At 48.3% G+C, this 83259-nt stretch carries 74 protein-coding genes, 1 tRNA gene and 1 other annotated feature (1 of these 76 running past the window's edge); of the genes, 62 read left to right on the top strand and 13 right to left on the bottom strand.

Features of this window, described 5'->3' with window-relative positions:
• Positions 1 to 798, top strand: partial view of an ABC transporter permease gene (locus KQJ23_RS10995; RefSeq protein WP_249529683.1) — the 3' portion only. It extends 12 nt beyond the left edge of the window; only the last 798 of its 810 coding nucleotides appear in the window; the start codon falls outside the window, past its left edge; the stop codon is at positions 796 to 798.
• 73 nt (positions 799 to 871) lie between these two features.
• On the opposite strand, the gene kduD is transcribed toward KQJ23_RS10995, so the two are convergent.
• Genes kduD through kduI form a run of 3 tightly spaced genes read right to left on the bottom strand, consistent with a single transcriptional unit; the run spans position 872 to position 3286 of the window.
• Positions 872 to 1624, bottom strand: a complete 753-nt coding sequence (kduD, locus tag KQJ23_RS11000) for a 2-dehydro-3-deoxy-D-gluconate 5-dehydrogenase KduD (protein ID WP_216478929.1) — start codon at positions 1622 to 1624, stop codon at positions 872 to 874.
• A 42-nt stretch (positions 1625 to 1666) separates the two neighbouring features.
• Complete coding sequence (locus KQJ23_RS11005) at positions 1667 to 2413, bottom strand: DeoR/GlpR family DNA-binding transcription regulator (RefSeq protein WP_216478930.1); 747 nt, start codon at positions 2411 to 2413, stop codon at positions 1667 to 1669.
• 39 nt (positions 2414 to 2452) lie between these two features.
• On the bottom strand, positions 2453 to 3286 hold the full coding sequence (gene kduI / locus KQJ23_RS11010; protein WP_216478931.1) for a 5-dehydro-4-deoxy-D-glucuronate isomerase: 834 nt from the start codon (positions 3284 to 3286) through the stop codon (positions 2453 to 2455).
• 352 nt (positions 3287 to 3638) lie between these two features.
• On the opposite strand from kduI, the gene KQJ23_RS11015 reads away from it, so the two are divergent.
• The gene (locus KQJ23_RS11015; protein ID WP_216478932.1) at positions 3639 to 4304 is read left to right on the top strand and encodes a bifunctional 2-keto-4-hydroxyglutarate aldolase/2-keto-3-deoxy-6-phosphogluconate aldolase; all 666 of its coding nucleotides are present in this window, start codon (positions 3639 to 3641) and stop codon (positions 4302 to 4304) included.
• Between the two features lie 84 nt (positions 4305 to 4388).
• Here KQJ23_RS11015 and ald read toward each other — a convergent pair whose 3' ends face one another.
• The gene (gene ald, locus KQJ23_RS11020) at positions 4389 to 5516 is read right to left on the bottom strand and encodes an alanine dehydrogenase (RefSeq protein ID WP_216478933.1); all 1128 of its coding nucleotides are present in this window, start codon (positions 5514 to 5516) and stop codon (positions 4389 to 4391) included.
• Between the two features lie 156 nt (positions 5517 to 5672).
• Here ald and KQJ23_RS11025 point away from each other — a divergent pair, with 156 nt between their 5' ends.
• The 8 genes from KQJ23_RS11025 to KQJ23_RS11060 all read left to right on the top strand — a co-directional run bounded on the left by KQJ23_RS11025 (position 5673) and on the right by KQJ23_RS11060 (position 13677).
• Entirely contained in the window at positions 5673 to 6413 is a 741-nt protein-coding gene (locus KQJ23_RS11025; protein WP_216478934.1) for a GTP pyrophosphokinase, read from the top strand.
• Between the two features lie 155 nt (positions 6414 to 6568).
• Positions 6569 to 8032: a spore germination protein gene (locus KQJ23_RS11030; RefSeq protein WP_216478935.1), complete on the top strand. Its 1464-nt coding sequence runs from the start codon at positions 6569 to 6571 to the stop codon at positions 8030 to 8032.
• 15 nt (positions 8033 to 8047) lie between these two features.
• Positions 8048 to 9274, top strand: coding sequence for a Ger(x)C family spore germination protein (locus tag KQJ23_RS11035; RefSeq protein WP_216478936.1), 1227 nt, complete (start codon positions 8048 to 8050; stop codon positions 9272 to 9274).
• The gene (locus KQJ23_RS11040) at positions 9271 to 9492 is read left to right on the top strand and encodes a hypothetical protein (RefSeq protein WP_216478937.1); all 222 of its coding nucleotides are present in this window, start codon (positions 9271 to 9273) and stop codon (positions 9490 to 9492) included. Before KQJ23_RS11035 ends, KQJ23_RS11040 begins: the two co-directional genes overlap by 4 nt.
• An 18-nt stretch (positions 9493 to 9510) precedes the next feature.
• Complete coding sequence (locus KQJ23_RS11045) at positions 9511 to 10599, top strand: GerAB/ArcD/ProY family transporter (RefSeq protein WP_216478938.1); 1089 nt, start codon at positions 9511 to 9513, stop codon at positions 10597 to 10599.
• A gap of 99 nt (positions 10600 to 10698) precedes the next feature.
• Positions 10699 to 11367, top strand: coding sequence for a uracil-DNA glycosylase (locus KQJ23_RS11050; RefSeq protein WP_216478939.1), 669 nt, complete (start codon positions 10699 to 10701; stop codon positions 11365 to 11367).
• Positions 11368 to 11414: 47 nt separating this feature from the next.
• The gene (locus KQJ23_RS11055) at positions 11415 to 12158 is read left to right on the top strand and encodes an MOSC domain-containing protein (RefSeq protein ID WP_216478940.1); all 744 of its coding nucleotides are present in this window, start codon (positions 11415 to 11417) and stop codon (positions 12156 to 12158) included.
• 283 nt (positions 12159 to 12441) lie between these two features.
• The gene (locus tag KQJ23_RS11060; RefSeq protein WP_216478941.1) at positions 12442 to 13677 is read left to right on the top strand and encodes an RICIN domain-containing protein; all 1236 of its coding nucleotides are present in this window, start codon (positions 12442 to 12444) and stop codon (positions 13675 to 13677) included.
• Positions 13678 to 13813: 136 nt separating this feature from the next.
• On the opposite strand, the gene KQJ23_RS11065 is transcribed toward KQJ23_RS11060, so the two are convergent.
• Positions 13814 to 14173, bottom strand: coding sequence for a VOC family protein (locus KQJ23_RS11065; RefSeq protein WP_216478942.1), 360 nt, complete (start codon positions 14171 to 14173; stop codon positions 13814 to 13816).
• A 34-nt stretch (positions 14174 to 14207) separates the two neighbouring features.
• Positions 14208 to 14284 (bottom strand) — tRNA-Pro (locus KQJ23_RS11070).
• 232 nt (positions 14285 to 14516) lie between these two features.
• Between KQJ23_RS11070 and KQJ23_RS11075 the strand changes: the two genes are divergently transcribed.
• Positions 14517 to 16598, top strand: coding sequence for an alpha/beta hydrolase fold domain-containing protein (locus tag KQJ23_RS11075; protein WP_216478943.1), 2082 nt, complete (start codon positions 14517 to 14519; stop codon positions 16596 to 16598).
• A 132-nt stretch (positions 16599 to 16730) separates the two neighbouring features.
• On the opposite strand, the gene KQJ23_RS11080 is transcribed toward KQJ23_RS11075, so the two are convergent.
• Complete coding sequence (locus KQJ23_RS11080) at positions 16731 to 17723, bottom strand: Gfo/Idh/MocA family protein (RefSeq protein ID WP_216478944.1); 993 nt, start codon at positions 17721 to 17723, stop codon at positions 16731 to 16733.
• A complete protein-coding gene (locus tag KQJ23_RS11085; RefSeq protein WP_216478945.1) occupies positions 17720 to 18727 on the bottom strand; it encodes a Gfo/Idh/MocA family protein in 1008 nt (335 codons plus the stop codon). Before KQJ23_RS11085 ends, KQJ23_RS11080 begins: the two co-directional genes overlap by 4 nt.
• Positions 18728 to 18864: 137 nt before the next feature.
• Between KQJ23_RS11085 and KQJ23_RS11090 the strand changes: the two genes are divergently transcribed.
• The 7 genes from KQJ23_RS11090 (at position 18865) to KQJ23_RS11120 (ending at position 29867) form a co-directional block, all read left to right on the top strand.
• Positions 18865 to 19737 carry an AraC family transcriptional regulator gene (locus tag KQJ23_RS11090; protein WP_216478946.1) on the top strand — a complete coding sequence of 291 codons (873 nt, stop codon included), beginning with the start codon at positions 18865 to 18867 and terminating at the stop codon, positions 19735 to 19737.
• A 38-nt stretch (positions 19738 to 19775) separates the two neighbouring features.
• Positions 19776 to 21575, top strand: a complete 1800-nt coding sequence (locus tag KQJ23_RS11095) for a sensor histidine kinase (protein WP_216478947.1) — start codon at positions 19776 to 19778, stop codon at positions 21573 to 21575.
• Positions 21575 to 23101: a response regulator transcription factor gene (locus tag KQJ23_RS11100; protein WP_216478948.1), complete on the top strand. Its 1527-nt coding sequence runs from the start codon at positions 21575 to 21577 to the stop codon at positions 23099 to 23101. Before KQJ23_RS11095 ends, KQJ23_RS11100 begins: the two co-directional genes overlap by 1 nt.
• A gap of 133 nt (positions 23102 to 23234) precedes the next feature.
• Positions 23235 to 24716: an ABC transporter substrate-binding protein gene (locus KQJ23_RS11105; RefSeq protein ID WP_216478949.1), complete on the top strand. Its 1482-nt coding sequence runs from the start codon at positions 23235 to 23237 to the stop codon at positions 24714 to 24716.
• A 90-nt stretch (positions 24717 to 24806) separates the two neighbouring features.
• A complete protein-coding gene (locus KQJ23_RS11110) occupies positions 24807 to 25745 on the top strand; it encodes an ABC transporter permease (RefSeq protein WP_216478950.1) in 939 nt (312 codons plus the stop codon).
• Positions 25746 to 25823: 78 nt separating this feature from the next.
• The gene (locus KQJ23_RS11115) at positions 25824 to 26684 is read left to right on the top strand and encodes a carbohydrate ABC transporter permease (RefSeq protein ID WP_216479005.1); all 861 of its coding nucleotides are present in this window, start codon (positions 25824 to 25826) and stop codon (positions 26682 to 26684) included.
• A gap of 42 nt (positions 26685 to 26726) precedes the next feature.
• Positions 26727 to 29867, top strand: a complete 3141-nt coding sequence (locus tag KQJ23_RS11120) for an alpha-mannosidase (protein ID WP_216478951.1) — start codon at positions 26727 to 26729, stop codon at positions 29865 to 29867.
• 1244 nt (positions 29868 to 31111) lie between these two features.
• Here the strand turns inward: KQJ23_RS11120 and KQJ23_RS11125 are convergent.
• Both KQJ23_RS11125 and KQJ23_RS11130 read right to left on the bottom strand, forming a co-directional pair.
• Positions 31112 to 33310: a GH92 family glycosyl hydrolase gene (locus tag KQJ23_RS11125; RefSeq protein WP_216478952.1), complete on the bottom strand. Its 2199-nt coding sequence runs from the start codon at positions 33308 to 33310 to the stop codon at positions 31112 to 31114.
• A 33-nt stretch (positions 33311 to 33343) separates the two neighbouring features.
• The gene (locus KQJ23_RS11130) at positions 33344 to 34438 is read right to left on the bottom strand and encodes a GntR family transcriptional regulator (RefSeq protein WP_216478953.1); all 1095 of its coding nucleotides are present in this window, start codon (positions 34436 to 34438) and stop codon (positions 33344 to 33346) included.
• A gap of 357 nt (positions 34439 to 34795) precedes the next feature.
• Between KQJ23_RS11130 and KQJ23_RS11135 the strand changes: the two genes are divergently transcribed.
• The 19 genes from KQJ23_RS11135 (at position 34796) to leuS (ending at position 53171) form a co-directional block, all read left to right on the top strand.
• Positions 34796 to 36391 carry an extracellular solute-binding protein gene (locus tag KQJ23_RS11135; protein ID WP_216478954.1) on the top strand — a complete coding sequence of 532 codons (1596 nt, stop codon included), beginning with the start codon at positions 34796 to 34798 and terminating at the stop codon, positions 36389 to 36391.
• Between the two features lie 80 nt (positions 36392 to 36471).
• A complete protein-coding gene (locus KQJ23_RS11140; RefSeq protein WP_346779381.1) occupies positions 36472 to 37395 on the top strand; it encodes an ABC transporter permease in 924 nt (307 codons plus the stop codon).
• Between the two features lie 60 nt (positions 37396 to 37455).
• Positions 37456 to 38301, top strand: a complete 846-nt coding sequence (locus tag KQJ23_RS11145; protein WP_216479006.1) for a carbohydrate ABC transporter permease — start codon at positions 37456 to 37458, stop codon at positions 38299 to 38301.
• A gap of 200 nt (positions 38302 to 38501) precedes the next feature.
• Positions 38502 to 39251 carry a sugar phosphate isomerase/epimerase family protein gene (locus KQJ23_RS11150; protein ID WP_216478956.1) on the top strand — a complete coding sequence of 250 codons (750 nt, stop codon included), beginning with the start codon at positions 38502 to 38504 and terminating at the stop codon, positions 39249 to 39251.
• Positions 39248 to 39967, top strand: a complete 720-nt coding sequence (locus KQJ23_RS11155) for a ThuA domain-containing protein (RefSeq protein WP_216478957.1) — start codon at positions 39248 to 39250, stop codon at positions 39965 to 39967. Before KQJ23_RS11150 ends, KQJ23_RS11155 begins: the two co-directional genes overlap by 4 nt.
• 13 nt (positions 39968 to 39980) lie before the next feature.
• Positions 39981 to 40949 (top strand): sugar phosphate isomerase/epimerase family protein, encoded by a 969-nt coding sequence (locus KQJ23_RS11160; protein WP_216478958.1) that lies wholly within the window; start codon positions 39981 to 39983, stop codon positions 40947 to 40949.
• 133 nt (positions 40950 to 41082) lie between these two features.
• On the top strand, positions 41083 to 41448 hold the full coding sequence (locus KQJ23_RS11165; RefSeq protein ID WP_216478959.1) for a DUF4180 domain-containing protein: 366 nt from the start codon (positions 41083 to 41085) through the stop codon (positions 41446 to 41448).
• A 130-nt stretch (positions 41449 to 41578) separates the two neighbouring features.
• Positions 41579 to 42019, top strand: a complete 441-nt coding sequence (locus tag KQJ23_RS11170) for a GNAT family N-acetyltransferase (RefSeq protein ID WP_249529684.1) — start codon at positions 41579 to 41581, stop codon at positions 42017 to 42019.
• Between the two features lie 17 nt (positions 42020 to 42036).
• Entirely contained in the window at positions 42037 to 42339 is a 303-nt protein-coding gene (locus tag KQJ23_RS11175; RefSeq protein ID WP_216478960.1) for a hypothetical protein, read from the top strand.
• Positions 42340 to 42399: 60 nt separating this feature from the next.
• On the top strand, positions 42400 to 42753 hold the full coding sequence (locus KQJ23_RS11180; protein ID WP_216478961.1) for a DNA-binding protein: 354 nt from the start codon (positions 42400 to 42402) through the stop codon (positions 42751 to 42753).
• Positions 42754 to 43009: 256 nt separating this feature from the next.
• Entirely contained in the window at positions 43010 to 43690 is a 681-nt protein-coding gene (locus tag KQJ23_RS11185) for an HAD family hydrolase (RefSeq protein WP_346779383.1), read from the top strand.
• An 18-nt stretch (positions 43691 to 43708) separates the two neighbouring features.
• A complete protein-coding gene (locus KQJ23_RS11190) occupies positions 43709 to 44554 on the top strand; it encodes a MurR/RpiR family transcriptional regulator (RefSeq protein ID WP_216478963.1) in 846 nt (281 codons plus the stop codon).
• Between the two features lie 22 nt (positions 44555 to 44576).
• Positions 44577 to 46133, top strand: a complete 1557-nt coding sequence (locus KQJ23_RS11195) for an ABC transporter substrate-binding protein (RefSeq protein WP_216478964.1) — start codon at positions 44577 to 44579, stop codon at positions 46131 to 46133.
• A gap of 70 nt (positions 46134 to 46203) precedes the next feature.
• Complete coding sequence (locus KQJ23_RS11200; RefSeq protein WP_216478965.1) at positions 46204 to 47163, top strand: ABC transporter permease; 960 nt, start codon at positions 46204 to 46206, stop codon at positions 47161 to 47163.
• Positions 47156 to 47977: an ABC transporter permease gene (locus tag KQJ23_RS11205; RefSeq protein WP_216478966.1), complete on the top strand. Its 822-nt coding sequence runs from the start codon at positions 47156 to 47158 to the stop codon at positions 47975 to 47977. The genes KQJ23_RS11200 and KQJ23_RS11205 overlap by 8 nt, the downstream gene beginning before the upstream one ends.
• The gene (locus tag KQJ23_RS11210) at positions 47974 to 48756 is read left to right on the top strand and encodes an ABC transporter ATP-binding protein (protein WP_216479007.1); all 783 of its coding nucleotides are present in this window, start codon (positions 47974 to 47976) and stop codon (positions 48754 to 48756) included. The genes KQJ23_RS11205 and KQJ23_RS11210 overlap by 4 nt, the downstream gene beginning before the upstream one ends.
• Before the next feature lie 47 nt (positions 48757 to 48803).
• Entirely contained in the window at positions 48804 to 49616 is an 813-nt protein-coding gene (locus KQJ23_RS11215; RefSeq protein ID WP_216478967.1) for an ABC transporter ATP-binding protein, read from the top strand.
• Positions 49606 to 50337 (top strand): MBL fold metallo-hydrolase, encoded by a 732-nt coding sequence (locus tag KQJ23_RS11220; protein WP_216478968.1) that lies wholly within the window; start codon positions 49606 to 49608, stop codon positions 50335 to 50337. The genes KQJ23_RS11215 and KQJ23_RS11220 overlap by 11 nt, the downstream gene beginning before the upstream one ends.
• 94 nt (positions 50338 to 50431) lie before the next feature.
• Positions 50432 to 50648: a binding site (T-box leader), on the top strand.
• An 81-nt stretch (positions 50649 to 50729) separates the two neighbouring features.
• Entirely contained in the window at positions 50730 to 53171 is a 2442-nt protein-coding gene (gene leuS, locus KQJ23_RS11225) for a leucine--tRNA ligase (RefSeq protein ID WP_216478969.1), read from the top strand.
• 44 nt (positions 53172 to 53215) lie between these two features.
• On the opposite strand, the gene comER is transcribed toward leuS, so the two are convergent.
• Positions 53216 to 54052 (bottom strand): late competence protein ComER, encoded by an 837-nt coding sequence (gene comER, locus KQJ23_RS11230; protein ID WP_216478970.1) that lies wholly within the window; start codon positions 54050 to 54052, stop codon positions 53216 to 53218.
• A gap of 117 nt (positions 54053 to 54169) precedes the next feature.
• Between comER and KQJ23_RS11235 the strand changes: the two genes are divergently transcribed.
• The 6 genes from KQJ23_RS11235 (at position 54170) to holA (ending at position 61314) form a co-directional block, all read left to right on the top strand.
• Entirely contained in the window at positions 54170 to 54661 is a 492-nt protein-coding gene (locus KQJ23_RS11235) for a ComEA family DNA-binding protein (protein ID WP_249529685.1), read from the top strand.
• A gap of 21 nt (positions 54662 to 54682) precedes the next feature.
• Positions 54683 to 55201, top strand: coding sequence for a deoxycytidylate deaminase (locus KQJ23_RS11240; RefSeq protein WP_044480028.1), 519 nt, complete (start codon positions 54683 to 54685; stop codon positions 55199 to 55201).
• A gap of 87 nt (positions 55202 to 55288) precedes the next feature.
• Entirely contained in the window at positions 55289 to 57961 is a 2673-nt protein-coding gene (locus tag KQJ23_RS11245) for a ComEC/Rec2 family competence protein (RefSeq protein ID WP_216478972.1), read from the top strand.
• A gap of 148 nt (positions 57962 to 58109) precedes the next feature.
• The gene (locus KQJ23_RS11250) at positions 58110 to 58658 is read left to right on the top strand and encodes an RNA polymerase sigma factor (RefSeq protein ID WP_216478973.1); all 549 of its coding nucleotides are present in this window, start codon (positions 58110 to 58112) and stop codon (positions 58656 to 58658) included.
• On the top strand, positions 58655 to 59806 hold the full coding sequence (locus tag KQJ23_RS11255) for an anti-sigma factor family protein (RefSeq protein WP_216478974.1): 1152 nt from the start codon (positions 58655 to 58657) through the stop codon (positions 59804 to 59806). The genes KQJ23_RS11250 and KQJ23_RS11255 overlap by 4 nt, the downstream gene beginning before the upstream one ends.
• Before the next feature lie 488 nt (positions 59807 to 60294).
• Positions 60295 to 61314 (top strand): DNA polymerase III subunit delta, encoded by a 1020-nt coding sequence (gene holA, locus KQJ23_RS11260; protein ID WP_216478975.1) that lies wholly within the window; start codon positions 60295 to 60297, stop codon positions 61312 to 61314.
• A gap of 191 nt (positions 61315 to 61505) precedes the next feature.
• Here holA and rpsT read toward each other — a convergent pair whose 3' ends face one another.
• On the bottom strand, positions 61506 to 61778 hold the full coding sequence (gene rpsT / locus KQJ23_RS11265) for a 30S ribosomal protein S20 (RefSeq protein WP_216478976.1): 273 nt from the start codon (positions 61776 to 61778) through the stop codon (positions 61506 to 61508).
• Positions 61779 to 61971: 193 nt separating this feature from the next.
• Between rpsT and gpr the strand changes: the two genes are divergently transcribed.
• The 18 genes from gpr (at position 61972) to KQJ23_RS11355 (ending at position 80014) form a co-directional block, all read left to right on the top strand.
• The gene (gene gpr, locus KQJ23_RS11270) at positions 61972 to 62988 is read left to right on the top strand and encodes a GPR endopeptidase (protein WP_216478977.1); all 1017 of its coding nucleotides are present in this window, start codon (positions 61972 to 61974) and stop codon (positions 62986 to 62988) included.
• Between the two features lie 135 nt (positions 62989 to 63123).
• Positions 63124 to 64419 (top strand): stage II sporulation protein P, encoded by a 1296-nt coding sequence (locus KQJ23_RS11275; RefSeq protein ID WP_216478978.1) that lies wholly within the window; start codon positions 63124 to 63126, stop codon positions 64417 to 64419.
• Between the two features lie 31 nt (positions 64420 to 64450).
• Positions 64451 to 64900: a hypothetical protein gene (locus KQJ23_RS11280; RefSeq protein WP_216478979.1), complete on the top strand. Its 450-nt coding sequence runs from the start codon at positions 64451 to 64453 to the stop codon at positions 64898 to 64900.
• A gap of 90 nt (positions 64901 to 64990) precedes the next feature.
• Entirely contained in the window at positions 64991 to 66058 is a 1068-nt protein-coding gene (locus KQJ23_RS11285; RefSeq protein WP_346779382.1) for a LacI family DNA-binding transcriptional regulator, read from the top strand.
• Positions 66059 to 66121: 63 nt separating this feature from the next.
• On the top strand, positions 66122 to 67939 hold the full coding sequence (gene lepA, locus KQJ23_RS11290; RefSeq protein ID WP_216478980.1) for a translation elongation factor 4: 1818 nt from the start codon (positions 66122 to 66124) through the stop codon (positions 67937 to 67939).
• Between the two features lie 100 nt (positions 67940 to 68039).
• Entirely contained in the window at positions 68040 to 69206 is a 1167-nt protein-coding gene (gene hemW, locus KQJ23_RS11295) for a radical SAM family heme chaperone HemW (protein ID WP_216478981.1), read from the top strand.
• Positions 69207 to 69300: 94 nt separating this feature from the next.
• On the top strand, positions 69301 to 69768 hold the full coding sequence (locus tag KQJ23_RS11300) for an N-acetyltransferase (RefSeq protein WP_216478982.1): 468 nt from the start codon (positions 69301 to 69303) through the stop codon (positions 69766 to 69768).
• A 115-nt stretch (positions 69769 to 69883) separates the two neighbouring features.
• Positions 69884 to 70915, top strand: a complete 1032-nt coding sequence (hrcA, locus tag KQJ23_RS11305; RefSeq protein ID WP_216478983.1) for a heat-inducible transcriptional repressor HrcA — start codon at positions 69884 to 69886, stop codon at positions 70913 to 70915.
• Between the two features lie 59 nt (positions 70916 to 70974).
• Positions 70975 to 71571 carry a nucleotide exchange factor GrpE gene (grpE, locus tag KQJ23_RS11310; protein WP_249529687.1) on the top strand — a complete coding sequence of 199 codons (597 nt, stop codon included), beginning with the start codon at positions 70975 to 70977 and terminating at the stop codon, positions 71569 to 71571.
• 48 nt (positions 71572 to 71619) lie between these two features.
• Complete coding sequence (gene dnaK, locus KQJ23_RS11315) at positions 71620 to 73458, top strand: molecular chaperone DnaK (RefSeq protein ID WP_216478984.1); 1839 nt, start codon at positions 71620 to 71622, stop codon at positions 73456 to 73458.
• Between the two features lie 153 nt (positions 73459 to 73611).
• Positions 73612 to 74730, top strand: coding sequence for a molecular chaperone DnaJ (gene dnaJ, locus KQJ23_RS11320; protein ID WP_216478985.1), 1119 nt, complete (start codon positions 73612 to 73614; stop codon positions 74728 to 74730).
• 170 nt (positions 74731 to 74900) lie between these two features.
• A complete protein-coding gene (locus KQJ23_RS11325; protein WP_216478986.1) occupies positions 74901 to 75209 on the top strand; it encodes a hypothetical protein in 309 nt (102 codons plus the stop codon).
• A 43-nt stretch (positions 75210 to 75252) separates the two neighbouring features.
• Positions 75253 to 75450 carry a YfhD family protein gene (locus KQJ23_RS11330; protein WP_216478987.1) on the top strand — a complete coding sequence of 66 codons (198 nt, stop codon included), beginning with the start codon at positions 75253 to 75255 and terminating at the stop codon, positions 75448 to 75450.
• A gap of 99 nt (positions 75451 to 75549) precedes the next feature.
• Positions 75550 to 76518: a 50S ribosomal protein L11 methyltransferase gene (gene prmA, locus KQJ23_RS11335; RefSeq protein ID WP_216478988.1), complete on the top strand. Its 969-nt coding sequence runs from the start codon at positions 75550 to 75552 to the stop codon at positions 76516 to 76518.
• A 4-nt stretch (positions 76519 to 76522) separates the two neighbouring features.
• Positions 76523 to 77209, top strand: a complete 687-nt coding sequence (locus KQJ23_RS11340; protein WP_216478989.1) for a site-2 protease family protein — start codon at positions 76523 to 76525, stop codon at positions 77207 to 77209.
• A 128-nt stretch (positions 77210 to 77337) separates the two neighbouring features.
• On the top strand, positions 77338 to 78102 hold the full coding sequence (locus KQJ23_RS11345; RefSeq protein ID WP_216479010.1) for a 16S rRNA (uracil(1498)-N(3))-methyltransferase: 765 nt from the start codon (positions 77338 to 77340) through the stop codon (positions 78100 to 78102).
• A 1-nt stretch (position 78103) separates the two neighbouring features.
• A complete protein-coding gene (mtaB, locus tag KQJ23_RS11350; protein WP_216478990.1) occupies positions 78104 to 79447 on the top strand; it encodes a tRNA (N(6)-L-threonylcarbamoyladenosine(37)-C(2))-methylthiotransferase MtaB in 1344 nt (447 codons plus the stop codon).
• A 135-nt stretch (positions 79448 to 79582) separates the two neighbouring features.
• Positions 79583 to 80014 (top strand): NUDIX hydrolase, encoded by a 432-nt coding sequence (locus KQJ23_RS11355; RefSeq protein ID WP_216478991.1) that lies wholly within the window; start codon positions 79583 to 79585, stop codon positions 80012 to 80014.
• Positions 80015 to 80018: 4 nt separating this feature from the next.
• On the opposite strand, the gene KQJ23_RS11360 is transcribed toward KQJ23_RS11355, so the two are convergent.
• On the bottom strand, positions 80019 to 81011 hold the full coding sequence (locus KQJ23_RS11360; protein ID WP_216478992.1) for a Na/Pi cotransporter family protein: 993 nt from the start codon (positions 81009 to 81011) through the stop codon (positions 80019 to 80021).
• Positions 81012 to 81173: 162 nt separating this feature from the next.
• On the opposite strand from KQJ23_RS11360, the gene KQJ23_RS11365 reads away from it, so the two are divergent.
• Positions 81174 to 82544, top strand: coding sequence for a class I SAM-dependent rRNA methyltransferase (locus KQJ23_RS11365; protein WP_216478993.1), 1371 nt, complete (start codon positions 81174 to 81176; stop codon positions 82542 to 82544).
• Positions 82545 to 83259: the final 715 nt, after the last annotated feature.

An 83259-nucleotide genomic window follows, 5' to 3' on the forward strand; every position in this document is an offset into this window, starting at 1 on the left:
AATACGCCGCGCCGAATTCTGTATTTATATTGGCGTCTTTACAGCCAACAGCTAAAAGCGATGCTGGAATATTCCGCTGATTTCTACATCATGATCGGGGCTGCTGCTTTGACCCAGATAACCGGATTTTTATTTCTGTGGGTGGTATTCTCCAGAATTCCGGATATTCAAGGATGGGGATTGTGGGAGGTTGCCTTTATGTATGCAGCCATATATGTCTCTGAGGGGGTAGGCTCCTTGTTTTTTGAGGGGACTTGGCGGATGCTGCGGCTGGTCAATTTAGGAGAATTGGACCGCTACCTTGTTCGGCCTGTTCCAATCGTATTGCAAATATTCTGTACGGGAATCGGAATGAACGGGATCGGAAATATATTGATCGGCGGGACGATTATCGGAATATCCTTAAGCCATGTGCAGATGGATTGGAATCTGTCGATGGTTCTGATGGCAATCCTTTTATTTGTCTCGGCGATTACGATCCGTATTGCTATCAATCTGGCTGCGAATTGTTCCTCCTTCTGGATACGAAGCAGCGGAAATGCCTTTCCGATCATGATTCACAATTTAGGCGAGTTCGCCAAATACCCGATTACAATCTTTTCGCTTGGGCTCCAGCTCTTTATTTCAATTGTTGTTCCGTTTGCTTTTGTCAGCTTCTTCCCGGCAGCCGTATTGTTCGGCAAGGAGCCATGGAGCTGGTGGGGATGGTTCGGGCCGCTTGTAGCCGTCTGTGCCGTTTGGCTGTCGCTTGGCTTACTGCGCGTCGGTCTCGGAAAATATGAAAGTGCAGGGAATTAATTAAATAGTGACCATCGTATAAAATCAGCCCCCGGGAGTCTATTTCCGGGGGCTGATCTATTGATTGCTATCATTATCTGGCCATCCATCCGCCATCCACACAGAGGATATGTCCATTTAAATAGTCGGCTGCCGAAGAAGCCAAGAAGATCGCAGGTCCCTTCAGATCATCGGGGGTTCCCCAGCGTCCTGCCGGAATCCGGTCGGTAATCGAGGCGGTGCGGTTCTCGTCGGCGCGGATCGGTGCAGTATTGTCTGTAGCCATGTATCCCGGCGCAATCGCATTAATCTGCACTCCGCCCGAAGCCCATTCATTGGCGAAGGCCCGAGTGAGCCCGGCGACACCGTGCTTGGAGGCGGTGTATCCCGGCACATTGATGCCGCCCTGATAGGACAGCATCGAGCAGATGTTGATGATTTTTCCGCTGCCCCGTTCCAGCATATGTCTTCCGGCAATCTGCGATAGCAGGAATACGGTATTCAGATTAATGTCGATCACCTCGAACCAATCTTTAGCCGGGTGGTCTTTCGCCGGCGCACGTCGGATAATGCCGGCGTTGTTCACCAGGATATCCACTTTCCCGGTCAGGGCGAGCGCTTGGTCAAAGGTGCTTTGCAGTTGGTCGTGATCGCTAAGATCCACTTCGATAGACAATGCTTTTCTTCCCAATGTATTAACCCGGTCCACAGTTTCTTGACTGGAGCCAAGAGAAGCACATACTACATCGGCTCCCGCTTCGGCCAGTGCAATTGAAATTCCTTGTCCCAGTCCGCTGGCAGCTCCGGTGACCAGGGCGGTTTTTCCTGAAAGGTCAAATAAATTCATTCCGTTCACTCCTCAATTATAAATGAAATAAGTCGGAAATCGTTACACGATAATTACGCCTGCATCTTTATAAGGCTTGGCCGTATCGTTCGGCAGATCATCCGTAATAATGCGGGTTAATTCATCTAATGTAGCAAAGGTACGCAGCGCTGTTTGTCCGAATTTATGATGGTTGATGACAGCAATCACCTCTCGGGCAGTCTCTATCAGCGCGCGCTTAAATTCGATCAATTCACCGGTATAGATGGACAGGCCGTGCTGGGGATGAATACCTGTTGCCGATATATAAGCCTTTTGGATATTCAATTGCTTGATGTATGAGCTGGCTTCCGGACCGGCAAGCATATTCCGGACACGGTGTCCGCCGGGTACGACGAGACGAATCATATCCTTGGAGGCCAACTCGCTGATGATATACACATCATTCGTGATGACGGTTAACGGCTGATTCTCCAGATGCCGGGCAATCTCCAGCGTAGTGCTGCCACCGTCCAGCGCGATAATATCATGAGGCAGGATTTCCTGAATCACCTTTGCGGCAATACTTGCCTTCTCCGCAGCATGCTTGATGACAGGTGCCTTGGAAGACAGGATACCAAGCTGATCGCTTTGCGCAAGAACTGCGCCGCCGTGTATTCTGGCAATAAGGCCTTGCTCCTCTAATCGCGTCAGATCCTCGCGGATGGTTTTGCCGGTAACACCAAGCTTGTCGCTGAGCTCTGCCACGGTGACTTCCTTTTTCGTTAGCAGAACCTCCATAATTTTCTCGTATCGCCGTATTGAACTCATCGTGTACTCAACTCTTCCGTTCTAGATTGACATTCGGTTCTATTTTAAAGCTTTCATAGAAACCGCGTCCATATCCGCGTACTTTTTATTATCTCCAGCCATACTCCAGATAAAAGTATAGTTATTGGTGCCGGCACCGCTATGAATGGACCAGCTTGGTGAAATTACCGCTTCCTCGTTCCGCATGACGATGTGCCGAGTTTCGCTCGGCTCTCCCATCAAGTGAATGACTACGGCGTCCTCGGGAAGATCAAAGTACATATAGGCCTCCATTCGGCGCGGATGCACATGTGCTGGCATGGTATTCCACATGCTGCCCGATTTCAGCTGAGTCATTCCCATGACCAATTGTGAGCTCTGGATGCCGCTCTCGTGAATAAAACGATGAATCGTTCGTTCGTTCGAATTCTCAATCGAACCCATAGCCCCGGATTCTGCCTCGGCGAGCGTTGTCTTGGCAGTAGGGAATTCCTTGTGCGCCGGAGCCGAGTTGAGGTAGAACCTAGCCGGATTGGCAGCATCCTTGCTGCGGAAAATAACTTCTCTGGAGCCCATCCCAATGTATAGGCAGTCCTTCCGTTCCAGATCATAGGCCGTGCCGTCGACGAGAATGATGCCAGGGCCGCCAACGTTGATTACACCGAGTTCCCGGCGCTCCAGAAAGTACTCGACACCCAGCTCCCTCAGATCGGTCTCCAGCTTCACGTCCGAGTTCACAGGTGCAGCTCCGCCGATGATCATTCGATCCTCATGAGTCAGAACAAGCTCCAACGCATTAGGGGTGAACAGCTTCGGAATATGAAATTCCTGGCGGAGACGCTCAGTGTCAAATTGCTTGACTTGACTTGGGTGTGATGCATAACGTCGTTCCATGAGATTGAATCGCTCCTTTTACGTTTGTTTATGTTCATATCGTTCATTTAGGTTTATATTATGTCATGAGGGATAAATTTGCAAGCTTTAAATTCCGGACTATAAATTGATTGAAGAGCCTGTGTAGAATAGGCATAAGTGGAAGCGTTAAAAGCTTTCCGTAAGAAAGCTGCTGTGGAAGCATAAATCACAAGCGTTCACCTTTATAAGTAGATTTCTACCCTTTATTTAGTTGTAAGTTCATTTGAAAAAAAAGAGAACAGGTCTATCAAAAAAGTTCATTTAGGTTTATTATGTGAAGAAGAAAGTAGAGTCGATATTCCGTATAAGATCAAAATGGGGAGAGACGCAAATGAAAAAGCTGCAATTGGTTCAAAAAATCGTAGAAGAGGGCGTTGTTGCTGTACTTCGCGGAGATACGCCCGAGCAGGTCGCGGAAATGGCCGAGCAGGCCATCGCAGGGGGAATCAAGGTTATTGAAATTACTATGACGGTGCCTTATGCACTCAAAGCTATTGAGACTCTCTCGCAAAAATATGCGTGGGATGCCGGCTCGCCGGAGCAGTATGCTATTATTGGGGTCGGTACGGTACTGGATCCGGAAACGGCTCGGGCAGCGATTCTTGCCGGAGCCCAGTTTGTGGTGGGACCCTCCTTGAATAGAGAGACCGTTCAGCTTTGCAACCGCTATCGAATTCCTGTGATGCCTGGCTGCATGACCATTCGGGATATCCAGGAAGCCTTGGAATTGGGAGTGGATATCGTCAAGCTCTTCCCGGGTAATCTGTATGATCCGTCGATGATCAAAGCGATTAAGGGCCCGCTGCCACAGGCGAACGTCATGCCTACTGGCGGAGTGTCTCTGGACAATCTGGCGGAATGGATCAAGGCAGGGGCCGTGGCCGTCGGGATTGGTTCGGACTTGACAAGTGAAGCACTCAAGAAGCAGGATTACAGCTTGATCAGCCAGAAATCGGCACAATACAAAGAAGCCTATCTGCAGGCTAAAAAGAAATAATGACAATAAAAAGCGCTTGTCTGTAAGGTGGATCCGTGAATTTCCGGGGATCACACCATACAGGCAAGCGCCATTTTTTTGTGCTTACATGGGGGGCAGCTTCAAAGCTTCTTCGACCGGTACATACGTGTAATTAAGATCACGGGCAACGGAAGGGTGGGTCACAGCTCCGCCCGCCACGTTCACCCCTTTGCGCAGGGCCAGATTACCGGCTACTGCTGCGTGAACGCCCTTATTGGCGATCTCAAGCGCATAGGGTACAGTTGCATTTACCAGGGCCATAGTGGATGTTCTTGGAACCGCACCAGGCATGTTGGCTACTGCGTAGTGAACAACCCCGTGCTTCACATAGGTCGGATCGGAGTGCAGCGTGACACGGTCAATTGTCTCGAAAATACCGCCCTGATCAATGGCCACATCAATAATGACCGATCCGGGCATCATTGCCTTAACGGTCTCCTCGCGAACGAGCTTTGGAGCTTTTGCACCTGGAATTAATACCGCTCCGATGACGAGATCGCTTCGCCGTACACATTCATCTATGGATTGCGGGTTAGACATCATGGTCTGGACAGAAGCGCCAAATTGCTCCTCCAGTTGGCGAAGACGCAACGGATCCAGATCCAGGATGGTGACCTCTGCGCCGAGACCGGCGGCAATTTTTGCAGCATTCATGCCGACCACGCCACCTCCGATGATCGTAACCCTTCCGCGCTTGACGCCGGGAACGCCGCCGAGCAGGATGCCTTTACCGCCATAGGGCTTCTCCAGGAACTGGGCCCCGATCTGTACAGACATCCGGCCGGCTACCTCGCTCATCGGCATTAACAGAGGAAGGGCATGATTGGCCTCCACCGTTTCGTATGCGATAGCGGTGACTCCCTTTTCCTTTAACACTTCCGCTAATGCCGGCTCAGCAGCCAGGTGCAAATAAGTGAACAGGATCAGCCCCTCGCGCAACATACGATATTCCTCCGGCTGGGGTTCCTTTACCTTCATGATCAAATCGGACTTTGCCCAGACATCTCCGGCAAGCTCCAGAATATCGGCTCCTGCATGAACGTATTCCTCGTCACTAAATCCACTGCCTGCTCCTGCAAGATGCTCAATGTGCACCTGATGCCCCGCATTAGTCAGCAGGGATACTCCCGAAGGGGTCAGGGCCACCCGATTTTCATTATTTTTAATCTCCTTCGGCACACCGATAATCATGATGTTTCCTCCTCATATCAATAAACATTACTACAAGTATATCCTTCTGACGTTATCGGGAATAGGGGGAAGCCAGGAAAATTGAATTGGCCTGCCTGAATCGACTATAATTTAAATGTGGCAAAACGGTAAGCTGACAAAAGGAGAAATTGGACTATGAATGCATTATTTCCAATCGAACAATTAAAAAAGATGAAGTATGACCTGACCCGCTTCTTGCTGGTATACAAATTTGCGCTCGATGAAATCGAGACCAAAATTGATATTTTGAAGGAAGAGTTCCAGTCTTTGCATGATTACAGCCCGATCGAGCACACCAAGTCCCGCATTAAGTCGCCGGAGAGTATTATGAACAAGATGCTTCGGAAAAATCATGAATTTTCGCTGGACGGAATTCGTGATAATATCAAGGATATTGCGGGATTAAGAATAACCTGTTCCTTTATCTCGGATATCTATGCGGTCAAGGATATGCTGGCGAACCAGGATGATCTGAAGGTTTTGGAGATTAAAGATTATATCAAGCACCCTAAGCCCAATGGATATCGCAGCCTTCATATGTTGGTTGAGGTTCCGGTCTTTATGTCCGACTGTTGTGAGCATGTCTGTGTTGAGGTACAGATTCGGACGATTGCGATGGATTTCTGGGCCAGTCTGGAGCATAAGATCTTCTATAAGTACAGTCAGGCGATTCCCGAACGTCTGCTTAATGAACTGAAAAATGCGGCGGAAGCTGCGAATTCGCTTGATTTGCAGATGGAGCGGCTGCACCGGGAGATTAAAGATATCAAGGATGCCAACGGTGACAGCGAATTCGATGAGCTCCGCCGGATTATGATCAATAATCAGCAGTTCGCGCTTCCGGCAGGATTCATGCAGCTGCTGACGGATGAATAGAATAGGCTTGAACATAAGCAGCTTTGTCCTCCCTGTGAGGATAAGGCTGTTTTTTCTTTTGTAGGGGACTTGGCCGAATTCGCCTAGCAAAGGATAGCAAGAATAATTTATACAGCAAAAGGGATATTAAGGGTGTATTGGAGGAGGCTGGTTACATGAATCAAGTGGAGCATTCCGGGTGGGAGCATGAACACATTCACAGCGAACGCACTCAATTCGTCGAGGTACTTAAGCATCGGCTTGGCGACAGCCCGGATATTATTTACAGGGATATTGCTTATCGGAATAATACGGTGCTGATCGTATATGTGGAGGGCATGTCAGATCCCAAATCTCTTATCGACGGCATGCTGGAGAATTTAGACGCTGCGGATTCTTCCGGGGAGGAATCACCGGAACAGGCGTATGAAAGACTCAAGAAGCAGGGGATTACGATGGGAAGGGTAAGAGATACGGATCATTACACGGAGCTGATCAGCGCCTTGCTCGCTGGAGGCTCGATCATTTTTGTCGAAGGACATTCCATATGCCTGCTTGTGGGAACGGAAAGCTTGAAGCAGCGGGGCGTGGAGGAGGCCAGCTCCCAATCCGTCGTCAGAGGGCCGCGGGAGGGCTTCACAGAATCGCTTAGAAATAATACCGCTTTGGTCAGAAGACGTATTCAAAGCCCGATGGTTAGAATAGAACAGCGTCGCTTGGGGGAGCAGACAAGAACAAACATCGCCATCATGTATATGGAGGGCATGGCCGATAAGGATGTTCTTAATGAACTGCGCACCCGACTCGATCAAGCCCAATTATCAAGTGTGCTGGAGAGCAGCTACATCGAGGAAATGATTCAGGATCGACGCTACAGTCCTTTTCCAACGATATTTAATTCAGAGCGTCCGGATGTGATCGCATCAGCTATTCTGGAGGGAAGAGTAGCTATTCTTATGGAAGGGACACCCTTTGTTTTAATTGTCCCGTCCCTGTTTGTTCAAGCCTTTCAATCCAGCGAGGACTACTACCAGCGTGCGGATTTTGCCAGTCTGGTCCGTCTGCTAAGATATTTTTGTTTCGTTCTGGCTTTATTGACGCCTTCTTTTTATATCGCCATCACTACCTTTCATCAGGAAATGATCCCTACCAATTTGCTGATCAGCTTGATCGGGCAACGGGAAGGGGTTCCTTTTCCGGCTTTTGTGGAAGCCTTGATTATGGAGATTACCTTTGAGATTCTACGGGAAGCGGGAATCAGACTGCCCAAGTCCATCGGTCAATCCGTCTCCATCGTAGGCACGCTGGTTATAGGACAAGCGGCGGTGGACGCCGGGCTGGTATCCGCGGCCATGGTAATCGTAGTAGCTATTACAGCAATCGCCAACTTTGCTTTACCTGCGTTCAATCTGGGGATTTCAGTACGGATGCTTCGGTTTCTCCTGATGGCGATTGCAGCCTCCTTCGGACTGTACGGGATCATGATCTCTCTGATCACTATCGCGCTCCATTTATGCAGCCTTCAATCGCTGGGCGTTCCCTATATGAGCTCTTTGGCTCCCTTAAAACGCAACAGCCAGAAGGATACTCTATTGCGGCTATCCCAGCGCATGGTCAAAAAACACTTCAGAGAAAACTAAAAGCGGGGAACGCTTATGTTACGTACAAAGCAAAAAGTTAGTCATATCAGCTTCCTTCTATTACTGGCTATACTTCTGGCGATTCTTCCAGGTTGCTGGAGTAAAAAGGAATTAAACGAGCTGGCTATCGTTATGGCGATGGGCATCGATTATGACGAATCCGATTATGAAGTATCGATTCAGGTCATGAAGTCAAGCGAGATTGGAAAGTCGGAAGGCAGGGCAGCCGGCGGAGCGCCTGTAATAACTTACAAAACGGTCGGCAAGACGATTCCTGAAGCGTTGCAGCGCATGTTAAGCGTCGCGCCCCGGGTTCCTTACCTTTCCCATGTCAGAGTACTCATCTTCGGTGAGAGCCTGGCACGTTCGGGGGTAAGCGATGCGCTGGACTTTCTCTCAAGAAACCAGCAGCTTCGCACCGATTTTTTCATGCTTGTCAGTAAAGGCGGCAAGGCTGCCGAAATTCTTGACGTGGTCACCTCCTTCGAGAACATTCCGGCCAATTCGCTCTATTCCTCGATTCTCTTATCCGAGAAGAAATGGGCGGTTACTAGCAGGGTGACCCTGCAGCAATTCATTACGCAGATGGAGAGACAAGGCTCCAATCCGGTACTGCCGGGTGTACAAGTCGTGGGAAATAAAGAGAAAGGGGAATCGCCTGATAACAAAAAAAGAGTGGTGCCGATTACGCTTCTCAAGCACGTGGGTCTGGCGGTATTTAATCGTGACCGGCTGGTCGGATGGTTGGGGGAGCCGTTAAGCAAGAGCACTAACTATGCGCTGAATGAGGTCAATACCACCTCCGGGTACATCGAGGGGCCTGAGGGAGGAATCGTTGGCTTTGAAGTAAGGAGAACAAAGAGCGACATTAAGGTGAAATTGGGCGAAGACAATATTCCCGAGTTTACCGTTAAAATGACGATGGAGACTGACCTGAACTCAGTCCAAAGCACGGTGGATCTGCAAAAATCTGACACGGTTGAATGGATCAACAGGAAAATTGAGCAAAAGGTGGACAACTATGTCACGCGGGATCTTCGAATTATTCAGGAGAAATACGGTACCGACGTATTCGGCTTTGGCGAGGCGCTTCACCGGAAGTATCCCAAGCTGTGGAAGAAGCTGAGAAACCATTGGGATGAGCAATTTAAACAATGCAAAATCACCGTGAAATCAAAAGTGGCTGTTAGAAGGATCGGCTCCATTGTTCAACCTGTAAAGCGGGAGATGAAAGAACAATGAACTGGTATATTATTTTGCTGCTGGTTATGGTATACACCCTCATTAAAGAGGGATTGCAACTCAAGAAACGGGCATTGCGCAGGGACCGTATCGTCTTTACCTTGCTATGGATGATGACTCTTGCTGTTCTGTTGACGGAATGGCGGGGAAATTCTGTGATCCGGCCCTTGGATTGGATTCGAGCGGCAACCTGGCCATTAAGCCGCTGGCTTGGCTAAATATATGGGGGAATAACTATGAAAACACCGTCCATTACAATCGACCAATTTTTTATTTTGACCTTTGGATTGACCATGGGCACTTCGATCTTGGTCACCCCGTCCGGGCTTGCCGGCATTGCGCGGGAGGATGCGTGGTTGGCCGCATTACTATCTATGGCCATCAACCTGCTTATGGTCTGTATCTATATCGTACTTACCCGACTTTACCCAGGCAGCAATTTATTTGAACTATTCGAGAATATCCTTGGAAAATGGTGCGGCAAAGCCTTGTCTCTGTTTTATCTCTTTTACATATTGATTTTAACCGGGACACTGCTTGGTAATCTTGGGTTTTTCCTGACGAGCGAGATGATACCCGAAACCCCGATCGAAGCGACCCAAATCTTATTTCTCATTGCGGCAGTTGTATGTGCAAGGCTTGGTATTGTTGTATTGGCAAGAGTTGGAGAGTTAATGTTTCCTTTTATCATCGTGCTGTTCCTTGTGCTTGTTCTAACGCTGATTCCGCAGATTCACTTGGATTTCATTCTCCCCATCTTCGATGACGGAATTGCCCCTATTATTAAGGCAGGTTCCCACGCTGCGGTATTTCAAGAATTGCTTATTATGATGGTATTCATTCCATTAGTCCAGGAGAAGAAGAAGGGGGAACGGGCTTATCTCGGAGGTGCATTGCTAGGAGGGATATTTCTTACACTTCTTGTTTTACTTAGTGTGCTGGTTCTTGGGATTGAACAGACAGAAAACAGTTCATTTCCGGCCTACGCCTTGGCTAAGACGATTAATGTGGGGAATTTCCTGCAGCGTGTGGAAGGAATTCTGGTGATGATATGGATTTTGACCTTTTTCATTAAAATCTCACTGTTATTCTTCTCCATGCTGAAAGGAATGAGAGTTGTGTTTGGTTTGAAGGAAGAGGGGATGCTAATTAATACGTTTTCTGTGCTCATCATTCTGGTCGCATGGGAAACCTACGTCAATTCCGTGTACATAGGAGAAATCATTCAAAAGGTCTGGTTCAGCTATGCCCTGCTCCATTTGGTCTTTGTCCCGTTTCTGCTCTGCCTGATCGGAATAATCAAGCGAAGACTGCTTCGAAAATAAGGTGAATTTGACTTCTTTGCTTTGTTCATTCATTGCTTGACCTCGCTCTCTCAGATAGAATAATAGGCAGAGTGTTCTACAAGAGAGGAGCCGCCAAAGATGTTTGGTAACGATTGGGATATTGTTTTACAGGATGAAATCGAGAAATCATACTTTCAAGAGCTTCGCTATGCGCTGGCCCGTGAATACAAACTACATACCGTATTTCCGCCCAAAGAGCTATTATTTTCCGCGTTGAAGCTGACACCTTATGAGAGCACGCGAGTCGTCATACTTGGTCAGGACCCTTATCACGGTCCGGGGCAGGCGCATGGCCTGAGCTTCTCGGTGAAGCCGGGAGTGCGTATTCCTCCTTCCCTGCAAAATATATATAAGGAGCTGGAGCAGGATCTTGGCCTGCAGCCGCCGAACCACGGCTATCTGCTGCCTTGGGCAGAGCAGGGAGTGCTGCTTCTGAATGCGGTATTGACTGTACGGCAGGGCCAGCCTAATTCCCATAAAGGGCTGGGCTGGGAGCAGTTCACCGATGCGGTAATGATGAAATTGAATGAGCGTGAGGCGCCGCTGGTGTTCATCCTTTGGGGAAGCTATGCCCAGCAAAAGGGAGCCTTTATTGACCGGGATCGTCATATGGTGATTCAATCTCCGCATCCCAGTCCGTTTTCGGCGCATAGAGGTTTCTTAGGCAGCAGGCCTTTTTCACGAACAAATACCTTTCTTGAACAGCATGGCATGCCGAAGATTGACTGGGCGTTGCCGAACCTGTAAGCAGCAGATGAAGGGATATGACACTATACAACAGGGAGAGCAGAGCTATGCAACCGATCATCGGTGAGATCCGGGACATCAACCGCTACCCGGTAAAATCATTTGCAGGAGAAGCGCTGGAAGTATGCGATATAGAGCCTTATGGCCTGGTGGGCGACCGGTTTTGCGCATTTTATGATGAGACCAAAGAAGGCTGGTCGCGCTTCGTAACGGCAAGGAATATTCCCGGTCTGTTATCCTATCATGCCAAATTCATCGATGGTGCTATCGAAGTAACCACTCCTGAAGGGACAGTCCTCGGCTGGGATGAGCGGCTCCTGGACGAAATTCAGAAGCTGTCCAAGAAGCCGATAACCATGTCCAGGCTGCGTGATCCGCACCCGCAATTTCCGCATTTGCTGTCCGTGGATGAGGCAAGTGTGCTTATTGTTACAGATGCAAGCCTGAGAAGGCTGGAAGAGGTATGGGGCCAGCCCGTGGATCATCGGCGGTTCCGGGGTAATTTTGTTGTAGCGGTGAGAGATGATTCTATCTTTGAAGGGGACTGGATCGGACAGCGTCTCGGCATTGGCGAGGCGGAATTACAGATAGACAGTTACTGCGAGCGTTGTGTCATGATTACGATGAACCCGGATAACCTGGACAGAGATCCTTCTTTGCTAAAGAAGGTGCACCAGAATTTCTCTCTTCGGTTTGGGGTATATGCTTCTGTCGTAAAGCCGGGGAGGGTTCAATTAGGCGACCAGGTGAAGCTGCTTGACAACCCGGAGGCAGACGCATTGCGCGCCTAGAATTCGGAATAGGTAAGGGTGTTCTTCTTCATCACAGATGAATGAAGGGACACTCTTGTTTTTTTTACAAAATTATGAAAATTTAGATATTCAAAAGATATAAATTGGTATATAATGGACTTAAACCTAATGATAGCGCTTCCAATTTGGGTTTCAGAGTACGGCGCGCGACGTGCTTTGAGATAGATGAACTATGTGAGGTGATAGAGAGGTTACCCAGGTAGATTTCTGCTTTGATGTATCATTCTATGAAGCTCTCATTTTAAAAATGGAGGGGAAAATGATGCTTAGAAGAGGAAAAGTAGTTGCGCTATTTGTGATCTTTACGTTGATATTGTCGATGATGCCCCCAATGAAGGCAAACGCTGCAACCTGGAACCTGGTCTGGAGTGATGAGTTCAACGGGACTTCTCTGAACACCTCCAACTGGGTTGCCGAAACCGGTACCGGAAGCGGTGGCTGGGGCAACAATGAGCTGCAATACTACACCAATCGTTCGCAGAATCTGCAAGTTACCGGTGGTAATCTCGTCATCACGGCTCTTAAAGAGAATTATGGCGGCATGCAATACACATCCGCCCGCATTAAGACGCAAGGTCTGAAGAGCTTCACTTACGGGAAGATTGAAGCTCGCATCAAGCTGCCTTCCGGTCAAGGGCTTTGGCCTGCCTTCTGGATGCTGGGCGACAATATCAGTTCGGTAGGCTGGCCGAGAAGCGGCGAGATCGACATCATGGAACGGATCAATTATGAATCCAACGTTCATGGTACCGTGCACTGGGATGCAAATGGCTATGCCTCCTTCGGCAGAGCATCGGGAGCTCTCGATTTCAGTCAATATCATGTATACAGCATTGAATGGGATGCGAATTATATCCGCTGGTTCGTAGATGGCGTTCAGTTCAACGAGATTCTTATTCAGAACGGGACCGGTAATACCGAGGAATTTCAGAAGCCTTTTTTCATACTGCTTAATATGGCTGTAGGCGGGAATTGGCCGGGGTCTCCGAACGGTTCAACCCCATTTCCTTCCCAAATGCTTGTTGATTATGTTCGAGTCTATCAACAGTCCAATTCCTCCAGTATTGTCAACAATGGAGTATATACTCTGACCTCCAAGGTCAGCGGTAAAGTGCTGGATGTTCTGGATGTGTCCACCGCTAACGGTGCAAAAATGCAGCAATGGACCAATTATACCGCAGCGAACCAACAATTCAGACTAACTGATACAGGGGATGGCTATTACAAGCTAACGGCTATTCATAGCGGCAAATGCCTTGATGTCCCAAGCGGAGCGAATACGGTAGGACTCCGGCTTCAGCAATGGGATGATAACGGCAGCAATGCCCAGAAGTGGAAGCTGGTAGATATGGGCGGCGGTTATTACAAGCTCGTCAACAAAGCCAGCGGGCTGGTCATGGATGTGTCCAATTCCTCCACGGCTGACGGAGCGGTTGTACAGCAGTGGAATGATAACGGAACGGATGCCCAGAGATGGTTTCTGACTCGTATACAATAAGCAGCATCTAGGCGAGCCCGTTCTCCGCATTTTGCGGAGGACGGGCTTTTAAAGTTATCATTGCTTTAGGAGGAATCAGCCTTGGGGCTGTGGCTTTGGTAGAATGACCATAGGAAGATCAGGCGTAGGAGCGGCTCTAACCGGCAGTAATTTTATTATCTTCCCTCTCCTGAAAAACACTGATTTTGTTGCCGTCGGGGTCAGCAAACCAAAACGAATACGTACCCCACGGCTTTTTTTCGGGTGTTGAGATTACCTCAATATCGGGAATTTCCCGCAACAACCGCCCGTATTCCGCATCGAGATCCACGACCCCGAATGTTAACCAAATATTTTTTTCCTTTGCCACGGTTACGCCGCCCGGATTATAAATAGCGACTTTACCGAATCCGTAATGGCTCCCCTCTACAAACGGTTCCTCTTGCAGAACAACCTTGTAAAATTCCGCGAGACGAGATGCGTTATCGGTCTCGATACATACTCCGCCAAATTTCATGATTTCACCCTTGTCAAAAATTTATCTGTTTTTCTGGTCGAGACGACAGGATTTGAACCTGCGGCCTCTTGCTCCCGAAGCAAGCACTCTACCAAGCTGAGCTACGTCTCGAAGCAACAATCATTGAAATACAACTAAAGTATACTCCTTTCAACGAAGCTGTAAAGCGGGGGTTCCAAATGCGTAGAAATAGACTCCTTATCCATGGATTGCCGCATTGAGGGCTTGCGTATCCCGACCTAAAATGGATATGAATTCAGGATTAAGCTTGGCTATCTATTTTTGGGGAGGGATTAGGAAATTGAAGAGATACTGGCTTTTTCCGGTTGCAATTATTTTAATCATGCTAGCTTGTTGGTTAAGCTTCAACTTGATTCGCCATGGCGGGGCAGGCAACAAAGAGTTACATGAAAACCCGGAATCCCCGGGAATGAAGGCAGCGGAATATGGTTCGGGGACGCTTCCTATCAAAATTTTCACAGATAGCGGGAAAAGCAGCGAGAACTACTTATCTCCATTATATGAAGTGAACGTTCACCAGGATATCGTTTATGCCAGCAAGAAGAACGAGACCGATGCGGCCGAACCCTTGACGTTGGACTTGTATGAGCCGGTCGAAGGCGGCACCGCGCCCAGGCCGGTCTTTATATTCATCCATGGCGGAGGATATAAGGAAGGGGTCAAGGAGGATGCGGGTGAAATCTCGATGGAGCTTGCCCGCAGAGGATATGCGGTTCTTTCCATGAATTACAGACTCAAGTCGGTGCCCTTCGCCAACTTTCAGAAGACTCTGTCTGATGCTTATGAGGATATCATGGATGTGATCACCTGGGTGCGCTTGAATGAGAAGACCTATAGTCTGAATAGCGGACGGATTGCATTAGGCGGAGATTCTGCCGGAGGGTATTTGGCAATCAATTTTGCGAATGAGTATTTGAAGCAGGATCCAAGCTTTGTAAAACCGATCTTTGCGCTGATCGATCTATACGGCGGAACCCTAGAGAGTGAGGCGCATCCGAATCTGCCGCCTGTCCTGATGATCCACGGCACGAATGACGCGATGATTCCTTATGAACAGAGTGTTGTATTGGCTTCGAATCTGGATCGGGCGGGGATTTATAACAATCTGTTCACGATGGAAGGCGTCGGCCATGATTATAAGGATCCTAGGTACTTCAGCGAGATTACCGAGACGACAGCCTATTTCTTATGGAATGTTATGGGGAATCCGGAGCATGAGTGGCTTCCGAAGTATACCGGCATTGTCGCTGCATCCGGGGATCGGATTGATATTTCCTTGCCGGAGAGATATGTTCATCATACTGTCAACAGAGCAATTCGAGTTACATTGCCGGAGGGCTGGGAGCTAGGAGAACAAACAGATCAAGCTGTGCTGAGTCTCCAATTGCCGTCCGGGCTCCAGCGGGGCAACCGGCACGTGCATATTGCTTTGGAGGAATACGGGGAAGAAGGGTTACAGGAATTCGGATTGAGTGTGAATGTCGTGGATCCGATAAGGGTCGGCTATGAAACTTACTTTAGCCGGAATGAACAGTTGATTAAAACCCGTTTGCAGCTTACGAATCAATCGAACCGCGATTACAGAGGCTTAGTACGAATAGAATACTCAACCTATACAAAGAAGGAACAATGTAGCTTTTCAAGAAGAGTAGATCTGCTGGAACCGGGTCAAAGCATCGTTATGGATATTCCGGAGTTAGCAGGGGGAAAGAGGCTTCTCAGCGTATTCGATGCATCCGGCGGCATTATGCAGAAGACAGAGAGCCAGGCTTCGGTGCTGGTTGTACCGAAGCTCAAACAAGAAATCCGGATTGACGGCCGCCTGAAGGATTGGAGCGACGCTTCTGCTGCTGCATTTCAAGTGAATGAACAGCGGATGAAGGATTGGACGGGCATGGAAGATCTCTCCGCCACAGGAACGATCAGCTGGGATCAGAAAAACCTGTATCTGGGGCTGCAGGTAGCCGATGATGTTCACCGTCAGACGGATGAAGGGGGCGAAATCTGGAGAGGAGACGGCGTGCAGATCGGAATTGGTATTGCCAATGACGATGGCAGTGTACCGCAGCAATATCATGAATTCGGGTTGGCAATGCAGGATGAGGCTCATTTGACGAAATGGCGATGGATTGCTCCAAGGGGCTTCGGGGCCGGAGAGCCGGAGAGCTTAGATTTCGCAGTTCGGCGAAGCGAGGATGCCGGAATCACCTTTTATGAAGCCGCCATTCCCTGGACCGAATTGATTCAGGACAGCGAACTTATCCATCCGGGATTGAAATTGAAATTTTCGCTGCTGGTCAATGATAATGATGGAGCAGGACGTAAAGGCTGGCTGGAATATAACAGCGGAATAGGGACGTCCAAGGATGCAAATCTGTTCGGGGATATATTTTTGATGGAATAAAGCCCCTTGTCTTTGGCGGGTTTGCGTGGCTACTGCGCAGAACCCGCCTTTTTTATTTTCTGGGTTCACCTGTCAGAAGAGCGTCGAGCCACCGCTGACCGGCACTATTGCAGATCGTTGAAGCTTTGAAACCTATAGCCGAACGGGCTGGCCTGTTTCAACAGAACGATAACCGGCCAGAGCTACCTCTGTGGAACGAAGACCGTCAACACCGTTGATGGGGACCGGCAAATCTTTTACAAGGGCTTCAATGAAGCCCTTAACGAGCAGATCATCCATTGAATCTCCCCAGAAATGATGTTGTCCCTTTCCGGCCTTATCTATGAACCATTCATTTTTTTGGGCGAGGCTGTCCACAGAGATTGTCCCCGCAGTTCCCACAATTTCCAGAGTAACGTCTCCCCAGGTCGGAAAAGATCTCGGGCGCGACCAGCTAGTATCAATAACGCCAAACACGCCATTATCAAACTTCACATGGATCATCCCGGTATCCTCCACCTTTATCTCCTCATGGAAAATCCGGTTCGCATAGGCATAGACATCCGTGACTCTTGAGTCAGGCAGAAACCAATTCATCAAATCCATAACATGTACAGTATGATCTAGCAATGCACCTCCACCGGAAAGAGAAGGTTCAATAAACCAGCCTCCTGGCATGCTGCCGCGATTCGTACCTTTCATGGAAATGATTTCGCCTATTTCGCCCTTCATTACGGCTTCCCTGGCTCGAACTACGGCGGATAGATAGCGGCAAGGGAAAGCGGTCATTAATTGAACGCCTGCTTCACGGCAGACCGAAATCATCTCTTCCATCTCGGGTACTGACAGCCCCAGGGGTTTCTCGCACATTACATGCTTGCCTGCCTTGGCGGCTTCAATCGTTAGTTGCGCATGATGAATATTCTCCGAACAGATAATTACTGCATCAATATCCGTCTGCAAGAGATCGTGATAATCCTCATAATAGTCAGCTTCCGTCCGCATAAGCGCATCCTCGATCTTGCTTCTTTCAGGATGTGAAATTCCGGTTACTACAGCTTCGGGAATCCGGGATAGCCCTTCTAGATAGGAAAAAGCATGTCCGTGGGCGAAACTGATCATTCCCACCTTAATTTGTTTTTTCATTGGTACGTCTCCCTTCCGAATTCATGGCCAAAATACACAACTTGACCTGTATCCGCGGACTCTCTGGCTGCATTGGCTACGATAAGCGCCCGACGGGCATCTTCGGGTGTAACTGTAGGATTAGAATCCTCTCGAATGCAATGGATGAAATGCTCTAACTCCAGGTAATAGGGAGAGTGAACCGAAGGGCTTTCCGGGATTTCGGCGAAACGATTTCCTTTAGAATCCAAAGCGGCTTTGCGAATGGTAATTGATTTGCTGTTCTCGCTGTCCGCGCGAATAACACCGCCGCTTCCTGCGAACTCTGCGGAGGTACGGAAATTTCCCGGATCACCCCAATGGCCTTCAAGATTAACTACAGCACCGTTATGGAACAATAGGGTAATTAGAGCATAGTCCGAAGCCTCACTGGTGCGGCGAAGGGTATACACCGATTTTGGCTCTCCCAGGGTCCACAAGGCAAAGTCAATATCGTGAATCATCAGATCAACAATGACGCCGCCGCTCTTCTCTTCATCGAAATACCATTCTCGCGCAGCTCCGGGATGAGAGCCGACCCGCTTCAGATGGACAACGCCTACCTTGCCAAGAATTCCCTCATCCACGGCCTTTTTGATTTGAGCGTATTCCGGAAAGAATCGTACTACATGTCCCAGGAAAAGCTTTACGCTATGCTGTTCACATGCCTGAATTGCCTCACGAGCATCTGCTGCCTTCAACGATATCGGCTTTTCGCTTATGACATGCACGCCCAGCTTGGCAGATCTGCAGATATATTCCTTATGCAGATGGCTCGGCAAGGCGAGGCTGACAACTTCCGGCTTTGCTTGAGACATCATATCCTCATAGGATGAAAATGCCCGGGTTCCTGTTCTTGCAGCAAGTTCTTCAGCTAGATGATACTCAATATCGCAGACTCCCACCAATTCCACCCCAGGCATTATTGCATATTCGCCTGCGTGCACTCGTCCCATTCCACCGCATCCGACGACGGCAACTCTCATGTACGCTCACTCCCTATCGAATTTTCTTTATTGAACGAATATCTGATACCAGCATATAATTAAGACTCGTGATGGGCTAGGCCGCTATTAGTCATGTTTATGTGCGATTTTATTCTCTGGCGCAAAGGAGATGCGATATGAATATTTTTCAGGAACCTATACTGTATCAACACCCCCATCTCTGCATCAAAACCTTGGATTTCGTCTGCAATGAGGAGGAAAGCAAGGAGGAATTGTCCTGGCATTACCATAAGGAAATCGAATTTGTAATGGTTATGCAAGGCACCCATGAGATTCGAACCGTTAAGCATAGCTATATGCTATATCCGGGCGATGTAGCCATTGTCGGCTCTTCACAGCTCCATTACGGACGTAAAAAGGGCTCGGGCGAAATGAAATGTTTCGTCCTGCACTTCGATCTGGAGCCTTACTTTGACCCGGCCATGATGAGCTATTATCGCAATTTCTCCGAAATCCATTATCAGCTGGATGAATTGAATGACCTTTTTACGGAGAACCCTTCGTTAAAAATAAAGATATCCGGTATCCTTCATGAAATTCGGCGGGAGATGCAGGATAGATCCAAAGGGTATGAGATCGCAGCTAGCATGCATATCAAACATTTACTGTTATTGCTTCTGCGCGCGGACAAGCGCGGTATTTTGGAGCCTGCCGACTGGGGGGATTCCAATACGTTAAAAAAAATTATCGACTATGTGGACTTGAATTTAACCAGTCCTATCTCTATGGATGAGGTGAGCCGGCTTGCCGGGATGAGTTATTCTTATTTTTCTAAGTTTTTCAAGAAAGCAATGGGAAATTCATTTACTGATTACATTAATTTACGGCGCATGCGCAACGTTGAACGAATGCTGGCAACCAGCAACCAGAGCGTAACTATCCTTGCGGAACAAGCGGGATTTACGAATCCGTCGCATTTCTACAAGCTGTTCAAGCGTCAGAACGGTTGCACGCCAAATGAATATAGGGCCAGGCTGAAAAAGAATTGATATTGCAGTGAACCACCAATGTACAGGGGGAAGCTATATTGCTAAATAACTGGTATCAGACCTTTCTCAAGGACAAGACACTCTCAAAGATAGTCATGATGTACAGCCTGATCGCCATTATCACTGTACTTGTGCTTGCTCAAGCGATTTATAGAAATATGACGGATTCAGCAGTGGAAAGCCAGATGGAAACTCAACGCAGGGCCTTGGAAAGCATCAATGCCTACATGCAGAAAAATTATGACTATCTGGAGCAGATCACGAATGAAATCTACAGCCAATCGGCGCTGGCAGATAACGTTTCTTACTTCCTTATGCATACTTACAACGAATATATAGATTACAGCCTGGATCAAATTACAGGTTCCAGCGCTTCCTATTGGGATGTCACCACCTTCTTCGGACGGAAGATGGATGCGAATCCGGCGATAAAAGAAATCATTCTATATGGCGTTGACAGTCAGCAGCTTTATCATTTTCAGCAAGGCGGCTTGAAGACCTACTATATAAATCCTGAGAGATCTTATGTGCCGGGAGCTATTATAAATGACACAGAGCGAGTATCTACGCCTAATTTGTGGATCAGGAAGCTGATTGGCGGAGAACAGAAGCGAATGTATACCACGCGTATCAACATTACAAATAGGTATAATTTAAAGTCGGTTGGATATCTTCTCGTAAATTATGATTCCGACTATATTGACTCCGTTTTAACCCCTTTTGAGGACAAGCTTAAAGGTAATCTTCTGGTGCTAAGCTCGAAGGGTCAGGTGATTTATGATCAGTCAGGGGAATATTATGACAAACCCTTCCCCTATAGAGAGCAGGTTCTTACACAAAGCGAATTGTCTGCATTGGAAAAGAATTCGTGGGTTAGTGCGATTCAAAGTGATAGCGGTGCCATTGTGCTCAGCATGGTTCCCAAATCAGAAATCACTGCAGGATTGGCGGATACTCGACGGACGATCATCTTTTTGAGCGCCCTTTGTATCTTGGTGATTATTTTAATTCCTTTCGGGTTTGCCATGAACTACACCAAACGAATGCATCAGATTATCCGTTCTATGCGTAGTGTCGAGACAGGAGAATTGTATGTCCGCATTCCTATTAGCCGTAAGGATGAGCTGGGGCTGATCGCCGGCAGCTTCAATCAGATGCTTAATAAACTCACTCACCATATTAACCTTAGCTACAAGGCTGAAGCGGAGCAAAGCCGTGCAGAAATGACAGCCCTTCAGGCCCGGGTTAATCCGCACTTTTTATTTAATACCCTTGAGGTAATTAGAATGAGGGCGGTATCGTTGGGGGTGGCCGAGGTCGGAGACATGGTGTTCAATTTGGCGAATTTGTTCCGTAATCTGGTTCAAGAAGATACGGTTGTAAGCCTTCAGCAGGAGATAGAGAACTGTCGCCTATATCTGGATCTGTTCAAATCCCGTTACCAGGACAGCTTTAGCTATGAGATCCGGCTGGACCCGATCATTGCCGAGTATAAGATTATTAAATTGTCCCTGCAGGTTGTTGTTGAAAACTTCATTGTTCACGGGCTTAGGGATGATGATATCGTGAACCGAATCGAGGTAAGCGCAGAGCAAACAGGCGAGTATGTCCGAATTATGGTCTGTGACAACGGATTGGGAATAGAAGAGGAGAGGCTGGAGCTCATTCGGAACTCCTTGTCGCAACCTAAAGAGGGCAATAATTCCTTCGGACTTCGGAGTGTCTATCAGCGACTGGTTTATTTGTACGGGGATAGCTGCACAATGGAATTGAACAGCAAGGTTGGGGAGGGCACTACCATAACGATCAGCATGCCTTATGTAAAGGAGGAATTGTAGTGTATAAGGTTCTATTGGTGGATGACGAGAAATTCATACTTGATGGATTAAGTAATTTGATTAAATGGGGCGAATTGGGGCTAGAGATCGTTGGCATGGCAAGAGGGGGACGAAAGGCGCTGGAATTTCTCGCCGTCAACGAGGTAGACATTCTGATTACCGATATTTCCATGCCCGGCATGAACGGACTGGAGTTGATCCGCAAGGCCAGACAGGACCATAGCGATCTTAAGGTTATTATTCTGAGCGGGTATAACGAATTTGACTATCTCAAAGAAGGGATGGGCCTGGGGATTGAAAATTATCTGTTGAAGCCGGTCGATGTGTCCGAGCTTATGCATACCCTGGTCACCCTAATAGAGAAGCTTGAAACCTCAAGGCCAAGCTATGATTATACCCATGATATTCACATTATTCGGAATAATACTCTCCATCGCTGGATGACCGGACAGATTGCGGCTTCTGAGTGGAAGGAACGCTGCGGGCTGCTTCAGCTTGGCCGGATCTGCCGATACAGGCTGGCGGCAGTAATTAGAAAAGGAGACTATGCGGACCGGGTCTACGATGAGCTGGTCAAAGCCACGGGTGATAACCACCCGCTGATCTATCGCGATTTTGTTGATGATGTTGCAATCATTTACCAGGCGGACAATAGGGATCAGCTGAGCAACGATGCTCAAAGCCATCTGAGAGAACTGCTTTCAACAGCGGAGCAGGTAGAGGAGAATCAGATTCGTATCGGGCTTGGACAGGTGGAGGAGACCGAAGCCTCCCCATCTCATAGTTATGACGAGGCCAAAAAGGCATTGGAATATTTCCTGTTGTTTCCGGACGAAAGAATCATCCGGTATGAAATGCTTAACCTGTCCAAAGGGATGGTGCGCTGGGGAAGTGATATTCGTTGGGAAAATTATATTCAACTGCTTCATGCCCGCAATACTGCTGAGCTGACAGAGACTATCCAGGAGGATTTTTCGAGATTGCAGCAGCAGGAGGGAATGCTGCCCAGAAGCCTTTGGCGGATTGCCGCCGAAATTACGATTCGGCTCAAGCTGGCTGTACAGGAGGTAAGACCCATAGAACCCGAGTTGTTGGAGAAGTTCTCCGATCATTTGGAGTTTCTTCATAATACCGTTGAATGGGGAGAACTGATGGAAGCCCTTGGACAAATCGCTCAATTATCAGTGGATTTGCTTCAGACGCCTAACTACAGTCCGGTGATCCAGCAAGTCCTGAAGCTGGTAAATGATACTTATACTGAAAATTGGACACTCATGCAGCTGGGAGACCGCTTTCATATTCATCCTGTTTATTTGGGCCAGCTATTTCGTAAAGAGACGGGGGAAAACTTTGCCGGGTATATGAACCGCTACCGGATTGAACAGGCAAAGAGAATGCTTCGCGAGACCAATCTAAAGATTCATCAGGTGGCCCGCGATGTAGGTTATTGGGAGGTTGCTTATTTCAACAGACAGTTTCGAAGATATGTCGGAGTTTCTCCAATGGAGTATAAAACACTGGTTTGAGAGGAAAATTAGTATGTTTCTTTAGTTTGTTTAAGGTATCTTTGCTTTGTCTGATATTGCATTAGGTTGAAATTTGATACCCTGAAAACGTAACCATTAAGCGGTTTCATAATAAAGGGGAGGTTTAAAGAGGATGAAAAAAAGTTCAAGACTGTCTCTGATTCTGGTACTGGTACTGGCATTCACTGCAATCCTGTCTGCCTGCGGCGGAGCCAAAAAGGAGGGGAGTGCCGGGACTGCCGGCAACCAAGAAGCAAAAAAAGATGTAGAGTTGATTTGGTATAACATTGGCACGCCTCAAAAAGATACGGACCTCGTAATGGCTGAAGTGAGTAAATACACTTCAGAAAAAATTGGTGTGACCGTTAAGATGAAGCAGATTGACTTCGGTGACTATACGCAGAAAATGCAGGTGCTGACGCAATCAGGCGAACAGATGGATATTTTGTTCACTGCTTCATGGGGGTTTGACTATGTACAAAATGCAAGAAAGGGAGCCTTCATGGAATTAAATGATCTTCTGGACCAGTATGGACAGGGAATCAAGGACACGCTTGATCCCGCATTTCTGGAAGGCTCCAAGGTAGACGGGAAAAACTATGGCATTCCTGCCAATAAAGAGCTTCCCGCCCAAGATGTTTGGCGTTTTAACAAGCAGTGGCTTGATAAGTACAACTTGGATATTACCGGTGTAAGAAGCATGGAAAGCCTAGAGCCGCTTTTGAAAACAATTAAGGACAACGAGCCTAATGTGGTTCCGTTCATGATTGACAGAAACTTTATTCCGAATCTTCCTTACGATTACATCATTCAGAATCTTCCATTGGCTGTAAAGCTGGATACAACCGATTATAAAATCGTTAACATTCTCGAAACTCCTGAGCTGAAAGAAGCCTTAAAGACGATGCGCAAATATTACCAGGCGGGATATATTGCCTCAGAGGTAGCGACAACAACCGACAATTCGGATTTAACTTTGACCGGCAATTGGTTTATGGATCGTCCTACGACACAACCTTTTGCAGATAATCTGTGGACCGCTTCTCTCGGTTATCCAGTGGTTTCTACACCGGCTACAGATGCCATTATTTACAACTGGTCGGTAATGGGTTCTCTGCAGGCGATATCCGCCAATTCCGAGCATCCGGTAGAAGCCATGAAATTCCTTAATTTGCTCAACACGGATCCATACCTGCGGAATCTTGTGGACTCCGGTATTGAGGGCGTGCACTATGAGAAGATCGGCGACAATGTCGCAAAGAACTTGGATAAGTCTAGAGACTATGATATGCCTACATTTGCAATAGGGAATATTATGCTGACTTACTTGCAAGAAGGAGATCCTGAAGATAAATGGGAAGGATTCCGTGAATTTAACGAGGCCGGAACACCGGCTCCGTTACTGGGCTTCAATTTTGACAGCTCAAATGTATCGGCAGAGCTTGCGGCTCTGACGAATGCTAAGGATCAATTCTGGGCTCCGCTTATGACTGGTTCCGTAGATCCGGACAAATATACGCCAATGGCTATTGAACAACTTAAAGCTGCAGGGTTGGACAACGTCATGGCTGAAGCTCAAAGACAGCTTGATGAGTGGCTCGCGGCACAAAAATAGATAATCAGGTATAGCAAGCCGCCAGACTGGGAGATTTCCCAGTCTGGTTTGCTCCTGAATACATGATGGACCTAGATAGGAGGGAAGGAAATGCATAGAGTCAGTCATTTTTTTAAAGATTTACACAAAAACCTGCCTATTTTGCTTATGGTTTTGCCAGGAGCCATCGGCTTTATATTATTCTCATACTTGCCTATGGGAGGAACACTGCTTTCCTTCAAGCAATACCGATACAACGGCGAGGGGTTTATATCCAGCTTTTTAAGCAGCGATTGGGTGGGACTCAGAAATTTCAAGTTTTTGTTTGGCACGAATGACGCCTATATCATCACGCGCAACACGCTGCTGTATAATGCAGCTTTTATCATACTCGGTACATTTGCCGCTATAGCAATGGCTATCCTGTTATCCGAGATTGTGAACAAACGTCTTTCTAAATTGTACCAGACGGGAATGTTTCTTCCGCATTTCATGTCATACGTTATTGTCGGATTTTTTGTTTATAGCTTTTTGAATATGGATAAAGGGCTGCTTAACAGTATACTGGAACGTTTTGATCTGCAAACCGTTTCCTGGTATACGACTCCTAAATATTGGCCTTATATACTAACCCTCACAAACCTGTGGAAAACGATCGGTTACAGCAGTGTGGTTTATTTGGCGGCGATTACCGGATTCGACCGGTCATTATATGAGGCTGCAATGATTGATGGAGCCAGCAAATGGCGGCAGATCCGCAACATCACCCTGCCTCTTTTAAAACCGCTGATCATCATAATGACGCTTCTAGCCGTCGGAAGAATATTTTATGCGGACTTTGGTTTGTTTTACAACATTCCGCGAGACTCCGGCGCCTTATATCCGGTGACGAATGTCATCGATACTTACGTATATCGCGGCCTGAAAACTACCGGTGAGATGGGAATGACGGCGGCGGCCGGATTATATCAATCCATAGTTGGATTTATCCTGGTTGTTACTTCCAACTACGTCGTTCGCAGAATCGATAAGGACAGCTCATTGTTCTAAAAATAAATTTGGAGAGGAGGATGCTCCTTGGCTGCAAATATTAAAAAATCCCGGGATATCCATAGTCTCTCACCGTTCATGAATATTGTGTTTAATGTGATTGCCGCTATGTTTTCCTTAGTCTGTGTTTTTCCGTTTGCATTTGTTGTGATTCTTTCGTTCACGGATGAGAAAAGCCTTGCTCAACATGGATACCGTCTCATTCCTGAAAAGTGGAGTACCTATGCCTATGAGTATATGTTCCAGAATGGGGCCCAGTTGCTTCAGTCCTATGGAGTTACCATTACGGTTACCGTAGTCGGGACATTGCTCAGCGTGATGATCATTGCCTTGTACGCCTACGGAATTTCCCGATCAAGCTTTAAATATCGCGGCTTTTTTTCATTTTTGGCATTATTCACGATGCTGTTCAACGGTGGGCTCGTGCCCACGTTCATTGTGGTTACGCAGGTGCTTCATTTAAAGGATACGATTTGGGCGCTCATATTACCAATGATGATGAATGCGTTCAACATCATGATTATGCGTACCTTTTTCAAGAGCCTTCCGGATGGAATCATTGAATCGGCAAAAATTGATGGAGCTACCGAGTTTCAGATTTTTCGTAAAGTTGTGCTTCCCCTGTCACTGCCCGGGCTGGCTACGATCGGGTTGTTTTGCACACTGGCTTACTGGAACGACTGGTTTAATGCCCTTCTGTATATAGACAATCCAAATCTGGTTCCACTGCAATCCATGTTGATGCGAATCGAAAGCAGTATGTCATTTATTCTGCAAAATTCAAATACCAGCGGATTGGGGTCCCTTGCCGCCAGCTTACCTCAGGAAACATCCCGGATGGCTATGGTTGTTCTGGCAACAGGTCCTATCGTATTGGCGTATCCGTTTTTCCAGCGCTTTTTCATTCAGGGGCTGACCGTAGGCTCATTGAAAGAATAGCGGGTACGCAGTAACTGCCGTAAGCAGAAATGGAGCGTAGAGATGAACAGAATTGAACGATTGATTCGTCACTTAAGTGAGTTGCAATGGAAGGAATCGCGAACACTGACCGGATGGAAGGTGAAGCGGGGACGGTACATCCTGCCTGGCCAATATGAATGGGATGAGGACATATCAGTTGAGCATGCAGGAGATGCGCTTGATGGAAATGCCGGAACTACGTATTTACTGCACAACCAATTGAATATTCCTTTAGAATGGCCTTCGGAAGAGATTGGACTGCGATTGCAATCTACCGGTGAGGGATTGCTGCGGATCAATGGGCACTCTTATCATGGCCTGGATAGCAATCATTCCTTTGTGTCGATTAATCCGCTTAAAGTAGGATACTTCCTTGAATTGGAAATCGAACTAATGGATCCGCACCCCAATCCGCCAGACTCCCTGAACCAGCAATTTGGCCCGCAACGGCAGCCGATTGCAGCCATAAATGCTCAGCTTGTACAAGTAAACCGGCCGGTCCGAAGTCTGATTTATACGCTTACAGTAGCGGCAGAAGCCGTAGCCCAGCTGCCGGAGCAGAATCTGGAAAAGGGCCGATTGATGAATGCTCTTTACAGGGTCTATGACGTCTTCCAGGATTTGTACGGTAATTGGGGGGAAGCGGGAGTTCCGGAGGCAAAAGAGATTCGGAAGCTTGAGGACGAGCTTCTCTATGCGCTTAACGAGGATTCCGCAGGCAACAAGGCTGGCGTAATGCATATGGTTGCCCAATCCCATATCGATATTGCATGGCTCTGGCCGATAAGAGAAACAGTGCGGAAAGGCAGCCGAACCTTCTCGACAGCGCTTCGCTTAATCGAAGAATTTCCGGAATTTCATTATGCACAGAGTCAGCCGCAATTATATGCCTATGTTAAAGAACATGATCCTGAGCTTTACAGCCGAGTGAAGGAACAGGTTGCCAAGGGACGATGGGAACTGGTAGGAGGGATGTGGGTTGAACCGGATCTGAACATCCCAAGTGGAGAGTCTCTAGTAAGGCAAAATTTATATGGACAGAAATTCTATCTGGAGGAGTTCGGCAAGCGTTCCTTTATTGAGTGGCTGCCGGATACCTTTGGATATTGCGCCTCCTTGCCGCAAATCTTGAAGCTTTCCGGCGTGGAGTTTTTCATGACCAGCAAGCTGAATTGGAGCGATACGAATCACTTTCCGTATGATATTTTTCATTGGGTGGGGATCGACGGAACTTCGATTCTGTCCTATCTTAATCACGGGCTGGGTGAAGATACTCGTCCAAAAGATATTAAGGAGCATTGGGACTTCTTTCGCCAAAAAAACGTCCATAGTGAAGAAATGCTGCTTTATGGCCATGGCGATGGGGGTGGAGGGGCTACCAGGGAAATGGTAGAGTACGTTGCACGTTCTGCCAGCCTTCCTGGATTGCCTGCCAGTAAATTCAGCACGGCCGAGAAGTATTTCCGCGGAATGGAGGCTTCTGCAGATCGTTTTCCTAAATGGTACGGTGACCTGTATCTGGAATATCACCGTGGGACTTATACCACCCAGGCAAGGAACAAGAAAATGAACCGGAAGATGGAGCTGTTATATCGGGAGGCAGAGGTATGGAGCACCCTAGCGGCCAGCTTGGATCGAGAAGATACTGCAACCGAAAAATCCCTGCCGGGATTGGATAAAGGCTGGAAGCTGATTCTGCTGAACCAATTCCATGATATTATTCCAGGCTCGTCGATTTCCGAAGTGTACGAGACTTCTTCCAATGAATACACTGAGATATCTAAAATCGGTAATGAAGTGTTAAGAACCGGGTTGGAGAGCCTCTGCTCGAAAATCAATACCTTGGGAGACGGTATTCCCTATATTGTATTCAACAGTCTTGGCTGGGAACGAAATGCTGTGATTAAGCTTCCGCTGGAAGCAGGAACTGAAGGAATGGCTGTTGACGGACAAGGGAGAAGACTGGAGTCTCAGATTACAGAGGAGGCGGAGGGGCGCTACCTGCTGGTGGTACACCCAGCAGTTCCAGCCTTCGGGTACACGACGATATGGCTTAGGACCAAACCGTTATCGTTGTCTTTGGCAGATAAACCGATTGCTTCACAGCAGCCGGATACGGATCAGCCATTACGATGGGAGACTGATCTGTATTTACTGGAATTTAACAAGTACGGAGAGATTACCCGTTGGCTGGACAAAGAAGAAAACCGCGAGCTGCTGAAAGCGGGAGTGGTAGCGAACGAACTGCAATTTTTCCATGACCTGCCCGTGGAGTGGGATGCGTGGGATCTAGATCATCGTTATGCCGAGCAGTCTGCCGGAAAAGCAAAGCTAGAATCCTTCGGGATCATCGAAGCCGGAAGTGTCAGAGATGTACTGGGTTTGCGCTGGTCTTGGAGCCATTCTGTCATAGAACAGAAAATCATTCTTCAACATGGCCTGCGAAGAGTGGACTTTAAAACCTCTGTCAACTGGCAGGAGAATCATAAATTGTGGAAGGTTGCTTTTCCTGTCGATCTTGTTTCTACAAAAGCCACCTACGAAATTCCGTTTGGTGCTCTGGAACGTTCTACTACCAATAATACGAGTTGGGATCAGGCACAGTATGAAGTTTGCGGGCACCGATGGGCAGATCTGTCCGAAGGCGGCTATGGAGTCAGTCTCCTGAATGATTGCAAATACGGATATGATATCAAGGAGGGAATTCTGAGACTATCGCTGCTGCGTGCGCCCAAATGGCCTGATGAGCATGCGGATTTGGGACATCACGAGTTCACCTATTCGGTATTTCCTCATCGGGGGAACTGGAGGGAGGCGCATGTCGTACGCACCGCAGCCGAATTAAACCAGCCGGTGATCATTGAGCAAGTAGGGACTAAGACAGGACCTCAGTTAAGCGAGGATTCATTCTTACACCTTTCCAGTAACCATGTTGTACTGGACACTATGAAATTGGCGGAGGATGGACAGGGAACCATTCTGCGGTTTTACGAATCATCAGGTGCCCGCGAAGTAATCCGAGTGCAGTGGAAATGCTCAGTCGAAAGGGCCGTGCTAGTTAATTTGATTGAAGAAGAAATTGAAGAAGTACTATTAAATAACGGTGAGATATTCCTTGATTTTCATCCTTATGAGATCAAGACGATTAAGCTGATTCGCTAGACCAAAAAATAAATGGAGCCGAAACGTTCGGCTCCATTTATTTTTATTAATGGCTCCAGCGTTGAACACGCGAAACGTGTGATACAGAATATTCAACCTAGGGTGACGGTTTAATTGTAAAAAATACACCTGATTTCTGAACTTTAGCTCCGAATTTGAAAATAGCTGTATAAAGTACAGTTAGATTCGCAAAAACTCAGTCATTCTGAAAAAAACAGACTTTTAGCTGTAGGTGGTGCACTTAAACCTATGAAATTTAGAAATGACAAGGTTTTAGTTGCACTTTCTACAATTCATCGACAAGGTGATCCAGCCATTAATCCCCGCGATCAGCCGCAACAGATTTAGGGTAGGGCTAGTGTCTTTAGGCGCAGTTTGGCAACAGGGGTTATAGCTGTTCACTGACTCTTACTTCAGATTACAGTATTTTTAAAAGCTATAGAACGAAGTCACTTCGCTAATAATTATCTATAAAAACAGGTTCCATGAACCAGTCTTTAGATCCATAACTGGATTCATGTAGACTTCTTACATCTCTCGTTATGCGATGCTCCAAAAGTAGTTTTCTTAATCGTTGGCTTAAAATTAAAGGGTGGTACACATAACTTCCGTTAGAATCCCATTCATTCAATACATACTCAATTTGTTTGGAGTATGAATAGTCAATAAAAAAACTTAACTTGTTTACTGCTATCATTCTTATTCATCTCCTTGTATATTTATTTAGGAAGAAGCGGAAGCAGTAACTCACCCCTGAATAAATTAATCCTACTACTTTGTATTGTGATTTCTATAAATCCAGATAGATATAAAAACGACCAGAAAAATAAAGGCAATAATTAAAAAAAGAAGTTTAAGAGGATTCTCTATCTCAATAATAAACATAGTGAGAAGAGCAGATAACAGTAATGATACATTTTCGAAAGTGTTTACTTTTGATCTATGCTTTAGTAAGCGAATAATCACTATTGACATAATGGAAAAATAAAGAGCAAGACCTAATACTACTAACCAATCAATAAAAATCACCCCATCTTGATCTATCGAATCTTTTATGAAACACATAGAGGAGCCTAAAATGCAGTAATATAAGTATCTATATTGTAGACGGTTCGTTTATTCCATCATAACCTGATTAATATATTTCCTCCAATGTGTTTGGCGTTTAAGAAACAAAAACAAAAAGACCCCCAAACAAAGAATTTCTCTGCGTTTGGGAGTCTTTTGTATCTACACACATATGTTCAATTCTTAGGTTCTGTGATCGAAAAAGGCAACTCCTCAGGCTTGTAGCTTCGGTAGCTTGGAGCAAGACCGAGCCGGAAATCCAGCGATTTCCCTGCCATGATGTCTTCATGGGTAATGAACAGCTTTTGATACGGTTCGTTATCCAGGTTGACATCAGCTACGAAATTAGACTGCGGATTATTATTGTGAGTCTCAATCTTCATATGCTTGCCGTTAGGCAGCTCGATCTTGACACGATCGAAAAGCGGAATCCCCAATACATATTCATTGCTGCCGGGACATACCGGATAGAAGCCCATGGAGCTGAATACGTACCAACCGGACATACTGCCGTTGTCCTCGTCCCCGGGATATCCGTCAAAGCCGCTGTTGAACAGATTGGCTAGCAGCTGCTTGATGACGACCTGCGAGGAGGCCGGCTGACCCACGTAATTAAACAGATAAGGGATATGGAAGCTCGGCTGATTGGAAATGGCTAACTGCCCATAATCGATGGCCGCCATTTCACTCATCTCATGAATTTCAAAGCCATAACCAAGTACATCAAATTCAGGTTCTTTATTGCACAGCTCGGTGATTTTTTCAAAGAAGCGCTCCTTAGAGCCGTAGGCCTCAATCAGACCCTGGATATCATGGAATACCGCGAAGCTGTTCTGCCAAGCGCTGCCTTCTGCATAATCAAGACCCCAGCTTGTGCTGTTAAAGTCAGGACGAAATTGTCCGGTTGCATCCTTGGCACGCATGAAGCCGGTCTCCGGATCGAAGATGTTCCGGTAATTCAGCGCGCTTTGACGGTAATACTCAGCGGCTTCCCCGTTGCCAAGCATTTCAGCGACTCGGCTGATACAGTAGTCACTATACGCATAGTCCAACGTATGGTTAACACTTTCATGATAATGACTTGGCACATAGCCGTACTTGATATAGTCAAGCGTACCTTGACGCCCATAGCAGTCTTTTTCGCTTTGTGTCTTGGCGGCGGTAAGCATGGCTTCCAGTAATTCAGGCATTAGCTGCCGCCCAATCCCCTTGGCAGCTGCATCAGCTATTACCGCGTCAATAAGCGTTCCCGGCATGAGTCCTCGTTCATCCGGAGACAGCCATTTTGGCAGAAAGCCGGTCTCATGATAACTGTTCAGGAAGCCCTCCAGCATCTCTTCATATTCCTTAGGAGCAATAATGGAATAAAGCGGGTACACGGTTTTATAAGTATCCCAGAAGCCGTTGTTGGTATACAGGAACCCTTTTTTGACGGCTTTGGCGGTAGTATCGTAATGAATCGGCTCCATATTCTCATCCAGCTCATAGAATTTCTGCGGGAACAGGAACATCCGGTACAGGCAGCCATAAAAGGTACGCAAATACTCTTCGTTCGAATGGGAGACTTGGATTTTGTTCAAGTAATGATTCCAGGCCTGTGCGGCTTGGTCCTTCTGCTTATGGAGCGACTGACCTGAATCCCGCTGTAAGTTAAGCTCGGCCTGCTCCAGGCTGATAAATGAAGTAGCAAGCTTGGCCTCCAGGACATCGGTTTCACAGTCATGGAAACGAATAACAACATGTTGATCCACACCGTTCAGGCGGGTTTTATTACAGAGAACGCCTTCAGCATTGTAATACCCGGAGGTGCTTAGATCAATATCTTTATTGAAGCTCATGGATACGTACATGCGGAACCCGTCGTCATGACAACCTGCGAAATTACTGATATAGCCGGTAATTTTACGATTCGCGGCATCGATATGAAATTCGCTGATGTTCTTCACGTTCAGCACGATCCCGGCTTGCTTGCCGGAGTTGTACTTGATGTTCATCGTGGCGCCATAGCAGGTCGGAACGAGCTCGGTAATGATATTGTAACGCTGCTGCTTGACCTTGACATAATGCGGCTTGAAGATCGCTTCTTCAGGCCGGTAAGAGCTTTGGCAAGAGAAGAGGGAGCCTTTAATTTTCTCGTCCGCAATCGGTGTCATTAAGAAATAGGAGAAGTCTCCCATCCATGGACTTGGCTGGTGAGTTAGACGCAAACCCAAAAAGACGCGGTCATGGGGATCAAAGAACCAGCTTCCTTCCTGGTTGGTCTGAACCACAAAATGATTCATGCCAAAGGGAACCGATGTATAGGGCAGTGTGTTACCGTGCGAAAAAGCATGCTTATTGTGGGAGCCTTGTCGTGTATCAATGTAATGCAGCATGCAGAACCTCCTAACATGTTATAAAAAGTAGTATTACAATCTTCTAACGGTTTGCCGTTCGACGAGCTGCACGGGAACTATGACATTTTCCCGCGGCGGATGGTGCGGATTCTCAATCGTTGCAATCAGACTTTTTGCTGCGAGATAGCCCATTCGGCCAAAATCCTGCGAGATCGTGGTCAGCTTAGGCTCAACAAAGCTGGACAGATGAATGTTGTCAAAGCCGACAATCGAGAAGTCCTCCGGTATGGATAGTCCGATTTCCTTGGCAATCTGCATGATCTCGATCGCAATCAGATCGTTCTCCGCTACAATCCCGGTAATGCCTTGCTCCTTAACTGCTTGAATGAATTGCAGATAATATGCTCTGCCTTGTCCGTCTTCATGGGTCAGATAACGCTCAGTTAAGTCATTGACGCTGTAATCATTCAGGTTGTAATCATGAAGAGCCTTCAAATAGCCGAAGTAGCGCTCACGGATCGACGAGAAATTCTCAACATTCAAGGAGGAGACATAGGCAATTTTCTTATGGTTATTGTCGATCAGATGCTTGCAAGCCATATAAGCTCCATTGGAATTATCGGAGACAACGGATAAGAATGGAATGCCGTCAATGGTCTTGTCCATCGTAACTAGCGGATATCGCTGTAAATGATATTGATATAGAATCCCGAGATCCGAATTGCTGCTAACCGGGTAGAAAATCAACCCGGCATTGAAGCTGCGCAGTGCTGCCTCCAGCAACTTACGTTGACCGACAAGCGTATTGGACTGAATGTTCAAGGTATAGTCCGTTGTTGCCAGAAATTCATTGATCCCCTTCTCATAATCACCAAGTCCCGGGTTATGGAAAAACGGAAGAATGAGCAAAATCTCTTTGCTGCCCTTAGCCAAGGTATGAGCAGGAGTGAGCTTAGTATTTACGAAGCTGCCCTTTCCTTGGACGCGAAAGATTAAATTGGCATTTTCCAGTTCGGTTAAAGCCCGCTTAGAAGTGATCCGGCTTACACTGAATTGCTTGGAAATCTCAGCTTCGGTAGGAAGCTGATCCCCAGCCTTCAGCTCTCCGGAATCAATTTTTGCTTTGAGGTTATTTACAATGTGTTGATATAGCGGGATTTGTTCCATAAGACATTTCACCTCGTCAAAATTGATATACCATTTTATTTATGTATATGTCAAATTATACAGAGCTACTAACGGACGAACTTAAATAACAATTACGTTGAATATACGATAGATCCCGTGTTTCGGCAATAGAAAAGAACATAGCGGGCAAAGAGCAGTAGTCCTTTTTACTCTATATTATGGGGGAGACATAAAGTTTTTAATCTTTACTAGTTTACATAATTATAAAGCTTTCGGAAACGAGCGCTTACATGTTTAAAGATCTTAAAATGTAAACGCTTGACAAAATAATATGGTATGCCTCAAAATAGGCTTTGTTCAGTGATTTGATATATCAAATTATGAGGGGGCATCCAAATGTTTCGTTCAAGAAAAGGGAAAGTTGTATTGCTTGGAACGTTAATGATGGCATTACTTGTTACTGGCTGCGGTGGTAATTCAGGAGGTTCAACAGAGAATAATAAGTCATCGGAATCCGGAAAGACCTCGTCATCCATTTCATTTCTTAGACCAAGCTGGAACAATTTGAGACCGGCATCTAAGGATCTATGGATGTGGCAAGAATACGAGAAAATGTCCGGCGTTCAGGTAGAATGGGAAGAACTGAGTGATATCGGCGAGAAGAAAAACGTGATTTTGACGAGAAAGCAGTTGCCGGATGCCTTTTATCAAGTGGACTGGAGCAATGGTGAGCTATTGAAATACGGCCAGCAAGGTCTTTTTCTCCCGCTGGAAGACTTGATCAAGGAGCATGCGCCTAATTTGCAGAAGCTTCTGGATGAGAACGAAGATATCCGTAAAGGACTGACCAGCGCCGACGGACACATTTATGCTACCCCTTACCTTGATCCCTATCCGGAAGGCAACCGGACGATCCGCTTGTATATAAACAAGAAATGGCTCGACAACCTCGGTATGGAGGTTCCTAAGACGACAGCCGAGCTTGAAGAAGCGTTGAATGCGTTCGTAACTCAAGATCCTAACGGCAACGGCGTTAACGACGAACAGGGCTGGTATATGCCGAGCGGCTCGCTTGGCTGGACTTTTGAGCAGATGATGATGGGTTCCTTCGGCATCGGAAACGGCGGACGGAAAGCCTTGGGGAACTTTATCTATGTCGATGACAATGATGAGATCCAGCTTACGATCGCCTCTGATGGATATAAAGAAGTTCTGAAATATGAAAACCGGATGTATGAGAGCGGGGCTATCAATAAGCAGGCTTTCAGCGGCGTGGATTATGACAAATGGACGGCAGATGCTGCCAAGGATACAGTGGGAGCCTGGAACTGGGCGGCTCCGGATTACATTGGCGAGAGTGTGAAGAATGATTTTGTACCGATTAACGTGCTTGCAGGACCGGACGGAGATACTGCTTCGCTGACAGATTCTCAGGTTGCGGGAGCATCCAGTCTTGTTATCACAAAGGACGCGAAAGACCCGGGAGCGATCCTGAAATGGGTGGACTATTTCTACAGTGAAGAGGGCAGTGTATTTGGCTACCTGGGCAAAGAAGGCGTTACCTATAATATGGAAGACAGCAACATGGTCTATATCGATGAAATCTTGAACTACAAGGACGGTATCGGGCTCGGTGCGTTTCAATATGTTGACAACGTATATGGCGGGTACTTCCCGTACATTGAATTATCACCGGAAATCAGGGCGGCTGCCGGCCGGCAGGAAGCGCCGGTGTACACCGATTTGACTGAAGAAACCTTGCCTGGAGTAACTCTTCCGGATCTGCCGGCAACGCAGGAGGAGGCTAATGAATCCTCCTCGATTGTGGCCGATCTAGGCAACTATGTGGGTCAAATGCGGGTGGAGTTCGTAACGGGTACGAAGGATATTGATCAAGAATGGGATAACTATATCGCCCAATTGAAGAAAATGGGTTCGGATAAATATTTGCAAATCAAGCAAGAGCAATACAAGCGTTATAAAGAAAGCTAAGAACACATCAAGAAGCGATGGGGAGATTCTCGGGAATCTCCCCCAAGTTTTAAAGAAAGGGGTAAACTATGGAATCTTCAGTGCGAAAGAAACTTCTTCCTAGCGCAAAAGGCAAATCGTTTCTGAAGCAAAGATGGCTCTACATCATGATGCTGCTGCCTTTGACTTCATTAATCATATGGAATTATATCCCTATGTACGGAATTATTATTTCCTTCAAGGATTATTCCCCTGCATTTGGCATCCTGCATAGCCCCTGGGTAGGGTTTGATCATTTTGAGCGGTTTTTTAATGCCTTCTATTTTAAGGATGTCATCATCAATACATTGAGAATCAGCCTGTATAGTCTGGCGGTTGGCGTTCCCCTTCCTATTATTCTGGCACTTATGTTTAACGAGATTCGCAATAAAAAGTACAAATCGATCGTCCAGACGATTTCCTATATCCCTAACTTTATTTCCGTAATCATCATCGTCGGCATGGTGATGTTCTTCACCTCTCCAGTAGACGGGGTCATTAATGCCGTGATCCAGTATTTTGGCGGCGAGCCTATCGATTTTATCGGGAATCCGAGGCTGTTCCCTCATGTATTTGTCTGGTCAGGCATCTGGCAATCTGTTGGCTGGGGAACGTTGATATACACCGCAGCGATGTCGGGCATTCCGCAGGATCAGTATGAGGCGGCTTATATAGAAGGTGCCTCCCGCTTGAAGTGCATCTGGTACATTACGATTCCGGCAATTATGCCAACGATTGTCATCTGTACGATTCTGGCTACGGGGTCCGTCATGTCCGTAGGGTTTGAAAAGGTGCTGTTGATGCAAAATGATGCCAACCTCGCTACTTCGGAGGTATTGTCTACCTACATGTACAAAGCCGGTATTTTGAATGCGGAGTATAGCTTCTCGGCTGCCGTGGGATTTTTTAACAACCTGATCAATTTCATCGTGCTGTACCTGGTCAATAAATTTGCCCAGAAATTCAGTGAGACCAGTCTGTGGTAAGGAGGGGCAATCGTGGATTATCAGTTATCCAGAGGAGATAAGGTTTTTAATTGGTTCAACATGGTCCTAGTCGGCATTTTAACGTTGATCATTCTTTATCCATTGCTATTCGTTGTGTTTGCGTCACTAAGCGATCCTAGACAAATTTTCGATCATGTATTGCTGCTCTGGCCAAGAGGCTTCACGCTGGATGGCTACAAGCGGGTATTCGGAAATAGCGATATCTGGATGGGATTTAAAAATGCAATCATCTATACCGGGCTGGGAACGGCCGTTAATGTGATCATGACTACCCTTGCGGCCTATCCCTTGTCCCGCAGGGATTTCAGAGGGCGGAACGTCATTACGATGCTGTTCACCTTCACAATGTTCTTCTCCGGAGGTCTGATTCCGACGTACCTCGTCAATCAAGCGCTTGGTATTGTCAATACGATGTGGGTCATGATTATTCCGGGAGCAATCAGCGTCTACAATATGATTATTATGCGCACTTATTTCCAGCAAAATATTCCGCTTGAGCTGGAAGAGAGCGCCTTTATTGATGGAGCGACTGATATGCAGCTGCTTTTAAAAATCGTCCTCCCGCTGTCCACGCCTATTATAGCTGTTATGATGATGTTCTATGGCGTAGGCAGATGGAATGGATATTTTGATGCGATGATTTACCTTTCCGATCGGAACCTGTTCCCATTGCAGTTGATTTTGCGGGAAATTCTTGTGCAGAACCAAATGGGGGATTCAGTGAATCAGGCGATTATGACCGCCAACCAAAGTGAAGTTAACTCGCTGAAGCAATCGATTAAATACGCGGTTGTTGTCGTGTCCAGCGTTCCGGTACTAATCTTCTATCCGGTAGTGTCCAAGTATTTTGAGAAGGGCATTATGGTTGGGGCGATTAAAGGATAATCGGTGCTTGAATGGAAATCATTTTTCCGAAAGGGAAATGTGAATATAGGTTAGGACCCATACGGAGGAGGTGTTAAACAGGAAATTATGTTTACACCTCCTTTTATTCATCAAAGATGGCGCGATATTTGAGAGAAAGTTGCTCTGGTTTTAGCTATAATATATTAAACAAATAGAGTAGCATCCAGGAGGAGAAAAATATGAACCCCCAAATTGCCCTGCAATTATGGAGCATTCAAGAAGCATGTAAAGAGAACTTTTATGAAGCACTCAAACAGGTGAAGGAAAGCGGATATGATGGCGTGGAATTTGCCGGCTATCATGGCAAAAGCGCAGCTGAAGTGAGAAGCTACCTGGACGAATTGGGCTTGAAGGTTGCCGCCTCCCATCTTCCATATGAAGCATTGCAAAAAGATCTTGAGGGTACGGTGTCCTTTGAAAAAGGCATTGGGAATAAGCGGCTCGTGGTTCCGGGCGTATCCTTCAAAACTCTGGAAGAGTGGAGAGGCTTTATTGATGATATGGAGAGAATCGCGAAGAGATTGGCTCAGGAAGGCATGGAATTGTACTACCACAATCATGCCCATGAATTCACGGAAATCCCGGGTGAAGATATTCTCGATTACATGGTAAATAACTCCAGACATATCCATCTGGAAGTAGACCTGTACTGGCTGGCCTGCTCAGATCATGACGTATTGCCTTGGCTCGAGGCTCACAAAGACCGCATTGGGCTTTTCCATATGAAAGATATGCATGGATCTTCCCGGGAGAGCACGGAGGTAGGATCCGGCATTTTGCCGATGAAGGAATATGTCCAAGTCGCGAAACAACTGGCTTTGCCTTGGCTCGTTGTGGAACAGGAAGAGTTCCAGCTTTATCAGCCTTTAGAGGCGACCGCGATCTGTTATCGGCAGCTTAAGGCGATTGTTGAGGAGGTCTATTCGTGATAAAAGTTACCGTATGGAATGAATTCCGCCACGAGAAGCACAATCAAGCTGTTCAGAAAATGTACCCGGAAGGCATTCACGGGCAGTTGGAGAAGTTCTTGTCCGAAGACGAGGTTATGGTGAGAACAGCGACTCTGGACGAGCCGGAGCACGGGTTAACGGAGGAAGTATTGAAGGAGACCGATGTCCTTGTCTGGTGGGGACATATGGCTCATGGTGAGGTCCAGGACGAAATTGTTGACCGCGTGCACAAGCGCATTCTTGAAGGGATGGGAATCGTGGTCCTGCATTCGGCACACTTTTCAAAAATTTTCAAGAAATTAATGGGAACGTCTTGTGACTTGAAATGGCGGGAGGATGGAGGCAATTGCCGGATATGGAATGTCAATCCGAGTCATCCTATCGTGGAAGGGATCGGCGAATTTATCGAGTTGGACGTTGAAGAGATGTATGGGGAGCATTTTGATATTCCGGAGCCGGATGAGTTGATCTTTGTAAGCTGGTTCCCGGGAGGCGAAGTCTTCCGGAGCGGTTGCACGTACCGCAGAGGGAACGGGAAAGTTTTCTATTTCCAGCCGGGTCATGAAACTTATCCTAGCTATTACAATGAAAAGGTGCAGCAGGTTATCAGAAATGGCGTTCGCTGGTGCGCGCCGACTCAAAATGCATATCCAACTTACGGACACTATGAAGCACGTCAACAAATTAAAATTTAAGGAGGAACAATCAATGAAGCTCGGTGTATTTACCCCCTTGTTTAACAATTTAAGCTTTGATGGGATGATCGAAGAGGTTGCGAAGAAAGGACTGCAAACGGTGGAAATCGGTACCGGCGGTTATCCGGGCAACGCGCATTTGGATATTGATAAACTGCTGGCGAGCAGCGAGGCGCGGGGAGAATATCTGGCAAAGCTGGCTGATAAAGGTCTGGAAATCTCGGCGCTAAGCTGCCACAATAATCCGATCTCACCAGCGAAGGAAGTGGCTGCCGAGGCAGATGAGTTGCTCCGCAAGACCATCAAGTTAGCCAGCTTGTTGCATGTTCCTGTCGTTAACGGGTTCTCCGGCATCGCTGGCGGGAATGCATCCGATACAACGGTGAACTGGCCTGTTATGCCTTGGCCAACCGAATACGATGACAGCTATACTTATCAGTGGGAGCAGAAGCTGATTCCTTATTGGAAAGGAATTAATACGGAAGCGGAAGCGGCCGGCGTGAAAATCGGCATTGAACTGCATGGCGGCTTCCTTGCCCATACGCCATATACTATGCTGAAATTGCGGGAGGCGACCGGAAAAGCGATCGGCTGTAATTTAGATCCCAGCCATTTGTGGTGGCAAGGCATTGATCCGGTTGCTGCTGTCAAGATTCTGGGAGAAGCCGGTGCCATCCATCATTTCCATGCCAAGGATACGTATCTGGACCAAGATAATATCAATATGTACGGATTAATGGACATGCAGCCTTATGGAGATGTAAAGACTCGTGCCTGGACCTTCCGCTCTGTGGGTTGCGGCCATGACTTGAAGGTATGGTCCGATATCATTTCCGCGTTACGCGTTTATGGATATGATTATGTCATCAGCATCGAGCATGAAGATCCGATTATGTCCATCGACGAAGGCTTAACTCGTGCCGTTACTAACCTGAAATCGATCATAATTCACGAACAGCCTTCCGCCATGTGGTGGGCATAAAAGGAGCAGCAAACAAACAAAACATGACCCAGCCTAGGATAGGAGCTATCTTGGGTTGGGTATTTTTTTATATAATAGATGCAACACACTATAGGTGTAATTTGGAGAACTGAAAATTCCCAGGAGGAAGAGGATGAACATAAAATTAATTAGCAAGCACGGAATTGAGATTGCATTAGTACATAGTGATGAAGTGTTAATCACGGATGTCCAGTCAGCATTGGATCTGATTGCATCGGTTAGTTTTGAGGCTGGGACGAATCGAATCATCTTGCCTAAGTCGGCAATCTGTGAAGAGTTCTTTGACTTGAAGACACGGCTGGCCGGTGAGATCCTGCAGAAATTTATTAATTATCAGACGAAAGTTGCCATTGTGGGCAGCTTCGCCAATTATCAAAGCGAAAGTTTGAAGGATTTTATATATGAGAGTAATAAGGGGAAGGATTTATTTTTCCTGTCGGATGAAGAACAGGCGACTGATAAATTGAGTAACGTATAATGACGCTTATGACCCAGCCAAGAAGGAGCTATCTCAGAATAGGTCTTTTCATAAAGTTTTGAACACCCTACATAGGCGTATTAAGGAGCTGAGAAGATGTACCTTCATAGAAATCTTGAGACCAGAGATCTTGAAGCCATTTGCACGTTTCCGCAAATCTGAAGAGGAGTTGCTTTTCATGAGTCCCAGGTTCGTATATCCTCTTACGTCTAACCAAATCATTGGTTTAGCAAAAGACCGATTTGAACCGACAGTGATAATAGACAGACAAACGGAAAAAGTGGTAGAATATGCAAATATTTATAAAGATAAAGATGGTTTCTGGCTAGGGAATGTCGTTGTGGCTCCTGAATATCGGGGGCAAGGGGCGTCACAGTATTTAATCCAAGTCATGATGGATAAAGCTAAAAATCTTCTGAAGCTTGAGCAGTTGAAATTGGTCTGTCACAATACGAACTCCAGAGGATTAGCCTTTTATTCAAAACTCGGTTTTAAGCCTTACGATTTAAAGAGTGTATTTATTGGACAGACAAAATTAATAACCATACTTATGAGTAAAGAACTTCATTAATCAGGAGATGATGATTTATGAGAAAGAGCCTAAAGTACCTCATAATTGTCTTTGTTTTTATGTTTTGCATGGCACTATTATCCGGTTGCGTACCTGGTGATGGCAGGAACAGCACTGAAGATCCAGCAGGTTTTTTCTGGGGCATATGGCATGGATGGGTGGCCCCTATTTCATTGATCATAGGATTTTTTAATCGCGAAATTAGAGTATATGAAATAAATAACGCGGGCTGGTGGTACGATCTAGGTTTCTATATTGCAGTGATCAGCGGGTTTGGCGGGATATCGTTCTTCCGGAGAAAAAAATCAAATAAAGATTGAAGGCTATTAGAATATGTAACTGAAACTAAGACAGAATTAAGTTAATTGGAGGCATCCGTAATGAAACAAATGAACCTTACTGCAATATTATGCTCTCTCATTGTAGGAATCGCAATTGTTGTTAGCAGCTTCGGCATCCATGATTCAAGCGGTCCAAAACCGAGTGATTCTATCGTCAACGGAAGTGGATATAAACCTCTAATGACGATCAAAGAAACAGCAGAGTATTTGAACTTAACCGAAGCTGAGGTAAAAGCAATTATTATTAGTGAAGATACCATGTTAAGAACAACAGGCGTATACTCCGGTAAGCTTTTCCCGGTAATTCGAATTGAATCCGAAAATTATGTAAGTATTGAGGGGTTGAAGGAATGGTTACTGGATTCAACGCTACAAAGAAAGGAGTATAAGTAAACATTTCAGAATAATCGGCCCCTTTTCTATTTAAAATTGAAGAACAATAGGATCATTTTTGTAAAAAGAGACTACTGCCCCTCAGCAGAAGTCTCTTTTTTCTGCTTTTACCAAGCTAAAAAATTAACAATGACTTTACCCCAAAATGGTTTTAGTTTAATACAAGCCCTTTATAGTACTAATTGTGAAGGAAATCAACCAACGTCTACACCAAATGAAGGAAAGTCTTCACTTAGGAGGGGAACATTTGCAGAGAGTGATTTGGTTTGACTTAGGGTATACGCTGGTTTACTGGAATCGGGAAGAGCTGTATCAAGAACATCTCCAACAGCTTGGTATTGAAAAATCATTAGATGAGCTGCTGATGGCTTATCACCTTACGGACAAGCATTTTATGAAGAATTTTCCGGGATTGCTCGGAAAAGATCGAAATCATTGGACGGAACCGTATTACAGAATGATCAACCGCTTTTTGCAAATTGATGAACATACGGAATTGCTTACTTCCAAGGAAGAACGTAAGGGGCGCCCCGAATGGAAGGCGTTTGAGGCAACACATTCGACGCTCGCACAGTTGAAGAAGGAAGGCTGTCAGATTGGACTGATTTCCAACTGGAATTTGACCGCAAGAGAGGTGCTGGAGAATACAGGAATTATGCCGTATCTGGATTACGTCGTTATTTCATCCGAGGTTAATATCGAGAAGCCGGACGAACGGATTTTCCGTCATGCACTTGAATTGGCAGGGGTTCAGGCAAGCCAGTGCCTCATGGTGGGCGATAATTATTACGATGATATCATCGGATGCCGGCAAGTCGGCATGGAGGGCATTCTTATCAATCCGTATGCCAAGCAAGGAATCGAAGAAATCCATGATGTTGAAGTGATTTCCTCAATTCATGATTTATCCGCCCTCGTTTTTGGAGGTAAAACTTGATAAAGGATCTATAGTTGAATGGAAAATATCACAGGGCTAATTCAAACTAAATACGATCAATTGAGCAGCTCGCAAAAGAAGACGGCATATTACATTCTCGAAAATCTGCAGGATGCGGCCATCTCTTCCGCTCAAAAAATTGCGGCCGCCTCAGACGTGTCGGAAGCGACCGTACACAGGCTTGCACAAAAGCTTGGCTTCGATAGTTTCATGGTGCTGAAAAAAGAGCTTCGAAACGATTTGCGGAAAAAGACCCGGGCGATCAATAACCTGGAATCCATCTCCACGGTGAAGGATGATTCCTGGTTAAACAGTCACTTTTATCTGGAAGCCGAAAACATTCTGGAAACCAGTAAAGAAATATCTACGGAAGAGATCAAGAGCGCCGCAACACTCATTCTCGATGCGAAGACCGTCTGGGTGGGGGGATGGCGAATGGGATTATCGGTTACCTCCTACATGTCCTTTATTCTGAACTACATGCTGGGAAACAGTTATTTGATCCCTCAGGGTGAGGTTGCCGAATATTTGGCCCGATTCTCCGAAGGGGATGTCGTCTTTCTGTGTTCCTTCCCTCGATATAACAAAGTAATTACGGAAGTCGCCGAGTTTGCTAAAGAAAGAAGCCTGAAGGTCATTGCGATCACCGATTCACCGGTTTCACCCATTTGCAAATATGCCGACGTTGTCTTTATCGCCAAGTCTGCTTCCAAGAGCTTTGTCGATTCCTATACGGCCGCGGTATCTGTGTGCAATGCAATTGTTAATGAAGTCTCTTATCTAGGAAAAGAAAGAGTCCGAGAGCATATTGAAAAAGTCGAAGACCATTACCTCAGCTTTAAAGAGCTTCAGAACAAATTTTAAAAATACGGCTATGGAGGTTACGATGAAAAAACTTTTAAATGCGTTACCGGTCCTGATGATGGTTGCGATTCTTGCAGCATGCGGAAGCAACAATGGCGCGGCTTCGACGCCAGCTCCAACCAACAACACGGCTGCCGAGGGCTCGGAGGCAGAGGTTAAAGCGCCGGTAAAAACGGAATTGAAAATGGCTCTTACCGTGGATCCGGATGGACTCGATCCGCATCGAACAACTGCAGCCTCCACCTTTCAAATCACGAATAACATTTACGACACCTTGGTCAAAGTGTCCTTGGACGGTGAATTTGTTCCAGGCTTGGCCGAGGAATGGAAAGTATCCGAAGATGGATTAACGATTGCGTTCAAATTGCGGGAGGGCGTAAAATTCCACAACGGCCGTGAGATGACCGCGGAAGATGTGAAGTTCTCCTTCGAACGCTTGAAGGGCGAGGAAAGTCCGCGGGCCGGAGACTTTGCCAATATCGTAAGCATTACTGCTGTGGACCATTACAATATTGAATTTGTAACAAAAGCGCTTGATGTTGCTTTGGTCTCCCAGTTCGCCTATCCATGGACCGCGATTGTTCCGGAGGAAGCAGCAGAACAACTAAGAAACAATCCGGTAGGTACAGGGCCGTTCAAGCTGGAGCAATGGGTCCCGCAGCAACAAATTGTTCTCACAAGAAATAACGACTATTTTACACCGGCGAAATTGGAAAAGGTCAGCTTCATTATGATGCCGGATGCAACTTCGCAAATTACGGCTCTGCAAAGCGGTGAACTGGATATTATTAGCGTTAGCGGTGACGCCGTGCCCCAGTTCGAGAATAATTCGGATTATAGCATTATCGAGACTCAAGCAAACGCCGTGCAAGTGATGGCGATGAACCTGGACAATGAAGCTCTCTCGGATGCCCGCGTAAGACAAGCCATCAATTATGCAGTGGATAAACAAGCCCTGATTGATACCGTTTGGTGGGGCTATGGACAAGAAATCGGATCCCATTATCCGCCTATGCTGAAAGAGTACCTGGATACAAATGAGGCCATCATTTACGATCCTGAAAAAGCAAAACAACTGCTTGAAGAGGCCGGATATGCCCAGGGCTTAACTCTGGAAATGTACCTGCCGAGCTCTTATCCAAACTATGTTGCTGCAGGGCAGGTGATTGCCGACCAGCTGAAAAAAGTTGGATTAACGATTAATATTCATACGGTAGAATGGGGCTTTTGGCTGAGCGATGTGTATACGGGCAGAAAATATGACCTGACCGTTACCGGCCATACCGGAAGACTTGATCCTTATGCATTGCTTGCTCGCTACCATTCCGAAAGCAAAGAAAACTATATGAACTATAAGAACGAACGGGTCGATGAAATTCTAACCCAGGTTCAGCAAGAGCGCGATGAACAACAACGGTTGGAGCTCTATCAGGAATTGCAGCAAATTCTCGCTGAAGATGTCCCGGCGCTGTACATTCAATCCCCGATCGGCTTGACTGTAACAGCAGCTAATGTCGCGGGATATCAATCTTATCCGATTGATATTTATGAAATGAAGGATGTCTATTTCACGAATTAATCGAGCTTTGTTTGATGAGCTCCTCTGCCTAGAGGAGCTTTCATACTTATTATGAAAAAAGAGGTTTGAGATGGTTAAATACACAATCAATCGATTACTAAGCGGTGTTGTTGTGTTATTTGTAATTTCGTGGATTACTTTCTTTGTATTAACCGTCATCCCGGGAGATGCGGCTTTATTATCGCTCGGAACCGATGCGACACCGGAACGGCTGGAGGCATTGCGGGAATCGATGGGACTGAACCAGCCGTGGTATGAACGTTACTTCTCCTGGCTAACTCATTTCCTGGCCGGTGATTGGGGCAACTCATTGTTCTTCGGTGAGGAAGTTTTGACGCTGATTATGCAAAGGTTGATGATAACCGTTTCTTTGGCCGTATTTTCCTTACTGTTAGCGATACCGGTTGCTGCAATCATAGGGATCTTGTCTGCCATATATCAGGATAAGTGGATTGATCGGTTAGCACGAACGGTTATGCAGTTGGGAGACGCCATCCCGCAGTTTTGGCTTGCTCTAATTTTTCTTGTTTTCTTTTCCGGAAAGCTGGGTTGGTTTCCGGTCCCTGGATTCATTCCTGTTGAAGAGGGCTGGTGGAGAAGTATCCAATCCTTGCTGCTACCCTCGATCGTGGTGGCGATTGGTTTGGTCGGCTATCTGATCCGGATCATCCGAAGCTCGATGCTTAGTGCTCTGGAGCAGGATTTTATGCTGATGACACGAGTTAATGGGTTATCGAGCGCACAAGCGGTCTTCAAGTACGCATTGCGAAGTGCGGTTATCGCTCCGGTTACGACGATTTTGATGCAGCTTGCCGGATTGCTGGCCGGTACTGTGTTAGTAGAAAGTATATTCGCCCTCCCGGGAGTTGGACGTCTGTTATTGGTCGCCGTTGAGCAGCGGGATGTTATCCTTTTACAAGGAACGGTTATGTTTATTACCGGCGTAGTAGTCTGCGTGAATTTTCTGGCAGATATTTTATATCGTGTGATCAATCCTATGATCCAATTCGGCGGTGAAAGAAATGCGTAAAGGGAAAAACAATCGGCTCGTCCTGCTTGGGATCGCCTTGGTCAGCATGGTGGTGTTGCTTTGTCTAATTTCATTTATTTATCTTCCGCATGATCCTAATAATATGAATACGTTAGATCGGCTGCATCGCCCCAGCGGGGAATATTTCCTGGGTACGGACCAGTTTGGCCGCGATATATTAAGCCGCATTATGGTATCAACGAGATACGCTTTACTCGTCGGTCTGGTGTCCGTTTCCGTCGGCGCCAGCATTGGTGTCGTGATCGGTTCAATCGGCGGCATTGCCAAAGGTGTATTGCAAAGTGTGATCATGCGGATTATTGATGGATTCATGGCGTTTCCGGGGATGCTTCTTGCATTGATGCTGGTTGCTGTAACAGGGAAAGGGCTATGGAATTCGGTGCTTGCGATTGCGATTTTTATGATACCTACCTATGCCAGATTAGCCTATTCACTTGTTATAGATCAGAAAAACGAATTGTATATCAAGGCAGCCAAAAGCTATGGGGCAACTCCTTTGCGTATTATTGGGAAGCATATCCTGCCTTCCATGCTGCCCAAATTAATCACGCAATTTTCATCGAGCATTGGCGGAGCGATCCTGCTCGAATCCTCGCTGTCATTTTTGGGACTCGGTGTACAGCCGCCGAATGCGAGTCTGGGTCTGATGCTGAGTGAATCCCGCCAATTTACATTGAGCTACCCGTATTTGGCGATTCCCTCCGGCATTGTTTTAGTCATTGCGATTTTAGGATTCAATTTGATCGGAGATGCGTTGAATGATTACACCGTGGGGAGGAGAACGTCGGCATGAGCTCCAAGCTAATGGAAGTAAGAGGGCTGACCATTAAGGATTCATCAGGCACCGTCCTGGTGGAGAATGTTTCCCTAGAACTGAATGACAAGGAGTTTGTCGGGATTGTCGGGGAGTCCGGCTCCGGAAAGTCATTGACCACACAAGCCATCTTAAATGTATTGCCGAAAAGCTTGCAGGCGGAATACAAACAATTGGCCTTGATGGACCGGAGCGTGGAAGGGCTGGATGCCGCACAGATTCGTGCCTTGGTCGGCCGCGAAATCGGCTTTGTTCCGCAAAACACCGTATCCTTCCTGCATCCTTTGATCAAAATCAAGCATCAAATCGGCGATGCTTACATGCGTCACATGAAAAAAAGCAGGAAAGATGCCTATGCCAAGGCTTGCCGCTTGCTATCCAAAGTCGGTATCAAGGACCCGGACAGGGTGATGAATGCGTATCCTTTTCAAATTTCGGGCGGCATGAAGCAACGCGTCAATATTGCATTGGCTTTGATGACCGACCCTAAAGCAATTATTGCCGATGAACCGACCACGGCCTTGGATACCGTTATTCAGAGACAGGTCATGGATCTGTTCGATACGATGAATAGACTAGAGGGGGTCCCGATCCTGTTCATATCGCATGATTTGAACATCATTCGAAGGTACTGCAGCCGTGTTTACGTCATGTATAAAGGCAAGCTTGTTGAGTCCGGCAGCACCGAGCTGGTCTTTTCACAGCCCAAGCATCCGTACACAAGGCAATTGTTGGACTCTACCATGACCATCAAATAGGCTACAGCCTCGATAGGGAAAATTGCTTCCGTAAGGAGGACTATGATATGGATATGATTATTGAAGCGAAGGATATTGTGAAGACCTTCAAATTAAAAAAGCAAAGCATCTTTGATAAACAAGCCTATTTCACCGCGGTCGATCGCGTTTCGGTTCGGATTCCAAGAAAGAAAACAGTGGGGGTAGTCGGCGAATCGGGTTCGGGCAAATCGACGTTTGCCGAGATTGTCGGGAATTTGCAGCAGCCTACATCTGGAGAAATTCTATATTACGGCAAGAACATTAAGGAGCTATCCAAAGCAGAATATAAGAAATACCGAAGCAATGTGCAGTTTATTTTCCAGAGCGCCAAGGAGTCTTTAAACCCGCATCTCTCAATTAAAGAAGTGTTGATGGAGCCTTTGAAAATTGCAAGCGATAGCTTTGATGCCAACGCAGCTCTCCATCAAATCAAGGAAATGCTGCATAGAGTAAAGCTGGAAGACAGCATTCTCAACAAGCATGCAACTGAAATTAGCGGAGGTCAAGCACAGCGGGTGGCCATTGCCAGGTCTTTGTTGCTGAAGCCGCAGCTTATCGTCTGCGATGAATCCGTCTCGGCCCTGGACGTGTCGGTTCAGAAGCAAATTCTCGATTTGCTGTTGGAATTGCAAAGAGAGCTTGAAATTTCCTACCTATTTATTACTCATGATATTGGTGTTGTTAATTATATGTCTGATTCTATAATGGTGATGAAGCACGGGAAAATGGTCGAGCAAGGGACCAAAGAGGAAGTGCTCTTTGCGCCGAAGGACGAGTATACCCAGACCCTGGTCTCCAGTTCATTTTTGTTCGATAAGGAGAGTAATTATGCAATGTAGAATCATCGGCATGTGGGGCGGCTTTCCGAAGCAAAATGGCCCTACATCAGGTTATTTGATTGAGCATCAAGGCTATACGGTTATGGTGGACTGCGGGAGCGGAGTCCTGGTTAAAGCCCAGGAATATATCGATTTGAATGACATTGAGCATGTGGTGCTGTCTCACTATCATTATGATCATAATGCCGATATTGGAGCTTATCTGTATTCAAGGCTAGTGAACACTCAGATCGGGCGGGCGGATAGGGTGTTAAACATTTATGGTCCGGAAAGCGAGAGCTTTCGTAAAGAGGTGGAGGGGATAATAGGGTCCCGTTTTGAAAGTTTCGATGCAACCACATCACTGACATTAGGCCCATTTAGGTTTGAATTCAAGAAAAATGCACATACCGTTGAAGCTTATGCGATGAAGATCACCTGTGAAGATAAAGTGCTGGTCTACACCTCTGATACCATGTTTACGGAAGATTTAATTTCGTTTGCGCTGGAAGCAGATTTGTTGATAGCCGAATGCAGCTTGTATCATGGGACGGACGGATCGCGCATGGGTCATATGACATCCAAAGAAGCCGGAATATTGGCACACCGTTCCCATGCAAAAAAGGTCCTGCTGACGCACCTGCCGCATTACGGAAATTTGCAGGATTTATTGGCGGATGCCAAACAACAAGGAAACCGGAATGTTCATTTGGCAGAGCCGGGCATGTTGATAGAATTGTGAGTGTGCAATGGGGTGGCCGCACAAATGAATGTGTAGTGACGACATTGACGCCAAGCTTTGATTTCTATATAATGGTTGTGATTAAATTGGATATTCAGAAGCAATGATGAGGAGTAGTAATTCAAGTTCTGCCACCCAGAGAGCCGGCGGTCTGGTGCAAGCCGGTTGGGGAATAAGAATGAACTCGCCTCGGAGTGATGATGCGAACCATCATCGTTTTACCCGCGTTAAGGGTGTAAAGGGAGCGTTAGACAAAGGATGTCCGACGCTAACTAGGGTGGTACCACGGGAAACTTCCTCTCGTCCCTAGCGATGATACGCTAAGGATCGGGAGGTTTTTTTTATTCCCTTCGATAGCTGGGTTGAATTATGTACTCTAGGGAGGACTAGAAATGACAGAGAAGCAAACATCGCATGATGTGTATCAGGCTCAGACGATCGAGCCAAAGTGGCAGGCTTACTGGGATGAGCACCAGACCTTTAAGACTCGTGAAGAAGCAGGAAAACCGAAATTTTATGCGCTTGATATGTTTCCTTATCCATCCGGCGCGGGACTTCACGTGGGTCACCCGGAAGGCTATACGGCTACTGATATCGTGTCCAGATTCAAGCGGATGCGCGGCTACAATGTGCTTCATCCGATGGGATGGGACGCCTTCGGGCTGCCGGCGGAGCAGCATGCTCTTGATACGGGAGAACATCCGCGCGATATTACGGTCAAAAATATCAACAACTTCCGACGCCAGATCAAATCGCTGGGCTTCTCCTATGACTGGGATCGTGAGATCAGTACGACAGATCCTGAATATTACAAATGGACACAATGGATTTTTATCCAACTCTATAAAAAGGGTCTTGCTTACGTAGCTGAAGTGCCTGTGAACTGGTGCCCTGCACTTGGAACCGTACTCGCAAACGAAGAAGTCATCGACGGCAAGAGCGAGCGGGGCGGCCATCCGGTTGTACGCAAGCCAATGCGCCAATGGGTGCTTAAAATTACCGAATATGCAGAACGATTGCTTGAGGATCTGGAAGAACTGGACTGGTCGGAGAGCATTAAGGATATGCAGCGCAACTGGATTGGCAAATCCGAAGGAGCTGAAGTGGTCTTTGCTATCGCTGGACACGAAGAGACGCTGACGGTATTTACGACTCGTCCTGACACTTTGTTCGGTGCCAGTTATGCGGTTCTGGCTCCTGAGCATGAGCTCGTGGCTCATATTACCGCAGAGGCGCAGGCAGCTGCAGTGAAGGCGTACCAGGATCAAGCCGCCCGCAAGAGCGATCTGGAACGGACTGATCTGGCCAAGGAAAAAACCGGCGTATTCACGGGTGCTTATGCGGTCAATCCGGCCAACGGCGCAAAGCTGCCGATCTGGATTGCCGACTATGTGCTTGCTGGCTATGGAACGGGTGCCATTATGGCTGTTCCGGGTCATGATGAGCGGGACTACGAATTCGCCAAGCAGTTCGAGCTGCCAATTATTGAAGTAGTGTCCGGAGGTAACCTGGACGAAGAAGCTTACAGCGGGGATGGAGCGCATGTCAATTCCGACTTCCTGAACGGTCTTCGTAATGAAGAGGCCATCAAGAAGATGATCGTCTGGCTTGAGGAAAAGGGTAAAGGAAAGGGAAAAGTAACCTATCGTCTGCGCGATTGGCTGTTCAGCCGTCAGCGGTATTGGGGAGAGCCGATCCCGATTCTGCATCTGGAAGACGGAACGATGAAGCCGGTGCCTGAGGATCAGTTGCCGCTCGTTCTGCCTGATGTGGATGCAATCAAGCCATCGGGTACGGGAGAATCTCCGCTTGCCAATGTGACGGAATGGGTAAATACGACCGACCCTGAGACTGGCCTGCCAGCACGCCGCGAGACGAATACCATGCCGCAATGGGCGGGAAGCTGCTGGTACTACCTGCGTTATATTGATCCGCATAATAATGAAGAGCTTTGCTCAAAGGAAAAGCAGCAGGAATGGCTGCCGGTTGATCTGTATATCGGCGGTGCGGAGCATGCGGTACTCCATCTGCTGTACGCCCGATTCTGGCACAAGGTGCTGTATGACCTTGGCGTGGTCTCGACGAAGGAACCGTTCCACAAGCTGGTAAACCAAGGGATGATCCTTGGAACGAATAATGAGAAAATGAGTAAATCCCGCGGTAACGTAATTAATCCGGATGAGATTGTCAACGAATTCGGTGCAGATACCTTGCGGATGTATGAAATGTTTATGGGACCATTGGAGGCGACCAAGCCTTGGAATGCTAACGGTGTGGAAGGCACGCATCGCTTCCTGGCCCGGATCTGGCGTTTGTTTGTTGCTGAAAACGGCAGCCTGAATGCCAAAATTGTGGACGGGGACGGCAGTGACGAGTTCAAACGGACCTGGCACAAGACGATTAAGAAGGTCACGGAGGACATGGAAGCACTTCGTTTCAATACAGCGATCAGCCAACTGATGATCTTCATTAATGAAGCCTACAAGACCGAGGTTATACCAAAAGCGGCAGCAGCGAGCTTCGTGCAAATGCTGTCTCCGTTGGCTCCGCATCTGGCCGAGGAACTGTGGGAGCGTCTTGGACATCAAGAAAGCATTTCTTATGAGCCTTGGCCAGTCTATGATGAAGCGTGGACTGTGGATGCCGAGGTTGAAATCGTGGTGCAGGTTAACGGCAAAATCGTGGAGCGCACGAAGATCTCCAAAGATATGGATCAAGCGGCCATGCAGGAGTACAGCCTGGGATTGCCGAATGTCAAACAGGCGACAGAAGGCAAGACAGTCCGCAAGATTGTCGCTGTTCCGGGTAAACTGGTTAACATTGTAGTAGGTTAAAGCACGGTCAGGCAGGCCAGGCGTACATCCTTCAATGGGATGAACTAGACCTGACCTGCCTGTTTTGTAAACAATTGATCCAGCTTGCTTAGATCCTCCTCATATTTGCGGTGTGTCGTCTCGATCAGTGCGCTGAACACATGCTGTAGACGGACTCTTAGCACAGCGATTCCCTCGGCGGTCACTCCCCCGGGAACCGCTACCCGGCGTTGCAGCTCTTCCGGAGAGAAGCCGCTCCCGGTAAGCAGCTTGCCTGTGCCATGCAGCATTTCTGCACCAAGCCTTATCGCGTGGTGATACTCGAGGCCGGTATGTCTCGCAGCGGCCTCGGCCCATTCCTGAAGGATGAAGGCAATGAAGGCAGGACCGCAGCTCGAGATATCCGATGCTATCCGCGTTTCGGATTCATCAATCACTACGGGCTCACTGATGGACGACATTAGTTGTTCAAGCAATAAGCGATCCTCGGGCAATATGCGCTGTCCATAAATGCATAGCGATGCCCCGGACAAGGCAGAGTGTGTAATGCTCGGAATAATCTTGGCAATTTTGCACGGAATTCTTCCTTCAAGCATTTCGATCTGGACAGGACTTGTTATTGACACGACGATCTGACTTTCATCCAGCACGTCAGCGATCTCAGCCAGAATAAGCGGATAATCCAGCGGCTTTACGCACAGGAAAATAATCTGGCTCCCTGCAGCGGCTTCCACATTGCTGCTGACGGCTTGCAGTCCTGGATAACGCTTGGCCAGCCCGTCTGCTTTTTCCCGGGAACGATTGCTGGCACAAATAAAATGCGGGTGCAACGCACCGGAACGCAGGAAAGCTTCAATCAGCAAGCTTCCCATCGATCCAGTTCCGATGAAGGCTACTTTCATCCTTGTTCCCCCTTCCGTATGCAACCTCGTAATATATAACCTGATATAGTAGGTTTATGCTCACAGAATGCATATTCATGACTTATTTCATGGAAATTTTAAGGTCGGGGGATGCCAATGATTAGAAAAGGGTACGTCATAACATCACTGATCTCGGCGATGGTAGGAGCAGCACTGGTATGGTTTGCGGCTGGAGACCGCCAAGACCGGGTTATCGATGACTGGATTCCGCTGAATATGGAGATTGCCGCTGCTGTATCGCTGCAAGAGACGGCTGCCGAGCCGCAAGTCGAGACAACGACTCCACCGGAGGCCGTGCCTGCTACTACGGATACGATCCAAACACCGGCCCCTGCCGAGACGGCAGTTACGCTGCCGTTACAGACTTCTCAATTAGAGAATGCGGCTGCAGTATCCAATGTAATTTCTATTAATACAGCTTCAATGGCAGAGTTAATGGAGATTCCAGGCATCGGAGAGAAGAAAGCGCAGGCTATTATTGAATACAGAACTTCTCATGGATTATTTAAAACCGTGGAGGATTTAACGAAGGTCAAGGGAATTGGAGATAAGATGCTGGAAAAAATGAAGCCGCATATCGGGCTGTAGGAATGGAGGAATTTGCTTATGATAAGTCCGGAGACGCGTAAAGATTGGGATACCTACTTCATGGATATTGCTTATATGGTGTCAACCCGCTCACGCTGCAGCCGCAGACATGTGGGTGCTGTATTGGTACAGGGCAAGAAGCTGCTGGGCACGGCATACAATGGTGCCCCGTCCGGCGTGCCCGATTGTCTGGAGGCCGGGTGCATGATCGCCGAGGATTACGAGGTTACCGTTGTAGAAGGCCAGGAAAAAGTAATCAAGAAGCAAAGATGCATCCGGACGATTCATGCGGAGCAAAACCTGCTTCTGTTCACGGATCGGGTAGATCGGGAGGGGTCAAGCGTTTATGTTACGGATGAGCCTTGCTGGACCTGTGCCAACATGCTGGCGAACAGCGGAATTACAGAAATCGTGTATCACCGCCCTTATCCGAAGGATACGGGAAAGGTAACGGCAATGATGCAGCAAAAAGGCATCGTCTTCAGAAGGCTGGACACCTATTCTCCTCCTCCGGAGACCGTAGTCATGATTCAGGATTAAAATTTTGATTAAGATGCAGGAAGGACCTCATCTGTCTAAAAGACAGGCGAGGTTCTTTTTATTTTGAACGAAAAAGGAAGGTTCACTATGAAGCAGAGACCTTTGGTTCAGGCGGCTTGCTTTTGGATTGCGGGCAGCACAGCCGCTTGTCTGTTGCAAGGAACGGAGTTCTGGCTGCTATGGGCAGGCATGGTGCTGATGCTGCCGCTTTACGGGTTAATATGCTCCTTGTCCTGGAAGAAGCTTCTGATTTTAGGGGTTGTTTTCTCGGCGGCTGCCGGATATTGGATGGTTCAGGACAAGCTTAACACTAGCAAGCTGTCGGATTCGTATAAAGAGATAAGGCAATCCGTCCTTCCCGACAAGACAACGGCTGCCATGCAAGGCACCCTTATGACTTCTCCGGACATCGATGGCGACCGGGTAACCTTTACGCTCCGTTTGAAGGGAGAAGTCGAGCTGGCCCTTGGGCACACTGATACCGATCTGCTGCCTGCCGAGAAGAAGCTGTCTAATGTGGACGGCGAGAGAGTTCTGGTGCAGGTAACTTTGGCAAAGAAAGAGGAACTGGACGAAGCATCCTTATGGGGAAGGGGACAGGAAATTCAGATTCGAGGGGCGCTTGAACGGCCTGGCATATCCAGCAATTATGGCGGCTTCGACTACAGGAACTACCTCCGCTATCAGCGGATACATTGGCTGCTGAAGGTTAAGGGTGCTTCGGAAGTAGTGCAATCGAATCGTGCCGGAGGCTGGGGAACCCCGCAGCTGCTTAGCAATATTGATCAGCTCCGGCAAGCGCTTGGGGCGAAGGTGGATACGTTATTCCCGGATTGGCAGGGCGGATATATGAAAGGGCTTCTGATCGGCCTGGCTGATGAACTGGAGCCTGATAAATACACTCAATTTACGAACCTGGGGCTTAGTCATATTTTGGCGATATCCGGAAGTCATGTGGCTATCAATATTGGCTTGCTTTTGGGGCTTTGCCGGTTGTGCAGGCTTACTAAAGAGACCTCGCAGATGTTAGCGTTAGGCTTCACTCCGTTTTATGTTCTGCTGACAGGATTTACCCCTTCTGTTATCCGTGCCGGAATGATGACTATGCTGGGACTGTATTTGCTCCGCAGAGGGCTGTTGAAGGATGGTCTCCACCTAGTCTCCGCTTCTTGTCTGGTCATGCTGATCTGGGACCCTTACTTACTTGTAAATGTGAGCTTTCAGCTGTCCTTTGCCGTAACCGCCGGCTTAATCGTGTTTGTACCGTTGCTTATGCCATGGCTAAAATGGCTGCCTAGTCGATTTCGCTCTGCAGTAGCCATTACTGTTGCGGCCCAGTTGGTCTCCTTCCCTCTGACGATTTTTTATTTTAATCAGGTCTCGATTCTGTCCCTGGCAGCAAATCTGGTGCTTGTTCCAGTGGTCAGTCTTGTTTCGCTTCCGGGAGGAACGGCTGCTCTGCTGGTCGGTCTGATCTGGATGCCTCTTGCCCGCTTTATTGCCTACCCGGTAATTCAGCTCAATCGCTTAACCTTTATTATCACAGAGTGGCTGAATAGCTGGATGGGGTCTATGACGTATTGGAAATCTCCCTCGTTGCTCTGGATTCTCTCCTTTTACGTTGTGCTGTATTGGCTTTTGTCACGGGAAGCAGGTACAGCGAAGGAACGGGAGCGGAATCGTGGCAGCCTTCTGGCGCAAGAGGATACGGCCCCGCTTCCGTCCTACCCAGATCATCATGCAGGGCCAGCTTCAGCACCCGGTCCGTTCCCCTTCTTCAATGAGCCCCGCCGATCGTGGCGCGATATCGGAATATCGCTGGCAGCCGCAGCTATCATAGGGGTTCTTCTCTATGCCGGCTTCCAGTCTGACTATCGCCAAGGAACCGGGTATGTTGAATTTTTGGATGTCGGACAAGGGGATAGTGCATTAATTACAACGCCTGAGGGACTTCATATTCTGATAGACGGCGGGGGAACCGTCACTTTCCGAAAATCCGGCGATACTTGGCGGCAGCGCAAAGACCCTTTTGAGGTAGGTAAGAAGACGCTTGTCCCTCTGCTAAAAAAGCGGGGTATTCACCGGCTGGATGCCGTGGTGCTGACCCATGGAGATCAGGATCATATCGGCGGCTTGCAGGCGGTTTTGGACAGCTACCCCGTTGGAATGATTTTTCTTAATGGCAGTCTTGCGGACTCGGCAACGATGAATCAGCTCATGAAGACGGCTTTAGAACAGGATGTCCCCATTTATGCAGTCAAAACAGGACAAGTATTACAGCCTGACCAGAAAACCCGGCTTGTATTTCTGGCTCCGGAGGATGAACGTATCACCTCGAATTTTCCTTATACTAAGGATCAGAATACGCGATCCGTAGTGTTCCGGCTAACTATGGATGGGGTTTCGTTTCTATTTACGGGAGACATGGATGCTAAGGCAGAACGGCGAATTTTGGAGAAGCTGGAGAGTCAAGCAATCAAGGGCTTTCAGCTTCAAAGCGATATATTGAAGGTCGCTCATCATGGCAGCAAGACCTCCTCCACACAGGAATGGCTGGGCCAAGTGCAGCCTAGGGTTTCTGTTATTTCAGCGGGCAGGTCAAACGTGTATGGTCATCCTAACAGCAGTGTTGTCGAACGGCTCGAAGCAACAGGCAGCCAGATTTATCGGACCGATTTGAACGGAGGAATCCAGTTCAGAATTCTACAGGGGGAACTCTACGTTCGGAGCAAGTGGCAGACTTTAAATGAAGCGTACTGATCTTCCAGCAGCCTGCGGATGACGCAATCTATTTTTTTTGATATTCTAAGGTGAGTTAATCAGGAATTTATCAAAAATAATAGTAACAACATTGCAACATATTTCGGGACGATCCCGTCTGTAAGGTTGCAAGAGAGGGGGAGCCTTTGTGGTGGAGCAAGGACTCGTCAGAGCCGCTCAATCGGGCGATCGCGACGCTCTAATCACCCTATTGCGAGAAATTGAGAATCATGTATATACTACGGCCTTTTACATTCTAAAAAATGAACAGGATGCTATGGACGCTGCGCAGGAAGCACTTATCCGCATTTATACAAAAATTGATTCTTATGAGGAGAAGGCGCAGTTCAAGACCTGGGTTCAACGAATCGTAACAAATATCTGTATCGACAAATTTCGCCGGGCTAAGCCGACCGTATCCATTGATGAGCATGAAATGGTCTTTCAGGGAAAGGAAAGCGTAGAACGCGAGGTAATGTCCGGTTATCTGGCTCAAGATATCCGGGAGGCGATTGACCAATTACCCGAACAGCATCGAATGGTCGTTGTACTGAGGTACTTGCAGGACTTCTCTTACAATGAAATAGCCGATAGTCTGAATCTGCCGCTGAATACGGTGAAATCCTATTTGTTCAGAGCCAGGCAGCAGCTTCAGCACTTACTTCAAGATTATCAGAAAGGTGGTGTATCAGGATGAAATGCTCGGAGGCGGTGGAATGGATGCATCGTTATATCGACCATGATCTGAGCGAGGAAGAGAGCTCGGCACTGTTTGAGCATATTCAGAGCTGCCGTGATTGTGAAGAAGAGTTCGCTATGCTCAAGGAGCTGTCTGCCCAATTGGAGGAGCTTCCGGTGTTGGCCCCGCGTTACAGCCTTGTCGATGCGATTCTCCCGCAGCTTGAGGCGCTTGATCTTGGTCGCCGGGAAGAGGGCAGCGCATCCGAGGAGATCCCTGCCGCGACAATGGCAGCTGCACCGGTCAATCGCCGGCGCGAGCGGACCTCGGGCCGCAGCCGTGCTTATCGCACAGGCGCGTTCGGTCTGGCGGCAGCAGTGATTTTGGGTGTGTTCATTTATCAGGTAGAGCCGCGTACCGTTCGCGATGCTGAGATAGCTTCTTATTCCGTAATGGACACGAGTGAGAATTCAGCTTCGTTGGAATCCTCTACTCAGGATATAGCGCAGTCGTCGGATGCACAAAATATGACAGCCGGCAGTGAGCAGGAAGAAGCTGCTCAGGATGCCACATCAACAGATCCAGAGTCTGAGGCATCTGACAATAAGTCAGCTTCTTCAGATGAACGCAGCACGGCGGACAGCAGTCCGATTGCTGGTTCTGACCATTCGACGGGGGCAGCTCCGGAGCAGCCGGATTCCCCGGCCTCGAATCAGAAGAGCCCATCGTCTTCTTCAGGACAAAAGTCGACTGGCCAGGAAAATGAGAGGTCAGCCAACAAGGAAGATACGTCTGCCGGACACCGCGCTGGCGGTTCGGACGGTGCCGTAAGTGATGAAAGCGCAGCTGATGCTCCTTTGCTCCAGAAGAATGACGGCATTACTGAACAGGAGTCGGATGTGCAGGACGAAAGAATAATGATGGGGATCTCCGGGTTTGCAATGTTAAATGAGTGGCCTTCTCCGGATGGACTCTTCCTGGTGAAATATCTGGATGAACATTTGTATTTGTACCGGAATGAGTCCGACAGCTCAACCGTTGTTACGGACTTGCCTGTAGAAGGCGAGTGGATTAGCGGCGAGTGGTCTGAGGATGGGACAGTCTTTACTTATATTGTAGAGAAAGACGGAGTATCTGCTTCCTATACCCTTCAGCCTGTTCGCTAAAAATACAGAGATAAAGAAAACGGGCCCCAAACGGTGGCACCTTTTCGGAAGATATGGAATAGGTTATATCTATATAAGCTGAACTGAAGATTGTGTATCTTGGGGGCAACGTATGTAATGTGCTTGCGAGCGCTGCCGCTTCTACAGCACATAGCACACTTATGCCTTATCCACGCACACGTTCATTTAATTCATCTTATATAGCTACGGTAAAGAGCTACACCCTGAACGTCGTATGACCGCAGGCGGGATTGTTTCTAGAGCCTTCCGGCCTGCGTTTATATAGATGCTCTGGGACAAAGGGACTTTCGCACAGCGAGGGTTCCTTTGTTGCTTTTCATGCAAGGCTTGGACGAATCCGCCATTTCACAGTATCATAGAGACTAGATAAGTTGGAAAGAAGCCACGTTGCCCCCCAGCAGCGTACCCTTCTTAGGCCAGCTTATAGGTATTTGAGCATGTTCTTAGAAACCTGAAGGAGTTGCATGATGGACGTCAAGACAGTGCTGAAACAAATCAAACAAGGGCAGATTGCCCCGATTTATTTATGCTATGGTACGGAGAAATATCAGATTCAGGAATTCGTTAGCCTGCTGCAGTCGCAGATTACGGATCCGGAGCAGCGGGATTTCTCGCTTGCATCCTATGACTTGGCTGATACGCCGATTGAGATGATTGTGGAAGAAGCCGAGATGCTTCCCTTTCTTGTAGAGAGGAAATTGATTCTGGTTCGCGATGTGTCGCTGTTTGGCACAGGGAAGGATAACGGCAAGATCGAACATAAGCTTGAGACGCTGACGTCTTATCTGTCCAATCCGGCTGAGCACAGTGTAATTGTCTTTTTAGTGCAGGGGGACAAGCTGGATGAGCGTAAGAAGATCGTCAAGGCTGTAAAAGCGGCGGGCACGGTGCTTTCCTTTATGCCACTGGGCGGCAGCGAATTAACAAGCTGGGTGATCCGGGAGGTTGAGAAGAGAGGCAGCCGAATCGGCCGCGAGGCGGCTGAGGCGTTAATTCAGACGGTAGGCGTCCAGATGTCCCCGTTGGCTACTGAAATAGACAAGCTCTGTCTATATGCCGGACAAGGCGGAATGATTGATTCTGCGGTTATTGAACAGCTTGTTGCCAAGACGACGGAGCAGAATGTATTTGTCATGGTTGAGCATATCGCGAACCTCCGACTTGAACAGGCGTTGGATATTTTCTATGAATTATTGAAGCAGCGGGAGGAACCCATCAAAATTGCATCTCTGATTGCCCGGCAGTTCCGGATTATGCTTCAGGTGAAGGATATGGCGAGACAGAGCTATTCGCAGCAACAGATTGCTTCACAGCTGGGCCTGCATCCTTATGCGGTTAAGATTGCAGGTGAACAAGCTAGGAAGTTTGAGCCTTCTCGGCTTAAGGGGATTTTATCGGATCTTGCGCAGCTTGATTACCAAATGAAGAGCGGTGGAATTGATAAGGTGCTGGGGCTGGAGCTGTTTTTGCTCAAACTGGGCGCTTAAGAGGATATTCGAACTCATAAGAAAAACGTCTATCGACGTACTTGCATGGAAGACAGACCGCGGTTAGCGGAGGTTTTTCTTGCGATATCAGGGAGCTAATGCTCCGAAGTTTATACTTGCTGATATCTTCAAAAAGACCTGAACGATTATCGTTCAGGTCTTTTTGAGCTTAAGTTTATAAATAGCGACGCTTACGCTTGCGACGTAAGGGCGTTCAATTTTTTAGCCAAGCGGGACTTCTTGCGGGCAGCTGCATTTTTATGGATCAAACCTTTAGTAACGGCTTTGTCCAATTTTTTGGAAGCAGCGGCGAAAGCAGACTTCGCAGTTTCCACTTCATTGTTAGCCAGAGCTGTGTCAGCAGCTTTAACAACAGTACGAAGAGCGGATTTTTGCGAAGCGTTCAGCGCACGGCGCTTGTCATTCGTTTTTACGCGTTTGATTGCGGATTTAATGTTTGGCATTGCATTCACCTCCTGTAAAGCATATATCATCCCAGATGATTCACAACTTAAAATAGTTTATCACGATGCCCAGCAAATTGCAATCAGTTCCTACAAACAATTCGGCAGGCCCTAAAGGGGAATTAAACGTGAATAATCGCTTGCGCTGTCCCGCAAACTATAGCTGCGAGCAAGAAAAAAGGAGGCATGAGCAATGACATTGGATTTGCAAAAATACTCGGTCCGCACCGATCTGGCTGTGGAATCCCGAGAGCTTGCCGAGACTATCCATGGCGGGCCGCTCCCTGGAATTCACGAGCAGGTTGACGAGCAGGATGGCATTAAGGTTACCCGTCTTGATGTGCTGGACGAAGCTGCTTCAGCCAAGCTTGGCAGAATCAAAGGACATTACATTACCATTGAGGTCCCCGGACTGCGGGGTCAGGACAGTGAGCTGCAGGATAAGGTAGCCGAAGCGTTTGCCAAAGAATTCAGCGGCTTTCTTAACAAGCTTGGTATTGCCAAAGGAGCGAAGGCTCTTATTGTCGGGCTCGGGAACTGGAATGTAACACCGGATGCACTGGGCCCGCTTGTCGTTGAAAATGTGCTGATCACCCGCCACTATTTCGAGCTGACTCCGGATCAGGTATCTCCGGGTTACCGTCCGGTCAGCGCGATTGCTCCCGGAGTGATGGGAATTACGGGCATCGAGTCGAGCGAGGTTGTGCAAGGGATTGTGGATCGTACAAGGCCAGATCTCATTATCGCTATCGATGCGCTTGCCTCCCGTTCGCTGGAACGGATTAATACGACCATCCAGATTGCGGATATCGGCATCCATCCGGGATCAGGCATAGGGAATAAACGCCGCGGGTTAACCCGTGAGATTCTCGGAGTGCCTTGTATCGCCATCGGAGTACCCACCGTGTGCTATGCTTCCACCATCGTGAACAATGTATTCGATATGATGAAGACCCATTTCGATCAGGAGCAGGATGACGGACAACAGATGCAGACCAAGCAAATTCTTGGACTATTGACCGAGTTAAGCGAAAGCGAACGCTTGGGATTGGTCAAGGAGGTGCTGGAGCCGCTGGGTCACGATCTGATCGTGACGCCTAAAGAAATCGACGAGTTTATTGAAGATATCGCGAACGTAATTGCCAACGGCCTGAATCTTGCATTGCACGAGGCGGTTAATCAGGAAAACGTATCCGCCTACACCCACTAACTCTCTATGAAGTTCGCATTCTCGCGAACTTCTTTTTTATGATAATAGCAAGTTCTATCCTCTCCGATAGGTTCATAGATTTGAAGTATATGAGATCAGAGCCTAAGCATACTGGCTGGAGGAGGATAACACATAATGAAGTTCAGAGCATGGAATGTTGGGAAAATCAGAGCGAATCTGCTGCAGGGGCTTGTAATGGGACGCACCTTTTTATTAATGTCAGCGATGTCGGTTGTCTTTTTTGTTCTATTGGGTACGTTCGGGATCGCAGAAAAGCACCTGCATACCTCTCCCGTATCGTCGATGAAGGGGCTGGCGGCTTCGCTGTCCAGCCAATTCTTCATCCAAATGGTAGGCATGGAGCTCCCGCATTCAGGAGGCGATTCGGACAGTCCAGCAATATCTGCCGGACAGGTCTCCCGGTTTGTCTTCCAATTGTTGACGGACGTAAATCCATCGGATCCGAAAAGCCTGGTAGCCCGTGAGGTTCCGGGTCTCGGCGCGGACAATCCCGTACTGCTTCGCATTGGTTCAGGAAATAAGACCGTACAGGCGCCAGAGGATTATCATCCCGGCTCAGGGGCATCCGATACGGCTCCCGAGCATTCAGAACCTGACTTAGGGACAACTGACCCGGACCAGAATGACATCCCCCCGGCGGGGACGGATGGACAGAATCAACCGCCAACCAATCCTGATCAGCAGCCGGCAAACCAGCCAGGCTACAAAAATGTCGTCATGATCTACCATTCTCATCCCCAGGAATCCTACAATCCTATTCTCGGGACCAATATAGATAATCCAAGCTCAGCGGAAGAAAAGAAAAATGTCGGATTGGTCGGCGAGTTTATGGCCGAAGAGTTGGAGCGCTTAGGGATTGCTACCCTGCATTCGTTCAAGAACTATGCAGCTACAGTTAGTAATTACAACTATAACTATTCATATAAATATTCCAGAGAGACGGTAAAGACTGCGATGGCTGAAAACGGGATGCTGGAATACTTCATTGATATTCATCGCGATTCACAGCGGCATGATAAGACGACAACCACGATCGAGGGCCTTTCCTACGCCCAGGTGTATTTCATCATTGGACATGGTAATGAAAATTGGCGCAAGAACGAATCCTTTGCGAATAAGATTCATGATCGATTGGAGGCAGCTTATCCGGGGATTTCAAGAGGAATCTGGGGCAAGACGAGTTCGCAGGGGAATGGCGAATACAATCAGTCTCTGTCACCGCAAAGCATCCTGATCGAAGTTGGCGGAATCGACAATACGGAGGAAGAACTCCAACGGACAGCAAAAGTGCTGGCCCAGATTATTTCCGACCTGTATTGGGAGAATCAGGAGGCATTGAAGGCTGGCTCGTTGACACAAAGCGGTACTAGCGGCAACGGAACTCAAGATCAAAGCAATCATCAATCCTGATGCAAGTTCATGTTCGGAAGGAGTGTTACTGATGGGGAAATCGCTTAAGAAAACACTGCTGTATGTGCTGCTGTTAGCTGCAGGAGTCACGCTCGGAATGCAAATATCGGAGCCGGTCTCACCGGGCCCGCAGGGCTCTGAGACAACAACCGTGCCTGAGAACGGGTCCGGGTTACAGCAAGCCGATCATGCTGCGGCGAACCCGATCAAGGAGGTATATACCTTTATAACTCCGGACGGCAAAACCGGATACTTTATGGTTCCGGGGCAGACAGACTCTGCTCAAGGCGAAGCTGACTCGCTGCTACCCTCCGCCGCAGAGGAGATTGCGGAGGGGCTGCAGACACCGGCTGATTTGCTGCTGCCGGACCCGAAGGCTCCCGCTGTTGACCGGTTTGCAGACAAGACGGCGAGCCTGCTTCAGCAACTGTCCAGCAAGAGTATTCATTGGGTCTCATCCTGGTTTGATTCCGGGGAATAGAACTGTGCAGCAAGGCATACCCCAAGGACAGCTATTTGTTATAATAATGGTAGTGTTATTAGACTAACGGATTATGTCGGGGGTTATTTAGTGAAGAAAGTTACGATGCAACATATCGCCGACCATTTGGGGGTATCCAAATTTGTCGTGTCGAAAGCCTTGTCCGGAAAGGGAGGCGTGAATGAAATAACGAAAGACCGGGTCATTCAAGCAGCATCTCAGCTTGGTTATTTCAATCAGAAGAATGCTTATATGAAGCACGGGTCTTTGCCGCGGACATTCGCACCCGCATCCGGCTCGTCGAGGCAATCGGTCATTGTCCTGATGCCGAACAACCGCTTTCAGACGAAGGAGTCTCTGTATTGGGGCAAAATCTTGGAGGGAATCGACAGAGAACTGGAGTCCCGAGGGATCGGAATGATGACAATCTCGGAATCAAGGGCTGAGGATCTCAGTCACATCCTCAATCCCGAGGGGATATTGGGACTGATCGGCGTAGGCAACATCGAATCCTCTCTTCTGCTTGAGGTACACCGGCTTGGAATTCCCATGGTGTTGGTTGATCATGAGGATGCGTTGATTCCGACAGATACGGTATTTGCGAACAATGCTGATAGTGTAATGCGTCTCTGCCAGTATTTAATTGAGCTTGGACATGAGCAACTGCATTTTATCGGAGATATTTCCTTCTCCCGAAGCTTCCGGGATCGTTGGCTAGGGTACCGGGAGGCGATGGAGGCTAACGGACTGGTGATACCCGGCAATGGCGACGCAATGCTGCAGCCGACTAATGTAGAGCTTGGAGAGAAGTATGTCTCTCTTGTGCAGCAGTGGGCGAAGGAAAGGTCGCGGGAAGGAACAATGCCTACCGCGATGATCTGCGCGAATGATGCGATTGCTCTTCATGTCGTGGATGCGCTCCAGCATGTTGGAATCGATGTGCCCGGACAGGTTAGTGTTACGGGGTTTGATAATATTGATGATGCATTCCGCAGCTCGCCGATGCTCACCACGATCCATGTACCTAAGGAGGCGATGGGACAACGTGCCGTCCGGAAGCTGTTTGAGCGAATTGACTGCCCGGATCAGATCCGGGAGAAAATACTTGTCTCGGCCGAACTTGTCCTCCGCTCCTCGACAAAGGAATTGAAGCGTTGATGCAGCCCCTCTCAACTGATATAATGAATTGATTGACTACGAGGATTTGTGGTGGGGGTAAGAATGACTGACATTCGGGAAAGACAAAAGAAGATTCGTAATTTTTGTATAATCGCACATATAGACCATGGAAAGTCGACCTTGGCCGACCGGATTCTGGAATATACTGGAGCGCTTACCTCGAGAGAAATGCAGCAGCAGGTTCTGGACCAGATGGATCTGGAACGGGAGCGCGGTATTACAATTAAACTGCAAGCGGTTCGCTTGTCTTATCGTGCGGACAATGGAGAAGAGTATATACTCAATCTGATCGATACACCGGGGCACGTCGATTTTACGTATGAAGTATCCCGAAGCCTTGCGGCCTGTGAAGGAGCATTGCTGGTCGTGGATGCCGCGCAAGGAATCGAAGCGCAAACCCTGGCTAACGTCTATTTGGCCTTGGATAACAATCTTGAAATATTGCCTGTCATTAATAAGATAGATCTGCCAAGCGCTGATCCGGAACGCGTCAAGCAGGAAGTAGAGGATGTTATCGGTCTGGATGCCAGCGATGCCGTACTTGCTTCTGCAAAGGCCGGGATCGGGATCAAGGAAATTCTGGAACAGGTGGTTCAGAAGGTTCCGGCACCGACAGGAGATCCGGTTCAGCCGCTGAAGGCGCTCATTTTTGACTCGCACTATGACCCTTATAAAGGAGTTATCGTCTACGTGCGGGTAGTTGACGGCCACATCAAGGCCGGTTCCAAGATCAGAATGATGGCGACCGACAAAACGTTTGAAGTTATTGAGGTCGGCGCATTCAAACCGCGGATGACTGTAGTGGACGAGCTTAGCGTAGGCGATGTCGGCTTTATCGTGGCCGGGATCAAGAATGTGGGGGATACCCGGGTCGGGGATACGGTAACGGATGCCAAGAACTCAACGACAGAGCCGCTACCAGGGTACCGGAAGATTAATCCAATGGTATACTGCGGCTTGTATCCGATCGAGACTTCGGACTACAACGATCTGCGTGAAGCCCTGGAGAAGCTCCAATTGAATGATGCATCGCTAAGCTTTGAGCCCGAGACCTCCAGTGCGCTGGGCTTTGGATTCCGCTGCGGATTCCTCGGCTTGCTTCACATGGATGTTATCCAGGAGCGCATTGAGCGTGAGTTCAATATTCCGTTGATTACAACGGCACCGAGCGTAATTTATCATGTCACCTTGACCAACGGGGATCAGATTTCAATTGATAATCCGTCGAATTATCCTGAGGTTGGCAAGATTGAGTATGTGGAAGAGCCGTTTGTTAAGGCAAGCATTATTGTTCCGAACGATTATGTTGGAACCGTCATGGAGCTTTGCCAGAGCAAGCGCGGCGAATTCGTCAATATGGAATATCTGGATACGACGCGGGTCACCATTATCTATCAGGTCCCGCTGTCGGAGATCGTATATGACTTCTTCGATCAATTGAAATCGAGTACGAAGGGTTATGCTTCCTTCGACTACGAGCTGTCCGGCTATCGCCAGTCCAATCTGGTCAAGATGGAAATCCTGTTGAACGGAGAGCAAGTCGATGCATTGTCTTTCATCGTACACCGGGAGCGTGCCTACCATCGCGGACGGGCTATTTGCGAGAAGCTTCGCGAGCTGATTCCTCGTCAAATGTTCGAGGTGCCGATTCAGGCTTCGATCGGGACAAAGGTAATTGCCCGCGAGACGGTCAAGGCCATGCGGAAAAACGTGCTTGCCAAGTGCTACGGCGGGGATATCTCGCGGAAGCGCAAGCTGCTTGAGAAGCAGAAGGAAGGCAAGAAGCGGATGAAGCAGGTTGGTAATGTCGAGGTTCCGCAGGAAGCCTTCATGGCAGTACTGAAGATCGACGATAAATAGCAGGATTGACGAAGGAAAGCCGCCAGGCTTTCCTTTCGCGCTATATCGGACTTTCGGCTGGACATAGACATGAATCTGCAGTCATTAAGGAGGGAATAAGATGAGCCAGCAATCATCACCGCAAGCGGTGTATATTCATATACCATTCTGTACAAATAAATGCTTCTATTGCGATTTTAACTCTTACGTGCTGAAGGATCAGCCTGTCATGGACTATCTGCATGCACTGGACAGGGAGATGGAGCTTACGGTTCGAGAGACCCCTCCCGGAACGATAAAGTCCATTTTTGTAGGCGGAGGAACGCCAACCGTGCTCAAGCCGGATGAGATGGAGTATTTCCTGAGCTCAGTCAAGCGGCATTTTCCGGATTGGGCGGATGATATCGAATTCTCGATGGAAGCAAATCCGGGAACGACGGACCTGGAGAAGTTGTCGGTCATGAAGGCCGGCGGGGTGAATCGGGTCAGCTTTGGGGTACAGGCATTCCAGAACGACCTGCTTACGGGAATCGGACGGATCCATAATACGGATGATGTATATCGAAGTCTGGAGAATGCTCGCCTCGCTGGAATTTCAAATATGTCCATCGACCTGATGTTCGGGCTTCCGAATCAAACGGTTGACATGTTAAATGAGAGTATAGACCGGGCCCTTGAGCTGGAACTTCCCCATTACTCGATTTACAGCCTTAAGGTTGAGGAGAATACGCTATTTCATACCCTGTTTCAGCGAAATCAACTACCGCTTCCAAGTGAAGAGGATGAGTTGAATATGTACCTGCTTTTGATGTCCCGGATGAAGGCAGCAGGATATAAACAATATGAGATCAGTAATTTTGCCAAGCCTGGCCTGGAGAGTCGGCACAATACGACCTATTGGCGAAATGAGGATTACTACGGTCTTGGAGCCGGTGCGCACGGTTATGTAGGCGGTCAGCGCCATATGAATATTAAAGGGGTCAGCCCTTTTGTCGAAGCTGCCAAGACGAGACTTCCGCGATTGGAGCAATTCCAGGTTTCACGCGAGGAGGCGATGGAGGATTTTGTGATGGTTGGCTTGCGGATGCTGGACGGGATTCGCAGCAGCGACTTTAGCGATCAGTTTGGAGCTTCACTGGAGAGTATCTTTGAAAGCCAGCTTCAAAAAATGCTGAATGCCGGACTTCTTGAGCCTCATGCTGACCATGGAGGCTATCGTCTCAGCGAGCGCGGGATTTTACTCGGCAACGAAGTATTTGGTGAATTTGTCGGTGCGCTAACCAGCTAGGAAAATAGAATGTATATTCTCTCTTGAACTTTTATACACTGTGATGTATATTTATTCGTAAATCATTGCAGCGTTGATCGGAGGGGGAGAAGATATGCAGGCTGTTATCTTATGCAGACAAGCGAAGCTGGAGGATGTCGGTCAGCTTTTTGAGCTTATAGATGAATATGCAAAAAAGGGGATCATGCTCCCGCGCTCCCGGGCTGTGCTTGAACGGCAGATCGGAGATTTCATCGTTGCGGAGGCGGACGGTGTCATCGTAGGCTGCGGATCGTTATGCAAGCTCGGAGACGAGCTGGTGGAGATCCGCTCGCTTGGCATCTCGGACGGGTATAAAGGCCGCGGACTTGGCTCGATGCTTGTCGAGCAGCTGGAGAAGGAAGCGAGGAAGCAGGCTCTTCCCCGTGTGATGGCTCTTACTTACGAGGTCTCCTTCTTTTTAAAGAATGGATATCATGTGGTGGAAAAGGAAATTTTCCCCGAGAAAGTATGGCGGGATTGCGTGAACTGTTCGAAGCAGCAATGCTGCGACGAAATAGCTGTGCTTAAGATACTGAACTGACTTGACAATCGTCAGGTTGGTTTGGTATTTTTGTAATAGTGATTAGCACTCAACGACAACGAGTGCTAACGAGCTTGAAACAGAGCTTCATCCAAGTGATACAGGAGGGATTACCATGCTTACGGAACGCCAAAGGATGATACTTAATGCTATAGTTGATGATTATATCCGTTCAGCGGAGCCGGTGGGATCCCGGAGCATATCCAAGCGGGGAGATGTTTCTTACAGTCCAGCCACCATCCGCAATGAGATGGCCGACCTGGAAGAACTTGGATTTCTGGAGCAGCCTCATACTTCTGCAGGACGGATACCTTCTCATAAGGGATACCGATACTATGTGGACCATCTGGCTCCTCAGGATCTGATCAAGCCGAAGGAATTGCATACGCTGAAGACGTTTTTTGCGGAGAAGCTGAATGCGATTGAACAGATTGTACAGCATGCGGGCACCATTCTTTCCAATATGACGAATTACACTTCCATCCTGCTTGGGCCGGAAGTTTTTAATACGTCGTTACGTCATTTTCAGCTGTTACCGCTGAATGAGAATACGGCTGTCGCCATTATCGTGACCAATACGGGTCAAGTGGAGAACAAGACCGTATCCATTCCGGCCGGAATTTCAATTTCGGAGATCGAGCATTTCGTCAACCTGCTTAACCGAAAATTGACCGGGGTACCTATTTATAAGCTGAAGACGGCGCTCTACAACGAGATCGGTCAGGAAATGGATCGTTATGTGAGTCATTTCGAGGATATGATGAGTGTATTGGATGATGCGCTTGATAATGGGCAGGATACGCAGCGTTTGTTCCTTAGCGGGATGACGAATATGCTGACCCAGCCGGAATTCCGCGAGGTTGATAAGGTAAAGAGCATTCTCGATTTGTTCCAGGAGACGCCAACGATGCTGAAGATGATGACCTCGGCTTCAAGCCCGGGCGGCATACAGGTGAGGATCGGAACTGAAAATGGCCATGAAGCCTTTGCGAACTGCAGTCTGATTACAGCAACCTATGCAATTGACGGTGAAGCGGTGGGGACGATTGGTATTCTTGGTCCGACACGAATGGAGTATGCACGGGTTATTGGAATCCTGGACATCCTATCAAAAGACCTGAGCAGATTTTTATCCAGGATTCATTAAATTCAATAGGGTAAATGATGCAGATGAATTGCAGCAATTTTGTCTAAGGAGGTGACATCTTGAAGGAACAACAACCGATTCAAGACGAGATGGAGACTGGAGTTAAAGAAGAGCTGGAAAATGTGGATGCGGACAACGTAACGGATGCCGGCACTCCTGAAGAAGATGTTCAGGAACAGGCAGCGGGTGATCAGGATCAGGTCCTTGAGGCCGAGACGGAGAAGCTGAAGGCTGAAATAGAGGAGCACAAGCAGCGCCTGCTTCGTACACAGGCTGATTATGATAACTTCCGCCGCCGGACCGTGAAGGAGAAGGAAGAGCTGGGCAAGTATGCATCTGCCAAGCTTATTACCGAACTTCTGCCGGTCATTGACAATTTTGAACGCGCTTTGGGCTCGGTTCCCGATGTGCCGGAAGCAGCTTCTTATGCCAAGGGCGTTGAGATGATCTTCCGCCAACTGGAAGGTGTTCTTAAAGCGGAAGGCTTAGTGCCGATGGAGAGCGTGGGAACGCCGTTCAACCCCGAGTACCACCAGGCGATTATGCAGGTGGAGAGTGATGAATATAAGGAAGGCGATGTGGTCGAAGAAGTACAAAAAGGCTACATGCTGAAAGATAAAGTGCTTCGTCCGGCGATGGTCAAAGTTAAAGGTTAATCGCCCTTTTCCTAGTTTGCAGCATACATTTAAGGAGGAACTATTCCTATGAGTAAAGTTATTGGTATTGACCTTGGAACAACAAACTCTTGCGTAGCCGTTATGGAAGGCGGCGAGGCTGTCGTTATCCCGAATCCGGAAGGCGCACGCACCACCCCTTCGGTGGTAGGCTTCAAGAAAGACGGAGAACGCATTGTCGGTGAGACTGCAAAGCGTCAAGCGATTACGAATCCGGATCGCACCATCATGTCGGTGAAGAGACATATGGGAACGAACCATAAAGAAACAATTGACGGCAAGGACTTCACGCCGCAAGAAATTTCGGCAATTATTCTACAGAAGCTGAAGTCGGATGCAGAAGCTTACTTGGGACAACCGGTAACCCAGGCGGTTATTACAGTTCCGGCTTATTTCAATGACAGCCAGCGTCAAGCAACCAAGGATGCCGGTAAGATTGCGGGTCTGGAAGTGCTGCGGATCGTTAACGAGCCTACGGCGGCAGCTCTGGCTTATGGTCTTGAAAAAGCAGAAGATCAAACCATTCTGGTTTATGACCTGGGCGGCGGTACATTTGACGTATCGATTCTTGAGCTGGGCGACGGCTTCTTCGAAGTTAAGGCTACCAGCGGGGACAACAACCTGGGCGGCGATGATTTCGACCAAAAGATTATTGATTATCTCGTTGCTGAGTTCAAAAAGGATCAGGGCATTGACCTGAGCAAGGACAAAGCAGCCGTTCAGCGTCTGAAGGATGCTGCGGAAAAAGCGAAGAAGGAATTGTCCGGCGTTCTGACTACAACGATCTCGCTTCCGTTTATTACAGTAGTAGACGGCGTGCCTCAGCACCTTGAGATTAATCTGACTCGCGCTAAATTCGAAGAATTGACGGCTGACCTTGTAGAACGTACAATGGGACCAACCCGTCGCGCGCTTAGCGATGCAGGAATGACCTCTGCAGATATCCATAGAGTAGTGCTTGTTGGCGGTTCTACCCGGATCCCTGCCGTACAGGAAGCGATCAAGAAGCTGACTGGCAAGGAGCCTCATAAGGGTGTAAACCCGGATGAAGTGGTAGCACTTGGCGCCGCGGTTCAAGCGGGCGTGCTTACAGGTGATGTGAAGGACGTTGTATTGCTTGACGTAACCCCATTGTCGCTCGGTATCGAAACCGCAGGCGGCGTATTCACCAAGATGATCGAGCGCAACACTACCATTCCGACAAGCAAATCGCAAGTATTCTCCACGTATGCGGATAATCAGCCAAGTGTTGAAATCCACGTTCTGCAAGGTGAACGCGAAATGGCTGCCGGCAACAAAACACTGGGACGCTTCATGCTGGGTGACATTCCGCTTGCTCCGCGCGGTGTGCCTCAAATCGAAGTTACGTTCGACATCGATGCCAACGGGATCGTGAACGTATCTGCAACGGATAAAGGCACAGGCAAGAGCCAGAAGATTACAATCACTTCGTCCAGCGGTCTTAGCGATGATGAAGTGGATCGCATGATGAAGGACGCTGAGCTTCATGCGGAAGAAGACAAGAAGCGCAGAGAGCTTGTTGAAGCGAAAAACAACGGCGACCAATTGATTTACAGTGTTGACAAGACGTTGAAGGAGCTCGGGGATAAAGTCGATGCTTCCGAGACGGAAAAAGCGAACGCAGCCAAGGAAGAGCTCAAGAAAGCGCTGGAAAGCGATGACTTGGAAGTGATCAAGGCTGCTTCCGAGAAGCTGACCGAGATCGTTCAACAGCTGTCGGTGAAGCTGTACGAGCAAGCGGCTCAAGCCGGGGAACAAGCCGGCGGTGCGGAAGGCGAAGCTGCTGGCGGCAGAGACAATGTAGTCGATGCTGATTACGAGGTTGTTGACGAAGACAAGAAGAATTAATCCGAGGCAGATGCCTTGAATGCATAGAGTAAATAGACTTGGGTGAGCTGGGGAGGTCAAAGTGCGGGTTAGCCTGCGCTTTGACTTTCCTTTTGCCGGATTAAGGGCCGGTCTTTTATAGCAGAACTAGCAAGTCAGTATGGGGGTGGAAGGATGGCAGAGAAACGGGACTATTACGAGGTGCTGGGCCTCGGCAAGTCAGCTTCCGAGGAAGAGATCAAGAAGGCTTACCGAAAGCTGGCACGGCAGTATCATCCGGATGTGAACAAGGCGGATGACGCAGAGGCAAAGTTCAAGGAAGTGAAGGAAGCCTACGATGTGCTGAGCGATTCCGGAAAACGGGCGCAGTATGATCAATATGGGCATGTCGATCCTAACCAGGGGATGGGCGGAGGCTTTTCCGGCGATTTCGGCGGTTTTGGTGATATTTTCGATATGTTCTTCGGCGGCGGAGGGAATCGGCGTGATCCGAATGCTCCGCAGCGGGGCAATGATCTGCAATATACGATGACCATCGAATTCAAGGATGCCGTATTCGGCAAGGAAACAGATATCACGATTCCTCGGACCGAGAATTGCGATACTTGTAACGGGAGCGGAGCAAAGCCAGGTACCAAGCCTGAGACTTGTTCTGTCTGTCATGGTTCAGGCCAACAGGAGGTCGTGCAGAATACGCCGTTTGGCCGTATGGTTAACCGCCGTGCATGTTCTAACTGCGGCGGTAGAGGACAGATTATCAGGGAGAAGTGTACCACCTGTGGTGGTAACGGCAAGGTCAAGAAACAGCGGAAGATTCATGTCCGCATTCCGGCGGGCGTGGATGACGGCGCTCAGCTTCGGATGGCCGGAGAAGGTGAAGGCGGGCTGCGCGGAGGTCCAGCCGGCGATCTGTATATCATTATCCGCGTGAAATCCCATGATTTCTTCGATCGGGAAGGCGACGATATTTATTGTGAGATTCCGCTGACCTTTGCCCAGGCTGCCCTAGGCGATGAGATCGAAATTCCGACCTTGACGGAGAAGGTCAAGCTGAAGATTCCTGCCGGTACCCAGACGGGAACCTACTTCCGCCTGAAGGGCAAAGGGGTGCCTAAGCTGCGTGGCATCGGTCAAGGGGATCAGCATGTCAAGGTTGTGGTTGTTACGCCTAGCAAGCTCAACGAGGAGCAGAAGGAATTGCTGCGTCAATTCGCTTCGCTCGATGGGGAATTCACTCATGAGCATGAACAGTCGTTCTTCGACCGTATGAAGCGGGCTTTCCGCGGGGATTAATTTAACAGGATAGGCCTATAGCGGCATGTGGGCTGCCCGGACATCGCAGGATGGTGCCGGGCCGCTCTTTTTTTATTTTCAAAGGATAAATATTTATCCAGATACTCATCCTAATCTTCGAGGAACCTTCTAAGGTTCTGTTCATTAGTGAAGGAAGGACAGAATGCGGTATGGGCGAGAAAAATATTCTGGCGTATTTCAAAAGCCCTGAGGAAGCTGGTGAAGCAGCTGCCAAGCTCCGTGCATTAAGGGCGGCAGATGTATCTATCGATCGCATCAGCCGTTATGGAGAAGGATATGCTGTTGAGTTCGGAGACTCCTTAGGGATTCTTAGCGCTGCTGATCCGGCTTCTAGCGGTATGAGTCATGGCGGGCAAGGAGGGCCAACCGGAAGGGATATCCTGCTTACTGCCGTTGTGGATGAAGGCATTCATCATCAGGCGCTGCGGCTGATCGAGGACCTGGATGGACTGCTATAGCTTTTAGCAAGCAACTCAAATCTGTGAAGGGGGAAGGTACAAAATGTCCAAATTTAGTTCTGAGGATCGGCGTACGAAAAGGGGATCGGCCGATAGACGCCTGAACGATTTGTCCGGAGGATCCGGAGGATATAATGAAGACGTTGAATTTTCCGACGACTTGGCAGATCAGGAGGATTGGGAAGCCTTGGAGCGCAGTGAACGGGCAAATGCTAGACAGGAAGGAAAGCGAAAATTGTAATGAAAGCGCCGGGTGCTGATGCCCGGCTTTTTTTTGCGATAATGTCCCGGTCTATAGTACAATAAAACTTATGCATGATTTCAAGGAGGAAAACTTACGATGAAATGGAATGAACTTACAATACATACTACCGAAGAAGCCGTGGAGATGATCACCAACTTTCTGCATGAGGCAGGTGCAGGCGGCGTTACGATAGAAGAGCATGTCGATAATAGTAAGCCCCGCGATACCTCGCTCGGTCAATGGTTTGAAATTCCGCCCAATGACATTCCGGAGGGAGAGGCGAAGATTCTTGGCTATTTTCCGGAAGGGATTGCTCTGGATGAAGTGGCAGAACAGATCAAGCAGCGGGTTGAAGAGCTTCGTGAATATGACATTGATCCCGGACAGCCTGTTTACTCCGTCAGAGAGGTTGACGAGGATGATTGGGCGAATAACTGGAAGCAATATTTCAAGCCGTTAAAGGTGTCCGATCGCTTGACCATCAAGCCGACCTGGGAAGATTACACGCCGCAATCAGATCAAGAGCAGATTATCGAGCTTGATCCGGGTATGGCCTTCGGCACAGGCACACATCCTACGACATCGTTGTGCTTGCGTACATTAGAAGGTGTAATACAGCCAGGAGACGAAGTGATTGATGTTGGCACCGGCTCCGGAATTCTTGCCATAGGGGCATGCAGACTGGGGGCTTCCCGGGTGCTGGCTCTGGATCTGGATCCTGTAGCCGTCTCCAGTGCCGCGGAGAACACAAGACTGAACGGCCTGGAAGATCGGATTCAGGTCGTGGAAAGCGATCTGCTGTCGGTATTGAAGCAAGGTGTGAATACCCCGCTATCTGTGAAGCTTCCGGTTCGCGTTGTGGTGGCCAACATCTTGGCCGAAATCATTTTGCTATTCATTGAGGATGTCTATGAAGCGCTTGAGTCAGGCGGAATTTATATTGCTTCAGGCATTTATAAGAACAAGGAGCAGGCTGTGCAAGATGCACTGCTTGCTGCAGGTTTTGAAATCACGCAGACAGCCCGTGAAGAGGATTGGGTTGCATTTGTAGCGAGAAAGAGGTAAATAAATGGAGTTTCTAAATAAACTCTTGTATGTGCCAATCAGCGAGCTGCCGTTCTATCTGGTTACACTGCTGATTGCATTTACAGTCCATGAATTTTCTCATGCCTATTTTGCTTATCGGTTCGGTGATCCTACAGCCAAGATGCTTGGGAGGGTCACACTTAATCCGACGGTTCATTTTGATTTTTTCGGTATTGTCCTGCTGTTGATAGCAGGCTTCGGCTGGGCTAGACCGGTCCCGGTCAACCGCGACAACTTCGACAAGCCCCGCTTAATGGGCATTATCGTCTCGGTTGCCGGCCCGCTGAGCAATTTGTTGCTCGCCGTGCTCGGCTCGGTGATCTATGCAGCGCTTTTGCAGTTCGGAGTAGTATCTCCATTTATGGTAGAGGATAAGTTGCAGCAGGCGATTCATATCTTTTTCAGCACTTTTATCGTCATGAACTTCTTTCTGTGTCTGTTCAACCTTATTCCCTTGCCGCCGCTGGACGGTTACCGGATCATCGAAGATCTGGTGCCGCGCCGGATGCTGGGCATTTTGCACCGGTTTGAGCAATGGTCGATCCTGGTTTTCTTGATTATTTTGGTTGTGCCTACATTTCGGCTCTATACTATAGTGCCGCTGTACGAAGCAGCAAATGCGCTATACGAGCATTTTCTGATTTTCTTCCGTGTTCTGTTCGGAGCTTGAGAGGAATTCAAAAAGCTGACTTTTAAATTTGAGCTTAAAGGGGAGTTCTCCCTAAAACCGCCACTGGAATCCGGAAAATAAAAGTTGTATGATATATTTTGGTTTATTTTGTGCAAGGAATGGTGATTATGCAGCGGTACTTTATTGGTTCCGATCAATTCGGAGAGCGTTCTGTGACAATTACAGGTGAAGACGCCCACCATATAAGCAAAGTTATGAGATCCAGACCGGGCGACCAGTTCATCGTCAGTGACGGTGTATCCCGTGATGCCCTTGTTGAGATTGTATCGTTGGAGCCGCAGACAGTATTTGCGGAGATCCTTGAATTGCTTGAGCAGAAAGGCGAGCCCTGGATAAAAGTCACACTTGTCCAGAGCTTGCCGAAGGGCGACAAAATGGAGACGGTCATTCAAAAATGTACGGAGATTGGTGTAGATGGGTTTCTGCCCTGTATCTCGGAACGGACAGTTGTACAGTATGATGGCAAGAAGGAAGAGAAGCGGATAGCCCGGTGGCGTAAAATCGCCAAGGAAGCGGCTGAGCAATCACACCGCAGTGTAATTCCTGCTGTAGAGACTCCAATCTCATGGAAAGAATTGCTCCGTCGATTGGATACCTATGATCTGGTATGCATCTGCTATGAGAAGGAAGACGGCGGCGGGCTTAGAGATGTGCTTCGCCCCTTGATTGAAGCAACACCGCGGGAGAAGAAGTGCCGTGTTGCCGTTGTGGTTGGGCCGGAAGGCGGATTTTCGGAACGGGAAATCCAGGAGGCGGAGGAAGCAGGGGCCGTATCCACTTCGCTCGGAAGGCGGATTTTAAGAACGGAGACAGCGGGAATGGCTGCCCTGACATGCATCATGTATGAATCTGGAGAAATGGGGGGGATGTGACGTGGCATCCGTTGCATTTTATACTGTGGGCTGCAAGGTCAATTTCTATGATACCGAAGCAATCTGGCAGATGTTTAAAAATGAAGGCTATGAACAGGTGGATTTTGAACAGACCGCCGACGTGTATCTGATCAATACATGTACGGTAACGAATACCGGAGATAAGAAGAGCCGGCAGATTATTCGCCGTGCCATTCGCAGAAATCCGGATGCAATTGTGGCAGTAACGGGCTGCTATGCCCAGACCTCGCCTGCAGAAATCCTGGATATCCCGGGTGTGGATCTGGTTGTCGGTACGCAGGATCGCGACAAAATCATCCCGTATGTGAAGGAATTGCAAGCCCAGCGCCGTCCGATTAATGCTGTCCGCAATATCATGAAGACCCGGGAGTTTGAAGAGCTTGATGTGCCGGGCTTTGCGGATCATACCCGCGCCTTCCTCAAAATTCAGGAGGGTTGCAATAACTTCTGTACATTCTGCATTATTCCGTGGTCGCGCGGATTGTCGCGAAGCCGTGATCCGAAGAACGTTGTATCCCAGGCCAAGCAGCTGGTAGCCGCAGGCTATAATGAAATTGTGTTGACGGGCATCCATACTGGCGGATACGGCGATGATCTGGAGGATTTCAGTCTTGCCGATTTGTTATGGGAGCTTGATAAGATTGAGGGGTTGGGTCGGATCCGGATCAGCTCCATTGAAGCGAGCCAGATCGATGACCGGATGCTTGAGGTGCTCAAGCATTCGTCCAAGATGTGTCGTCACTTCCACATCCCGCTTCAGGCCGGAAGCAATGAGGTTCTCAAGCGGATGAGACGGAAATACACCATTGAAGAATTTGAGGAAAAGATTGCGAAGATCCGTGCCTTCATGCCAGAGGTGGCGATTACAACCGATTTGATCGTTGGCTTCCCGGGTGAGAGTGACGAGCTGTTCAAGGAAGGCTTCGAGGCCATCAAACGGATCGGCTTCTCGGAGATGCATGTATTTCCATACTCGAAACGGACCGGAACCCCGGCAGCGCGCATGGAAGACCAGGTTGACGAGGAAGTTAAAAATGCCAGAGTTCAGCAATTGATTGACCTTTCCGAGCAAATGCAGCTTTCCTATGCGGAGAAATTCGTTGGTCAAGTGCTTGAGGTCATCCCGGAGCGCGATGAAAAGGGCGCTTGGGGCGCCGGTTATGTGGCCGGCTTCAGCGATAACTATCTGCAGATTTGCTTTGAGGGATCGCAGGACCTGACCGGTAAGCTCTGCCGTGTTCAGGTAACGAAAGCGGACGCTAACACAAGCGAAGGCCGTCTCGTGCGTGTAATGGATCAAGCCGTTACGCAAGCTTTGGCTTAGGCGGATTTTGTGTAAATAAGATATATAAGTTGAATTTACAGGGATTTCAGCCCGGGTAGGCTGAAGTCCTTGTTGCCAATCAGGACCCGGAGCCGGGATGGTTCTGGAGTCAGGTAAGGCCAGGAGGGAGCAGAGATGCCGGAGACAGAAATATCCGCAGGAGGCATTGTGTATTGGCGGGAAGCGGGCGAGCTGCGGATTCAGTTGATTCGGGATCGCTACGGCCGGATATCGTATGCCAAGGGCAAACGGGAACCCGGTGAGACTGTAGAGCAGACTGCTCTTCGTGAGATCAAAGAGGAAACGGGCGTCAATGGCCGGATCAATGAGCTGATCGACATTATTGCTTATACCTACCGGCATCCGGCGCATGGAGCAGTGAATAAAGAAGTGCATTATTATCTGGTGGAGTATCAGAGCGGAGAGTTGAAGCCCCAACTGGAGGAGATTCGCAGTGTCGACTGGTATTCTCCGGAAGAGGCTTTGGAGAACCAAATGAAATTTGGCTATGATAATAATGATTTTATTCTGGAAAAGGCGCTGGTCATGCTTGGTGTTCAGCTCTAGCTACCTATGTCCCGGGGGGAACCATGTTCTTGTCCAGCCTGCTCCACAAGGGCAGGTAACAGACGGGCAGGGCCAGCATGGAGCAGACCACATTGAAGATGGTCTGGGAATGCGCGATTTGTGCTGCCGGATCGGATGAGATCCAGGCACTTGCCTCGGCCAGCAGCGGGGCAAGCGGCAGAAACAGTACAGCGCCGGCAACATTGAGCAATACGTGGGACCAGGCCACAAACCGGCCGGATCTTGTGCCGCCGATGGCGGCGATCACGGCCGTGACGCAGGTCCCCACATTTGCGCCGATGACCATAGCGATCCCGAACGGCACCGGAAGTACGCCGGTGGCGGTAAGCCCCATGGTCATCGCAATGGCGGCGGCGCTGCTGTGAATAAGCGCGGTGATGACCGCGCCTGCCGCAGCGCCCCACAGCAGGCTGTCTCCGGCATGCCCGAGTAGCCAGTCGATGACCCCGCGCGCTTCCAGCGCGGGACCTATCGATTGCATCCAGGCGATGGCAATCAGGATCAGGCTGAAGCCAAGGAGTACCAGTGCGCCAAGCTGCAGCGGGCGAAGCAGGTGGCTCCAGACGGCGATCGCGGCTCGCGGCGAAAATTCTTCCGTCAAGACGCTAGCGATCCATAGGATGATAGAGCCTACGGCCAGCACAGGTCCCCAGCGCGATATATTCAAGGCGATCAGTTCAGTGGTCAGACAGGTGCCGATATTGCCCCCTAGAATGATTCCCAGTGTGCGCGCGTAACTGAGCAGGCCGGCATTTACGAGCCCGATGGTCATCACGGTCACGGCAGTACTGCTCTGAAGCAAGGCCGTTACGACAGTGCTTGATAGCATGCCGGTCAAGGGCGTCTTGGTTGAGGTCCGGAGTCCGGCTATGAGCCGGGGGCCTGCCCAGGCCTGCAGCGCGGCCTCCATTAGCTTCATTCCGAACAGGAAAAGGGCCAGACCGAAGGTTACAGGAAAAATGATGTCGCGTACCAAGGAAATACCTCCTGGATGTACAAGTTATATCTAAGCTTATGTCAGGGGGGATGGCTGCATGCTAACCGGTGTCGAATGCGGCTACCCCTGTTGCAGCAGCAGGAATAAAGGCGGATTCTTATCAGAATCAGATTTGAAGTAGGATGAACGGAGTTGAAGCGTGTGGCATCGGTAATTTTGCATAAAGCTCGAAAGAAAAGATTGGAACAGGGACATCCCTGGATTTATAATAATGAGATTGAACGGGTTGAAGGGGAGCCGCAGCCGGGGAGTCTGGTGCGGATCATGGACTATCGCCAGCGTTTTCTGGCGACGGGCTATTACAATCCTGCCTCGCAGATTACGGTGCGTGCTGTATCGTATCTGGAATTGGAGGCGATGGATACCGCCTTTTTCGAGCACAGATTCCGCGAATGTCTGCTGCACCGAAACCGTTTTGTGGCGGACGATGCATACCGCCTTGTCTATGGAGAAGCGGACTTCCTGCCAGGCCTGATTGTAGACCGGTTCGGCGAGGTGCTCGTGGTACAAATTTTGACCCTCGGGATGGATCGTTGCAGGGATAGCATCGTAGAAGCGCTTGTCTCGGTCATGAACCCTGCAGGGATATATGAACGCAGCGATGTGCCGGTCCGGGAAATGGAGGGGCTGGAGCAGGTCAAGGGGCCGATCTACGGCAATCCGCCTCGCTTTGTGACGGTAAAAGAGAACGGCTTGCTCATTTCAGTTGACATTGAGCAAGGACAGAAGACCGGTTACTTTTTTGACCAGCGCGAGAACCGGGCGTCGACTGCCCCGCTTATGACGGGCTGGGGAGCAAAGAGCGGGATTGAACTCCAAGAGATCCCTAGTGAGGATGGATCCGTGCGTACTGCCCCGGTTAACCGGAATGGCAAGGAGGTAACATTTCCTTATTGGGACGGGGCAACCGTGCTGGAATGCTTCTCGCATACGGGCAGCTTCACGCTTCATGCTTGCAAATACGGCGCCAAAAAGGTTACCTGTCTGGACATTTCCGAGCATGCGATTGAGAGTGCTCGCCAAAATGCGGAGCTGAACGGCTTCCAGGATCGCGTCGAATTTGTGGTTGCCGATGCGTTTGAATATTTGCGCAGTCAGGTTAAAGGCTTGAATGAGCGGAGCCTTCGGGCAGCGGGAAGTGATAAGGCTGACACCTCGGTACCGATGACGGCCGGAGGCGGCAGAACCTGGGATGTCGTCATATTGGATCCGCCTGCCTTCGCCAAGACGCGCGGAGCGGTTAAGGGCGCATGCAGGGGGTATAAGGATATCAATCTGCACGGCATGAAGCTGGTGAATGAGGGCGGCTATCTGGTGACTGCCAGCTGCTCATACCATATGCGTCCTGATCTTTTTCTGGAGACGATTCAAGAGGCGGCTGCTGACGCGGGCAAGATTCTGCGCCTTGTAGAATGGCGTGCTGCCGGCAAGGATCACCCGCAGATTCTTGGCGTGGACGAAGGCCATTATCTGAAGTTCGCCATTTTCGAAGTAAGAAGCAAGCAGTTTTAATCAAAAGGGATTAGCAAAGAGAGTTGCTCCGATGATCGCGAAGCCGTCGGGCGCTCTCTTTTTGCGTCCATTACCGCAGATTCTTGCAATTCTGCAGCGTATATAACCATCTAAAGATTGATTCTGCGTTCCGGGGGTAACGTGTGAAGGTTGCTTTCGATCGCTGTTGCTCGCGGATTTTCTCTGATTGTAATAAGTTCTGACAAGGAAGAAATCCACTCGCAAAGGCGACCACTTCGTTTCTGCACCAACCTTCACACTTATACCCTTCCTACGCAGGTTATTGGTTTGACATTTATAGTGCCAGATGCACTATAGTAGCTCTCCCTCCGTACGTGGCAGAATGGCCAGAATCACTTGCCTGACCTACAGGCTCGTTCATTCAGCATAGCATAATGATGCCTGATGCATTACAAACAGTAAATGTGCAACACTGCATCATCATTGGATATGCCCCAATATCAACACTCCCACAGAGCAAGGGTTATTCCTGTAGATACTGAATATCCCTCCCAAGTAAGCATGCGTACACCTCGCACAGAGCGCGCGGCTCCCAGGGCGCGAAATTTCACGGCATGACGGTGGTCGGTCAACCGGATGAGAATAGGTCTTACGCATGTAGTTATGATGAACGTAGTACAGCCCCTATTCGCAAATCGTAGGTTAAAATAGAAGGTGAGAAACCACTATTTCAGAGCTACATGCGAAAGGAGCT

This window comes from Paenibacillus brevis (genome assembly GCF_018919145.1).
Classification (GTDB): Bacteria; Bacillota; Bacilli; order Paenibacillales; family Paenibacillaceae; genus Fontibacillus; species Fontibacillus brevis.

Bases quoted from the DNA above. Each gene is read 5' to 3' on its own strand.
- kduD (WP_216478929.1), bottom strand. From the start codon at position 1,624: ATGAATTTATTTGACCTTTCAGGAAAAACCGCCCTGGTCACCGGAGCT.
- KQJ23_RS11005 (WP_216478930.1), bottom strand. From the start codon at position 2,413: ATGAGTTCAATACGGCGATACGAGAAAATTATGGAGGTTCTGCTAACG.
- kduI (WP_216478931.1), bottom strand. From the start codon at position 3,286: ATGGAACGACGTTATGCATCACACCCAAGTCAAGTCAAGCAATTTGAC.
- KQJ23_RS11015 (WP_216478932.1), top strand. From the start codon at position 3,639: ATGAAAAAGCTGCAATTGGTTCAAAAAATCGTAGAAGAGGGCGTTGTT.
- ald (WP_216478933.1), bottom strand. From the start codon at position 5,516: ATGATTATCGGTGTGCCGAAGGAGATTAAAAATAATGAAAATCGGGTG.
- KQJ23_RS11025 (WP_216478934.1), top strand. From the start codon at position 5,673: ATGAATGCATTATTTCCAATCGAACAATTAAAAAAGATGAAGTATGAC.
- KQJ23_RS11030 (WP_216478935.1), top strand. From the start codon at position 6,569: ATGAATCAAGTGGAGCATTCCGGGTGGGAGCATGAACACATTCACAGC.
- KQJ23_RS11035 (WP_216478936.1), top strand. From the start codon at position 8,048: ATGTTACGTACAAAGCAAAAAGTTAGTCATATCAGCTTCCTTCTATTA.
- KQJ23_RS11040 (WP_216478937.1), top strand. From the start codon at position 9,271: ATGAACTGGTATATTATTTTGCTGCTGGTTATGGTATACACCCTCATT.
- KQJ23_RS11045 (WP_216478938.1), top strand. From the start codon at position 9,511: ATGAAAACACCGTCCATTACAATCGACCAATTTTTTATTTTGACCTTT.
- KQJ23_RS11050 (WP_216478939.1), top strand. From the start codon at position 10,699: ATGTTTGGTAACGATTGGGATATTGTTTTACAGGATGAAATCGAGAAA.
- KQJ23_RS11055 (WP_216478940.1), top strand. From the start codon at position 11,415: ATGCAACCGATCATCGGTGAGATCCGGGACATCAACCGCTACCCGGTA.
- KQJ23_RS11060 (WP_216478941.1), top strand. From the start codon at position 12,442: ATGCTTAGAAGAGGAAAAGTAGTTGCGCTATTTGTGATCTTTACGTTG.
- KQJ23_RS11065 (WP_216478942.1), bottom strand. From the start codon at position 14,173: ATGAAATTTGGCGGAGTATGTATCGAGACCGATAACGCATCTCGTCTC.
- KQJ23_RS11075 (WP_216478943.1), top strand. From the start codon at position 14,517: ATGCTAGCTTGTTGGTTAAGCTTCAACTTGATTCGCCATGGCGGGGCA.
- KQJ23_RS11080 (WP_216478944.1), bottom strand. From the start codon at position 17,723: ATGAAAAAACAAATTAAGGTGGGAATGATCAGTTTCGCCCACGGACAT.
- KQJ23_RS11085 (WP_216478945.1), bottom strand. From the start codon at position 18,727: ATGAGAGTTGCCGTCGTCGGATGCGGTGGAATGGGACGAGTGCACGCA.
- KQJ23_RS11090 (WP_216478946.1), top strand. From the start codon at position 18,865: ATGAATATTTTTCAGGAACCTATACTGTATCAACACCCCCATCTCTGC.
- KQJ23_RS11105 (WP_216478949.1), top strand. From the start codon at position 23,235: ATGAAAAAAAGTTCAAGACTGTCTCTGATTCTGGTACTGGTACTGGCA.
- KQJ23_RS11110 (WP_216478950.1), top strand. From the start codon at position 24,807: ATGCATAGAGTCAGTCATTTTTTTAAAGATTTACACAAAAACCTGCCT.
- KQJ23_RS11115 (WP_216479005.1), top strand. From the start codon at position 25,824: ATGAATATTGTGTTTAATGTGATTGCCGCTATGTTTTCCTTAGTCTGT.
- KQJ23_RS11120 (WP_216478951.1), top strand. From the start codon at position 26,727: ATGAACAGAATTGAACGATTGATTCGTCACTTAAGTGAGTTGCAATGG.
- KQJ23_RS11125 (WP_216478952.1), bottom strand. From the start codon at position 33,310: ATGCTGCATTACATTGATACACGACAAGGCTCCCACAATAAGCATGCT.
- KQJ23_RS11130 (WP_216478953.1), bottom strand. From the start codon at position 34,438: ATGGAACAAATCCCGCTATATCAACACATTGTAAATAACCTCAAAGCA.
- KQJ23_RS11135 (WP_216478954.1), top strand. From the start codon at position 34,796: ATGTTTCGTTCAAGAAAAGGGAAAGTTGTATTGCTTGGAACGTTAATG.
- KQJ23_RS11145 (WP_216479006.1), top strand. From the start codon at position 37,456: ATGGTCCTAGTCGGCATTTTAACGTTGATCATTCTTTATCCATTGCTA.
- KQJ23_RS11150 (WP_216478956.1), top strand. From the start codon at position 38,502: ATGAACCCCCAAATTGCCCTGCAATTATGGAGCATTCAAGAAGCATGT.
- KQJ23_RS11160 (WP_216478958.1), top strand. From the start codon at position 39,981: ATGAAGCTCGGTGTATTTACCCCCTTGTTTAACAATTTAAGCTTTGAT.
- KQJ23_RS11165 (WP_216478959.1), top strand. From the start codon at position 41,083: ATGAACATAAAATTAATTAGCAAGCACGGAATTGAGATTGCATTAGTA.
- KQJ23_RS11175 (WP_216478960.1), top strand. From the start codon at position 42,037: ATGAGAAAGAGCCTAAAGTACCTCATAATTGTCTTTGTTTTTATGTTT.
- KQJ23_RS11180 (WP_216478961.1), top strand. From the start codon at position 42,400: ATGAAACAAATGAACCTTACTGCAATATTATGCTCTCTCATTGTAGGA.
- KQJ23_RS11190 (WP_216478963.1), top strand. From the start codon at position 43,709: ATGGAAAATATCACAGGGCTAATTCAAACTAAATACGATCAATTGAGC.
- KQJ23_RS11195 (WP_216478964.1), top strand. From the start codon at position 44,577: ATGAAAAAACTTTTAAATGCGTTACCGGTCCTGATGATGGTTGCGATT.
- KQJ23_RS11200 (WP_216478965.1), top strand. From the start codon at position 46,204: ATGGTTAAATACACAATCAATCGATTACTAAGCGGTGTTGTTGTGTTA.
- KQJ23_RS11205 (WP_216478966.1), top strand. From the start codon at position 47,156: ATGCGTAAAGGGAAAAACAATCGGCTCGTCCTGCTTGGGATCGCCTTG.
- KQJ23_RS11210 (WP_216479007.1), top strand. From the start codon at position 47,974: ATGAGCTCCAAGCTAATGGAAGTAAGAGGGCTGACCATTAAGGATTCA.
- KQJ23_RS11215 (WP_216478967.1), top strand. From the start codon at position 48,804: ATGGATATGATTATTGAAGCGAAGGATATTGTGAAGACCTTCAAATTA.
- KQJ23_RS11220 (WP_216478968.1), top strand. From the start codon at position 49,606: ATGCAATGTAGAATCATCGGCATGTGGGGCGGCTTTCCGAAGCAAAAT.
- leuS (WP_216478969.1), top strand. From the start codon at position 50,730: ATGACAGAGAAGCAAACATCGCATGATGTGTATCAGGCTCAGACGATC.
- comER (WP_216478970.1), bottom strand. From the start codon at position 54,052: ATGAAAGTAGCCTTCATCGGAACTGGATCGATGGGAAGCTTGCTGATT.
- KQJ23_RS11235 (WP_249529685.1), top strand. From the start codon at position 54,170: ATGATTAGAAAAGGGTACGTCATAACATCACTGATCTCGGCGATGGTA.
- KQJ23_RS11245 (WP_216478972.1), top strand. From the start codon at position 55,289: ATGAAGCAGAGACCTTTGGTTCAGGCGGCTTGCTTTTGGATTGCGGGC.
- KQJ23_RS11255 (WP_216478974.1), top strand. From the start codon at position 58,655: ATGAAATGCTCGGAGGCGGTGGAATGGATGCATCGTTATATCGACCAT.
- holA (WP_216478975.1), top strand. From the start codon at position 60,295: ATGGACGTCAAGACAGTGCTGAAACAAATCAAACAAGGGCAGATTGCC.
- rpsT (WP_216478976.1), bottom strand. From the start codon at position 61,778: ATGCCAAACATTAAATCCGCAATCAAACGCGTAAAAACGAATGACAAG.
- gpr (WP_216478977.1), top strand. From the start codon at position 61,972: ATGACATTGGATTTGCAAAAATACTCGGTCCGCACCGATCTGGCTGTG.
- KQJ23_RS11275 (WP_216478978.1), top strand. From the start codon at position 63,124: ATGAAGTTCAGAGCATGGAATGTTGGGAAAATCAGAGCGAATCTGCTG.
- KQJ23_RS11280 (WP_216478979.1), top strand. From the start codon at position 64,451: ATGGGGAAATCGCTTAAGAAAACACTGCTGTATGTGCTGCTGTTAGCT.
- lepA (WP_216478980.1), top strand. From the start codon at position 66,122: ATGACTGACATTCGGGAAAGACAAAAGAAGATTCGTAATTTTTGTATA.
- hemW (WP_216478981.1), top strand. From the start codon at position 68,040: ATGAGCCAGCAATCATCACCGCAAGCGGTGTATATTCATATACCATTC.
- KQJ23_RS11300 (WP_216478982.1), top strand. From the start codon at position 69,301: ATGCAGGCTGTTATCTTATGCAGACAAGCGAAGCTGGAGGATGTCGGT.
- hrcA (WP_216478983.1), top strand. From the start codon at position 69,884: ATGCTTACGGAACGCCAAAGGATGATACTTAATGCTATAGTTGATGAT.
- dnaK (WP_216478984.1), top strand. From the start codon at position 71,620: ATGAGTAAAGTTATTGGTATTGACCTTGGAACAACAAACTCTTGCGTA.
- dnaJ (WP_216478985.1), top strand. From the start codon at position 73,612: ATGGCAGAGAAACGGGACTATTACGAGGTGCTGGGCCTCGGCAAGTCA.
- KQJ23_RS11325 (WP_216478986.1), top strand. From the start codon at position 74,901: ATGGGCGAGAAAAATATTCTGGCGTATTTCAAAAGCCCTGAGGAAGCT.
- KQJ23_RS11330 (WP_216478987.1), top strand. From the start codon at position 75,253: ATGTCCAAATTTAGTTCTGAGGATCGGCGTACGAAAAGGGGATCGGCC.
- prmA (WP_216478988.1), top strand. From the start codon at position 75,550: ATGAAATGGAATGAACTTACAATACATACTACCGAAGAAGCCGTGGAG.
- KQJ23_RS11340 (WP_216478989.1), top strand. From the start codon at position 76,523: ATGGAGTTTCTAAATAAACTCTTGTATGTGCCAATCAGCGAGCTGCCG.
- KQJ23_RS11345 (WP_216479010.1), top strand. From the start codon at position 77,338: ATGCAGCGGTACTTTATTGGTTCCGATCAATTCGGAGAGCGTTCTGTG.
- KQJ23_RS11355 (WP_216478991.1), top strand. From the start codon at position 79,583: ATGCCGGAGACAGAAATATCCGCAGGAGGCATTGTGTATTGGCGGGAA.